113 protein-coding genes, 2 tRNA genes and 2 pseudogenes (2 of these 117 only partly in view) are annotated in these 112,701 nt (G+C 56.2%); 66 read left to right on the top strand and 51 right to left on the bottom strand.

All coding sequences use genetic code 11. The annotated features are described in order from the left end of the window. From HO274_RS05580 to HO274_RS05545, 8 genes are all read left to right on the top strand, one after another. Positions 1 to 561: the 3' end of a bifunctional glycoside hydrolase/polysaccharide deacetylase family protein gene (locus HO274_RS05580; RefSeq protein ID WP_273122022.1), read on the top strand. Its footprint begins 2,214 nt before the window's first position; 561 of the gene's 2,775 nt are visible here — the last part of the coding sequence; its start codon lies beyond the left edge, outside the window; it ends in the stop codon at positions 559 to 561. After that, positions 533 to 4,750 carry a tetratricopeptide repeat protein gene (locus tag HO274_RS05575; protein WP_273122020.1) on the top strand — a complete coding sequence of 1,406 codons (4,218 nt, stop codon included), beginning with the start codon at positions 533 to 535 and terminating at the stop codon, positions 4,748 to 4,750. The genes HO274_RS05580 and HO274_RS05575 overlap by 29 nt, the downstream gene beginning before the upstream one ends. Positions 4,751 to 4,813: 63 nt before the next feature. Further along, positions 4,814 to 5,347, top strand: coding sequence for a hypothetical protein (locus HO274_RS05570; RefSeq protein ID WP_273122018.1), 534 nt, complete (start codon positions 4,814 to 4,816; stop codon positions 5,345 to 5,347). A 12-nt stretch (positions 5,348 to 5,359) separates the two neighbouring features. Next, positions 5,360 to 6,754, top strand: coding sequence for a PelD GGDEF domain-containing protein (locus HO274_RS05565; protein ID WP_273122016.1), 1,395 nt, complete (start codon positions 5,360 to 5,362; stop codon positions 6,752 to 6,754). Continuing rightward, on the top strand, positions 6,751 to 7,749 hold the full coding sequence (locus HO274_RS05560; RefSeq protein WP_273122014.1) for a hypothetical protein: 999 nt from the start codon (positions 6,751 to 6,753) through the stop codon (positions 7,747 to 7,749). Before HO274_RS05565 ends, HO274_RS05560 begins: the two co-directional genes overlap by 4 nt. Further along, positions 7,746 to 9,302, top strand: coding sequence for a GT4 family glycosyltransferase PelF (pelF, locus tag HO274_RS05555; protein ID WP_273122012.1), 1,557 nt, complete (start codon positions 7,746 to 7,748; stop codon positions 9,300 to 9,302). Before HO274_RS05560 ends, pelF begins: the two co-directional genes overlap by 4 nt. 6 nt (positions 9,303 to 9,308) lie before the next feature. Next, positions 9,309 to 10,709, top strand: a complete 1,401-nt coding sequence (pelG, locus tag HO274_RS05550; protein WP_273122010.1) for an exopolysaccharide Pel transporter PelG — start codon at positions 9,309 to 9,311, stop codon at positions 10,707 to 10,709. A 10-nt stretch (positions 10,710 to 10,719) separates the two neighbouring features. Then, positions 10,720 to 11,553 carry an endo alpha-1,4 polygalactosaminidase gene (locus HO274_RS05545; protein ID WP_273122008.1) on the top strand — a complete coding sequence of 278 codons (834 nt, stop codon included), beginning with the start codon at positions 10,720 to 10,722 and terminating at the stop codon, positions 11,551 to 11,553. 4 nt (positions 11,554 to 11,557) lie between these two features. Here HO274_RS05545 and HO274_RS05540 read toward each other — a convergent pair whose 3' ends face one another. Next, complete coding sequence (locus tag HO274_RS05540; RefSeq protein WP_273122006.1) at positions 11,558 to 12,496, bottom strand: HPP family protein; 939 nt, start codon at positions 12,494 to 12,496, stop codon at positions 11,558 to 11,560. 14 nt (positions 12,497 to 12,510) lie between these two features. Beyond that, the gene (locus HO274_RS05535) at positions 12,511 to 13,044 is read right to left on the bottom strand and encodes an ion channel (protein WP_273122004.1); all 534 of its coding nucleotides are present in this window, start codon (positions 13,042 to 13,044) and stop codon (positions 12,511 to 12,513) included. A gap of 202 nt (positions 13,045 to 13,246) precedes the next feature. Here HO274_RS05535 and HO274_RS05530 point away from each other — a divergent pair, with 202 nt between their 5' ends. From HO274_RS05530 to HO274_RS05500, 7 genes are all read left to right on the top strand, one after another. Further along, positions 13,247 to 15,478, top strand: a complete 2,232-nt coding sequence (locus HO274_RS05530; protein WP_273122002.1) for a TonB-dependent receptor — start codon at positions 13,247 to 13,249, stop codon at positions 15,476 to 15,478. 79 nt (positions 15,479 to 15,557) lie between these two features. Then, complete coding sequence (locus HO274_RS05525; protein ID WP_273122001.1) at positions 15,558 to 16,238, top strand: MotA/TolQ/ExbB proton channel family protein; 681 nt, start codon at positions 15,558 to 15,560, stop codon at positions 16,236 to 16,238. Between the two features lie 20 nt (positions 16,239 to 16,258). Further along, the gene (locus HO274_RS05520; protein WP_420537392.1) at positions 16,259 to 16,663 is read left to right on the top strand and encodes an ExbD/TolR family protein; all 405 of its coding nucleotides are present in this window, start codon (positions 16,259 to 16,261) and stop codon (positions 16,661 to 16,663) included. After that, entirely contained in the window at positions 16,663 to 17,340 is a 678-nt protein-coding gene (locus tag HO274_RS05515) for an energy transducer TonB (RefSeq protein ID WP_273121997.1), read from the top strand. Before HO274_RS05520 ends, HO274_RS05515 begins: the two co-directional genes overlap by 1 nt. Next, positions 17,337 to 17,903, top strand: a complete 567-nt coding sequence (locus HO274_RS05510; protein ID WP_273121995.1) for a cytochrome b — start codon at positions 17,337 to 17,339, stop codon at positions 17,901 to 17,903. Before HO274_RS05515 ends, HO274_RS05510 begins: the two co-directional genes overlap by 4 nt. Positions 17,904 to 17,954: 51 nt before the next feature. Continuing rightward, the gene (locus HO274_RS05505) at positions 17,955 to 18,266 is read left to right on the top strand and encodes a PepSY domain-containing protein (protein WP_031597250.1); all 312 of its coding nucleotides are present in this window, start codon (positions 17,955 to 17,957) and stop codon (positions 18,264 to 18,266) included. 224 nt (positions 18,267 to 18,490) lie between these two features. After that, positions 18,491 to 20,191: a putative bifunctional diguanylate cyclase/phosphodiesterase gene (locus tag HO274_RS05500; protein ID WP_051862279.1), complete on the top strand. Its 1,701-nt coding sequence runs from the start codon at positions 18,491 to 18,493 to the stop codon at positions 20,189 to 20,191. A gap of 15 nt (positions 20,192 to 20,206) precedes the next feature. On the opposite strand, the gene ffh is transcribed toward HO274_RS05500, so the two are convergent. Beyond that, the gene (gene ffh / locus HO274_RS05495) at positions 20,207 to 21,559 is read right to left on the bottom strand and encodes a signal recognition particle protein (protein WP_273121993.1); all 1,353 of its coding nucleotides are present in this window, start codon (positions 21,557 to 21,559) and stop codon (positions 20,207 to 20,209) included. A gap of 48 nt (positions 21,560 to 21,607) precedes the next feature. On the opposite strand from ffh, the gene HO274_RS05490 reads away from it, so the two are divergent. The 5 genes from HO274_RS05490 to zapD all read left to right on the top strand — a co-directional run bounded on the left by HO274_RS05490 (position 21,608) and on the right by zapD (position 25,860). Further along, positions 21,608 to 22,435, top strand: a complete 828-nt coding sequence (locus HO274_RS05490) for a cytochrome C assembly family protein (RefSeq protein ID WP_031595616.1) — start codon at positions 21,608 to 21,610, stop codon at positions 22,433 to 22,435. Then, positions 22,428 to 23,729 (top strand): HlyC/CorC family transporter, encoded by a 1,302-nt coding sequence (locus HO274_RS05485; RefSeq protein ID WP_273121990.1) that lies wholly within the window; start codon positions 22,428 to 22,430, stop codon positions 23,727 to 23,729. Before HO274_RS05490 ends, HO274_RS05485 begins: the two co-directional genes overlap by 8 nt. Next, positions 23,729 to 24,409, top strand: a complete 681-nt coding sequence (locus HO274_RS05480) for a prepilin peptidase (protein ID WP_273121988.1) — start codon at positions 23,729 to 23,731, stop codon at positions 24,407 to 24,409. The genes HO274_RS05485 and HO274_RS05480 overlap by 1 nt, the downstream gene beginning before the upstream one ends. Further along, positions 24,406 to 25,035 (top strand): dephospho-CoA kinase, encoded by a 630-nt coding sequence (coaE, locus tag HO274_RS05475; RefSeq protein WP_031595621.1) that lies wholly within the window; start codon positions 24,406 to 24,408, stop codon positions 25,033 to 25,035. The genes HO274_RS05480 and coaE overlap by 4 nt, the downstream gene beginning before the upstream one ends. A 69-nt stretch (positions 25,036 to 25,104) precedes the next feature. Next, positions 25,105 to 25,860, top strand: coding sequence for a cell division protein ZapD (gene zapD, locus HO274_RS05470; RefSeq protein WP_273121985.1), 756 nt, complete (start codon positions 25,105 to 25,107; stop codon positions 25,858 to 25,860). 12 nt (positions 25,861 to 25,872) lie between these two features. Here zapD and rpoH read toward each other — a convergent pair whose 3' ends face one another. The 4 genes and pseudogenes from rpoH to ftsY all read right to left on the bottom strand — a co-directional run. Beyond that, positions 25,873 to 26,745, bottom strand: coding sequence for an RNA polymerase sigma factor RpoH (rpoH, locus tag HO274_RS05465; protein WP_273121983.1), 873 nt, complete (start codon positions 26,743 to 26,745; stop codon positions 25,873 to 25,875). A 52-nt stretch (positions 26,746 to 26,797) separates the two neighbouring features. Further along, entirely contained in the window at positions 26,798 to 27,694 is an 897-nt protein-coding gene (locus tag HO274_RS05460) for a cell division protein FtsX (RefSeq protein WP_273121981.1), read from the bottom strand. Further along, complete coding sequence (locus HO274_RS05455; RefSeq protein ID WP_273121979.1) at positions 27,691 to 28,359, bottom strand: cell division ATP-binding protein FtsE; 669 nt, start codon at positions 28,357 to 28,359, stop codon at positions 27,691 to 27,693. The genes HO274_RS05460 and HO274_RS05455 overlap by 4 nt, the downstream gene beginning before the upstream one ends. Beyond that, positions 28,356 to 29,255, bottom strand: a pseudogene (gene ftsY / locus HO274_RS05450) (signal recognition particle-docking protein FtsY); the annotation flags it as partial. The pseudogene ftsY and the gene HO274_RS05455, both read right to left, overlap by 4 nt. Before the next feature lie 56 nt (positions 29,256 to 29,311). On the opposite strand from ftsY, the gene rsmD reads away from it, so the two are divergent. The 21 genes from rsmD (at position 29,312) to lipA (ending at position 46,579) form a co-directional block, all read left to right on the top strand. After that, positions 29,312 to 29,896 carry a 16S rRNA (guanine(966)-N(2))-methyltransferase RsmD gene (gene rsmD, locus HO274_RS05445; protein WP_264753739.1) on the top strand — a complete coding sequence of 195 codons (585 nt, stop codon included), beginning with the start codon at positions 29,312 to 29,314 and terminating at the stop codon, positions 29,894 to 29,896. Between the two features lie 52 nt (positions 29,897 to 29,948). Beyond that, entirely contained in the window at positions 29,949 to 30,449 is a 501-nt protein-coding gene (gene coaD, locus HO274_RS05440; RefSeq protein WP_031595634.1) for a pantetheine-phosphate adenylyltransferase, read from the top strand. A gap of 14 nt (positions 30,450 to 30,463) precedes the next feature. Then, positions 30,464 to 30,718, top strand: a complete 255-nt coding sequence (locus HO274_RS05435) for a YfhL family 4Fe-4S dicluster ferredoxin (RefSeq protein WP_031595636.1) — start codon at positions 30,464 to 30,466, stop codon at positions 30,716 to 30,718. Between the two features lie 16 nt (positions 30,719 to 30,734). Continuing rightward, positions 30,735 to 32,507: a tetratricopeptide repeat protein gene (locus tag HO274_RS05430; protein ID WP_273121973.1), complete on the top strand. Its 1,773-nt coding sequence runs from the start codon at positions 30,735 to 30,737 to the stop codon at positions 32,505 to 32,507. 10 nt (positions 32,508 to 32,517) lie between these two features. Next, on the top strand, positions 32,518 to 33,108 hold the full coding sequence (lolB, locus tag HO274_RS05425; protein ID WP_197456278.1) for a lipoprotein insertase outer membrane protein LolB: 591 nt from the start codon (positions 32,518 to 32,520) through the stop codon (positions 33,106 to 33,108). After that, a complete protein-coding gene (ispE, locus tag HO274_RS05420) occupies positions 33,105 to 33,962 on the top strand; it encodes a 4-(cytidine 5'-diphospho)-2-C-methyl-D-erythritol kinase (protein WP_031595643.1) in 858 nt (285 codons plus the stop codon). Before lolB ends, ispE begins: the two co-directional genes overlap by 4 nt. Before the next feature lie 6 nt (positions 33,963 to 33,968). Further along, positions 33,969 to 34,043 (top strand) — tRNA-Gln (locus HO274_RS05415). Between the two features lie 35 nt (positions 34,044 to 34,078). Continuing rightward, complete coding sequence (locus tag HO274_RS05410; RefSeq protein ID WP_031595644.1) at positions 34,079 to 35,029, top strand: ribose-phosphate pyrophosphokinase; 951 nt, start codon at positions 34,079 to 34,081, stop codon at positions 35,027 to 35,029. Between the two features lie 69 nt (positions 35,030 to 35,098). Beyond that, a complete protein-coding gene (locus tag HO274_RS05405; RefSeq protein WP_031595645.1) occupies positions 35,099 to 35,764 on the top strand; it encodes a 50S ribosomal protein L25/general stress protein Ctc in 666 nt (221 codons plus the stop codon). A gap of 41 nt (positions 35,765 to 35,805) precedes the next feature. After that, entirely contained in the window at positions 35,806 to 36,387 is a 582-nt protein-coding gene (gene pth, locus HO274_RS05400; protein ID WP_273121972.1) for an aminoacyl-tRNA hydrolase, read from the top strand. 12 nt (positions 36,388 to 36,399) lie between these two features. Further along, positions 36,400 to 37,491: a redox-regulated ATPase YchF gene (ychF, locus tag HO274_RS05395; RefSeq protein ID WP_062187201.1), complete on the top strand. Its 1,092-nt coding sequence runs from the start codon at positions 36,400 to 36,402 to the stop codon at positions 37,489 to 37,491. Positions 37,492 to 37,608: 117 nt separating this feature from the next. Then, on the top strand, positions 37,609 to 38,442 hold the full coding sequence (locus tag HO274_RS05390) for an alpha/beta hydrolase (protein WP_051861873.1): 834 nt from the start codon (positions 37,609 to 37,611) through the stop codon (positions 38,440 to 38,442). Between the two features lie 6 nt (positions 38,443 to 38,448). Then, on the top strand, positions 38,449 to 38,706 hold the full coding sequence (locus HO274_RS05385) for an acyl carrier protein (RefSeq protein WP_035416987.1): 258 nt from the start codon (positions 38,449 to 38,451) through the stop codon (positions 38,704 to 38,706). Positions 38,707 to 38,745: 39 nt separating this feature from the next. Then, entirely contained in the window at positions 38,746 to 40,008 is a 1,263-nt protein-coding gene (locus tag HO274_RS05380; protein WP_273121971.1) for a beta-ketoacyl-[acyl-carrier-protein] synthase family protein, read from the top strand. Between the two features lie 81 nt (positions 40,009 to 40,089). Further along, complete coding sequence (locus tag HO274_RS05375; RefSeq protein WP_273121970.1) at positions 40,090 to 40,452, top strand: hypothetical protein; 363 nt, start codon at positions 40,090 to 40,092, stop codon at positions 40,450 to 40,452. Then, on the top strand, positions 40,430 to 42,712 hold the full coding sequence (locus HO274_RS05370; protein ID WP_273121969.1) for a putative bifunctional diguanylate cyclase/phosphodiesterase: 2,283 nt from the start codon (positions 40,430 to 40,432) through the stop codon (positions 42,710 to 42,712). The genes HO274_RS05375 and HO274_RS05370 overlap by 23 nt, the downstream gene beginning before the upstream one ends. A 46-nt stretch (positions 42,713 to 42,758) precedes the next feature. Beyond that, on the top strand, positions 42,759 to 43,886 hold the full coding sequence (locus tag HO274_RS05365) for a D-alanyl-D-alanine carboxypeptidase family protein (RefSeq protein WP_273121968.1): 1,128 nt from the start codon (positions 42,759 to 42,761) through the stop codon (positions 43,884 to 43,886). Next, positions 43,883 to 44,725 carry a D-amino acid aminotransferase gene (locus tag HO274_RS05360; protein WP_273121966.1) on the top strand — a complete coding sequence of 281 codons (843 nt, stop codon included), beginning with the start codon at positions 43,883 to 43,885 and terminating at the stop codon, positions 44,723 to 44,725. Before HO274_RS05365 ends, HO274_RS05360 begins: the two co-directional genes overlap by 4 nt. Continuing rightward, positions 44,718 to 44,990, top strand: coding sequence for a YbeD family protein (locus HO274_RS05355; RefSeq protein WP_273121964.1), 273 nt, complete (start codon positions 44,718 to 44,720; stop codon positions 44,988 to 44,990). Before HO274_RS05360 ends, HO274_RS05355 begins: the two co-directional genes overlap by 8 nt. Before the next feature lie 96 nt (positions 44,991 to 45,086). Next, positions 45,087 to 45,650 (top strand): lipoyl(octanoyl) transferase LipB, encoded by a 564-nt coding sequence (gene lipB / locus HO274_RS05350; protein WP_082783060.1) that lies wholly within the window; start codon positions 45,087 to 45,089, stop codon positions 45,648 to 45,650. 2 nt (positions 45,651 to 45,652) lie between these two features. After that, the gene (gene lipA, locus HO274_RS05345) at positions 45,653 to 46,579 is read left to right on the top strand and encodes a lipoyl synthase (protein ID WP_273122280.1); all 927 of its coding nucleotides are present in this window, start codon (positions 45,653 to 45,655) and stop codon (positions 46,577 to 46,579) included. A gap of 3 nt (positions 46,580 to 46,582) precedes the next feature. On the opposite strand, the gene HO274_RS05340 is transcribed toward lipA, so the two are convergent. Genes HO274_RS05340 through HO274_RS05315 form a run of 6 tightly spaced genes read right to left on the bottom strand, consistent with a single transcriptional unit; the run spans position 46,583 to position 52,627 of the window. Then, a complete protein-coding gene (locus tag HO274_RS05340; protein ID WP_051861879.1) occupies positions 46,583 to 47,131 on the bottom strand; it encodes a septal ring lytic transglycosylase RlpA family protein in 549 nt (182 codons plus the stop codon). 23 nt (positions 47,132 to 47,154) lie between these two features. Continuing rightward, a complete protein-coding gene (rodA, locus tag HO274_RS05335; protein WP_031595666.1) occupies positions 47,155 to 48,249 on the bottom strand; it encodes a rod shape-determining protein RodA in 1,095 nt (364 codons plus the stop codon). Continuing rightward, positions 48,242 to 50,164, bottom strand: a complete 1,923-nt coding sequence (mrdA, locus tag HO274_RS05330) for a penicillin-binding protein 2 (protein ID WP_197456276.1) — start codon at positions 50,162 to 50,164, stop codon at positions 48,242 to 48,244. Before mrdA ends, rodA begins: the two co-directional genes overlap by 8 nt. After that, positions 50,127 to 50,654, bottom strand: coding sequence for a rod shape-determining protein MreD (mreD, locus tag HO274_RS05325; protein ID WP_051861881.1), 528 nt, complete (start codon positions 50,652 to 50,654; stop codon positions 50,127 to 50,129). The genes mrdA and mreD overlap by 38 nt, the downstream gene beginning before the upstream one ends. A gap of 1 nt (position 50,655) precedes the next feature. Continuing rightward, positions 50,656 to 51,561 carry a rod shape-determining protein MreC gene (gene mreC, locus HO274_RS05320; protein WP_273121960.1) on the bottom strand — a complete coding sequence of 302 codons (906 nt, stop codon included), beginning with the start codon at positions 51,559 to 51,561 and terminating at the stop codon, positions 50,656 to 50,658. Between the two features lie 22 nt (positions 51,562 to 51,583). Then, entirely contained in the window at positions 51,584 to 52,627 is a 1,044-nt protein-coding gene (locus tag HO274_RS05315) for a rod shape-determining protein (RefSeq protein ID WP_031595672.1), read from the bottom strand. A gap of 73 nt (positions 52,628 to 52,700) precedes the next feature. On the opposite strand from HO274_RS05315, the gene gatC reads away from it, so the two are divergent. The 7 genes from gatC to pyrE are packed head-to-tail and all read left to right on the top strand — an operon-like array spanning position 52,701 to position 59,622. Beyond that, positions 52,701 to 52,994 carry an Asp-tRNA(Asn)/Glu-tRNA(Gln) amidotransferase subunit GatC gene (gatC, locus tag HO274_RS05310; protein ID WP_031595673.1) on the top strand — a complete coding sequence of 98 codons (294 nt, stop codon included), beginning with the start codon at positions 52,701 to 52,703 and terminating at the stop codon, positions 52,992 to 52,994. A gap of 9 nt (positions 52,995 to 53,003) precedes the next feature. After that, positions 53,004 to 54,473, top strand: coding sequence for an Asp-tRNA(Asn)/Glu-tRNA(Gln) amidotransferase subunit GatA (gatA, locus tag HO274_RS05305; protein WP_273121957.1), 1,470 nt, complete (start codon positions 53,004 to 53,006; stop codon positions 54,471 to 54,473). Then, on the top strand, positions 54,470 to 55,906 hold the full coding sequence (gatB, locus tag HO274_RS05300; RefSeq protein ID WP_273121955.1) for an Asp-tRNA(Asn)/Glu-tRNA(Gln) amidotransferase subunit GatB: 1,437 nt from the start codon (positions 54,470 to 54,472) through the stop codon (positions 55,904 to 55,906). Before gatA ends, gatB begins: the two co-directional genes overlap by 4 nt. Positions 55,907 to 55,915: 9 nt before the next feature. Then, positions 55,916 to 57,058, top strand: coding sequence for a homoserine O-succinyltransferase MetX (metX, locus tag HO274_RS05295; protein ID WP_273121953.1), 1,143 nt, complete (start codon positions 55,916 to 55,918; stop codon positions 57,056 to 57,058). Beyond that, complete coding sequence (gene metW, locus HO274_RS05290) at positions 57,055 to 57,642, top strand: methionine biosynthesis protein MetW (protein ID WP_031595677.1); 588 nt, start codon at positions 57,055 to 57,057, stop codon at positions 57,640 to 57,642. The genes metX and metW overlap by 4 nt, the downstream gene beginning before the upstream one ends. Before the next feature lie 36 nt (positions 57,643 to 57,678). Continuing rightward, on the top strand, positions 57,679 to 58,923 hold the full coding sequence (locus HO274_RS05285; protein ID WP_273121951.1) for an AmpG family muropeptide MFS transporter: 1,245 nt from the start codon (positions 57,679 to 57,681) through the stop codon (positions 58,921 to 58,923). 42 nt (positions 58,924 to 58,965) lie between these two features. Next, a complete protein-coding gene (gene pyrE / locus HO274_RS05280; protein WP_031595679.1) occupies positions 58,966 to 59,622 on the top strand; it encodes an orotate phosphoribosyltransferase in 657 nt (218 codons plus the stop codon). On the opposite strand, the gene ptsP is transcribed toward pyrE, so the two are convergent. The 12 genes from ptsP to HO274_RS05220 form a co-directional block, all read right to left on the bottom strand. Then, positions 59,603 to 61,339 carry a phosphoenolpyruvate--protein phosphotransferase gene (gene ptsP, locus HO274_RS05275; protein WP_273121949.1) on the bottom strand — a complete coding sequence of 579 codons (1,737 nt, stop codon included), beginning with the start codon at positions 61,337 to 61,339 and terminating at the stop codon, positions 59,603 to 59,605. The genes pyrE and ptsP overlap by 20 nt on opposite strands. A gap of 1 nt (position 61,340) precedes the next feature. Further along, a complete protein-coding gene (locus HO274_RS05270; RefSeq protein ID WP_273121948.1) occupies positions 61,341 to 61,610 on the bottom strand; it encodes an HPr family phosphocarrier protein in 270 nt (89 codons plus the stop codon). Between the two features lie 32 nt (positions 61,611 to 61,642). Further along, the gene (phoR, locus tag HO274_RS05265; protein WP_273121947.1) at positions 61,643 to 62,962 is read right to left on the bottom strand and encodes a phosphate regulon sensor histidine kinase PhoR; all 1,320 of its coding nucleotides are present in this window, start codon (positions 62,960 to 62,962) and stop codon (positions 61,643 to 61,645) included. 69 nt (positions 62,963 to 63,031) lie between these two features. Then, a complete protein-coding gene (phoB, locus tag HO274_RS05260) occupies positions 63,032 to 63,721 on the bottom strand; it encodes a phosphate regulon transcriptional regulator PhoB (protein WP_273122278.1) in 690 nt (229 codons plus the stop codon). Between the two features lie 109 nt (positions 63,722 to 63,830). Beyond that, entirely contained in the window at positions 63,831 to 64,985 is a 1,155-nt protein-coding gene (locus HO274_RS05255; protein WP_273121946.1) for a THUMP domain-containing class I SAM-dependent RNA methyltransferase, read from the bottom strand. 8 nt (positions 64,986 to 64,993) lie between these two features. Beyond that, on the bottom strand, positions 64,994 to 65,413 hold the full coding sequence (locus HO274_RS05250) for a CopD family protein (RefSeq protein ID WP_031595685.1): 420 nt from the start codon (positions 65,411 to 65,413) through the stop codon (positions 64,994 to 64,996). 24 nt (positions 65,414 to 65,437) lie between these two features. Further along, entirely contained in the window at positions 65,438 to 66,049 is a 612-nt protein-coding gene (locus tag HO274_RS05245; protein ID WP_273121944.1) for an alpha/beta hydrolase, read from the bottom strand. Beyond that, positions 66,042 to 66,587, bottom strand: coding sequence for a gamma carbonic anhydrase family protein (locus tag HO274_RS05240; protein ID WP_031595687.1), 546 nt, complete (start codon positions 66,585 to 66,587; stop codon positions 66,042 to 66,044). Before HO274_RS05240 ends, HO274_RS05245 begins: the two co-directional genes overlap by 8 nt. A gap of 38 nt (positions 66,588 to 66,625) precedes the next feature. After that, positions 66,626 to 68,176 (bottom strand): ubiquinone biosynthesis regulatory protein kinase UbiB, encoded by a 1,551-nt coding sequence (gene ubiB / locus HO274_RS05235; protein ID WP_035416993.1) that lies wholly within the window; start codon positions 68,174 to 68,176, stop codon positions 66,626 to 66,628. Beyond that, positions 68,176 to 68,754: a ubiquinone biosynthesis accessory factor UbiJ gene (locus HO274_RS05230; protein ID WP_051861884.1), complete on the bottom strand. Its 579-nt coding sequence runs from the start codon at positions 68,752 to 68,754 to the stop codon at positions 68,176 to 68,178. Before HO274_RS05230 ends, ubiB begins: the two co-directional genes overlap by 1 nt. Continuing rightward, positions 68,751 to 69,482, bottom strand: a complete 732-nt coding sequence (ubiE, locus tag HO274_RS05225; RefSeq protein ID WP_273121942.1) for a bifunctional demethylmenaquinone methyltransferase/2-methoxy-6-polyprenyl-1,4-benzoquinol methylase UbiE — start codon at positions 69,480 to 69,482, stop codon at positions 68,751 to 68,753. Before ubiE ends, HO274_RS05230 begins: the two co-directional genes overlap by 4 nt. A 5-nt stretch (positions 69,483 to 69,487) precedes the next feature. After that, the gene (locus HO274_RS05220) at positions 69,488 to 69,865 is read right to left on the bottom strand and encodes a gamma-butyrobetaine hydroxylase family protein (protein WP_031595695.1); all 378 of its coding nucleotides are present in this window, start codon (positions 69,863 to 69,865) and stop codon (positions 69,488 to 69,490) included. A 61-nt stretch (positions 69,866 to 69,926) separates the two neighbouring features. On the opposite strand from HO274_RS05220, the gene HO274_RS05215 reads away from it, so the two are divergent. From HO274_RS05215 to HO274_RS05205, 3 genes are read left to right on the top strand one after another with little or no spacing between them, the layout of a single operon-like run. Then, positions 69,927 to 70,601, top strand: a complete 675-nt coding sequence (locus HO274_RS05215; RefSeq protein WP_273121940.1) for a YggS family pyridoxal phosphate-dependent enzyme — start codon at positions 69,927 to 69,929, stop codon at positions 70,599 to 70,601. Between the two features lie 2 nt (positions 70,602 to 70,603). Then, a complete protein-coding gene (proC, locus tag HO274_RS05210; RefSeq protein ID WP_273121939.1) occupies positions 70,604 to 71,407 on the top strand; it encodes a pyrroline-5-carboxylate reductase in 804 nt (267 codons plus the stop codon). After that, on the top strand, positions 71,407 to 71,982 hold the full coding sequence (locus tag HO274_RS05205) for a YggT family protein (RefSeq protein ID WP_062187192.1): 576 nt from the start codon (positions 71,407 to 71,409) through the stop codon (positions 71,980 to 71,982). The genes proC and HO274_RS05205 overlap by 1 nt, the downstream gene beginning before the upstream one ends. On the opposite strand, the gene rng is transcribed toward HO274_RS05205, so the two are convergent. From rng to HO274_RS05175, 6 genes are all read right to left on the bottom strand, one after another. Continuing rightward, positions 71,975 to 73,429 carry a ribonuclease G gene (rng, locus tag HO274_RS05200; RefSeq protein WP_082783056.1) on the bottom strand — a complete coding sequence of 485 codons (1,455 nt, stop codon included), beginning with the start codon at positions 73,427 to 73,429 and terminating at the stop codon, positions 71,975 to 71,977. The genes HO274_RS05205 and rng overlap by 8 nt on opposite strands. Positions 73,430 to 73,439: 10 nt before the next feature. Next, positions 73,440 to 73,910: a 23S rRNA (pseudouridine(1915)-N(3))-methyltransferase RlmH gene (rlmH, locus tag HO274_RS05195; RefSeq protein ID WP_031595703.1), complete on the bottom strand. Its 471-nt coding sequence runs from the start codon at positions 73,908 to 73,910 to the stop codon at positions 73,440 to 73,442. Further along, positions 73,907 to 74,287 carry a ribosome silencing factor gene (rsfS, locus tag HO274_RS05190; RefSeq protein ID WP_062187191.1) on the bottom strand — a complete coding sequence of 127 codons (381 nt, stop codon included), beginning with the start codon at positions 74,285 to 74,287 and terminating at the stop codon, positions 73,907 to 73,909. Before rsfS ends, rlmH begins: the two co-directional genes overlap by 4 nt. After that, the gene (gene nadD, locus HO274_RS05185) at positions 74,284 to 74,934 is read right to left on the bottom strand and encodes a nicotinate-nucleotide adenylyltransferase (protein WP_031595707.1); all 651 of its coding nucleotides are present in this window, start codon (positions 74,932 to 74,934) and stop codon (positions 74,284 to 74,286) included. Before nadD ends, rsfS begins: the two co-directional genes overlap by 4 nt. Next, entirely contained in the window at positions 74,931 to 76,196 is a 1,266-nt protein-coding gene (locus HO274_RS05180; RefSeq protein ID WP_273121936.1) for a glutamate-5-semialdehyde dehydrogenase, read from the bottom strand. The genes nadD and HO274_RS05180 overlap by 4 nt, the downstream gene beginning before the upstream one ends. Before the next feature lie 220 nt (positions 76,197 to 76,416). Continuing rightward, positions 76,417 to 76,599 (bottom strand): type II toxin-antitoxin system VapC family toxin, encoded by a 183-nt coding sequence (locus tag HO274_RS05175; RefSeq protein ID WP_273121935.1) that lies wholly within the window; start codon positions 76,597 to 76,599, stop codon positions 76,417 to 76,419. Between HO274_RS05175 and rhuM the strand changes: the two are divergent. Further along, positions 76,570 to 76,662 (top strand): annotated as a pseudogene (rhuM, locus tag HO274_RS13530) (RhuM family protein); the annotation flags it as partial. The gene HO274_RS05175 and the pseudogene rhuM overlap by 30 nt on opposite strands. Before the next feature lie 154 nt (positions 76,663 to 76,816). Here the strand turns inward: rhuM and HO274_RS05170 are convergent. Together HO274_RS05170 and HO274_RS05165 are read right to left on the bottom strand one after the other, a co-directional pair. Beyond that, positions 76,817 to 76,892, bottom strand: a tRNA-Glu gene (locus HO274_RS05170). A 202-nt stretch (positions 76,893 to 77,094) separates the two neighbouring features. Then, complete coding sequence (locus tag HO274_RS05165) at positions 77,095 to 78,417, bottom strand: chloride channel protein (protein ID WP_273121933.1); 1,323 nt, start codon at positions 78,415 to 78,417, stop codon at positions 77,095 to 77,097. Positions 78,418 to 78,704: 287 nt separating this feature from the next. On the opposite strand from HO274_RS05165, the gene HO274_RS05160 reads away from it, so the two are divergent. After that, on the top strand, positions 78,705 to 78,998 hold the full coding sequence (locus tag HO274_RS05160; RefSeq protein WP_273121931.1) for a helix-turn-helix domain-containing protein: 294 nt from the start codon (positions 78,705 to 78,707) through the stop codon (positions 78,996 to 78,998). After that, positions 78,995 to 80,317 (top strand): HipA domain-containing protein, encoded by a 1,323-nt coding sequence (locus HO274_RS05155; protein ID WP_273121929.1) that lies wholly within the window; start codon positions 78,995 to 78,997, stop codon positions 80,315 to 80,317. Before HO274_RS05160 ends, HO274_RS05155 begins: the two co-directional genes overlap by 4 nt. An 18-nt stretch (positions 80,318 to 80,335) precedes the next feature. Here the strand turns inward: HO274_RS05155 and HO274_RS05150 are convergent, their stop codons facing one another. Continuing rightward, complete coding sequence (locus HO274_RS05150) at positions 80,336 to 81,583, bottom strand: ATP-binding protein (RefSeq protein ID WP_273121927.1); 1,248 nt, start codon at positions 81,581 to 81,583, stop codon at positions 80,336 to 80,338. Between the two features lie 389 nt (positions 81,584 to 81,972). On the opposite strand from HO274_RS05150, the gene HO274_RS05145 reads away from it, so the two are divergent. Continuing rightward, positions 81,973 to 83,106, top strand: a complete 1,134-nt coding sequence (locus tag HO274_RS05145) for an ATP-binding protein (RefSeq protein WP_273121925.1) — start codon at positions 81,973 to 81,975, stop codon at positions 83,104 to 83,106. A gap of 58 nt (positions 83,107 to 83,164) precedes the next feature. On the opposite strand, the gene HO274_RS05140 is transcribed toward HO274_RS05145, so the two are convergent. Both HO274_RS05140 and HO274_RS05135 read right to left on the bottom strand, forming a co-directional pair. After that, the gene (locus tag HO274_RS05140) at positions 83,165 to 83,605 is read right to left on the bottom strand and encodes a putative toxin-antitoxin system toxin component, PIN family (RefSeq protein WP_273121923.1); all 441 of its coding nucleotides are present in this window, start codon (positions 83,603 to 83,605) and stop codon (positions 83,165 to 83,167) included. Then, entirely contained in the window at positions 83,547 to 83,852 is a 306-nt protein-coding gene (locus HO274_RS05135; RefSeq protein ID WP_273121921.1) for a type II toxin-antitoxin system Phd/YefM family antitoxin, read from the bottom strand. Before HO274_RS05135 ends, HO274_RS05140 begins: the two co-directional genes overlap by 59 nt. Before the next feature lie 227 nt (positions 83,853 to 84,079). Here HO274_RS05135 and HO274_RS05130 point away from each other — a divergent pair, with 227 nt between their 5' ends. Then, positions 84,080 to 84,238 (top strand): hypothetical protein, encoded by a 159-nt coding sequence (locus HO274_RS05130; protein ID WP_273121919.1) that lies wholly within the window; start codon positions 84,080 to 84,082, stop codon positions 84,236 to 84,238. Here HO274_RS05130 and HO274_RS05125 read toward each other — a convergent pair. From HO274_RS05125 to HO274_RS05110, 4 genes are all read right to left on the bottom strand, one after another. Then, on the bottom strand, positions 84,235 to 85,761 hold the full coding sequence (locus HO274_RS05125; protein WP_273121917.1) for a transposase: 1,527 nt from the start codon (positions 85,759 to 85,761) through the stop codon (positions 84,235 to 84,237). The two genes, HO274_RS05130 and HO274_RS05125, sit on opposite strands and share 4 nt — an antisense overlap. Then, positions 85,758 to 86,165 (bottom strand): IS200/IS605 family transposase, encoded by a 408-nt coding sequence (tnpA, locus tag HO274_RS05120; RefSeq protein ID WP_031598455.1) that lies wholly within the window; start codon positions 86,163 to 86,165, stop codon positions 85,758 to 85,760. The genes HO274_RS05125 and tnpA (HO274_RS05120) overlap by 4 nt, the downstream gene beginning before the upstream one ends. A gap of 79 nt (positions 86,166 to 86,244) precedes the next feature. Continuing rightward, entirely contained in the window at positions 86,245 to 86,508 is a 264-nt protein-coding gene (locus tag HO274_RS05115) for a hypothetical protein (protein WP_273121915.1), read from the bottom strand. 36 nt (positions 86,509 to 86,544) lie between these two features. After that, complete coding sequence (locus HO274_RS05110; protein ID WP_273121913.1) at positions 86,545 to 87,009, bottom strand: DotD/TraH family lipoprotein; 465 nt, start codon at positions 87,007 to 87,009, stop codon at positions 86,545 to 86,547. A 640-nt stretch (positions 87,010 to 87,649) separates the two neighbouring features. On the opposite strand from HO274_RS05110, the gene HO274_RS05105 reads away from it, so the two are divergent. The 3 genes from HO274_RS05105 to HO274_RS05095 are packed head-to-tail and all read left to right on the top strand — an operon-like array spanning position 87,650 to position 92,146. Next, positions 87,650 to 89,407, top strand: coding sequence for a type I secretion system permease/ATPase (locus HO274_RS05105; RefSeq protein ID WP_062187189.1), 1,758 nt, complete (start codon positions 87,650 to 87,652; stop codon positions 89,405 to 89,407). Next, positions 89,404 to 90,762 carry an HlyD family type I secretion periplasmic adaptor subunit gene (locus HO274_RS05100; protein ID WP_031597281.1) on the top strand — a complete coding sequence of 453 codons (1,359 nt, stop codon included), beginning with the start codon at positions 89,404 to 89,406 and terminating at the stop codon, positions 90,760 to 90,762. Before HO274_RS05105 ends, HO274_RS05100 begins: the two co-directional genes overlap by 4 nt. 4 nt (positions 90,763 to 90,766) lie before the next feature. Further along, positions 90,767 to 92,146: a TolC family outer membrane protein gene (locus tag HO274_RS05095; RefSeq protein ID WP_273121910.1), complete on the top strand. Its 1,380-nt coding sequence runs from the start codon at positions 90,767 to 90,769 to the stop codon at positions 92,144 to 92,146. Positions 92,147 to 92,203: 57 nt separating this feature from the next. Here the strand turns inward: HO274_RS05095 and HO274_RS05090 are convergent, their stop codons facing one another. After that, positions 92,204 to 93,439 carry an RNA-guided endonuclease InsQ/TnpB family protein gene (locus HO274_RS05090; protein ID WP_273121908.1) on the bottom strand — a complete coding sequence of 412 codons (1,236 nt, stop codon included), beginning with the start codon at positions 93,437 to 93,439 and terminating at the stop codon, positions 92,204 to 92,206. Positions 93,440 to 93,463: 24 nt separating this feature from the next. Here HO274_RS05090 and tnpA (HO274_RS05085) point away from each other — a divergent pair, with 24 nt between their 5' ends. Further along, entirely contained in the window at positions 93,464 to 93,880 is a 417-nt protein-coding gene (tnpA, locus tag HO274_RS05085; RefSeq protein WP_273121906.1) for an IS200/IS605 family transposase, read from the top strand. Positions 93,881 to 93,892: 12 nt separating this feature from the next. Here tnpA (HO274_RS05085) and HO274_RS05080 read toward each other — a convergent pair whose 3' ends face one another. Next, positions 93,893 to 95,419, bottom strand: a complete 1,527-nt coding sequence (locus tag HO274_RS05080; RefSeq protein ID WP_273121905.1) for a transposase — start codon at positions 95,417 to 95,419, stop codon at positions 93,893 to 93,895. Then, positions 95,416 to 95,823, bottom strand: a complete 408-nt coding sequence (gene tnpA, locus HO274_RS05075) for an IS200/IS605 family transposase (RefSeq protein WP_273121903.1) — start codon at positions 95,821 to 95,823, stop codon at positions 95,416 to 95,418. Before tnpA (HO274_RS05075) ends, HO274_RS05080 begins: the two co-directional genes overlap by 4 nt. A 197-nt stretch (positions 95,824 to 96,020) precedes the next feature. On the opposite strand from tnpA (HO274_RS05075), the gene HO274_RS05070 reads away from it, so the two are divergent. Further along, complete coding sequence (locus tag HO274_RS05070) at positions 96,021 to 96,635, top strand: hypothetical protein (protein ID WP_273121901.1); 615 nt, start codon at positions 96,021 to 96,023, stop codon at positions 96,633 to 96,635. Positions 96,636 to 96,661: 26 nt separating this feature from the next. Here HO274_RS05070 and HO274_RS05065 read toward each other — a convergent pair whose 3' ends face one another. The 4 genes from HO274_RS05065 to HO274_RS05050 all read right to left on the bottom strand — a co-directional run bounded on the left by HO274_RS05065 (position 96,662) and on the right by HO274_RS05050 (position 99,771). Continuing rightward, positions 96,662 to 97,423 (bottom strand): Crp/Fnr family transcriptional regulator, encoded by a 762-nt coding sequence (locus HO274_RS05065; protein ID WP_082783054.1) that lies wholly within the window; start codon positions 97,421 to 97,423, stop codon positions 96,662 to 96,664. A 73-nt stretch (positions 97,424 to 97,496) separates the two neighbouring features. After that, the gene (locus tag HO274_RS05060; protein ID WP_273121899.1) at positions 97,497 to 97,814 is read right to left on the bottom strand and encodes a hypothetical protein; all 318 of its coding nucleotides are present in this window, start codon (positions 97,812 to 97,814) and stop codon (positions 97,497 to 97,499) included. A 152-nt stretch (positions 97,815 to 97,966) separates the two neighbouring features. Further along, positions 97,967 to 98,641, bottom strand: a complete 675-nt coding sequence (locus HO274_RS05055) for an ISAs1 family transposase (protein ID WP_420537376.1) — start codon at positions 98,639 to 98,641, stop codon at positions 97,967 to 97,969. A gap of 38 nt (positions 98,642 to 98,679) precedes the next feature. After that, positions 98,680 to 99,771: a Druantia anti-phage system protein DruA gene (locus HO274_RS05050; protein WP_273121898.1), complete on the bottom strand. Its 1,092-nt coding sequence runs from the start codon at positions 99,769 to 99,771 to the stop codon at positions 98,680 to 98,682. A 235-nt stretch (positions 99,772 to 100,006) separates the two neighbouring features. Between HO274_RS05050 and HO274_RS05045 the strand changes: the two genes are divergently transcribed. The 4 genes from HO274_RS05045 (at position 100,007) to HO274_RS05030 (ending at position 104,366) form a co-directional block, all read left to right on the top strand. Beyond that, positions 100,007 to 101,053, top strand: a complete 1,047-nt coding sequence (locus HO274_RS05045) for a GDP-mannose 4,6-dehydratase (RefSeq protein WP_031597290.1) — start codon at positions 100,007 to 100,009, stop codon at positions 101,051 to 101,053. A 21-nt stretch (positions 101,054 to 101,074) separates the two neighbouring features. Further along, positions 101,075 to 102,160 carry a GDP-mannose 4,6-dehydratase gene (gmd, locus tag HO274_RS05040; protein ID WP_273121896.1) on the top strand — a complete coding sequence of 362 codons (1,086 nt, stop codon included), beginning with the start codon at positions 101,075 to 101,077 and terminating at the stop codon, positions 102,158 to 102,160. Positions 102,161 to 102,303: 143 nt separating this feature from the next. After that, positions 102,304 to 103,122, top strand: a complete 819-nt coding sequence (locus tag HO274_RS05035; protein ID WP_273121894.1) for a class I SAM-dependent methyltransferase — start codon at positions 102,304 to 102,306, stop codon at positions 103,120 to 103,122. After that, positions 103,122 to 104,366, top strand: a complete 1,245-nt coding sequence (locus HO274_RS05030) for a radical SAM/SPASM domain-containing protein (protein WP_031597295.1) — start codon at positions 103,122 to 103,124, stop codon at positions 104,364 to 104,366. Before HO274_RS05035 ends, HO274_RS05030 begins: the two co-directional genes overlap by 1 nt. Here HO274_RS05030 and HO274_RS05025 read toward each other — a convergent pair. The 4 genes from HO274_RS05025 to HO274_RS05010 are packed head-to-tail and all read right to left on the bottom strand — an operon-like array spanning position 104,339 to position 110,748. Continuing rightward, positions 104,339 to 105,691 carry an ABC transporter ATP-binding protein gene (locus HO274_RS05025; protein ID WP_273121892.1) on the bottom strand — a complete coding sequence of 451 codons (1,353 nt, stop codon included), beginning with the start codon at positions 105,689 to 105,691 and terminating at the stop codon, positions 104,339 to 104,341. The genes HO274_RS05030 and HO274_RS05025 overlap by 28 nt on opposite strands. Beyond that, positions 105,688 to 108,657 (bottom strand): class I SAM-dependent methyltransferase, encoded by a 2,970-nt coding sequence (locus tag HO274_RS05020; protein WP_273121890.1) that lies wholly within the window; start codon positions 108,655 to 108,657, stop codon positions 105,688 to 105,690. The genes HO274_RS05025 and HO274_RS05020 overlap by 4 nt, the downstream gene beginning before the upstream one ends. Continuing rightward, positions 108,654 to 109,949 (bottom strand): ABC transporter ATP-binding protein, encoded by a 1,296-nt coding sequence (locus HO274_RS05015; protein WP_273121889.1) that lies wholly within the window; start codon positions 109,947 to 109,949, stop codon positions 108,654 to 108,656. Before HO274_RS05015 ends, HO274_RS05020 begins: the two co-directional genes overlap by 4 nt. Then, positions 109,939 to 110,748, bottom strand: a complete 810-nt coding sequence (locus tag HO274_RS05010; protein ID WP_273121887.1) for an ABC transporter permease — start codon at positions 110,746 to 110,748, stop codon at positions 109,939 to 109,941. Before HO274_RS05010 ends, HO274_RS05015 begins: the two co-directional genes overlap by 11 nt. Positions 110,749 to 110,875: 127 nt before the next feature. Here HO274_RS05010 and HO274_RS05005 point away from each other — a divergent pair, with 127 nt between their 5' ends. After that, positions 110,876 to 112,701: the 5' portion of a glycosyltransferase family 2 protein gene (locus HO274_RS05005; RefSeq protein ID WP_084190117.1), read on the top strand. 118 nt of this gene lie beyond the right edge of the window; the window shows 1,826 of its 1,944 coding nt (coding positions 1-1,826); it begins with the start codon at positions 110,876 to 110,878; its stop codon lies off the right edge, out of view.

Here is a 112,701-nt window from a genome sequence, read left to right as displayed (position 1 = left end):
TTGAAAGCACTTCAGAATGTGTACGATGTGACGTTGAAACAACCGGTGTTCCCGGTGTATACCTCGGATTTCATTCAAAAAGTTCTGGATGCGCGGCATGCGTCGGTGGCCTTGCAGGAGGGGCAGTGGCAGATTCGAACGGGCAGGAGTCTCCGGGAATTTCGCTTGCCGGTGGGAGAAATTCCTGATTTGACCCATTCCTCCGGAGTCGTTGGGTACTTGTCCGTTCCCGGTGGAACCTATGTGCATCTGGGGGATGACCAGGCCAGCGTATCGTTGCTGCCGGTGAATCATCCGGCGGATCCGCTGCCCTATGTGTCGGCCGCTACGGCGTATATCACCCATTTCAAGCGGCAAGGTCGAGGGATTCGTTTCGATGCCCGGGGCTATTACCAACCCTATGTGCTGTTGAGCCATGCGGATCATGCCTGCGGGTTCAAGGTAGATGGTCGGGAGGTTCAGTCCACGGAGGATGGGAAGGGACGGTTGAAGGTCTCCTTCCCGCCTTCCGTGGGAGAGCAAGGTCCCGTGCATGACATTGAGGTTCATTGTCATGATTGAACGGGAACAAATCATTCGTCCCTGGTTGACGTTGATTCTCGGGGCCGGGATTCTGTTGTCCATGGCTGCCGCCTATCAAGGCAATGAAGCTTTTCTGAAAACCGTGGATCCCTTCAAGCCCACCGGCATTTCCATCGCCTATCTCGAAAGCCGGTTGGCCGGGCATCCGGATCAACCCGCCATGCTGGAAACCCTAGCCTGGCAATACATGACCCTCGGACACTGGGATGCGGCGCTCAAGACGGCACAACGCCTGGAGGATCTGGGGGGGAAACAGGATCGGGCGCGGGCCCTGTTTATTCGTGTCCGGGTCGCGGAACAGCAGGCTTTTGAATATCCTCTGCAGAGTATTCAACGGGCGCATTATCTGGGGGAGACGCGCCAGTTGTTGAATCGTACGCTCGACTATCACTGGGATGTGCCGACCCTGGAATATCTGGTCAGGATGGCTCGAGATTCCTCCAACTTCGACGTGATGTCCCATGACTATCAGGCCCTCGCCGTTCAGGATCCCGAACGCGCACGCCTGTGGTACGCACGTTATGGCAAAGCTGCGCTGGACAGTCAGCATTACACCCTTGCCGCAGAAGCTTTTTTCCAGGTCGAGGGGTTATCCCGGAGTGTTTCGGACAAAAGGCGTGCCTGGGCTGCCGGGATCGGCGCTCTGGAGGCAGGAAACCAGGTGACCGCAGCCTGTGTTGCGGCCGATGCGCATATGGCGGGGATGGAAATGGATCCGGAAGCCGTGGCGACCATGCTCAAGTTGGCAAGAAGCGCACAACGGCATGATCTTGAAGTGAAATACGCAAAACTCTTGCTGCAACTCAGCCGGCGCGAAGAAAGTATCGGCCCCGCGGTGCGCTGGGTTCATTGGGATGGGCCAACGTCAGGTTCGGTCCGGCGATATTTTCACAGGCATGGGTCCAGGTTTTCCGATGGGGTTCCCGGTGCTGTACTCTGGGCGAAGTCGCCTGCCCGTTTTCATCGTAGCGCGGATCAGGAACCGGCCATCAATGGGTTGGGGGTGGGTGCCGAATCCGGAACCAATGATGAGGATGCCACCTTTGCCAGAGATGTCACGCCGGAAATCGAGCAATCTTCCACGCAGGGCGCGCGCGCGCCGAAAAGTGGTGGATGGGCAGCACCGGCGGGGGTTCCCTCAAAAAACCTCGAAGATTTCGAGTTGATGTACAGTGCCTTTGTGGGGAATGGTCAGTTGAAGGAAGCGGAAGCAGTTTGTCTCAAGGCGCTGGAGCGCCATCTTGACCCTGCGGTCTGGACCAAACGCCTGGCCCAGGTGGCACTGTGGAATGGGCAGCCCAAGGTAGCTCTGGAAAACTGGATGATTTATGCCCAGGCTACCCACAATGAGGAGGCCTGGCAAAATGTTCTGAGGATTGCCCGCCAAACCAATGATGATCGAAGTTATCTGACGGCCTTGCTGCATGAATCCGAGCGCAATCCCGAGGATCTCGAATTGATCGGAAAGATCATCGCCGCCCATGAGCGGCTGGCTGAACCGGAGGCCAGTCTGGATTTTCTGAAGGCCCGTGCGGTAGGGTCAATGCGAGTTCCCATGCTGGAACGGTATGCTCAACTGGCCGAAGATCTGGGGGATGAAGACAAGGCGCTGTGGGCGCTTCATCGCTTGCAGGCAGACTATGGACCTTCGCCCCGCTATGCCATCGACATTGCGGATATCGATCTGCAAAAAAAGAACCCCCAGGCGGCTTTTGACGAGTTGACCCAGGTTAAATCCAGAGTGGGTGTGGACAAGGTGAATGCCCCCTTCTGGCGAGCCTACGCCGAAGTCGCGGATTTGTCCCACCATGATCAGGCTGCCAGTGAAGGACACAAGAAATTGCTGGAGACCGGGGGGTACGATGATGATGACCTCCTGGACATGGAGAACTACTACGCGGGGTATCCCCTGGATGCCGGCAGGCTTTTTGAATTGCAATTCCGTTTGACGGGCAAACTGCAATCCTTGTTGAATGCCATGGGCAGTTATTCCACCGCCAGGGCCTGGGGTCGAGTGTATGCCTTGTTGCAAGGACTTACTGCCAAACAGCGCGCCGAGTTTGAAACCAATGCCGATTTTTTGATGGCACGGGGAGATTATTTTTTGCGCAGTGGGCATTGGAAACTGGCCTTGGCCGATATGCACCAGGCAATGATGTTGCCTCAGGTCGGTGATACCCAGCGCGTGGCTTATCTATGGGCATTGGTGGACTTTGGTGCGGATGACGAATTGAAAACCGTGCTCTACGGTTGGCGTCATCGGATCGAAGCCGACTCGATTTACTGGGGGGGCGCAGGAGCGGCTTACGTCCGCTTGAACCAGCCTGAAAGAGCCTTGGGATACCTGTCCCGAGAGGCCAAGGAGATGAAAGACGATCCCCAGTGGTTGCTGATTCTTTCCTATGCCCAGGAGGATTCCGGGGATGAGGCGTCGGCATGGCGTTCGCGCCGGGCCGCATGGAGTCGTCTCAATGCCTTGATTTCCGCGCCACTTCAGCCTTCCTCCTCGATCCGGAATCTGGTATCCAGAGGCAATGCACTGCAACCCGTAACGCCGGTGCTGGACATGGGGGGTGTGGAATCGCCCCTGGCGCTCAGGGTGTCCTTGAGTCAACTTTTCGTGAACGGGGATGCTTCCCTGGATTACCTCACCCAACTTCTGCAACGACGGCGTTGGCGGAAGCGGTCGGGAGATTCTCCTGAGGCAGCGGAATCGCTGCTGGGAAACCTCCGGGCTTTTCAGGATGTTCCCTTGACAACCGGGGATGATTGCCTGGAGGAACTGGATGCGGAAGGTCTATCCCCCGAAGCCAAGAAAAAAGTGGTTCTGAGCGAGCGTTGCCGGGTTTCCAACGCGGCCAAGGATGTGGCGACTTCCTGGGCCCTGGGCGGGGAACATAACGATCTGGCGCGGGCCTGGCTGGCACAGGAGTATGGCAATCGTTTGCTGCATTCCACCGATGCCCGGATCACGCTGGCCCTGGCAGAGAATGATCAGGAAACTCTGGCCCGCCTGGTGGATGATCAGGAGAGCAAGATCCAGGTGGATCAAAGGGTTGAAAGTCTTGAACGCCTGGGTCGGAGAGCAGATGCCCAAACCACCGCCTTTGAAGGGGGCGAAAATGCCCCTGACAATACCACCCGTCATGAAATCGAACGGGAGGTGCTGCTGACACCCAGCGACAATATCAGCCAGAACCAGGATCCCTCTCCCGGGCCCTATTGGAGCCCCCAAGGCTATATCACCCCCTCCGTGGTGGCGGGCATGAACGTCAGCACCTGGAGTCCCCTGTCCTATGTGGAAAAATCTGCGGGAGTGGGGTTTGCGCTGAACAATGAGTATACGTTGGATGCGGAAGCCATTCAGCGCACCCAAACCGATCTGAATACCCGTCAGGTTGCTTATGTTCCGGCTCAGGACAACAGCATGGCCGTTACTCTCGGCGATCATACCGATGCCCGGGATTATGCCGTGACGGTGGGCCATCGTTCGGCTTGGTATGCCTTCGACACCTACAGTGGCAGTGCCCAATACAATTGGTCGCCCACGCTCAAGGCGCGGGTGATGGCGGGCTGGAACCAGTTTACGGATCTTTCTCCGGTCATTCAGGTAATGGGAATGAAGAACATGGTGGACATGTCCCTGGAATGGCTGTTTGCCCCTCGGTGGTTTCTTAAAACCTCCATGGAAGGGGACCGGTTCAATGCGCAGAATGGAGAATATCTCGGCAACGGGCTACTGTATTCCATGGAAATGGGCTATCAGTTGATGAGCAGCATGCCCAACTGGAACCTGCGCTTCGTGACCTATGAAGGCCGATTCAATTCGGCAGGGAACGTGGTACTCCCCCAACTGGCCACGCTGGTACCCAGGGGACAGGCAGTCAATACGGCCTTTTTCATGCCCGGCAATATTTCCCAGTATGGGCTGATGACGGGGTATGGAACCGACTATGAGAATAATTATCTGCGTCCCGGTTGGCAACCCTATGTGGACGCAGGGGTCGTGAATGATACGGTTCTGGGATTGCTGCCCCAGATCAGCGCGGGACTGGCAGGACCGATCTTTGGCGGGGATTATGCCCGGATCTATTATTTTCATGAAACGGCACCCGGCAGTACGGAATCCATGACCCAGACAGGGGTCAGTTATCGGTACTTTTATTGAGTGGGTAGAGAAGTCTGCGGCAGAATTTTTTAATTTTAAAGATACGTCAGGAGACAGGACATCATGAAACCGAATAGAACCATTGCTTGGGTGCTGACCGCAGCAACCGTTGGGTTGGCGGCTTGTTCAACGCTCGATGTGGGGCAACCGCCCGCCCTGGACAAGAACGCCTCCTGGGCACTTCTGCCCATGGCCAATTATACGGAAACCCCCGATGCCGGGGACCGAGTGGCCAGCATCACGGAAAGTATCCTGCATCAGAAGGGGGGAATGGACCTCAAGCGTTACCCCATCAAGGATGAAAAGGATACATTCATTCTGGGGAACAATGCCAAGTTGCAACAGGCCGCCATGGACTGGGCCAGTCAAAACAGGATTCAATACGCCCTGACCGGATCTGTCCAGGAATGGCGTTACAAGACCGGGGTGGATGGTGAGCCTGCCGTCAGCGTGACCTTCAATCTGGTGGACATGACCACCGGAAAGACGGTCTGGAGCGCGACGGGTAGCCGGACGGGTTGGAGCCGTTCAAGCGTGGGATCCGTGGGGCAGACCTTGATCGATCAGTTACTGATCCCCATCGAACACACTCGTTGAGTTTGGACGACCGTGGAAAACGCTATCCAGACAGCCAAAAAAGCCCGTTTCAGCGATGCCCTGGACGGGGTGACGCTGTACAGTCGTTTCTTTGTGAAAACAGTCATTCGTCCGGTGGCAGTGCTCGAGGTCGTGGGGTACATGGGCGCGACCATCGGGGTGTTTTATTGGATCAACCCGCAGGACCCGCTGTTGCTCATGCTGACCTTCCCCTGGATCTGGTTGGTGGCCACGGCCCTGGCGTTGCGTTATGGTGCCCTGATGGGCGTCCTGGCCGGGTTGATGATCGTTCTGGCCTGGGAGATCCTGTATCGGGGTTATCAGGGCAATGGGGCGTTGGGTTTCCCGGTGATGTTCATGTCCGGAGGGTTGGTTCAGGTGATTCTGGCAGGCCATGTCCGCGATGTCTGGTCGAATCTGTCGGTTCGGGCCAACGGGATCAACGGTTACCTCAACGATCACCTGGCCTCCCTGACCACGGCTCACTATCTCCTGCGGGTTTCACACGATCGACTGGAACGGGATTTGTTTACGAGACCGGCAACCTTGCGCAGCGCTCTGGAACATATGCGCGAAATCACCGCCCTGTCCACCGCTTCCGAAGAACCTCATTCTCCCTTCAAAGGGGCGCAGGCGGCACTGGACCTCATCTCGATGATTTGCCAACTGGGATCCGCAACCCTCTATTCAGTGGCTTCCAATGGTCAGGTCGTGGACGTATCCTACGCCGGGGTGGGCACGCCGATTCCCCTGAATCAAGAGGATCCGGTTCTGAAGGACTGTTTGGCGCGTCAGTCCCTGTCCCACCTCAAGGCGGTGGATGCGGAGAAATTGGGCTCCTACTATGTGGCGGCTCCCATCGTCCAGGTCACGGGCGAATTGATTGGGGTCCTGTTGGTCCATCAGATTCATTTCATGGCGCTCAACCACGACAATATGCAATTGATGCGGGTATTGCTGGATTACTACGGCGACGGCCTGGCCGAATACCAGTTGGTGGGGCAGGTCCATCGTCTCATGCCCCAGTGCCCCTATGGATTTGCTGCGGAGGTGGAGCGGATCTCTCATCTCAAGAAACTTTATGACATCGAATCTTCTTTGGTGGCGCTGAGTTTTCCCCGCTCGGGTCCAGGGGATTTGCAGTTTCAGCAAGTGATTCGCCAGTTGCGTTCGCTGGACATGCTCTGGACAGATCAGAACGATGAACGGCAATTTGCCCTGTTCCTGATGCCGTTGACCGAAGGAGACGGGGTCCTGGGGTATATGAACCGGGTCGAGGCGGGTTTGAAACAGACCTTCCAGACGACCCTGGCTGAGGCGGAAATCCGTTTTTATTCGATTTCCGTCAAAGCACGGGATGCCGAAATGGATTTGAAAACGATTTACGATCAGGTGCGTGCCCCATGATTCCTGTGACGATCATTCTGGGGTTCCTGGCTTTCCTTTTTCAGGGCATGGCCCTCCATGCTCTGATGGGTCCCCAGGCCGGAGTGGAGATGTTGCTGGGTTTTTTCTTCTGGCAAGCCTGTGCATCCCTGCTGACGACATTATTTTATGCAGTGCTCTGGCCTGCATTTTTTGCCCTCCCCAGTCGCGCTTCCCTGTTGCATGTCTTTTTGACCTGCCAGTTTTTGCCGGTGGCCGGTGCCCTGCTTTTTCTGACTGAAATGGCCGTTCACCGGTTTTTGAAACCACTCCCGGATCACGGTTACCTGGGGGCCGCCGACACCCCTGAATTCAATCATCACCTGTTGAACCGCATTACCCATGGCGTGGGTTCTCGCCTGCTGGCCAAACTCACCACCACCGAGGCACCCTTGGCCAGCAAACTGTCTGCGGTGGTGACGTTGCGTTCCATGCCCTTGCGCTATTCCGGCCAGATGCTCTCCGATCTCCTGGCAGACTCCAGCGACGAGGTACGCCTGTTGGCTTATGGAACCATGGATAAGGCTGAAAAGGAGGTGATGAAACAGGTCTATGAGATTCATCATCAACTGGCGGCTTTGCCGGCGGGACAACATCCCCTTCAACTGTGGATGCGCATGGCTCAGTTGTATTGGGAATTGATCTATCAGAATCTGGTGACGGGGGAGGTGCGCCAACATACGCTGACCCAGATTGCACATTTTGCGCATCAAGTCCTGGATCTGTCCCCCGAAGAGGCGGAAATGTGGTTTCTGCTGGGACGGTGTGCGCTGTTGCATCAGGACTATGGGTTGGCGGAAAACCATTTTCTGCGCGCGCAGCAATTGAACTATCCGCAGGATCGTCTTTTGCCCTGGCTCGCCGAAGTGGCTTTTCTAAAGGGGGAACTGCATCGGGTTCCCTTGTTGCTCAAGGGGTTGCGTAATAGTGCGCGCATGCCCCAACTCCAGCCCTTGTTGAGGTATTGGTTGCCATGAAGAACAAAAGGAGTTTTAAAAGAGCAGAAAAAGCGGACGTTTGTCTCTTGCTGGAAGGAACCTACCCCTATGTATCGGGCGGTGTTTCAGCCTGGGTCAGTCATCTTCTGACCGAGTTTCCCGATGTGTCTTTTGCGCTGGTATTTATGGGAAGCAGTCCCCAGGATTATGGAGATCCCGTTTATACCTTGCCGGACCATGTGGTCTATTACGAAGAGTTTTTCATTCATGATGTCGTACCCAAGAAAGCGGTAAGGGAAGTACGCAAGGGGGATCCCCAGGCTTTTGAAAAAATGGAACACTTCCATCAGGCCCTGCGGGATCCCCTGCACCCGGACCTGAGCGGGCATCTCCTGCGTCAGATCATTCCTCAGATGGAAAATGGAAAAACTCTGGATGATGCACAGTTCCTGTATGGCAAGATGTCCTGGGACATGATCACCGAGTACTATGAACGATATTCCACGGATCCCTCCTTTACCGATTATTTCTGGACGGTGCGCATGATGCATAAACCGATCTGGGAGATCGTCAATGTCAGTCACCAGATCATTCCCGCTCAGGTTTATCACACGGTTTCCACGGGCTATGCGGGATTTCTGGGTGCTTTGCTTCATTACCGGACGGGACGTCCCTTGTTGCTCTCCGAGCATGGAATCTACACGAAGGAACGCAAGATCGATTTGCTGCAAAGTACCTGGTTGCGGGATAACCGGCGCTTTCTCGAGGAAGATTCCACGCAGGTCGGATATCTTCAGGACCTGTGGGTACGTTTCTTTGAGTCCATCGGTCAGATGTGTTATTCCGCATCGACGTCCATCATCTCTCTTTTTGAGCAGAATCGGCAGCGTCAGATCGATGACGGGGCTCCGGCGGAACGTACACAGGTCATCCCCAATGGCATAGATTTACAACGTTTCTCGGCTTTGCGGGGGCAACGTCCGGAATCTGTCCCGCTGGTGGTTGCCCTGATCGGACGGGTGGTGCCCATCAAGGATATTCGGACGTTCATTCGGGCCATTTTTATTGCGACGCGCCGAGTACCCGAGTTACAGGGCTGGATCATTGGGGGCGAGGGGGAAGACCCGGAATACGCTCAGGAATGTCGCAGTTTTGCGTCCAGTTTGGGAATTTTGGACATTCAGTGCCACTTCCTGGGGCATCAGCAGGTGGATCGCTATTACCCCAAGATTGGTTTGATGGCCTTGAGTTCCATCAGCGAAGGTCAGCCCTTGGTGGTTCTGGAAGCCTATGCGGCGGGAGTGCCTGTCGTGGTCACGGATGTGGGGGCCTGTCGCGAACTGGTGGAGGGGGCGGCGGGGGAGGATCGCGGGTTGGGGAAGGCGGGAGCCGTGGTTCCCATTGCCGACCCCGAGGCTATGGCTCAGGCCATGATCGACTTGCTGACCCTTCCGGGATGTTGGCAGAATGCGCAGGCCGCTGCAGTGGCACGGGTATCTCGCTACTATGATGCGCGAATCATGGAGGACCACTACCGTCAACTCTATACGACCCTGTGGCAGAAGCCCACCGAAGTATTTTCAGAAGGATGATCGACGATGGCCGGCATTGGCTTTGAAATACGCAAAATTCTCCACAAGGATAATCTGACCAGTACGCTGGCTGCCTACAGTTATGCGGGGTTGATTGGTTCCGGACCCCTGATTCTGTCCATCGTCTCGATCCAGTTGATCAGCCTGTTCAGTTTGTCGGTGGCGCGCACCAATTTCCCCATCGTTCAGTTTCAGGTTTCCCTGACCTATTTGATTGCGGCAAGCCAGATTCTGACGGGCGCGGTGCAATTGATGTTTACCCGCTATATTTCAGACCGTCTCTTCGGGAACGAAAACGAGACGGTGTTGCCCAGCTACCATGCGGTACTGCTGGTGGTGACTTTGGGGGCCGGGATCCTGGGGTTGATCCTGTGTTTTACGGCGTTTGCTGGCATGGATATTGACTATCGCCTGTTGATGCTGACGGCCTTCGTGTTGTTGTGCAATATCTGGTGCGGCATCATTTTTCTGTCGGGAATCAAGCAATACCGGGCGATTTTGTTGCTGTTCGTGGTGGGCTACGGATCGGCGGTGATTTTTGCTTTGTTCCTGTTTCCCCGGTTCGGATTGAACGGATTGATCGGCAGTTTCGTTCTGGGTCATATTCTTTTGATTCTGGGGATGCACGCCCTGATCTACCGCAATTTTCGTTCGGAAAAATATATTTCCTGGCAGGTCTTTGACCGCAGGTTCAATTATCCCCGTCTGGGCGTGGTGGGCCTTTGCTACTATCTGGGCGAGTGGTTGCACAAGATTCAGTTTTGGTACTATCCCTTCACAGGGCAACCGGTCATCGGGCCATTGCATGCCTCGTTCATTTACGACTATCCGATCTTTTTGTCCTATCTGGCGGTGTTGCCCGGAATGGCCTTTTTCCTGTTGCGCATCGAAACGGATTTTGTGGAATATTACAATGCCTTTTACGATGCCGTGCGTTCGGGGGGGACTTATGAACATCTTCAGAACATGCGCAACATGATGGTGCGCGGGGTCCGCACGGGACTCTATGAGGTGCTCAAGATCCAGAGCATCGTGGTGTTGCTGGTCTTCGCTTTCGGACAGGACTTGCTTCATCTCGTGGGCATATCGGTCTATTACCTGCCCCTTCTGCGGATCGATACCATTTCCGCCAGTTTGCAGGTGCTTTTCCTGGTGGCGATCAACGTATTTCTGTACATCGATCGCCAGCGGGTGGTCATGATCCTGTCCGTTTTGTTTGTGGTATTGACGGGGTTATTTACCTGGGTTACCTTGAAAATAGGACCGGAAACCTACGGCTATGGGTTTGCCCTGTCCAGTTTTGTGGTGGTCTTGATGGCAATCTTTTATCTGGAACAGTATTTTTCTGAACTGGAATACGAAACCTACATGCTCCATCAGGATGAACTGGTCTATAGCCATAACTGAAGGAGTGTCTGTGGGACGGCGGGGTAAAGCGAGCATCTGGTTTTTGCTGGTATTGTGGGGGGTCAGTCCGCATCTATTGGCGAGACCTTTGACGGTGGCTTTCTATTACGGCAAACATCCCGCCGTACGGGAACTGGCGGATTTCGATCTGGTGGTGGTGGATCCCGACAGTGATTTTACCCCGGTGCATTATCCCCGCAGTCGGGCCCGTTGGATTGCCTATGTGAGTGTGGGCGAAGTGACTCCCAATCGGGGGTATTACGATCTCTTTCCAAAATCCTGGATTCTGGGCGATGATCCCGACTGGAATTCTGAAATCATTGATCAGACTTCGCCGGCATGGCCCGCCTACTTTGCCGAGCAGGTGGTGCGTCCCTTGTGGAATCGGGGCTACCGGGGATTTTTTCTGGACACCCTGGATTCCTGGCGCAAGGTGGTGACGGACCCCCAGGAACAGGAAAGACAACAACTCGGGTTGGTCCGCTTGATTGTGACCTTGCATCGAAAATTTCCTCAAGCACAGATCATTCTGAATCGAGGATTTGAATTGTTGCCCAAGGTCCATTCCCTGGTCAATGCAGTGGTGGTGGAGTCCGTATTTCAGGGATGGAACCAGAAAGACAAAATCTATTACGCAGTTTCTGCTCAGGATACCCAGTGGCTATTGGGTCAGATCGATGCCATTCGTCGTCAGTATCGCTTGCCCGTCATCGTTCTTGACTACTGTGATCCTCAAAATCCCGACTGTGCCCTCCAGGATGTTTCTGCTCTGCGCCGGGCCGGGGTGATTCCCTATGTGTCCGACGGGCTTCTTCAGGTGATCAATCCACTGACCTTGCGTTGACCGGTTATCTCTGGGCGGGGGGGTGGGTAAGGGATCGGTGTCGAAGTTTGTACTGACGAAAAATCAGGGACAGCAACCCCGTTCCCAGGGCCACCGCCAGGGGAAAGCGCCAGTCGGGGTGATCGATGACGAAGGGCAATAGTCCCACGGCGGTGGCGGGGGGGGCATGCAAATCAAAAAAACGGATCAGGGCAATGGAAACGCCCATGGACAGGATCACGGCCAGGGGCCCGTGCCCGAGCAACAGAAAAATCCCCAACCCCGAGGAAGCGGTCAACAGGCAGGCCAGAACCAGCAGCACGGGCTTTCTTGCCCAGGGGCAGACATCGGCATGGGCAAACATTTCATAGGCGATGACCACCAGGGGGGGGTACAGAATGAAGCGCCAGCCGGAAAAGAGCACCAGTCCCATGGCTATGGCCAAAAAAACGATGAAGTAGGGTAACCAATGGTATTGGGTGGCGGGGCATTCCACTTCATCATCGATTCGATCAGCTTGTGAAGGAGGGGGGAGCGGAGGGTGGGCGTTTTTTTGAAACCTTTGGCGCAGGACCGATCCCAGCGCCAATAAGGAGGTGCTGAAAAGCACGGCGCCTGCATACCACCAACTGCCATCATCCAGGGCGATGGGGAGTACCCCGGCAGAAATCGCGGGGGCGATGGGGGAGCGAAGGACCTTGATGAAGAACAGGGCCGCTGAAATTCCCAGTCCCAGCGACAGGGGGCCATAGCCCCACTGGTGTTGCAGCCACAAACCCACCACCGCCGCCAGAAAGGGAGTCAGAACCAGCAGAATGGGAGCGCTGGCCCACTTTCCCTGGGGACGCTTGAAAATGTCGTAGGATAGAGCCGCCAACTCTGGAAAAAGCACATGGGATATCCCGCTGATCAGGGCGACTTCTGCAATGCCTCCGATATAGCACAGGGCCAGGAGTTCTCCCATGTCAGTGCATCCTTTCAGTCTTCAATGGAGCCTTCACCGTTTTTTGAAGGCGGGGTTGTGGGGGGAGGTTTGTCTCGGACCGAGGCAAACTGGGCATCATAGGTCTTACCCACGATGTTGGCCAATACCCCGGTGGTCCAACCGAAGGTCAGCAGTCCGGACATGGTGATAAACATGGACAGTTGGCGCCACCCCATGGGCAACAACACATCTCCGTTTCCCAGCGACGTATAGGTTTCACCGGCCAGATAGAAGGCTGTACGCATATCCGGAACGGCCTGCATGAAGTGCAGGATCAAGGCCAGGGAAAGGATTTCCGTCAGGTGGGTCAGCAGGATCAGGAAGACCAGGTAGAAAAAGTAGATCTGCCGGCGCAACTCATGATTTTCCCGGGCAAAACGCCACCAGTGGACTTCGAAGCGGTGCATGACCTGATACATGCCGAAACTGTGAATGAGCATGCAGAGCAGGATCATGACCAGCCCCAAACCGATCTCCAGAAACGGGTGGACATCGGTGATCAGAGGGGCGGGGTTCAGGGCAACCATGGAGTGAACATCAGGAGTGGCATCCCTCTGGATTATAGCGAGATATGACCGTGCACTCCAGAGGATCTGGAAAATGCATAAAAGTTTCACAGAACTGCAATATTCGCGACACGACCCTGTCACAAAGGAATGGGAAAATACACCCTGAAAACAATAAACGGGCAAAGACCCCATCCATTCACATTACTGACAGGAACACATCATGTACAAGAAGAAATTTCGTCTGAGGCCGCTCATCTCCGGACTGTTTCACGCCTCCATGCTGACGGCCTTGCCGGGAACCCTGTGGGCTTACGATCTGGGCTCGGTATCCAGCGGCGCGGGCAACAGCAACGAAGCCATCCCGCCTGCCGAATCGGCCTCGGCCAACGCCCCCACCCAGGGATCCCTGACCGCCACCGAACCCCAGTCCGTCATCAACCGTAACTACATCGAGAATACCCAGACCGGGGCCTCCACCTATGTGGATAATGCGGCTATTGCGCCGGGGGTCTGGTCCGTCAGTCCCAATGGACCTGGGGGGAGCGATCAGGGCGGATTGGTCATGCGTTCCTTCCAGGACGGGCAATACAACGTCACCTTCGACGGGATTCCCTTTGCGGACGGCGCGGATTTTACCCACCATGTGAATACCTACTTCCTGGGTCAGGATACGGGGGAAGTCACGGTGGATCGGGGTCCAGGGCGGGCCAGTACGGTGGGGGATTCCACCTACGGGGGGACCATCGCCCTGCGTTCCAACGATCCCCAGGGAGACCCTGCAGCGACGGTGCGCTCCCAGGTCGGCAGTTTCAATTCCCGTCTGGTGGGATTTCAGTATGACACGGGGGTGATGCAGAACTACGGGGATGCCAGCGGGTTCATCGATTACAACCACTACCAGACCGACGGGGCGCTGACCAACGGCAATGAACGGCGGGGCAACGTCTTTGCCAAGTTCATCAAACCCCTCAATGAAGATACCGCCATCACCGTGGTGGCCATGCAGAACAATACCTTTCAGAATGCATCGCCGGGGGCAACGGCGCAGCAGATTTCAAAATATGGTTCGAACTATGGGTTGAACCAGAATCCGCTGAGTACCGGCTATGTGGGGTATAACAACGATCAGTTCACTTCCAATTTCGATTACATCGGATTGCAAACCCGCTTTGGCGACTGGAAGATCGACAACAAGGTGTATACCACGTCCTATGCCCACAATGCCATGAATGGCAATAATCCAAACGGAGCATCAGGGCAAACTCTGGCAGGAGCCGGAAACGGGTTGTTATTGTCCGGTGGGAATACAGCACTGGGGTCCAACATTGCCGGCGTGACGGGGTTGACCGCCTACACGTCCTATGGAGATATTTTGCGGGCCACCCGGGCATTGGGCAACGACGATCTGAATTTCGGGCTGTGGATCGAGCGCCAGTTGCACCAGTCCTGGACCAATAACGTAGATCTTTCCACCGGCGGACTCGGATCTATCATCAATCAGGCGGGTGTGGCCAATGGCGGGAATCAGGCGGAAACCAGTTCCATGAACACCATTCAGCCCTACGTGGAATATATCTGGCGCCCCACCAGCAAGTGGTCCATTACCCCAGGGCTGAAATTCAACGACTTCAACCGGACCTACAATTCAGCCTATGACACCACAGTGGGGGGCGCCTTTGCCTACTCCCATTCCTGGGCCTCGCTGCTGCCTTCTCTGGATGCGCACTACTATATCTCGGATAACTGGTCGGCTTATGGGCAAGCGGCCGCAGGGATGCAGGCGCCCATGCTGTTCGGTTCCTTCTATAACGCGAACCAGCCGATTCAGCCCAACACGGCGGTGGGCCTGTCTTATCTCGCCCCGGAAAAAACCATGAACTACCAGTTGGGGACGGTGTTCAAGAGCAGCAAATTGACGGCTTCCGCAGATGTCTATTACATCACCAACAACAATCTGTCACAGCAAAGTGCGGTGGGGAATCTGATCACCGTCCAGAACATCGGGGCGGTGCATTACCAGGGGGTGGAAGGAGAAGCGACCTACAACCTGGGTTCCGGGTTCAATGCCTACGGTAACTACTCCCTGAACAGTTACACCAGCGCCATTCCCATTCAGAATGCGCCGCAGAGTACGGCGGCCCTGGGGATGCTCTATGAACACAACAAGACCAATGCCTCCTTGATCGCCAAGGAAATCGGGTCGCGCTGGGGGGGAACGGATGTCAACGGCAACTATGTGCACTTTGGCAGTTACACCACGGTCAACCTGGCCACCGGGTACAACTTTGGTTCCCTGGGTTGGGCCAAGGACGCCAAACTGGAATTCCAACTGGATGATCTCTTCAACCGCACCGACATGATTGCTTATGCCGGAAGTACCCAAGGAGGAAATGCTTTGTACTGGACCTTGCCGGGACGGATGTTCAGTCTCAATCTGAGCGCAAGTTTCTAAGATTACTGTAGTACCTTCGGCCGTATCCCCCTTCACAGGGGGTACGGCATTTTTGCTATTTATTCGAGGAGAATGAACCATGACGATGCAAGGAATTCAAGCTGCGGCACAAAGTTCGGGCGGCATGCTCTATTTGATGGCCCTGTTGTTGCTGGTGGCCCTGACGGTCATCATCGAACGGGGTTGGTATCTGTGGCGGGTCCTGACTCAGGGGACCCAACTGATCAAGGAAGTGACCGGGGTGCACAAGGTATCGAAGGAAGCCTTCGAGGCCCTGGTGGTCCAGCATCCGGATTTGCCCCACGCCAAGGTCCTGGAAGCAGCGCTTCAACATGATCTGGAGCATGATTTTGACCGTATTTCCGACAAACTGGAAGAATCCGTCATGCGCGAAGCGCCCCATGTGGACCGCTTTCTGTGGGTGCTGGACACCATCGTGACCCTGGCTCCCCTGATGGGCCTGCTCGGAACCATCATCGGCATGTTCAATGCCTTTCAGGTGCTGGGAGACGTGTCTAACTCACCCACCAAGGTCACCGGCGGCGTGGCGGAAGCCCTGCTGGCCACGGCCTGTGGATTGTTCATCGCCATCCTCGGATTGGTGGCCTTGAACGGGTTGAACAATCGGGTACGGGTGATCATGCACCAGATGGAAACCCTCAAGATGATGTTGCTCAATCGTCTCTATCCCCATTACCATGAGTCCTACGAAGAACAGAAAAAAGTGTTGGCCGGTGTTCGCGCCCGCTCTGCGGCTTGAAGGGAGGGTGAGTGATGGCTATGAATTACTTTGAAACGAAACGTGCCCGGATCGAGATCATCCCGATGATCGACATCATGTTTTTTCTGTTGGTGTTTTTCATCATGATCACGTTACACATGATTCCCTCCACCGGTGTAGCATCCAAAATGCCCAAGAGTTCCACCACCACGGCTCTGGAGCCCCCCAAGGTACTGGTGAATGTGGATGACGAGGGGGATATTACCGTGGAGGGTCAGAAGTTGACGGCCGAGGCTCTGACGGTGCGACTCAAGGCACAAGGGGATCCGGACAAGGTGGTGGTAACCATTGCAGGCGAAAAAACCACCTCGCTCCAGTCCATGATGAAGGTGATGGATGCCTGTCGTCAGGCCGGGATTACCCAGATCGGTCTGGCTGCCCATGCAACGGAGGAGGCCCATTGATGGAAAAAGCAATGAACATGCCTCGAGCGGCTGCATTAGCCGCATTTTTGGAAGGGATGATGGTGCTGGCGTTTTTGTACGGTCTCAGTCGCGAAGTGGACAAGGTGGTAAAGCCTCAGGTCACCCTGATTCAACTGACCCAGGCTCCGGAAGCGCCCAAGACGGTGCCACCCCCCCCCACGCCCAAGCCACCGCCTCCCAGGCCGGTGGTTCATCATACGGTGGCGCATCAGGAACCCACGCCGGTTCCTGTGCCTACCCCGGCGCCCGCGCCCCCCCCGGTGGTTCCTACCCCCGTGATTCCGGCGCCGGTGACCCCGACCCCGCATCAGAAAGTGGCCGAGGCTGCGCCGTCACCGCCCCAGCATCTGCGTCCTGCAGATATTTCCATCACTTTTGCCGACAAGGTACGCGCAGCGGTGCAAAATGCCGTGGTCTTCCCCATGGCAGCGCGGGCTGCCCATTTGTCTGGGCAAACCAAGGTAACTTTTGATTACAAGGATGGTATGGCCTCTGGCGCGAGTGTGCTGATCACGAGTGGAAACCGGATCCTGGACAAGGCGGCCTTGGCTGCCGTTCATGTCGCCCATTTTCCGTCAGCCACTGCCGAGTATGCGGGAAGAATCCTGACCTTCGAGATCTGGGTAAAATTTTTGGGAGTGGATGAACACGAATGAGTGCATTGAACAACGCAACAAATAACCCCTCGGTTTATGACTCAGTGTGGCGTGGATTGCATTGGGTCATGGCTTTTCTTGTTATTTCCGTCCTGGTGGTGATCGAAGTCAAGGGCGAACTCCCCAAGGGCGAACTCCGGCGTCAGTTGATGAGTTGGCACAAACAGGCAGGGGTGGCAGTTTTCCTTCTGGTATGGGTACGGTTATGGTGGCGACATACCCATCGGACACCCGCGATCGTTCCTCCCCTGTCGGACGCCATGAAACGTCTCGCCGGTTTGGCTCATCTGGGGTTGTATGCCTTGATGATTCTTCTGCCTGTCTTGGGAGTGCTTTTTCAGCAGGCGCGCGGGAATGAAGTGGTTTTTCTGGGCTGGACATTGCCCTGGATCCTGAATGATACTTCCTGGATTCACTATGCCAAGCCCATGAAGAGTGTGCATGAATGGCTGGGGAATGCCTTGATCTGGCTGGTGGGGCTGCATGGTGCGTCGGCGTTTTTCCATCACTGGATACGACGGGACAATACGTTGGTTCGCATGTTGAACCTTCGTCGTTCCTGAAGGACCTCACTGAAACGGTTTCGATATTATTTTTAACAAGGAGTTTATAGGATGAAATCCATCAAGAAATGGTCGGTAGGGACCCTGACTTTGCTGCTGCTGGGAAATGCTTCCCTGGCTCTGGCCTACAAGGGCGAGCAGTATGCCAAGGAGGCTACCCTGACCATCGAGCAGGCCCGTGCCGTGGCAGTCAAGGCTTATCCGGGCGACATCGTGGAAGAGGAACTCGAGCATAAATTGGGGGGGAGCGGTTTGCGTTACTCCTTCGATATTCGCGCCAACCATATCACCCATGAAGTGGAGATCGATGCCAAGTCCGGCAAGGTGCTACGCAATGAGCGCGAGAACAGTAACGAAGACTAAGCAACGGTGCTTTCTCTTCGATGAATCCCTGAAAGCACTCGACGAAGTTCGAGTGCTTCTTCCTCGTGCTGCAAGCACATTACAAAACCCTCATATTTTATCATTTGATTCCAAGATTTTTCTCGAACCTATTGCAAAATTCGGTGGTATGTCATATTGTTGGTCGAATTCTGCCGATTGCTGCAAATGTAAATACCACTTCTTGAGTCGATCTGTGGGGGACCATGAGTTTAAACTTGCGACAGGTGGCCCAAGTTCTGGCTGGGGCCAACGATGCCTTGATCATTACGGACGGAGAAGGGCGAATTCAGGATACCAATGCGGCCCATGCCCGATTGACTGGATACACGCAGGATGAGGTGATCGGGAAAAATCTGTTCAGAATTCATGGAGGACTGAGTTGCCCGGATACCTACAAGTCGGTTTGGCGCGGGATCAAACAGAATCAGAACTGGCTGGGGGAAATTTCCAATCGCCGTAAAACCGGCGAGGTTTACACAGAAAATTTCAGTCTTTGTGCCATCAGTGACTCCGAGGGGAAGACACAGAACTTCATCGCCGTGATGAGTGACCTGTCCGACAACCTCGATCTCGATTCCGTGGCCTGGAAGCGGGCGAATTACGATTATGTGACGGGTCTCCCCAATCGCCAGTTATTTCTGGAACGTCTGGATCAGGAAATCAAGAAATATCGCCGGAACGGCGCGCCCATGGCTTTGTTGCTATTGGATCTGGACCGCTTCAAGGAGGTCAACGACACTCTGGGCCATATGAAGGGGGATGTGCTTCTGGAAGAGGCGGCCCGTCGAATTTGTCGCGTCCTGCGGGAGACCGATACGGTTTCCCGTCTAGGGGGGGATGAGTTCGCCATCATTCTGCCAGAATGTGCGTTACTGCACGTTCAACAGGCGGCCCACGATATTACCGAGGCCCTGGCCCAACCCTTTGATCTGGGCGATGGAGATCGCTGTTTCATTTCGGCCAGTGTGGGTATTGCGCTCTATCCGGACAATGCGGAAGATCGCAATACCCTGGTGAAACATGCCGATCAGGCCATGTATTCCGCCAAGGCGGAAGGGCGGAACCGCTTCCACTTTTTCCTTCCTGCCATGCAGCAGGAAGCCCAAACCAAGATGATCCTGACCAATGACCTGCGTCTTGCGGCCCACCGGGGAGAATTGTCGGTGCATTACCAGCCCATTCTGGATCTGGAGGATGGACGACTGGAGAAGGTGGAGGCGTTACTGCGCTGGTCTCATCCTGGGCGCGGTGAAGTGGGACCACAGGTCTTCATTCCCTTGGCAGAGGCGTCCGGGTTGATTCACGAGATCGGAAACTGGCTTTCCTTTCAGGTGATTTCCCATATTGCTCAATGGCAAAAACGATTTGGTCAAATCATTCAAGTCAGCGTCAATCGTTCCCCGATTCAGTTTGACCAGGGCGATGCCCTTTGGCTGAAGCAGTTGGCGGGGTTGGGGCTGCCCGGTAATTGCATCACCGTGGAAATTACGGAAGGCATGTTGCTGAAAAAATCCGAGCGTATCCAGCAAAGTTTTCTGGATTATCGTAATCATGGGATAGAAGTCTCCATCGACGACTTTGGCACAGGATTTTCTGCCCTGTCCTACCTCAAGCAGTTCGATATCGATTATCTCAAGATCGATCGCTCTTTCATCTCCGAAATCACGGTGGATGAAAGTGACAAGGCACTCACCGAGGCCATCATCGTCATGGCCCATAAACTGGGCATCAAAACCATTGCGGAAGGGGTGGAAACCCGTGCGCAACACGATATGTTACGGTTGTTCGGGTGTGACTATGCCCAGGGGTTCTGGTATTCCCGGCCCGTGCCCGCGTCCGCTTTTGAAACCATTCTGGGGAGAACTCAAACGGAAGATGGAAGTTTCTTCTTTCACAGGGCGTGATTCCTCCCCGCCGGATTATCGTCCGGGCATCAGGTTGCGCATGCCCCGCATCATTTTGGTCATTCCCCCCTGAGAGAGCATTTTCATCATTTTCTGCATTTGTTCGAACTGGGCCAGGAGACGGTTGACTTCTTGTACCTGTACTCCGGAGCCCAGTGCGATGCGTCGTTTGCGTGATGCCTTGAGGAGTTCGGGTCGCCGCCGCTCGAGGGGGGTCATGGCGTTGATAATCCCTTCGATCCGGCGCAACGCATGGTCATCGGGGGCGGCGGTGCCGGGCGCGAGGCCCCGGCTCAACTGAGCCGGCAATTTGTCCATCATAGCTCCAATTCCACCGGCTTTGCGCATCTGTTGCAATTGGGATTTGAAGTCCTCCAGGTCAAAACTCTGTCCTTTCTTGAGTTTCTTGGCCAGTTTTTCTGCTTCTGTTTTGTCTACGGAGCGTTGAGCCTCTTCGATCAGACTCAGGACATCACCCATTCCCAGAATGCGCGAGGCCATTCGTTCCGGATGAAAGGCCTCGAGCCCGGTCAATTTTTCACCCACCCCGATGAACTTGATGGGACGTTGCGTCACATGGCGTACCGACAGGGCGGCCCCGCCCCGCGCATCGCCATCCAGTTTGGTAAGAATGATCCCGGTGAGGGGCAGAGCTTCCCCGAAGGCGCGCGCCGTATTGACCGCGTCCTGTCCTTGCATGGCATCCACCACAAAGAGTGTTTCCACGGGGTGGAGGGTTTGGTGAAGCCGCTGAATTTCCTGCATCATGGCTTCATCGATGGCCAGACGTCCGGCGGTATCCACGATCAGAACGTCATGGTAATGATGGCGGGCATGATCTAGGGCGGCGAGCGCAATCTCTTCAGGCGCCTGATGAGCGAAAGAAGGGAAGAAATCCACCTCGATGGATTGAGACAGAATCTGGAGTTGTTCGATGGCCGCAGGCCGGTAAATATCGCAACTCACCAGGAGAACTTTCTTTTTTTGCTGTTCCTTGAGCCACTTGGCCAGTTTTCCCGCAGTGGTGGTTTTACCCGCACCCTGCAAACCCGCCATGAGAATGACGGCGGGGGGCTGGGTAGCGAGATTCAGCCCCTCGTTCTGTTCCCCCATGAGGCGGGTCAGTACTTGATGGACGACTCCAATAAAGGCCTGGCCCGGCGTCAAACTGCTCAATACCGCCTGTCCCAGGGCTTCGCGGCGCACCGTATCGACAAATTCCTTGACCACAGGCAGCGCCACATCGGCTTCCAGTAGTGCAATTCGGACTTCACGCAGGACATCCTGAATGTTGGATTCGCTCAAACGCGCCTGTCCGCGCAAGGTTTTCAGAGCGCCTGTCAGACGTTCGGTAAGTTGATCGAGCATGGAAGGAGAAGCCTCATTAAAGGTTGGGAGTGGTAAACTATCGACACTATGGTCAATACCTCCCTCTATTTTATCACTGCAGCGCTTTATCTTCTGCTGGGGCTGCGGGATCTCGTTTCCCGGCAGCCGGTGCCGGTGGAAACCACCAATTGCCGGTCATCGTGGCGCGCCCAGGGTTTGCTCTTTTTGACTCTGGTGGTGCATGCCGCGTTATTGCACCGGGTTCTCTTCGCTTCCCACCAGATGGTTTTGTCCCTGGGAAATTCACTGTCCCTGGTGGGTGCGGCAACCGTTGCCATGTATTGGCTGGCCAGTTTTCGCTGCCGTCTGGGTGTCCTTCAGTCTGTCCTGATGTTGATCGTTGCAGGACTGGTGCTGGCTCCCCTCGTTCTGCCTGCCGAAAAACCGGTGGAATACAGCCATTTGCTGACCTTCAAGATTCATCTGGTGGTTTCCTTGATGGCCGATGGATTGTTTGGCGTGGCGGCCCTGCACGCCGTACTCATGAGTGTCATGGAACAGCGCCTGCACAACCATGATCGCCCCTTCACTCCGCTGGGGGCTCTGCCTTCATTGGTGGCCATGGATGCGCTGCTCTTTCAGATGATCTGGGTGGGTTTCCTCCTCTTGACGGCGACCTTGGTCAGCGGGATTTTCTTTTCCGAAGCCCTCTTCGACAAACCGCTGGTATGGAATCACAAGGTGATTTTTTCCCTGCTGTCCTGGATCATCTTTGCCGGGCTGTTGATGGCCCGCCAACTTTGGGGGATCCGCGGGCGGCGGGCAGCGCGCTGGACCCTGGCAGGGTTTGTCCTGCTTCTGGTGGGGTATCTGGGCAGCAAGTTTGTGGTGGAGATCCTGCTTCATCGTGGATGAGCTCTCCTGGGGCTGGATGTTGGCAGGACTGGTTTTGCTGCTGGTCCTGTCGGGGTTTTTCTCCATGGCCGAAACCAGCATGATCGCGCTGGATCGCTATCGCCTCAAGCACCTGGCGGCGCACCGTGCGGGTGCCCGCCGGGCCCAGTCCCTGTTGCAACAAACGGAACGTTTGCTGAGCATGTTGTTGCTGGGAAACAACTTGCTCAATGCGGCGGCGGCCTCCATTGTTACGGTGCTGGTAATGCGCTGGGTTGGAGGCGGCGGAATGACTCTCACCATCAGTACGTTACTGGTGACGCTGGTCATTCTGGTGTTTTCCGAAATCACGCCCAAGATCATCGGTGCCACCTGGCCCGAGCCCATTGCGCTGCGCATCAGTTTCATTCTGGTCGGGTTATTATGGGTGTTTTCCCCGATCATTTGGTTTATCAACCTGTTCGTGCGGGCATTGCTGTTCCTGATGGGCTTGCGTCGACGTTCCCAAATCCGGGCACAGGGGTTGGGCCTGGATGACTTGCGCCTGCTGGTGCTGGAGGGTGGGGGGTTTTTGACGGGCAACCATCAGGATTTGATCCTCAATCTGCTGGAATTGAACCAGATGACGGTGGAGGATGTGATGACGCCCCGCTCGCGCATCGAAGGGGTTGACATCGATGCGGATATGGTTGAAATCATGGCGCAGTTGGGGACGGCTCGCCATACTCTCCAGTTGTTGTATCGGGGGACACCGGATGCGGTGGTGGGCGTGGTTCATGTGCGCAAGATTTTCAATCTCTTCCAGCAAGGAGGAATCACCCGTGAAGGTCTGATGAGCGTGATGCGCCAACCCTATTTCATTCCAGAGGGAACGGCGTTACTGACCCAACTTCAGAACTTCCAGAAAACCCAGCATAAAGTTGGGCTGGTGGTGGATGAGTATGGAGAATTGCTGGGGTGGGTTACCGTGGAAGACATTCTGGAAGAAATTGTTGGAGAGTTCAGCGGGCGCTCCCATCACCGGGATTTGTTTACCCGCGAGAGCGCACACACGGTGTTGGTGGATGGAGACTGTTCCTTGCGGGATCTCAACCGGAAAGTGGGTACACTCTTTCCGGTCACCGGTCCTAAAACCCTGAATGGGCTGATCCTGGAAATTCTGGAGGACATTCCGGAGCCAGGAACGGCCCTCAAGGTGGCGGGTTATCCCGTGGAAATCGTGCAGACCCAGGACCGTCGGGTGCGGGTGGCGCGGGTACATGTGACGGAGGAGAATTCTGCTTCTGCCGCAGCACCCCAGGAGGCGGGGGAGTGATGCCGTTTCTGAATGGGTTGGTGGCTGCCCTGTTGGGGTTTGGGTTGGCCCATTGGGGGCAAGGGCGCCTGAATCGCTGGATCCATGGGCTCGATGAGGCCCGGATTCCCTGGATGAATCAGCAAACGGTCTGGGTTCATGATTTCAGGACCCGTCATCCACACCTTTTTCCTGGTTTGGTGGCATCCAGTGCTCTGACCACGCTGTGGCTGGGCCGGGCAGATCTGCAAGGCTGGGCCTTTGTCGGGTTACAATGGGGGTTGTTGTTGCTGGCGTTCATTGACCTGGAAACCCAATTGCTTCCCGATGGGCTGACTCAACCCTTATTGTGGTCAGGCTTGATTTTTCACGGGCTAGGAGGGGGAGTTTCCCTGGAACAGGGCCTCTGGGGCGCGGTATTGGGGTATTTGATGCTGGCCGGGGTGTATTGGGGTTTCCGTGGGTGGATGAAGCGGGAAGGCATGGGACTGGGGGATGTCAAGTTGCTGGCGGTGATTGGGGCCTGGATGGGCGCCGCACAATTGCCCTTGATCTTGATGGGAGCCGCATCCCTGGGCGTGGTGGGGGGGCTGTGCCTGGGGTGGCGCAAGGGAAGAAATATCGCCTTCCCCTTCGGTCCCTTTATGGTTTTGGCTGCCGAATGTATTTTGTGGATGAATTTGCAAGGGAGAGGAGCATGAGCAAGTTTATTGTGGGCGTGACCGGGGGCATAGGGGCAGGAAAATCCACGGTGGCCAGTTTATTTGCCCGGTATGGGGCCGGACTGGTGGATACGGATGCCATTTCCCGTCAAATGACCGCTCCGGGGGGCGCTGCCATCCAGGCGATCCGGGAGAAATTCGGAGAAGCTTTCATCAGTGAGGATGGCAGTCTGGATCGGACGGCCATGCGCAATCATGTATTCAATCACCCTCCCGCGCGCAAGCAGTTGGAAACCATCATGCATGGACGGATCCGGGAAGCGGTTCATGCGGCACTGGATGCGGCAACCCAGCCCTATGTCCTGCTGGTGGTTCCGTTGCTGATCGAGGTGGGTTCCTATCGCCCCCTGCTCTCCCGGGTATTGGTGGTGGATTGTGAGGAAGACCTTCAGGTTCGGCGGGCCTCCCAGCGGCCGGAAATGACGCCGGAGACGGTGCGGGCCATCATGGCCGCCCAGACCGATCGTAAAACCCGCCTGCGCGTGGCGGATGACGTGATCGACAACAACGGAGACTTGCAAAGTCTGGAGACGGTGGTAAAAAAACTCGATCATCAGTACCGCTTCATGGCTGGAGAACAACTTCGTTCCCTGAATGTTTCCTGAATCGGCGGGGGACTTGCATATCTCCCTTGTTTGCGTCAGAATCTCAAGATTGCTCCGAGGGGCCCCCCGGTGATCCTTTACGACTTTCCGTTGAGTGAGCAGGTCCGTGTATTTTTGCGCCTGACCACGCTGTTCCGGCATGTTTTCCATTTCTTGCAGCGGGACGATCCACTGGATCATCACGCTGCCCTTCTTTCTCTTTTTGAAATTGTGGATGCAACGGCCCGTGCCGACGTCAAGTCCGACTTGCTACAGGGACTGGAGCGGCAACGGGGGATATTGTCGTCTCTGCGACGCAACCCGGATGTGGATGCGGGCACGCTGGACAAGACCTTGAAGGACCTCGATGAGGCTATCGAGAGTTTGCATGCGTCCAAGGGAAAGTTTGCAGAATACCTGCGCAATCATGAAGGTCTCATGGCCATCAAGCAACGGGCCAACCTTCCCGGAGGGGTGTGTGATTTCGACATGCCCACCTATCATTACTGGTTGTCCCTGCCGGTGGAGGTGCGTCGAAGCCATTTTAGTGCCTGGGTCGCCCCCCTGCTTTCCACACAGACCGCCTTGGAACTGCACATCCGATTGATGCTGGAAAGCGGCAAGTCCTTCCATCTGGAGGCGCGCAACGGACTCTATCAACAGAACAAGGTGGGTGCTGATGCGCGGCTGTTGAGAGTGGGCGTCGAAGAAAAATTTCAGTGTGTTCCAGAAATCAGCGCCAACAAATATCAACTCAACATTCGCTTTCTGGAGATGGACGAAACCACGCGCACTGGCGTCGTGTCCACCCTTGTCCCCTTCGAACTCGTTTTTTGCAGTTTCTAGTCGGAGGGCGGGTTAGGCCGGTTGAGGCGAGGGGAGCAAAGTGGCGCGAATCTTTTGTAAAGCCCGAACCTCGATTTGACGCACCCGCTCGGCTGAAATTCCCCATTCGTCGGCTAGATCATGGAGCGTGATGGGGGGGGCGTCTTCGTCCCGCAACCAGCGGTCCTCGATGATCTTGCGACTGCGGGCGTCCAGTCGATTCAGGGCCTCCTGCAGTCCTTCATGGCTGTTTCGAGCATTTTCATTGGCTTCCAGGGTTTCCCGTGGTCCTGCTCCTTCGTCGGCCAGATAGGCCACGGGACTGACCCAGTGTTCTTCATCTTCCGGTCCGGGGTCCAGCGAAATATCCTGACCTGCCAGGCGAGTTTCCATTTCGCTCACATCTTCCGGGCGAACTCCCAACTGTTCTGCAATTTTGCGGGTTTCCTGCGGAGAAAGGGAACTGAAGCCGGGTTTGAGACTGCGCAAACCGAAGAACAACTTGCGCTGTGCCTTGGTGGTGGCGATTTTAACCAGACGCCAGTTGCGGAGGATATATTCATGAATTTCCGCCTTGATCCAGTGTACGGCGAAGGAAACCAAACGAACCCCGCGCTCGGGATCAAAGCGTCGGACGGCCTTCATGAGACCCACATTGCCTTCCTGGATCAAATCTGCCTGGGGTAAACCATAGCCCCTGTACTGGCGGGCAATGGAGGCCACCAGACGCAGATGGGAAAGAATCATGCGTTGTGCTGCGCCCAGATCATGGTGGTCGCGCAGGCGCCGGGCCAAACTGGTTTCCTCTTCGGCACTCAGCAAGGGAACCCGTGCAATCCTTTGCAGGTAATCTTCCAGACTTCCCGAATGGGTGGGAGTCAGATAGTGGTCAGCGGTTAATTCCATGGACTCATATCCTCCTTGACAAGGGTATTTTAGCACTCTTTGCGTGAGAGTGCTAAGTGGCTCGTGAGTTCCCTTGACCCAGCAAAGATGCAAAAATCCCTCCCAGAGTAGAGAGAAGGATGAGCATACCCCCGTCCCGCAGGTCCAGGGGAGGGAGGTCGAGGGTGATTTGGAATAAAGCCCCGAATGCATGGATGAGGGGGGTGATCAGCGTGAGTGCCCAATAGATGCCCGCCCAGGCCAAAAGACCGGCACTCGCTCCCAGCAGGGCGCCGTAGTAGGCGAAGGGGCGACGCTGGTAGGAAGGGGGAGCGCCCAGCAGGTTCAGCAGGGAACGCATCTCCTGTTGACGTAACGCTTGTTGATGCGCCTGGTGGGCAATGAAGAGAAAGGAGAGAATAGCGAAAAGAAGAGCACAGAAACCCAGAATCGATTCGGCCAGTGTGCTGACGGTTTCCAGTCGTTCGGCCCAGAGACGGTCACTGCGGATTTGGGCGACCCCCTCTCGATGGGAGAATTCCTGCTCCAGTTGATTGAAACGGGAGGGGCTGGGGTCGCGCAGATGCAACACAAAGGCGCCCGGCAGGGGATTTCGATTCAAAACCTTAAGTGCCGGGGCGAGGTCGGGGGAGTGACGCAAGGAATCCAGTGCCTGGTCGGGGGAGATGTATTCAAAGGCGCGGATCTGGGGATTGGCAGCCAGGGAATCCCAAAGTGCGTGCATCTGGGTTTCATTGGCCTGATCGGTCATGAACAGGGTCAGAGTAGGTTCGGGAAGCGTGTGTTGGACCCAGTGGTTGATTTTTTGCCAGAAAAATCCGGTACTCAGAGCCAGGGCGATCAGCATGCCCAGAAAGAGTATCGATCCCATATGGCGCAGGGGTTGACCCAGGATAAAAGACCGGGCCTGTCGGAAAGCACGGGCATGATGCTGGAGCCAGATCCTCATGAGTCGATCTCGATACGGTGGGGGACAGGCGTGCTCAGCGTGAAGGTACGCGCCTTGGGCGAAAGCAGGTTTCCCCCCGGCAGGCTGGCAACTACCACGGTCACCCCGCCCTGATGGAAACTGCCCAGCAAATTTTCCAGCGATTGCCGTTGTTCCTGAGGCCAGCCATGGTAAAAGTCATCCACCAGTAATAATACCGGATACCCGCTGATGGCCCGGGCGACCATCAAGCGTTGACGGGCATTTTGGGATAACTGCCGGGCTCGCAGGGAAGACTGGTTTCCCAATCCCACGCGCTGCAGCGCATTCTGCGCCCGGGTCAAGCATTCCGCTTGGGGCAGTCCCTGGATTTCCAGAGGGAGGGCGACATTGTCCAGCAGGGAATGCCCTTCCAGAAAAACGGGGTCGGGAAAGATCAATCCCATGCGTTGGCGCAAGCGACTGCGCGCCGAGGCCCTCAGTCGATAAAGGTCCTGTCCATGGAAGGTCAGGGTGCCCGAGGTGGGTTTCTCCAGGCCAGCCATCATGCGCAGCAGGGTGGATTTGCCACTTCCCGGGGGACCCACCAGATTCAGCCACTCCCCCGCCCCCAGGGACAAGGAGAAGTTCTCGAACAGATTGGGGTGTTCGGGGTAACGTTTGAAAATCTCCTTGAATTCGATCATTCGATCAGGGCATCCACATAGGCATCCGCGCTAAAGATATCCAGATCTTCCGGTCCTTCGCCCACGCCCAGAAAACAGACGGGAATGGGCCGTTCACCGGCAATGGCCGCAATAACCCCCCCCCGTGCGGTGCCGTCCAGTTTGGTGATGATCAGACCGGTTAATTGAAGGGCATCGTCAAAGGCTTTAACCTGGGTCAGGGCATTTTGACCGGTATTGGCATCGAGGACCAGCAGGATTTCGTGGGGGGCGGTGGGGTCGGCTTTGGTCACCACCCGTTTGACCTTGCGAATCTCATCCATCAGGTGTAACTGGGTGGGTAGCCGTCCCGCCGTATCCGCTAGGACGATATCGATGCCTCGCGCGCGCGCAGCCTGGATGGCATCGAAGATGACCGCCGCCGAGTCTCCCTTTTCCTGAGTGATGACGGGCACATGGTGGCGTTCACCCCAGGCCACCAATTGAGCCACGGCGGCGGCGCGAAAGGTATCTCCGGCGGCCAGCAGCACCTTTTTATCCTGATTCAGGAAATATTGGGCCAGTTTGCCGATGCTGGTGGTTTTTCCGGCGCCATTGACTCCCACGAACAGAATGACTTGAGGACCCTCTGCCGGCGGCGGGGACAAGGACCGCTCCAGGGGGCGCAGAAGCGCCATCAGTTCACCCTTGAGCAGAGGTTTCAGGGCATTCCCCTCTTCGATGCGCTGCCGCCGCGCTTCTTGTTGCAGGGCGTGAATCAGGCGCCGGCTGGTGGAAACCCCCACGTCGGCAAGGATCAGGGTCTCTTCCAGGGTTTCAAACCACAGGTCGTCCAGTTTTCGCCCAAACAAACCAGAGAGCCCCTGCTGCAATTTATCCCGACTACCCCGCAATCCTGCCTTGAGACGACCCAACCAGGAAGGTGACGGGGAGGGAGAAATGTCCTGGGGGGCTTTTTTGAACAGACCAAACATTGGACAATAGCCATCTGACGGAAAAACAAAAGAGGATTTTACCCCAAATGAAAGGAGAAGTTCGGATTATCGGGGGGCAGTGGCGGGGTCGACGGCTGGCATTTCATGACCGTCCCGGACTGCGTCCAACCCCCGCTCGAGGCAGGGAAACCCTGTTCAACTGGCTAGGACAATCCCTGGTGGGATGGCACTGCCTGGATTTGTTCGCGGGCAGCGGTGCCCTGGGCTTTGAAGCAGCCTCCCGGGGGGCTGCGCAGGTGGTGCTGGTGGAGCAGGATCGGTTGGCCTGCGTGGCCCTGCGTGCCAATGCCCAACGTTTGGGAGCGGAGGGTGTGACCGTCCGGCAAGTTCAAGCCCATGAGTGGTTGGAAACCAGTGGGACGACTTATGATCTGATCTTTCTGGACCCGCCCTTTGACAGTGAGGAAATGAGTCGGGTATGGTCTGCATTGTCCACCCATTTGCGTCCAGGAGGGTGGATTTACTGTGAATCTTCCCGAGGTATGTCAGAATCGGACCTCTGGCGCGAGGTTCGGTGCACGAAAGTGGGGCAGGCTCGGTTACAATTGTTTCAACGGCGCTGAGTGAGTCGATCCGGCCTGCGGTCGGACGAACGCGTACTTTGATAGAGGATCCATGGGCCAGCATACATTTATCCGTGCCGTTTATGCCGGAACCTTTGACCCGATGACACTGGGACATGAGGATCTGGTGCGGCGCGCCTGCGGGTTATTTGATGAAGTGGTGGTGGCGGTGGCAGACAGTCGCCCCAAACGCCCTTTGTTTACCCTGGAAGAACGGGTGGAAATGGCGCAAGCCTCCCTGGCCCGTTTTGAAAGGGTGGTGGTGGTGGGTTTTTCCGGCTTGCTGGCAGATTTTGTGCGTTCCAGGCAGGCCCGGGCATTGATCCGGGGGCTGCGCGCCGTTTCCGACTTCGATTTTGAATTTCAAATGGCCGGAATGAACCGACGCCTGCAACCTGAGGTCGAAACCTTGTTTTTGACGCCTGCCGAACAGTATCTGTTCATTTCGTCCACGATGATTCGTGAAATTGCCGGGCTGGGTGGAGAAGTGTCGGAATTTGTCAATCCACTGGTGCATCAAAGGTTGTTGGATAAACTGAAAGCAGTTGGGTAACCGAGGACAAGTATATGGCGTTGATGATTACCGATGAATGTATCAATTGTGATGTCTGTGAACCGGAATGCCCCAACGAGGCAATTTCTCAGGGAGCCGAGGTTTATGAAATCGATCCGGGCAAATGTACCGAGTGTGTCGGACACTACGATACGCCTCAGTGTCGCGAGGTGTGTCCGGTGGATTGCATTCCCATGAATCCGGATTATCGGGAAAGCAAGGCAGAACTGGAAAAAAAATATAAGCGCTTGATGAGTGCCAAATCCTGAAGGGGAACCGCCGATTATGAAAACCAAGGCACCCAAGGGTGTGAAACAATGGAAGTTGGGATTTGCACTGGTCCTGTTGGGAGGAGTGTCCGCCCTGGCCCATGGGGAGACGCCGGGGGCGGTGGGGCCAGTTCCGGCCCCAGCACCGGTCATCGCCACTGCGCCGGTTCCTGAAGCCGTTCGTGCACGGCCACTGCCGATTCAGGAATTGACAGCGCGTTGGGTTTACCAGTTGTTATTGGCGGAAATCGCTGCCCAGCGTGGTCATCTCGGTCTGGCGACCAAGACCTACCTGGATCTGGCCCGCACCACCAAGGATCCGCGCGTTGCCCGTCGGGCTACGGAGGTGGCGTTGTACGCCCATGATTTGCCCGCCGTTCAGACTGCCCTGACGTTATGGTTGAAAGAAGACCCCAAGTCGCCTTCGGCCCGTGAAACCCTGGGTGGGCTGATCCTGTCCCAGCCCAATCTGATCGATGCCCTGCCCATTCTGGCTCCGTTGATTGCCGTGGATCGCAGCAGCGCCGGTGATGATTTTCTGGGTTTGGACGTGGTTCTGGTTCAGCATCCAGACCACGCCCATGCCCTGTCATTGGCGCAACGTTTGACGGAACCCTATCCGGACGTCCCTGAAGGACATTATCTGGTCAGTACGTTGGCGGCCCAGGACGGAAAAATTGACCTGGCGCTGACGGAAATTCGCAAAGCCCTGCAACTTCGTCCCGACTGGGAGATGGGCGTGGCGCTGGAGGCTCAGCTCCTGCAGAAGAGCGATCCTGCCCAGGCACAGAATCTGTACCAATCCTTTCTTGCCAAGCATCCTGAAGCGCGCGAGGTGCGCTTGCAATACGCGCGTTTCCTGGTGGAGCAGAAGGACTACGCCGGGGGGCAACGGGAATTCCAAACCCTGCTGCAGGCCGATCCAGGTCAACCGGATTTGTTGCTGGCCGTGGGGTTGCTGGATATGCAGTTGAAGGATTATCCCACCGCCGAGGAAAAATTCAAAAAGGTTCTGGCGGGAGAATACCGCGATCCTGACCGGGTCCGGTTTTATCTGGGACAGGCCGAAGAGGAACAGCACCATTGGGAACAGGCCATTCAGTGGTACGAGGCCATTTCCTCCGGGGAGCAGCATCCCCTGGCCCAGATCCGGGTGGCCTTGATCCTGGCGCAGCAGGGGCAGACCCAGAAAGCTCTGGATATGCTGAGCCGTATGCCCGCCCCTTCTTCTGAACGGTTAGAGCAGAGAACTTTGGCTCAGGAACAGATTCAGCGCGATGCCGGCGATGATCAAGGCGCTTTCGATACCCTCAGCCAGGCTCTGGCCACCCTGCCGGATTCCACCGACCTGTTGTATGAGCGGGCCATCGTGGCAGACAAGTTGAATCGGTTCGATGTTCTGGAAAAAGACTTGCGCCGCGTGATTGCCCTGCGTCCGGACTATGCCCATGCCTATAATGCGCTGGGGTATAGCATGGCCGAACGCAACATACGTCTTGACGAGGCAGGCGACCTGATCCGCAAGGCGCTGTCCCTTTCTCCCGACGATCCGTTCATCATCGACAGTTTGGGCTGGGTGCAATACCGTGAAGGACATTTCCATGAATCCGTGGATACGCTGAAACGCGCCTTTGCCGCCGATCCTGACCCGGAAATCGCTTCCCATCTGGGAGAGGCGCTCTGGGCTTCAGGAGATCAGACCGAAGCCCGTCAAATCTGGGAAAGCACCCTCAAGGATCATCCGGATAATGCAGCATTGCTGGCGACTGTCCATCGCTTCCTGCATTGACGTGAGTGTCATGAAAAAGGGGGCGTGGACGGTTCTTTGGTGCGCGCTCTCTCTTTTGAGTGGTTGCGCTCTGTGGAGTCCCGGTCCCCAGGGAGATTTGACCCTGGGACAAGGCACGGTGCAGAGTTGGCGGCTGGAAGGGCGCATCGCCGTGCGGCAACCGACGGGGAGCGAGAGCGGCCAGTTGGAATGGCAGTTGCGCGGAGGGATGGAACAGCACCTGGAGTTGCGTTCGCCCCTGGGTACCACCGTAGCCCTGGTGGACAGTTCCCCCTTGCAAACCCATTTGATCCTGTCGGATCATCGTGACTATCGTGCCGGCGATCCTGAAACGTTGACACAAACCGTTCTGGGGTATGCCCTGCCCCTGCAAGGGTTGCCCTGGTGGTTGCGCGGCCAGGCGGATCCCGGTTTGCCCGCCCAGGTCGAACGGGATGCCGAGCATCATCCACAGCGCCTGTCCCAGCAGGGTTGGGTCATGACCTACGCCGACTGGCGTGCCGTGGGCGGTGAATGGTTGCCGGGGACGATTCGCCTGGTGCGGGAGGATTTGCAGATCCGGATCAAGGTTGATCACTGGGTGCTGGAACAGAAGGAATGAACGGGGGCCGAAAAAGCGAAGGAGCCTGGTGGCAGGCACCCGCGCCTGCCAAACTCAATCTTTTCCTGAAAGTCACAGGACGGCGTGCGGACGGCTACCACACCTTGCAGACGCTCTTCACTTTTCTGGATTTTGGGGATACGCTCGACTGTGAAGTGCTGGATTCGGGGCGGATCGAGCGGGCGGAAATGATTCCAGGAGTCCCCGAAGTTCAGGATCTGACCCTGAAAGCGGCGCGACTGTTGCAGGAACAGGCCGGCGTGAGATTGGGCGCACGGCTGCGTTTGCACAAGCGTATTCCCATTGGCGGCGGGTTGGGTGGCGGTAGTTCGGATGCGGCGACAACCTTGCTGGTTTTGAATCAACTTTGGGGAATTCATTGGGCACGTGCCCGTCTGGCCCGTCTGGGGCTTGAATTAGGCGCGGATGTGCCGGTTTTTATCGGCGGAGAAAGTGCATTGGCGGAGGGGGTGGGGGAAGCCTTGGCGCCGGTGCCGGTGCCGGAACGCTGGTACGTCATTGGCGTGCCGGGCGTTTCCGTGTCGACCCAGGCCGTGTTCTCCTCTCCGGATTTGACAAGAAACTCATTACCCGTCAAAATACGGGACTTTTCTGGAAGGAAGATCGGCAACGATCTGGAGCCTGTGGTCCGGCGTATGCACCCTGAAGTGGCGCGTTTGCTGGATTGGATGGGGGAATTTGGAGTTGCCCGGATGAGTGGGTCAGGCGGTTGCTGTTTTCTGGATTTTTTGACCTGCCACGAGGCAAACCAGGTGTTGAAGAGGTTCCCTCCGGAGTATCGGGGTTTTGTGGCACGCGGACGACAAGGTCATCCGTTGTGCACGACAGGGTAGTGCTGCAGGGGAGTCGCCAAGTGGTAAGGCACCGGATTTTGATTCCGGCATTCGTAGGTTCGATCCCTACCTCCCCTGCCATCCATTCAGTTTAGCCGTCGTTTGTCAGGAGTTTCATGTCTTCTACCGATTTGATGGTGTTTACCGGCACCGCCAATCCCAAACTCGCAAGCGAAGTCGCGGCTTACCTCAACATTTCCGTGGGGCGTGCCACCGTGGGGCGCTTCAGCGATGGAGAGGTCATGGTGGAAATCCTCGAAAATGTGCGGGGACGGGATTGTTTCATTCTCCAGTCCACTTCTGCACCCACCAACGACCATTTGATGGAAATCATGGTGATGTGTGATGCGTTGAAGCGTGCCTCCGCAGCCAGGATCACGGCGGCCATTCCCTATTTTGGTTATGCCCGTCAGGATCGGCGCCCCCGTTCGGCCCGGGTGGCCATTTCGGCCAAGGTGGTGGCGAACATGCTGCAAGGCGCCGGCGTGGATCGGGTATTGACCATGGATTTGCATTCTGATCAGATTCAGGGTTTTTTTGATATACCCGTGGACAACGTGTATTCCACGCCGCTTTTGCTGGGGGATATCTGGCGTGCCGGTTATCAGGGTCTGACCGTGGTTTCTCCCGATGTGGGCGGAGTGGTACGTGCCCGGGCGTTGGCCAAACGTCTGGAAGCGGATCTCGTCATCATCGACAAACGTCGTCCCAAACCCAACGTGGCTCAGGTCATGAATGTAATTGGCGATGTGGCGGGGCGGACCTGCATCATTCTGGATGACATGGTGGATACGGCCAATACACTGTGCGCCGGAGCGCAGGCCCTCAAGACCCATGGGGCGGAGCGGGTCCTGGCCTATATTACTCACCCGGTTTTGTCGGGCGGTGCCGCCCAGCGGATCGACGAGTCTGCTCTGGATGAAGTGGTGGTGACAGATACCATTCCTCTGGTGGGCGCTTCTCTCGCCTGCAAAAAAATTCGCCAGATCGGCATCGCAGAACTCATGGCAGAAACCATGCGCCGAATCAGCGATGAGGATTCGGTCAGTTCCCTGTTTATGGAATGATATTTTTGTACGTCCCTCCGACTGGTCGCGGTCGGGGGTTTTAAACACTCAATCACTAAAGGACGAATCATGGAAATTACGATTACACATCGCACTGCGCAGGGCACCGGAGCGAGCCGCCGCCTGCGCCGGGCCGGCCGGGTACCCGGTATTTTATACGGGGATAACCAGGAAGCACTGGTTATCGAGTTCGATCATAACGAACTTTTTCACAAGTTGCGTCAGGAAGCCTTTCATTCTTCCGTGATTTCCCTCGATCTGGACGGGAAGTCCCATCCGGCCTTATTGCGCGATGTTCAAAGACACCCATTCAAATCCCTGATCCTGCATGTGGATTTTCAACGGGTGGATGTGAATCGCAAGTTGCACACCAAGGTTCCGCTCCACTTCATCAACGGCGATAACTCTCCAGGGGTCAAGCAGTCCGGGGCCATCATCAGCCATATCCTGACGGAAATCGAAGTTCTTTGTTTGCCGGGCGATTTGCCTGAGTACATCGAAGTGGATCTGCATGATCTGACGGTGGCTCATCCTTTCCATCTGGCCGATCTGAAAGCGCCGGCTGGCATCGAATTTGCCGCCCTCCATAAAGGCGAAAACCCTGCGGTGGTGGCGGCAGTTCTACCCCGTGCAGCCCGTGCCGAGGAAGATCTGGTGCCGGCAGTGTCGGTGGCGGATGTTCCCGCCATCAGCCAGAAAGCGCCTGCCGATGCCGCCAAGGGAGCAAAGAAGTAAACGCCGTCTCTTTATTAACCGGCATGAATGGGTGAGGGAAGGTGCCCATCCGTCTGATCGTTGGGTTGGGAAATCCGGGGGCGGCCTATGAGGACACTCGCCATAATGCCGGGGTTTGGGGAATCGAAGCCCTGGCCCGGCAATGGCGTCTGGATTGGCGCCGCGAATCCCGCTTCCAGGGGCGGATGGCCAAGGTTGAAAATCCTTTTTCCAGTTGGTTGCTGTGTCCTGAAACCTTCATGAATTTGAGTGGGCGGTCGGTGGCCGCCCTGGCCAATTTCTATCGGATCGAAGTGCCGGAAATTCTGGTGCTGCACGATGAACTGGACCTGCACCCTGGGGTGGCCCGCTTGAAACAAGGCGGGGGGTCCGGGGGGCACAATGGATTGAAGGATCTCATCATTCAGTTGGGGAGTCCCGACTTCTGGCGTCTGCGCATCGGTATCGGTCATCCCGGACAGCGCCAACCGGTGGCGGACTATGTTCTGCACCGTCCCTCGAGAGAGGAGCAGGCTGCCATCGAGCAGGCTCTGGAACGTGGCCTGTCTGTTCTTCCTTTGGTGATGTCGGGGCAATTTCACCCGGCCATGAACGAGTTGCATAAACCGCTGCCCCCTCCTTGAGGAGTATGGAATATGAGTTTGAAATGCGGGATCGTTGGATTACCCAACGTGGGGAAGTCGACCTTGTTCAACGCCCTGACCAAGGCGGGGATCGCCGCCGAGAATTACCCCTTTTGTACCATCGAGCCCAATGTGGGCGTCGTGGAGGTTCCGGACCCTCGTCTGGTGGCTTTGGCAGACATTGTTCGTCCTGAACGGGTGGTGCCTGCCGTCACCGAGTTCGTGGATATCGCGGGATTGGTGGCCGGGGCATCGAAGGGGGAAGGTTTGGGGAACCAGTTTCTGGCCAATATCCGGGAAACCGATGCCATTGCCCATGTGGTGCGGTGCTTTGAAGATTCCAACGTGATTCATGTGGCGGGACGGGTGTCGCCTCTGGAGGATATCGATACCATCGATACCGAGTTGGCCCTGGCCGACCTTTCCACCGTGGAAAAGGCTTTGGTTCGAACCCAGAAAATGGCCCGTGCCGGGGATAAGGAGGCCATACAGTTACAGGGGTTGCTGACGCAGGTGGAGGCACGATTGAATCAGGGGCATGCGGTACGGGCCCAGGGATTGGACGAGGATCAGTTGCAAGCCCTGAAACCTCTGTGCCTGATGACGGCCAAGCCCCTCCTGTATGTGGCCAATGTGCTGGAGGACGGATTTGCCCATAATCCGCTCCTGGCGCAGGTGGAGGAGCGTGCCCGGCGCGAGGGCGCCTGGGTTGTGCCGGTATGCGCGGCGCTTGAAGCCCAGATGGTGGATTTGGAACCAGAAGACAAAACCTTGTTTCTGGCGGATATGGGAATGGAAGAGCCTGGATTGGATCGGTTGATTCGGGCGGCCTACCGTTGTCTTGGACTGGAAACCTATTTTACGGCGGGCGTCAAGGAAGTGCGGGCCTGGACCATTCCGGTGGGAACCACCGCGCCTCGAGCCGCCGCAGTCATTCATAACGATTTTGAGCGGGGTTTCATCCGCGCTGAAGTGATTTCCTATCCGGATTTTATTGCCTGTCGGGGTGAAACCGGGGCCAGAGAAGCCGGGAAAATGCGTCTCGAGGGTAAAGACTACCGGGTGCAGGATGGGGATGTCATGCACTTCAGATTCAATGTGTAATTCATCTCTGTGCTGTATGAAACAGTTGGGACCTGGATTTTAGAGTAGGATGAAAGGTGTTTCTGGTGGGTGATATTCCCATCAATGTTCGGGAGGTGGATCATCGAAACGATACACATGGAAGGCAAGGGGAAGGGGGCCGTATTGCTGTTACATGGCTTGTACGGAACGCCCCAGCAACTCCAGTATATTGGCCGCAAGTTATGTGTGGTGGGGGGGTATACCGTGCATATTCCCAATATTCAAGGCTATTCGGTATTTGATGAAGCCGTGCCCAGTGGCACGACACCCTGGACCTACTGGAGTGAGCAGGTAGAGGCGAATTTCGATTTATTGCGCCGGGAACATGATCAGGTCAGTGTAGCAGGTTTGTGTATTGGCGCCAATCTGGCCCTGAACCTGGCAACCCGGCGCAGTAGTGATCTGCATGCGTTGTGCCTGTATTCGGCACCCCTGCGTTATGACGGCTGGAATGTGACGCGCATGCGTTGGCTCAAGTATTTGGGTTATTACACGCCGTTCCGTTATTTTGTGTCATTGGCAGAGCGACCGCCCTATGGCCTGAAGGATGAACGAATTCGTCAATGGGTGGCGACCCAGATGGAAAAACGAGGAACTTCTGCCATCGGTTCCTCCCGTTCTCCCCTCAAGGGGGTCTTCGAAACCGAGAAGTTGATGAAGTCGGTACGTCAAAACTTACACAAAATCCATGCGCCTACCCTTATAATGCATGCTGTCGAGGATGATCTGGCCAGTCCGAAGAATGCGGATCAGATCGAGGGGGGGATTTCTTCCCTTCAGGTGCGCAAGGTTCTTCTCGATAATTGTTATCACATCATCACCATGGATTTTGAAAAGGAGCGGGTAGCCCTGGAATCGCTGGCTTTCATAGCGCAACAATCAGATCGACATGACCTGAAACAGCGTCCCAAGTTGCGGTTGGCGGGCTAACAAAACATGAGTTCATTACCCATCATACAAAAAATGCTTGTGGAGGAGTTTGGACTGACCCAGGAACAGGTTCAGCCAGATTCCAAATTGGAAGAATTAGGCGTGGATTCGCTGGCGACGGTGGAGTTCATGTTCATGCTGGAAGATAAATTCGATTTGAAAATGACGGGAGAACCGGTGCCTTTGAAGACGGTGGGAGACATCGCCCGTGAAGTGGATACCTTGGTGGTTCAACAGGGCATCAGTCTGGACCAGGCAGACTGATTACCCATATTCCAATCGGTTCTTGATGGATTCGCTTTCATGAATACAGAATCTGCAGGCGTGCAACGCGTTGTCGTGACGGGGGTGGGAGTCCTCAGTCCCTTCGGAGAAGGAGCTGAAGTACTGGTCCGGGCCTTGGAAGAGGGGCGTTCCGGTGTCCGTTTTCTGGAAGTTCCCTGGGCGAAGTCTTTAAACTCTGCCTTGGCCGCGCCGGTTCTGATTCCAGTGGAATCCCGTTTTACCAAGTTGCGTCGTTTGACCCTCGATCGGGTGGCTCAATTGGCCCTGTTGGCGGCGGGTGAAGCGCTGACCCAGGCGGGTCTGGACTTTTCCGGAGACGAAGGTCTGCATTGCGGACTGTTCTGGGGAACCGGGATTGGGGGGGCCACCACCCTGGAGCAGGCCTATCATGAATCTTTTCTGGATGCTCAGGCCCGTCCCCGTCCCACCACCATCGTGGCTTTCATGGCCAATGGATCTGCGGGGCAGTTGAGCATCGAATTCAAGATCCGTGGTCCCAGTTTCACCTACAGTTCGGCCTGTTCCTCCTCTGCGGTGGCGCTGGGCGAAGCATTCCTGGCGGTACGGCACGGACGCGTTCGCTATGCGCTGGCCGGGGGAAGCGAGGCCTTGCTGACCCTGGGGGTGATGAAAGCCTGGGAATCGCTTCAGACTCTGGCCAAACCCGATCCCGTGCATCCCGAAACCTCCTGTCGTCCTTTTTCCAGGGATCGTTCCGGATTCATTTTGGGAGAAGGGGCGGGCGCGCTGATTCTGGAATCCGAAAGTTCAGCGCAGGCACGGGGGGCCACCATTCTGGCGGAAATCGTGGGGTACGGAAATACCACCGATGCGGGACATATTACCCAGCCCGATGCCGGGGGACAGGCCCGCGCCATTCAGGAGGCCCTGCACATGGCCCATCTGGCACCGGATCAGATAGATGCCATCAATGCCCATGGTACGGGGACGGTGGTGGGGGATGGAGTGGAAACCCGGGCGCTCAAAATTGTTTTTGGAGATCACGCGGCCCATATTCCCATTAGTGCCACCAAGGCCCTCCATGGCCATTTGATGGGGGCTGCAGGCGCCGTGGAAATGGTTGCTGCCCTGGGTGCGTTGCGGCGGGGCATCGTTCCGCCCACGGCCCATTGGACCACGCCGGATCCGGCCTGTGATCTGGACTACGTTACCGAAGGTGCCCGGGCCTTGCCTGCATTGAATACCATCATGAGCAATTCCTTCGGCTTCGGGGGGAATAATGCGGTCCTGATCGCTCGACGCTACACGGTGTCTCCCTGAGGTTTCTGGTGCAGGTCTTCCGTCATACGAGGGATTCGTAACTATGATATAACCATAACAGAATACTCAGGGGCACTAACCATGGCAGCAGTGGCCAATCATCGATGGACCATCAGTGCGGAAGTGATGGAATACGCCATCCCCCCCATCAGGGATATGCTGATTTTGGGACGAAATTCTCCGGTTGGGTGTATTGCCCTGCGTCGTGCCCTGGAATTGTTGATCAAAAGTCCCTACGAACATATCGAAATTCCGGATGATCCCGTTCTGAGTGATATTCTGGTACGAAGCGCCCTGTTGCGCAGGGTTCCCAAGGAAGAATTGATCCGTTTCGTGCTGAAGGACATCCGGCCCATGATGGGGTCAGAGGAAGTGCTTCACGTGACACTGGAGATCAAGGTTCAGGTTCAGACGCGCGCCCATGAAGACACTCAAACTGATTGATTGTCTGCTGAAGGATGTGCCGCGCAGGCTCGATAGCGAACGGCCGGAAGGCTCGGAAGGTCCTTTCGTGGCGGTGTTTTCCGAATCGATAAGCAGCGGAAAATTTTGTGGGTTGGCCTCCCCGGCGGATAAAGCGGCTCATCCCGGCTGGATTTATGCGGATCTGGTGGAGCACCGTACCACCCATGTTTTGTCTTTCAAGAGTTCGGTGGCCCATGCGTTGCGGGAAATGGATCAATGGAAGGTGGATGCCCTGCCGGTGCTGGATCAGAAGGGGGGATTCATCGGCCTGGTGACCCGCAACTGTATCCTGCGCGCCTTGTTGCAGCAGGAATCCCGTCTGCTGAGGGAAACCCATCGCCTCAACCAGGAGATCGTGCATGACAAGGAGGAACTGGCCTCCTGGACTTTCCGGCTGTCCAGTTTGCACGAAGCCTCCCGCACCCTGCTCAGGGTGCTTTCCCATACTTCCCTCGAAGCCGATCTTCTGCAACACGGGATCGAGGCCCTGACCCAACTGCTTCAGGCCCGTTACGGTGCCATCGGCATTATGGACGGGAAGGGCGAACTGCTCAGTTTTCATCATACCGGAATGACCGAGCAGCAGGTGGCTGATATCGGGTCTTTCCCTGAAGGACGGGGCTTGCTGGGGGTTGTCATTCGCGAGGATACGGTGCTTCGTCTCCCGGAACTGTCCAGGGATCCGCGCAGTGCGGGATTCCCCCCGGGGCATCCGGTGATGCATTCCTTGCTGGCTGTCCCGATTTCCCATGGAGGCAAGGTCTATGGGCGTATTTACCTGTGTGAAAAATGGGAAGGGAAGGAGTTCGCCGAGGAAGATGAATTGCTGGCCAAGAGTTTTGCCAATTCCCTCTCCATGGTGCTGGAAAATGCCCGTGAAATGCGCGAGATGCAAAAGACCCAACAGCATCTGGATTATCTGGCCCATTTTGATGTACTGACCGGATTGCCCAATCGGGGGTTGATCGAAGACCGTCTGCGTCAAGTACTGGCCAACAGCCAGCGTCATGGCCGCAAAATGGCCCTGATGTTCATCGATCTGGATAATTTCAAGGGGATCAATGATACCTACGGTCATGCGGCGGGGGATGAACTGTTGAAAGCCCTGGCAGGGGTATTGACGGATGCCCTGCGCGAAGGCGACACGGTGGCGCGCCTGGGGGGAGACGAATTCATCATCCTGTTGCCTGAGGTGGACTCGGTACAGGATGTGGCCACAGTGGCAGAAAAGATCGTGGTAGCCGTGCGGGAACCCATTCGTTTGCCGAAATCCGATCATGAAACCTGTGTGACGGTGAGCGTGGGGATCAGCATGTTTCCGGAAGATGGTCATACGCCTGAATCCTTGATGTCACGGGCAGATGTGGCCATGTACCATGCCAAATCCGTGGGCAAGAATGCCTTCCGGTTCTTCACGACTTCACAAAACCTGGCGGTCCAGCGACGTTTGCGCCTGGAATTTCATTTGCGTCAGGCGCTGGCGCGGGGAGAATTGTTCCTGGAATATCAACCACAAATCGATATCCAGAGCGGACGGATCGTGGGTTTCGAAGCATTGCTGCGCTGGACCAATGAAGAATTGGGGTTGGTGGCCCCCCTGGAATTCATTCCGGTGGCCGAGGAAACCGGAGTCATCATTCCCATTGGCGCCTGGGTCCTGCATACGGCCTGCAGGCAGGCCGGAGAATGGCGCCGACAAGGGTATTTTCTGAAGGTGGCTGTCAATGTGTCGGCCTGGCAGATCCATCATGATGGGGAATTTTTCAATACGCTCAAACAGTGTCTGACGGAATCCGGCATACCCGGAGAGGCCCTGGAATTGGAAATCACCGAAAGTCTGATGATCCAGAAGACGGAAGCCACCCTCGGTTTGCTGGAACAAATCAGGGGTCTGGGGATACGCTTTGCCATGGATGATTTTGGGACCGGCTATTCCTCCCTGAGTTATCTGAAACAGTTGCCCCTGGCCGTGGTCAAGATAGACCGGGAGTTCATCTGCCACATCATCCATGACCCAAACGACGCAGCCATCGTGGCTGCCATACTGGCCATGACCCAACATCTGGGGTTGAGAGTGGTTGCGGAGGGCGTGGAAACCCAGGAACAGGTGGATTTTCTGAGAGAACACGGATGCCAGGAAGTTCAAGGGTACTACTACGGTCCACCGGTGTCTGCTTCCGATTTTGCCGCCTCCTGGTTAAATTTCATGCTTTCCGGAAAGTATGCGGCAGAAATGTGACGTGGGCCGTATAATCACGGACCAATTTCAGAGGCACGTACAGGTCATGCGGTTATTCTTCTTGATGCTTTTTTGGTTGGCCGGGGTGACTGCGGCTTTCGCCGACACCCCCTTGGTGGCGCCTTTCATCGCAGCCCGTGCCTATACCCTGGTGGAGGTGGAAAGCAACCAGCCCCTGGCCAGTTTGAACCCCGATCAGCGGATGGAGCCCGCCTCACTCACCAAACTCATGACCGCGTATTTGGTCTTCAAGGCTCTGCGGGAACAGAAAATCAATCCGGAACAGCGGGTGTTTCCCTCCACTCATGCCTGGCATATGCCCGGTTCCCGCATGTTCATCCAGGCAGGCAAAGCGGTGAGCGTCACGGATCTTCTGCATGGTTTGATCATCCAGTCGGGTAATGATGCGGGAGTGGCTCTGGCCGAAACCGTGGGAGGAACGGAAGAAAAATTTGTGGAACGGATGAATGCCATGGCCCATGCCATGGGCATGGAGAATACTCATTTCGTCAATGCCACGGGGTTGCCCGATGACCAGCATTACAGTACCGCCCATGACCTGGGGATCCTGGCACAAGCGCTGATTCGGGATTTCCCTGAGTACTACCCGCTCTATGGGCAGAAGGAGTATACCTATGACGGGATCACGCAACCCAACCGCAACCGTTTGTTGTGGATCGATCCCTCCGTGGATGGGTTGAAAACCGGACATACGGATTCTGCAGGTTTTTGTCTGATTGCTTCGGCGCGGCGCGGCGAGCGGCGCTTACTGGCGGTGGTACTGGGAACCAATAGCGATCTGGCTCGCACCAATGAAAGTCAAAAGTTGCTCAACTGGGGGTTTCAGGCTTTCGAATCCCGTACCCTTTTTCGAAAGGGGGTGCCGGTGCGTGTCCTGGATGCTTACAAGGGGGGGAAGTCCACGGTTTCCGTGGGGTTTGCACGGGATATCTGGGTAACCACACCCATTGGACATGAAAAAGAGACCCGGGAAGTGTTGACCACCCTGCAGCCCGTGGTGGCACCGGTGGATGTCGGCCAGAAAATGGGGGCCCTGAAAGTCTATTATGCCGAGCAGTGGGTGAATGGGGCAGATTTGGTGGCGTTGGAAAGTATTCCGGCCGGGAATGTTTTTACACGCACGTGGGATACAGTGAGGTTGATGCTGAAATGAGCCAGGTTTACCTGAATGGTATCTTTCTGCCTCTGGAAGAGGCGCGGGTTTCGGTGCTGGATCGGGGTTTTCTGTTTGGGGATGGGGTTTATGAGGTGATCCCGGTGTATGGGCGAAAGCCCTTGGCGTTGGAGGCCCATCTCGACCGTTTGGAACATTCCCTGGCCGGGATTCGTCTGGACAATCCTCTGGTGCGAACCGCCTGGGTGTCCCTGCTGGAACGTCTGGTTCAGGAAGCGACCACGGACGACCAGTCCCTCTATCTTCAGGTGACCCGCGGCGCGGCTCCACGGGACCATGGCTTCCCCCTCCAGGTTCCTCCCACGGTATTTGCCATGAGCAAGCCTTTGACGCCGGTGCCGCCGGCATGGGTGCAGGCAGGGGTGGCCGCGGTGACCCGGGTGGATGATCGGTGGCTGCATTGTGATTTGAAGACCACGGCGCTGTTGGCCAATGTGCTGTTGCGTCAGCAGGCGCTGGATGAGGGTGCAGTGGAATGCCTGCTGTTGCGCACCGGTTTTCTGACCGAAGGGGCGGCCAGCAATGTGGTGCTGGTGGTGGAGGGAGTGCTGTGTTCTCCGCCCCGGAACCATCTTCTCCTCGCCGGAATCACGCTGGACCTGGTTTTGCACCTGGCGGTGCAACTGGGGATTGCCCATGCCGAACGCCCGGTCAGCGAAGAGGAGGTGCGTTCCGCCGAAGAAATCTGGATCACCTCCAGTACCCGAGAAATGGTTCCGGTAACCAGGCTAGACGGAAAGCCCGTGGGAACAGGTCAACCCGGTCCCATTGGGCTGCGTTTGCTGAGTGCCTATCAGGCGTTGAAAAGTCATGGCTGAGGTCCCCCGTGAGGAGATATTCGAGTTTCCCTGCGAATTTCCTCTCAAAGTGATGGGATTGAGAACGGATGGGTTTGCCCAGACGGTACTGGATATCGTCCTGCAGTTCGTTCCGGATTTTTCTGCGGAAAATCTGGAGATGCGGGCCAGTTCCGGGGGAAAATACCTGAGTGTGACCTGTACCTTCAGGGCGACCTCGCGGGAACAACTGGACGGTTTGTATCGGATTTTATCCGGCCATCCGGACGTGGTCATGGTACTGTAATTGAACAGTTTTCCCGCTGGCCAAAGGGAACGGTTTGAACGCTGGGTCACCCGTAGTTTCCCTGCCCCGCTGGCCTATGAAACCGTTTGGCAGGCCATGCGTGACTGGACTGCTCAGCGCCAGGCGGATACCCTGGATGAGTTGTGGGGACTGGAACATCGGCCGGTTTACACGTTGGGCCAGGCAGGGCAACGAAGTTACCTGCACCACACCGGGAGGATTCCCGTGGTGGAGACGGATCGCGGCGGTCAGGTCACCTATCACGGCCCGGGACAGGCCATCGTGTATTGTCTGGTGGATCTGCGTCGGCGTGCACTGGGCATCCGGGCGCTGGTGCACCATTTGGAAGAAGCTGTGATTTCGATCCTGGAGCCCTACCAGATTCAGGCTCAAAGACGAAGTGGAGCCCCTGGAGTCTATGTGGGGGAAGCCAAAGTGGCGGCCCTGGGACTGCGGGTGAGCCAGGGTTGCTGTTATCATGGGGTGGCCCTCAATGTGGCCATGGATCTGGAGCCTTTTGCGGGCATCGATCCCTGCGGGTTGAAGGGCACTCCGGTGACACAGACAAGGGATCTGGGAGTGACAGAAACGCTTCCCGTATTGCGCGCAGCGCTCATGCAGAAAATACGGCAGCAACTGGATGGGGAGGAGGGCCGGTGAGTATGAAGGAAAAGGGGGCGCTCAAGACAGCGCGCATCCCCATCAAGGTTCAACCCCAGGCACTCCAACCCAAGCCTGCCTGGATCCGTGTCAGGATTCCCACGGGGGAAAAGTTTCAGGCGGTGCGTACCCTGTTGCGGGAAGAGAAATTGCATACGGTGTGCGAAGAAGCGGCCTGTCCCAACATCGGGGAGTGTTTCAGCGGGGGAACCGCCACCTTCATGATTCTGGGGGATCGCTGTACGCGCCGTTGCCCTTTCTGTGACGTGGGTCATGGACTACCCGATCCGGTGGACCCCCAGGAGCCCCAGCGTTTGGCGCGCAGCATCCGGCGTCTGGGGTTGCGTTTCGTGGTGGTGACCAGTGTGGATCGGGATGATTTGCGCGATGGCGGGGCAGGGCATTTCGTGGCCTGTATTCAGGCCATTCGGGCCGCTTCTCCCACCACTCGAGTGGAAATCCTGGTGCCGGATTTTCGGGGTCGCCTGGAAACGGCGCTGGAACTGCTGAGTCAGGCACCGCCCCAGGTATTCAACCATAACCTGGAAACCGTTCCCCGTCTTTATCCTTCGGTCAGACCGGGAGCCGATTATGGACATTCCCTCCACCTGCTGCGTTCTTTCAAAGCGTTGCATCCCTCGGTGGCAACCAAATCCGGACTCATGCTGGGATTGGGTGAAACTCTCGAGGAAGTGCGGGCGGTCATGGCAGACCTGCGGGCGCACGGAGTGGAGATGCTGACTCTGGGGCAGTACCTGCAACCTTCCCTCCATCATTTGCCGGTGACCCATTACTGGGCGCCGGAGGTATTCGAGCAACTGGGAGAGGACGCCCGGAGGCTCGGCTTCAGTCAGGTGGCCTCGGGGCCGCTGGTGCGTTCCAGTTATCACGCCGAAAGCCAGGCCACCGGTGCCCCGCTGACTCTCTGAACGTCATTTCGGGAAAATCCGTTCCACTTCCACCCATGCGGAACCTTGATTGACAAAGCCCAGTTTCCAGGCGGCGGTATAGGTGAGATCGATGATCCGGTCGGACTTGAAAGGGCCCCGGTCATTGACTCGCACCACCACCGATTTGCGGTTGGCCAGATTCGTGACCCGGACGTAGCAGGGGAGCGGCAGCGTGGTACTCGCCCCGGTCATTCCGTACATGTCATAGAGTTCTCCGGTGGAGGTTTTCTGGTTGTGGAACTTACGCCCATACCAGGAGGCCATCCCCTGGACTTTATAGGGTTTATTGGAGAGGTCGGGGACATAGACCTTGCCGAGGGCCGTATAGGGGCGGTTGGCAAACTTGTTCAAGGGCTCCTTTCTGGGCACGGCATCGGGAATGTCGGCCAGATCGGCAGGGGGATGAAGACCTGGACCATCGGTCTTATAATGTCCCCCCTCCTGAGGCGCATGGGACACGGGCGCAGGCGGCGGCGTGGTGCTGCACCCGGCCAGGATGACCAGGATCAGGCTCAAGCGCAGCATGTTCATGAGGTGTATTTTCTGGTGTGATGTCATTGTTTGACCAATTTTCGGTGGTGATGCACGCTCATCAAGAACCCCACACTGCTGAACAAGGTGACCAGGGAGGTACCTCCGTAACTGAGAAAGGGCAAAGGGACCCCCACCACGGGCAAAATTCCACTGACCATGCCCATGTTGACGAAAGTATAGGTGAACAAAGTCATGGACAGCGCTCCTGCCATGAGGCGGGAAAAAGGCGTGGATCCCTCGTTGGCGATGTAAAAGCCACGGGTGATCAACACCAGCATGGCCCCCAGAAAAACCAATTCTCCCATTAAACCGAATTCTTCGCCAAACACGGCAAAAATGAAATCCGTGGTGTGCTCCGGCAAAAAATCCAGATGGGACTGAGTACCCTGTAACCAGCCTTTCCCCAGCACTCCCCCGGAACCGATGGCGATCATGGCTTGCAGGGTATGGTAGCCTGCGCCCAGAGGATCCTGGGTGGGGTCGAGAAAAACGAGGATGCGGTTTTTCTGATAACCGTGCAAGAGGGGCCAGATCAGCGGAAGGGCCGCCAGGGCAAGGGCGCTCAGGAGTCCCATCACTTTCCAGGGCAAACCGGCAAAATAGAGGATGTAGAACCCGGAACTGGCGATGAGGAGCGCGGTGCCCAGATCGGGTTGACGCAGGACCAGGCCCACCGGAACCAGGAGCATCAGGCCCGCCACCACAAAATCACGCCAGTTCAGGGTGCGGGAACGCCACTCGAAAAAGGCGGCCAGGGCCATGGGCAGAGCCAGTTTCATCAATTCCGAGGGTTGCACATGCAAGGGGCCAAGGTGCAGCCAGCGCCGGGCGCCATGACTGACTTCTCCAAATAGGGCGACGGCAATCAGGGCCAACAGGGCCAGCCCATACAAGGGGAAAGCCAGACGTTCCAGGATCTGGGGATTGGTCCGGGCTACCAGTCCCATTACCCCGAAGGCCAGTGCCAGATTGCGCACCTGACTCAGTACTTTGCTCAATTCTTCCCCTGAGGCGCTATAGAGCACAATCAGGCTGAACAGGACGAGAAACAGGGTCGTATGGAGCAAGGTCCGGTCCATGGGCGCGATCCAGAGGGTATAGGCGCGCTTAATCATGGGGTACGGCAGTGGGGGCGGCAGGGGGTGGCCGTTTGCCCAGCAGATAATAGTCGAAAACCTGGCGCGCAATGGGCGCAGCCGTGGAGCCGCCGTGACCGCCGTTTTCCACCAGAACGGCCACGGCCAGACGGGGGTGATCTGCCGGCGCATAGGCGATGAACAGGGCATGGTCGCGATTATGTTCGGTCAGAGCGCTGGCATTGTACTTTTCGCCCTGGCGGACGCCGACTACCTGAGCCGTGCCGGTTTTCCCGGCCATCGAATAGAGGGCGCCCGCCCCGGCCTGAGCAGCGGTTCCGCCGGGTTTCATGACTCCGACCATGGCGTTTCGTACGGTTTCCAGGTCCTCCGGGCGGAAGGTGAGGGTCTGGCTGACTTTGGGTGCGATGAGGGTAATCTTACCGGATTCTGCATGACGAATGGCCCGCACCAGATGAGGAGTCATGCGTTTCCCCTGGTTGGCCAGCATAGCCGTGGCCACCGCCAGTTGCAGGGGAGTCGCCAGTACATAGCCCTGACCGATACCGCTGATGACCGTATCCCCTGCATACCAGGCCTGATGATATTTTTTTTGTTTCCAGGCGGTGGAGGGGTAAAGTCCGGCCACTTCCCCATCCAGGTCGATGCCGCTTTTTTGTCCAAATCCAAACAAAGTAAAGAAATCATGCATTCTGTCGATGCCCATTTCGTTGGCCAGACTATAGTAATAGGTGTCACAGGACTGAATGATGGAAATCGTCATGTCCACCTTGCCGTGCCCTCCCTCGCGCCAATCCCGGTAGTGATGGCTGCTGCCGGGAAAGGAAAAATAACCGGGATCGTACAGGACATAGTCGGCACTGCGTACCTTCAGTTGCAGCGCGGCCAAGGCCATGAAGGGTTTGACGGTGGAGCCGGGGGGGTATTGTCCGCGCAGGGCGCGGTCATTGAGGGGGTGGTCGGGGGAGGTATTGAGGTCATTCCAGTGCTCCTGATCGATTCCGTCCACGAATAAATTGGGATCAAAGCCCGGTTGACTGACAAAGGCCAGTACTTCACCCGTCTCCGGGTCGATGGCCACCAGAGCCCCATGCTGGAGTCCAAAGGCTTCCTCCGCCACTTGTTGCAGTTTAGCGTCGATGGTCAGATACAGGTCGTCTCCGGAAACCGGAGCAGTTTGAGCCAGGCTGCGCAGCCCATGTCCTGCGGCATCGGTTTCCACCTGTTCGGAGCCGGTCGTCCCGTGCAGGAGTGATTCGTAATGACTTTCGATGCCCTGTTTACCGATATGGTTGGTGCCTCGATACTGGTCGCTCAGGTCTTCATCCTCCAGACGGTCCTGATCCTCTTCGTTGATCCGGCTGATATAGCCGATCAGATGGGAGGCATGTAGGCCTAAAGGATAGGTACGGGTGAGGCGGGCTTCGATGTCCACCCCAGGGAAACGGTAGCGATTCACGGAAAAGCGCGCGACTTCTTCTTCCGTGAGATGGGTGCGGATGGCAACGGGAGTCAGCCCGTGACTTTCATCGCGCATTTTCTGGAACAACTTACGGTCCGAGGGGGTGATGGTTACCAACCGGGTCAAGGCTTCCAGGGTGGCAGAAATATCCGGACAGAGATGGGGGGTGATTTCCAGATCAAATTCGTAACGATTCTCTGCCAGCACCACGCCATGGCGATCGAGGATCAGGCCTCGTTGAGGAACCAGGGGAACGATGGCAATTCGATTGGCTTCTGCCAGGGTATGGTAATGGCGCTGGGCCACGATTTGCAGCCAGGCCAGGCGGGCGATCAGGGCCAGGAACAGAACCATGACGAGCCACCAGGTGACGCCCAGGCGAAAGCGAAAATTCCATCGTTCCTGATGCGGATCGCGCAGGGGGGGCGACATGTCAGGGGGACTGCGGGGGCGCAGCAGGACGCGGGGCACGTTCCAGCAGGAGGGGCAGGAACGGCCACCCCAGGGCCCCCAGCAAGGGCTGGATCACCCACCAGGCCCAGTTGGGCCAGGAGTATCCCAGCAGGCCGTTCACCAATCCTTCCAGCCATTGGGTCAGCAGAAGCAACATCAGTACGTGCAGCACCTGGTTGAGGCGATAAAAGGACAGAATGCGCGGTCGATAGTACTGAACCAGAACGTAGAGGGTGGAATACGTCAGGGCGTGCACGCCCAGCACATGACTTTGTGCCACATCACTCAATATCCCCAGCAGGAAAGCGCTGCCGGCACCCATCACGGTGGGTTCAAAGACCCCCCAATAGATCAGGAGCAGCGCCGTGGCATCGGGACGTATCCACAGTCCCCAACCTTCCCAGGGCAGAAAAAGAAAAATCAGACTCAATCCCAGGCTGGTGCGAATCCACCCGCGCGAGGGAGAAACACGCAGGGTTGTCGCAGAGAGGGAGGTAATGGAGTCCATGTCAGGGTTTTTTATGAATCGGAGGATGGGGCGGGTTGTCCAGAGGGGGCAGATTCTGGAAAGCCGTATTGGGGGCCATGACCAGCACGTCGGGATAGGTGTCGGTGCCGGCGTTGACGCGCGCAGTGATTTCGACAAATGCGGAAGAGGGATGGCGCGTGACGGAAGTCAGGGTGGCAACGGTCAATCCCCTGGGATACAGGCCGTCGATGCCGGAGGTGAGCAGAAGATCCCCGACCTTGACATCGGTTTGTGACGGGACATAGGGCAAGGAAAGTTCCCCTTGATGGCCGGTTCCCATGGCCAGGGTACGCAGTCCGGTGCGCTCGATTTCCACGGGAATGGTCAGGTTGCGGTTACTGATCAGGGTGACTTCGCTTTCGTCGGGGTAGACACGCGTGATTTGTCCCATCAATCCCTGATCGGTCAGGACGGGAGAGCCGGCCTGGATGCCCTGACTCTCCCCGCCTTCCAGCAGGACCTTCTGGACGAAGGGGTTGCGCGCGCTACTGATGAGTCGGCAGATCCGCCCGGTAAATCGGGGGGTGCTTCCGAGTTGCATCAGGGCGTGTAACCGGGTCAGGTCCCGGGTCAGGAGGGTGGCTTGTTGAACCAGTGCGGCTTGCCCCAGCAATTCATGACGCAGGGCATTGTTTTCGGCCTGCAGGCGTTCCAGGGTCGTCAGATGGCGACCGATTTCCCGTTCGGTCCAGAGGGGAACCCGGGCCAATTCCTGGAGCGGAAGGGTCCAGATCCGCAGGATCTGGTGAACCTTTTCCAGACGGTGATAATGATGGTCGAGAAGAATGCAGGCCAGGGCGAGCAGGCCATAAATCCCGCTCCGCAGCCAGAGGGGGGCGGCTGGTCGCGAAAACAGATCGTTGGGGCGGGATTTTAGGGTCGACATGCCAGACCGCAGTAGAACGCCATCAATCGGAGGTGAAGACCACGCCCAACTTGTCGATATCCTCCAGAGCCTGACCGCAGCCGCGTACCACACAGGTCAGGGGATCTTCTGCGATCAGAACAGGAAGTCCGGTTTCTTCGATGAGGAGGCGGTCGATGTCGCGCAGCAGTGCGCCCCCTCCAGTGATGACCATGCCGCGCTCGGCGATATCCGCCCCCAGTTCAGGAGGGGTTTGCTCGAGTACCTGATGGACAGTGCCGATGATGTTGTTCAGGGGGTCGGTGAGGGCCTCGAGGATCTCGTTGCTGGAAATGGTGAAGGTACGCGGGACTCCTTCCGACAGGTTGCGTCCCTTGACCTCGATTTCCCGGACCTCCGAACCCGGAAATGCGGAGCCGATTTCTTTTTTGATCTGTTCGGCGGTGGTTTCACCGATCAGCATGCCGTAATTGCGACGAATGTAGTTGATGATGGCTTCGTCAAACTTGTCCCCGCCCGTGCGCACCGAGGAAGCATAGACCAGGCCTCCCAATGACATGACCCCCACCTCCGTGGTGCCGCCGCCGATATCCACTACCATGGAGCCGGTGGCTTCGCGCACCGGCAGGTTTGCCCCGATGGCTGCCGCCATGGGTTCCTCGATCAGGAACACTTGACGGGCCCCGGCGCCCAGAGCAGACTCGCGAATGGCGCGGCGCTCCACCTGGGTGGACCCGCAGGGCACACAGATGATGATGCGTGGACTGGGTGAAAGCAGGCGGGATTCATGTACCTGGCGGATAAAATATTTGAGCATCTGCTCAGTGATGGTAAAATCCGCAATGACCCCGTCCTTCATGGGGCGGATGGCGGTGATGTTGCCCGGCGTGCGCCCCAGCATGGCTTTGGCAGCAAGACCGACGGCCTGGATGACTTTTTTGCCATGATTTTCGCGGTCATGGCGAATTGCAACCACCGAGGGTTCATTGAGTACGATGCCCTTGCCGCGCGAGTAGATCAGGGTATTGGCAGTCCCCAGATCTATGGCGAGGTCAGTGGAAAAATAACCGCGCAGAAATTCGAACATGATGCTCCCTTGGATACAGGATCAAAGCCCCTTATGATACGCGATTACACCATTCCTTTCCACGGGAGGTTCCTTGTCTGATTCGTTGAATGAAAGTTCCCTGCGTCATCTGGCGCGTTTGGCCTGTATCGAACTGAGTGCAGAGGAGTTGGATCGCTTGCCGGCCCGGTTCCACAGCATTCTGGGTCTCATCGATCGCCTGCAGCAAGTGGATACCCAGGGAGTCAAACCCCTGGCTCAGTCCTTTGATCTGACCTTGCGTCTGCGGGACGATGAAATCACCACCCGGGACCAGCGCGCACAATTTCAATCCCTGGCCCCCGAAGTGGCGGACGGCCTGTATCTCGTTCCCCGAGTCATCGAATAAGGGCTTCTCATGAATCTTGATGACACCTCATTGCGCATGCTCTGCGCAGGATTACGCGAGCGTACTTTTTCCAGCGAAGAGTTGACCCAGGCTTACCTGCAGCGTATCGAACAGTACAATACGCGTCTGGGTTGTTTCATTACGGTGGACCCCGAACGTTCCCTGTCCCAGGCCCGTGCCGCCGATATACGCCTGGCGCGGGGAGAAGGGGGGCCGTTGCTGGGCATCCCGGTGGCGCACAAGGATATTTTCTGTACCGAGGGCTGGCTGACCACCTGTGGTTCGCGCATGTTGTCCAACTTTGTGGCTCCCTACGATGCCCATGTCATCCAGCGTTTCAAAGAGGCTGGCTCGGTCATTCTGGGGAAAACCAACATGGACGAATTTGCCATGGGGTCGAGCAATGAAACCTCTTTTTATGGTCCGGTGCGCAATCCCTGGCAACTGACCCATGTGCCGGGGGGCAGTTCCGGGGGCTCTGCGGCGGCTGTGGCTGCCCGTTTGGCTCCCTTGGCAACGGCTACGGACACGGGCGGATCCATTCGTCAGCCTGCAGCCTTCTGCGGGATCAGCGGGCTCAAACCCACCTATGGACGGGTTTCCCGTTATGGCATGATTGCCTTTGCCTCCAGTCTCGATCAGGGCGGGCTCATGGCGCCCAGCGCGGCAGATTTAGCCTGGAGTCTGGGTACCCTGACGGGATTCGATGAACGGGATGCCACCTCGGTGGCGCGTCCGGAGGAAGACTTTGGTGCCCAACTGGAACACTCCCTGGAAGGATTGCGCATCGGTTTGCCCCGTCAGTATTTTGGTGCGGGCATCGCTCCCGGGGTGGCACAGGCCGTGGAGGAAGCCCTGCGCGTCTATGAATCCCGGGGTGCCCGACTTGTGGAAGTGGATCTGCCGCACAGCGAGCTGTCGGTGCCGGTTTACTATGTACTGGCGCCTGCCGAAGCCTCCAGCAACCTGTCCCGCTATGATGGCGTACGCTACGGATGGCGTGCGTCACAGTACGGCGATCTCAATGAAATGATCGCGCGCAGTCGGGCCGAAGGGTTTGGCGCAGAGGTCAAATTGCGCATTTTGACCGGTGCCTATGTGTTGTCCCAAGGGTATTATGATGCCTACTACTTGCAGGCTCAACGGGTACGTCGCCTCATCCAGCAGGATTTTTTACAGGCTTTTGAACAGTGCGATGTGTTGATGGGGCCCACCACACCCAGTACGGCTTTCCGTTTTGGCGACAAGGGCAGTGACCCGGTTCAGATGTATCTGTCCGACATCTTCACCATTGGAGTCAATCTGGCAGGCTTGCCAGGCATGTCCATTCCGGCGGGGTTCGATGGTCAGGGACTGCCTGTGGGGCTGCAACTGATCGGACCCCACTTCAGCGAGGCGCGCCTTCTGGCCGTTGCCCACGGGTATCAACAGGCAACCGATTGGCATGCCCGGGTTCCCGGGCGAGGAGAACAAGCATGAAGTGGGAAATGGTCATCGGGCTGGAAACCCATGTGCAGTTGGCAACCCGTTCCAAAATGTTTTCCGGTTCCCCCACGGCTTTTGGTGCGCCTCCGAATGTTCAGGCCAATGCGGTGGATCTGGCCCTGCCCGGCGTTTTGCCGGTTCCAAACCGGCAGGCCGTGGCCCAGGCCATCCGCTTTGGTCTGGCGGTGGGCGCACAGATCAATCCGCGTTCGTGGTTCGAGCGCAAGAATTATTTTTATCCCGATCTGCCCAAGGGATATCAGATCAGCCAGTACGAGGAACCGGTGGTCAAAGGCGGTGTGGTGACCTTTGCCCTGGAGGGCGTGCCTCATCAGGTACTCCTGACCCGGGCGCATCTGGAAGAGGATGCGGGCAAGTCGTTGCACGAAGATTTTCATGGGCGTTCCGGTATCGATTTGAACCGTGCCGGGACTCCCTTGCTTGAAATCGTGACGGAACCGGTGATGCGCAGTGCAGCGGAAGCGGTGGCGTATGCCCGTACGTTACATCAACTGGTGACCTGGATCGGGATATGCGATGGCAACATGCAGGAGGGATCGTTCCGGTGCGATGCCAATGTCTCGGTGCGGCCCCAGGGGCAGGTGGCGTTTGGGACGCGTTGTGAAATCAAAAATCTGAATTCCTTCCGTTTTCTGGAACAGGCCATTCTGCATGAATTTGAACGGCAGGTGGAGTTGTTGGAAAGCGGGGGGAAAGTGGTTCAGGAAACCCGCCTGTACGATCCGGAACGGGATGAGACACGCTCCATGCGTTCCAAGGAGGATGCCCAGGATTATCGTTATTTCCCGGATCCGGACCTGCCGCCTCTGTGTATCGATGAGGCATGGATCGAGCAGGAACGGGCTGCCTTGCCGGAATTGCCGGCGGCTCTGGCGCAGCGTCTGCAGACCCGGTTTGGTCTGTCGGTCTATGATGCCGGTTTGCTCACCGCCTCTCGGGAATGGGCCAACTATTTTCTGACCCTGGTGGCGGAAGGCACCCTGGATCCCAAACTCTGCGCCAACTGGATGACGGGGGAGTTGGCCGCCACCCTCAAGCGCACCGGGCGGGAGGTGCAAGATTCCTCGGTGAGCGCCCCTCAACTGGCGGCTTTGCTGCGGCGGATCCAGGACGGCACCTTGTCGGGCAAGATGGCCCGGGAAGTGTTCGAGATTGTGTGGCAGGAGGGGGGGGAGGTGGATGCGCTCATTGCGGCCCGTGATCTTTCTCAGGTATCGGACAGCGGGGTGCTGGAAAAATTGATCGATGAATTACTGGCGGCTCACCCCGCCCAGGTGGAAGAGTTCCGTGCGGGCAAGGACAAGGTTTTCGGGTTTTTTGTGGGCCGTGCCATGAAGGCCAGTGAGGGGCGGGCCAACCCGCAACAACTCAATGAGTTGCTGCGCCGTAAATTAAGTGGATCCTGAGCGTACGTGATGACCCGGACTGCATCCTCTGTTGGCATCGTCTTCCCGCAAGTGGCGTATTTCGATGTTCCTTTGCGCCTGTCTTCCGGCACCGTATTGCCCCACTACCAACTGGTGTATGAAACCTACGGGGTCCTCAACGAAAGGAAGGACAATGCCATTCTGGTTTGTCATGCCCTGTCCGGTTCCCATCATGTGGCCGGTCAATATGCCGGGGATCTTCATGGGGTGGGTTGGTGGGAAAACATGGTGGGGCCCGGTAAACCCGTGGATACGGAGCGGTTTTTTGTGATCGGGGTCAATAATCTGGGGGGCTGTCATGGTTCCACGGGTCCCTCCAGTTTGAATCCGGTGACGGGACAGCCTTATGGGGCGAGTTTTCCATTTCTGACGGTGGAAGATTGGGTCGAGTCCCAGGCCCGTCTGGCGGACCATTTGGGAATTTCCACCTTTGCTGCAGTGATGGGGGGCAGTCTGGGGGCCATGCAAGCCCTGCAATGGACGATTTGTTTCCCTGAACGGGTTCGTCATGCCCTGATCATTGCCGCTGCTCCTTGTCTTTCTGCCCAGAATATCGGCTTCAATGAAGTGGCGCGTCAGGCCATTACCAGCGATCCCCATTTCTACGGTGGAGATTTCTATGCGCAGGGAGTCGTGCCGGAACGGGGGTTGCGTCTGGCCCGGATGTTGGGGCATATCACTTACCTGAGTGATGATGCCATGATGACAAAGTTCGGGCGGGAATTGATCGGAGGATCGCCCCATTTTTCCCTCGAAGTGGAATTCGAAATTGAATCCTACCTGCGCTATCAGGGAAAAAAGTTTTCGGAACGGTTTGATGCCAATACCTATCTGATCATGACCAAGGCCCTGGATTACTTTGATCCGGCACGCGCCACGGGCGGTGATCTGGCACAGGCGCTGCAGCCTGCGCGCGCGCAGTTCCTGGTTCTGTCCTTTACCACGGACTGGCGTTTTTCCCCCGCCCGCTCCCGTGAAATCGTCCAGGCTCTGCTGGATAACCGGGCGGTGGTGAGTTATGCGGAAATCGATTCCAATCAGGGGCATGATGCTTTTTTGATGGAAAATGAGGATTATTTCGCAGTGATGTTCGCCTATCTTGAACGGATTGCCGGGGAGTGCCGCCCATGATCCGCGCCGACTACGAACTGATTGCCCAGGGTGTGTCTGTGGATAGTCGGGTGCTCGATCTGGGCTGTGGGGATGGTCAGTTGCTGGCCCACCTCCAACGGGTTCGACGGGTCAGCGGCTATGGCATCGAAATCATTCCGGAACAGGTGGTGGCGGCTTTGCGCCAGGGTGTTTCGGTGTTGCAGGTCAATTTGGAAGAAGGGTTGTCGGGTTTTTCCGATCATTCCTTCGATACCGTGATCCTTTCCCAAACGTTGCAGGCCATGCGTCACACGGAAGAAATTTTGCGTGAAATGTTGCGGGTGGGGCGCGAAGGTATCGTCACTTTTCCGAATTTCGGTTACTGGAAACACCGCTGGCAGGTTTTGAATGGAACCATGCCCAAGTCTGTGGATATGCCCTACGAATGGTATGACACCCCCAATGTCCACCTGTGTACGCTGCATGATTTCGAGGCGTTGTGCGCCCGTAGCGGCGTACAGGTCATGGAGCGGCGGGTGATGAATCCCTCGGGTCATACCGTGGAACTCATGCCCAACCTGTTGGGTAGTCTCGCCTACTATCGTATCCGCTTCCGGGGTTGAGTGCCATGTATCCCTCTGGGTCGTAGGCAGGGTTTGATGCGCGCCGGTTTCCTGAAGGGGCGTGACGGCGTTCGGACCTTGGGGGTCCTTCTTTTGCTCGGGTTTTCCTCCGGCCTCCCGCTTTCCCTGAGTGGCGCCACCCTGCAAGCCCGCCTGACCATGGAGGGGGTTCCGTTGACGCAGATTGGCTGGATCACTCTGGCGGGGCTTCCCTATACCCTCAAATTTCTTTGGGCACCCTGGCTGGACCGATTTTCTTTGCCCTTTTTGGGACGACGGCGGGGCTGGATACTGGTGACCCAATTCATGACTTTGGGTCTGATCCTGGTTTTGGGGCACACTCAAAGTTCGGCTCCTCCCGCCTTGCTGGCCTCCATTGCCTTGGGGTTGGCGCTGGCCTCCGCCACCCAGGACATTGTGGTGGATGCCTACCGGACCGATCTCCTGCCTCCGGAGGCGCGGGGATTGGGTGCCAGTGCGGCCATGCTGGGTTATCGTCTGGCCATGCTGTGCGCGGGGGCCCTGGCCTTGGTGTGGGCGGCCAAAGTGGGCTGGGCAGGCACCTACGATGTGATGGCCCTGGCCCTGGGAGTGGGTATCCTCGGGACCCTCTGGGCGCGGGAACCCGAGGCTCCTGCGCCGGTGCAGGGATCCTGGCGCGAAACCATGACGGGACCGTGGCAAGATTATTTTGCCCGTCCCGGTGCCCGTGCCCTGCTGAGCCTGGTGGTGTTGTACAAACTGGGGGATGCCCTGGCCTTTGCGCTGTCTTCTGTTTTCCTTTTGCGCGGATTGGGTTTTGGTCTGGCTGAAGTCGGGAGCATTGGCAAGGGGGTGGGGTTGATGGCCACCCTGGGGGGCAGTTTTGTGGGCGGCATGCTGATGCTCCGTTGGGGAATTTACCGCAGCCTGTGGTATTTTGGCTGGATTCAGGGGTTGGCGACCCTGTCCTTTGTGGGATTGGCGGCCTGGGGGCATCACTTCCCGGCCATGGTGGGGGCGGTTTTTCTCGAGAACTTCACCAGCGGTATGGGAACCAGCGCCTTTGCCGCCCTGCTCATGAGTTTGTGCACCCCGCGCTATAGCGCGACCCAGTTTGCGCTGCTCTCGGCGCTGGCGGCCATCGGGCGGGTTTCCATGGGGCCGGTGGCGGGCTGGTTGTCGGAATGGGCGGGCTGGGAGGTGTATTTTCTGGTGGCGACCGTGGCGGCTCTGCCTGGGTTAGGGCTGTTGTGGGCTTTGCGACGGGATATTCGGGCCCTGGAGTGCAAAGGTCCTTGATTAAAATGCTTTAACCGACTATTGGAGTCATGGGAGATTGGAGTGAGTGATTTTTCTGAGCGTTTCATCGCCTTTGCCGTGGAGCGGCAGGTGATTCGGTTTGGTGAGTTCAAGACCAAGGCGGGGCGCCTGTCGCCCTATTTTTTCAACGCCGGGTTGTTCAATACGGGGGCGGCCCTGGCAACTCTCTGCGAATTTTATGCCGATGCCATCGAGGCTCAGGCGCCTCCCTTCGATCTTCTCTTCGGACCGGCCTACAAGGGAATTCCCCTGGTGGCGGGCATCGCCCTGACGCTGGCCCGCCGGGGACGGGATGTGCCCTTTGCCTACAACCGCAAGGAAGCCAAGGATCATGGAGAAGGCGGTGTTCTGGTGGGGGCTGACCCACAGGGGAAGCGCGTATTGATCGTGGATGATGTAATTTCAGCCGGGACCTCCGTGCGCGAATCGGTGGTTCTGCTCAACCAGGTCCAAGCCCTGCCGGCAGGGGTGGTGATTGCCCTGGATCGCATGGAACGGGGTCAGGCTGAACTGTCCGCCACTCAGGAAGTAACCCACCAATGGGGGCTCCCTGTCTGTAGCGTGGCGACCCTCGATCATCTGGTGGCCCATCTGGCCAGGGATTCAACCCAGATCGAGACCCTCGGGCGTGTGCACGCCTATCGCCAGCAGTATGGTATCAGCACACCTGCTGATTGAGGCGGGTCAGAATTTCCTCCAGTTTGTCGGGATCATGGGTGGAGAGCATGCGCTTCACCGGGTTCTGGAGGTCGGCCAGGCTGGTTTTCAGAATGACCTGCTTGACTTCGGGCAGGTGAGCGGGATGCATGGAGAATTCACGCAGACCGAAGCCGAGAAGCAAACGGGTCATGGTGGGGTTGCCGGCCATTTCCCCGCAGATGGCAATGGGTTTGCCGGCTTTCTGGGCGGTGCGCAGGGTATGGGCAATGAGCATCAGGACCGCCGGATGGAGCGGGTCAAAAAGATGCGCCACCGCATCGTCGGTGCGGTCGATGGCCAGGGTATACTGAATCAGGTCATTGGTGCCAATGGACAAAAAGTCCAGTTTGTCCAGAAACAGGGGGAGGGCCAGGGCCGCCGCCGGAACCTCGATCATTCCGCCAATGGGGAGATGAAGATTGAAGGGAATGGCTTGTTGGGTGAGTTCGGCCTTGGCCTGTTCCACCAGGGTCAGGGTCTGGAGCAATTCGGAGCGGCTGGAGAGCATGGGCAGGAGCATCTGGACCTGACCAAAGTGAGAAGCGCGCAGAATGGCGCGGATTTGAGTCAGGAAAATCTGGGGTTCGGCGAGGCAGTAACGAATGGCCCGTAGTCCCAGCGCCGGGTTCAGGGTGGAAACGATGCCGCTGGGTTCCACGGGTTTGTCGGCACCGATATCGAGGGTGCGAATGGTGACGGGCAGTCCACGCAAGGCCTCGGCGACTTGTCGATAGGCATGAAATTGTTCCTCTTCGCCTGGCAGGCTGGAACGGTTCATGAACAGGAATTCGGTGCGGAACAGGCCGATGCCCCGTGCGCCGCTTTTTTTGACGGCATCCACGTCTCCGGGCATCTCGATATTGGCGAGCAGTTCGATGGGCGTTCCATCCAGTGTGGTGGCACGGGTGGTGCGTAGACGCTTCAGTTTTTGCCGTTCCAGAGACCATTGTTCCTGACGCAGGCGATATTCGGCCAGAATCTGGTTGTCCGGATTTACGATGACGACCCCCGCCATGCCGTCCACGATCAGGAGTTCTCCTTCGCGAATCATTTGCCAGGCATGGTGAAGGGCCACGACGGAGGGAATTCCGAGGCTGCGTGCCAGAATGGCGGTATGGGAAGTCGCCCCGCCAATATCGGTAATGAAGGACTGGAAGGGGTGTTCCTTGAACAGAACCATATCTGCCGGGCTCAGGTCGTGGGCCACCAGAATTCGGTCTGCCGCTTCGTGATGGGCGGGGAGGTTTGGCGCAGGTTGTCCGATCAGTGCCTTGAGCACGCGTTCGCCCACTTGCCAGATATCGTCCCGACGTTGGCGCAGGTAGGGGTCCTCCATTTCTTCGAACTGACGGATCAGGTTGTCCAGTTGTTGTTTCAATGCCCATTCGGCATTGCAGCCCTGGGTTTGAATACACTGCTTGGGCGTGCGTGCCAGCATCTCATCCTTCAGGATGAGTCGATGTAATTGCAGAAAGGTTGCCATTTCGGCAGGGGCCCCGAGCGGGATTTGCCGTTCTAGTTCTTCGAGTTCCTGGGTGACTTGGTGCAGAGCCTGTTCGAAGCGTTGAATCTCGGCAGGGCGCTGCTCGGGAAGCACGATATAGCGGGTGACTTCCAGAGTGGTTTGGGAAAACAGGTGCGCCCGTCCGATGGCAATGCCGTGGGCGACTGCGCTGCCATGAAGCGCAAAACTCATCTCATTCTCCCTCGTCGAAACAGTTTTCGATCAAAGTGGCCAGCGCCTGGAGTGCTTCCGTTTCTTTTTCTCCGCAGGTTTCCAGCGTGACCCAACTACCCCGTCCTGCCGCCAGCATCATGACGCCCATGATGCTCTTGGCATTGACCTGTCGTCCATTGCGTCCGATCCGGACCTCACAGGGATAGGCCGAGGCGGTTTGCGATAATTTGGCGGAAGCACGGGCATGGAGCCCGAGTTTGTTGATGATCTGGATATCCTGGGAAGGCATGGCGGGTCTCTGGGAAAAGTCTTTCCATTCTATCAGGGCCGTTCGTTTTCGGGCAGTCCCAGACGATGGGCAGGAAAACGAAGGGCAAAAGTGCTGCCTTTGTCCGGCTGACTGTCAACGATGAGGGTGAGATCGTGATGCAGGGCGATTTGCTTGACAATGGACAATCCCAGGCCCGTCCCCCCGGTATCCCTGGAGCGGGCCTGATCCACCCGATAGAAGCGTTCCGTGAGACGGGGAATATGTTCGGCAGCGATGCCAATGCCCGTGTCCTGTACCGTAAAAATCCCCTCTTCCCCTTCTTCCCGCCAGGACAGCGTGATTTGTCCTCCCGGCGGGGTATAGCGCACTGCATTGGCCACCAGGTTACCGAAGGCGCTCGAGAGTTCCGATTCGATTCCCAGCAGGATACGATGATCGAAATCACCCTGGGTATCGATGGTATGCTGCCCTTGGCTCAACTGGTGGGCAGTCAGCAGCATTGGAGTGAGCAAGGCGGAAAGGGGAATGGGGGTGAGCGGCGCGACTCCGGTTTGGCTTTCCAGACGGGACAGGGAGAGCAATTCTTCCACCAGTCGGCGCATCCGGTCGGTTTGGGTTTCCATGATCTGAAAAATGCGTTCCTGTGTGGCGGGCGGCAGTGGGTCACTGTCTTGCAGGGTTTCGATGAACCCCCCCACTACGGTGAGGGGAGTGCGCAGTTCATGGGAAACATTGGCCACGAAATCCCGTCGTACTTTTTCGTCCCGTTCCCATTGGGTGATGTCCTGGGTGACCAGCATCCGTTCGTCGATGCTGTAAGGAATGAGTTGCAAGGCCAGGGAGAGGTCCTGTTGGGCGCGTCGATGCAGGATACAGCGTTGGTCGGGGGCTGGTTTCTGGTCCAGGAAGTTCTGGAATTCGGTTTGGCGGATGAGATAGGACAGACTTTGACCTCGATCCTGCTCCAGGTAAATCTGTAAATGAGCTTCTGCAGCAGGATTGCACCAGAGAATACGGTGGGTTTGATCGAGGATCACGATTCCGCTGGGCAGCAGGGTCAGGACCTGCTGGAAACGTTCGATGGCCTCCTTCCGGCGGATCTGGTTCTCATCGATGCGTTTCTCCAGGGAATGCAACCGTCCGAAAACCTGTTCCCAGGTTCGTCCCGGCTGGTATCCCGGAGAGAGTTGCTGTTCCTGAAGCCAGTGGTGCAGGGTTTGTAACTTCCAGGCATCCCGTGCCGCCACGGCACCCATGAACAGGGCCAGCAGTCCCAGGCCCCAGGACCAGCCCCAAAGAGCGGTGATCCCGGCACATAAGACCAGAACCGTGACGAGAACCCCCAGGACGTATTTGACAAACGACCGCATGATCCATCAACCTGAAAAAAACTTGAAGACTAGAGAGTATCATCCACGCCGGGGTTAGGGGGAATCTGCTCAGGTGAGGGATGTCAGGCGGTAACCCGCTCCCCGAACGGTTTGCAGAAACCGGTCATGATCGGTGGTTTCCAGGGCCAGGCGGAGACGGCGGATGTGGACATCCACTGTGCGTTCTTCAATGAAAACGTGATCTCCCCAGACATGATCGAGAATCTGGGTCCGGGAATAGACCCGCTCCGGGTGGGTCATGAAAAAATGAAGCAACTTGAATTCGGTGGGTCCCAGAGGGATCTCTGTGCCCCCGGCGTGCACCCGGTGGGTGGTGGGGTCCAGAGACAGGGTCTTGAAGAGGACCGGATCCTCTGTTATCTGGGGGGCGCGCCGACGCAACACGGCTTTGATGCGCGCATTCAGTTCCCGAATCGAGAAGGGCTTGGTGATGTAATCGTCCGCGCCGGATTCCAGTCCGAGCAATTTGTCCGATTCATCCACCCGTGCCGTCAGCATGATGATGGGGACGCGCTGTGTCCGCTGGTGGGCGCGCAGGCGCCGGACCAAATCCAGTCCGCTCATGCCCGGTAACATCCAGTCCACCAGAATCAGGTCGGGAAGCATGTCCTGTACGCGCGAAAGGGCCTCCAGTCCGTTGGCGGCGACCTCGGTTTCGTGACCGGCCTGAGCCAGATTGAGGGTGATCAATTCCTGAATGGCAACCTCGTCTTCCACGACCAGAATATGGGCTCCCAAATTCGCCTCCATAGGGGGAATTAAATCGATATGCGTGTCCATGAGGAAGTGTTATACACCCCTCATGTGACTGTCATATTACAGCAAGACGCGGGCGCACTTCTTCCCTTCAGGAGCGGTTTGACCCTTGCACCAGGGGAATGCGGAACAGGCGACATTCGAGGGCACCATTGTACAGGGGGGTACGGCGCGTGACCTTGAGATGCAGGGATTTGGGGAGCGTCAGGTCAGCGCTGAACAGGCAGGCCGTCCAGCCGGCATAACGCTGTTTCAGGGTATTGCCCAGAGCGGGATAGAACAGGGACAACTCTGCCTGTTCTCCGAGCCGCACCCCATAGGGCAGGTTGCTGAGGAGCAGCCCCGAAGGACAGGGAGGGGAAGACTCCAGCACGTTGACCTGCTTCAGGCTCACACACCCTTCCAGTCCGGCAGCAGCCAGATTGAGACGGGTGAGTTCCAGGGCATCGCCCTTCAGATCCTGACCCCACAGGGGTAAAGGGGTAGGCGGCAGGGCACGGGCATGGGCTTCCTCGAGCAAGGCGGGCCAATGCTGGGTCACCGGCCACGAACGCAGATGTTCAAAGGCAAAGGAGCGGTTCAGTCCCGGCGCGCGCTGCAGACTCTGCTCCGCTGCCTCCAGCAGGATCGTGCCTGCGCCGCAGAAGGCATCCAGCAGGGGCAGACCCGGTTGCCACTGGGCCAGAGCCAGCAGGCCCGCTGCCAGGTTGCGTTTCAGGGGGGCATCCCCGGCCTCTGGTCGTGTCCCGCGTTTGAATAGCCCATCGCCCGAGGTATCCAGAGACAGGGTGAAATGGGTGGCATCCAGAAACAGATAGACGCGGATTTCCGGTTGATGGGTATCGATGGAAGGACGCTGACCCTGTTGCGCGCGAAAGTGGTCGCAGATGGCATCCTTGATGCGGAGCGTGGCAAAATCCAGACTACGCAAGGGAGAATGATGGGCCCGGGTATCCACCTTCAGGGTTTGTTCCACGTAGAACCAGTCACTCCAGGGCAAGGCCATGGCCTGATCGTAAAGATCCTGTTCGGAATGATAGGTGCCCTTGGCCACTTGCCAGAGAACCCGACTGGCGAGGCGGCTTTCCAGATTGACGCCCATGGCCAGGCGGTAACTTCCCGTGAAGCCCACACCGGAGTCCCGGGGCGTAATGTCCTGAGCCCCCAGGGAAGCCAGTTCCTGGGACAGTACGTCTTCCAGTCCGCGCGGGCAGGGGCAGAAAAAAAATTGGTTGAGAGGATTCATGGAAAGACTCAGAAGGGTTTGAAGACCGCCAAAATGACCACGGGGATGAGAACCAGTACCGGAAATTCGTTGAACCAGCGGTACCAGACATGGCCGTGGGCGCTGAGGTTCCGGGCAAAGGCTTTGACCAGGGCACCGCACCAGACATGATAGGCCACCAGCAAGGTTACGAGGGCCAGTTTGGCATACAGCCAGCCGCCCCGGTCATCCAGTCCAAAGGCCATGAACAAACCGGAAAGAAGGGTAAATACGCCACCCGGGGTGGTGATGCCCCAGAATAATTTGCGCTCCATGATCTTGAAGCGTTCCCGTCCCAGTGTATCCGATTCCGGGCATTGTGCGTGATAGACGAAGAGGCGAGGGAGGTAGAACAGTCCGGCAAACCAGGTCACCATGGCCATGATATGGAAGGATTTGATCGAAAGCAGCAGCACAGGTTTCTCGAAGGAAGGTCAGGAACGACAGATCAGACTAACCCAGTTGCGCAACAGGATCAAGCGTTGATGAAAGAAATGGTCGGCGCCAGGAATCACCAGAACGGGGAGGTCCTGGGGTTCGGCCCAGTGCAGCACCTCCGCCAGAGGCACGGTGGTGTCTCGCTCTCCATGTACGACAAGGGTTTGGGGTGAAACGGTGCCCACGGGAAAATGACCCACCGCAGGGGCCACCAGAACCAGACGCTGGCAAGGCAGAGTGCGGGCAACCTCGCTCATGACGAAGGCCCCAAAGGAAAACCCTGCCAGAAGCAAGGATTCACCCGCCGTTTCCTGCAGGGCCAGCGCATGAAGGGCCAGCCAGTCTTCCGTTTCGCCCCGTCCCTGGGTGAAGTTTCCGGTACTGTTGCCCACGCCCCGAAAGTTCATGCGCCAGGTGACGTAACCCAGACCGGTAAAGGCGCGGGCCAGAGTCTGGGTGACCTTGTTATTCAGGGTGCCGCCAAACAGTGGATGGGGGTGGGCCACCAGGGCCAAACCACGGGCAGAGCCTGGGGGACGATCGATGACGGTTTCCAGAAGGCCGGCGGGACCGGGGATCAAACGGGTTTCAGAGGAGAAATCACTCATGCTCAGGGGCGAGGGGGTCTGGAAGACGCACACAGGTGTTCCGGAACTGTTCGGCACGGTCCACGTACACATCGGCATTGTGTGCCAGTCCAGCAATCTCCTCCGCGTTCAGGGTGCGGATGACCCGTCCGGGACTCCCCACCACCAGGGAGTTATCGGGGATCTGCTTGCCCTCGGTGATCAGGGCATTGGCACCGATCAGGCAGTTCTTTCCAATGACGGCATGATTCAGAACCACCGCCCGGATTCCGATCAGCGAACCGGCACCCACCGTACAGCCATGCAGCACCGCCCCATGTCCGATACTGACATTTTCTGCCACGGTGAGGGGGGCCCCAGGGTCGGTATGGAGCAGTGCACCATCCTGCACATTACTGCGTCGTCCGATATGAATGGGTTCATTGTCGCCCCGCAGAACTGCCTGGCACCATACGCTGGCCTCGGCCTCCAGAAAGACCTTGCCGATGAGGGTGGCGCTTTCTTCAATGAAGGCCGAGGGAGAAACTTGAGGGGCATCCGAGCCCAGACGATAGCGCATAGTCGGTCATCCATGAGTTGAGAAGAAAAGAGTGGACACTAATTGGCCGGACCATCCATCCAGATCATCCAGGCCAGCGCCAGCAAAATTCCAAAGAGGATTCCCATTCCCGTGATCAGGAAGATCATCCAGCGCTGGGTTTGATGATGTTGCTGACGCAACCGCGCCACTTCCTCTGCCAGGGCGTTTTGTTGGACGTTTTCCTCGAGGGCGCGATGAATCAGACGGGGAAGTTGGGGGACCAGGGTGACCCATTGCCCGCCTTCCCGTTTGACGGCCTTGACCAGCCCCCGCCAGCCGACCTGTTCGCTCATCCAGCGTTCCAGAAAAGGTTTGGCGGTTTTCCACAGATCCAGTTCGGGGTCGAGATCCCGCCCCAGGCCTTCCACATTCAGCAGGGTTTTTTGCAGCAGGACCAGTTGGGGTTGAATTTCCATCTGAAAGCGGCGGGAAACCTGAAAGAGGCGCAACAGTACCTTGCCAAAGGAAATTTCGCGCAGGGGTTTGTCAAAAATGGGTTCGCACACCGAGCGAATGGCCGATTCGAACTCGTTGGAGCGGGTATGGGCGGGGACCCATCCGGCTTCGATATGGGCTTCTGCCACCCGTTGATAGTCCCGTTGAAAAAACGCCAGAAAATTTTGTGCCAGATAGCTTTTGTCCTCGGTGGTCAAGGTGCCGATGATGCCAAAATCCAGGCCGATGTAACGTCCGTCCTCGGCCACCTGGATATTGCCCGGATGCATGTCGGCATGAAAAAATCCATCCCGGAAAACCTGGGTAAAGAAGATTTCCACGCCATCCCGCGCCAACTTTGGAATATCCACGCCCTGTGCGCGCAGTCGATCCACTTGACTGATGGGCATGCCGAACATGCGTTCCATGACCATCACTCGGGTATCGCAGTAATCCCAGTAGACTTCGGGGATGATGAGCAGGCGCCGGTCGGAGAAATTGCGGCGCAACTGACTGGCGTTGGAAGCTTCCACCATCAGGTCCAACTCGTCGGACAGATGCTTGCGAAATTCGGCCACCACTTCCACCGGGCGCAGACGCCGGGCCTCCTTGAACCCGTATTCGAGCAGTCGGGCCAGGGTGAGCATGAGGGCGACGTCGCGCCGGATGATGCGGTCCACATCGGGGCGCAGAATTTTAACCGCTGCTTTTTTGCCGTCCTTGAGAATGGCAAAATGGACTTGGGCCACGGAAGCGCTGGCAATGGGTTCGACATCGAATTCGGCAAAGACCTGGGAGAGCGGGCGTCCATAGATCTTTTCCAGAATTCGGACGGCTTCTTCTCCGGGGAAGGGCGGCACCTGATCCTGAAGGCGGGCCAGTTCGTCGGCAATGTCTGTGGGGATCAGATCCCGTCGGGTGGAGAGGGCCTGACCGAATTTGACGAAAATGGGCCCCAGTCGTTCCAGGGCCAGACGCAGGCGCAGTGCGCGGGGCGTACTGAAACGGCGCCAGAACAGCAAGGCACGACTGAGACGGCGCAGGGGGCCCAAACGGTCATGGGCCAGTACCAGTTCGTCCAGGCCGTAGCGCAGGACGACATAAAGGATGAAGACAACCCGCCAGACCCGCATCAGAGCAGTTTGCCCAGACGTTGTTCCAGGTGCCCGAGGTCTTCATCCAACTGGTGGACTTGCCGGGCGAACCGTTGCGCCTGGGTCCGACTGGGAAGCAGATGAATTTCTTCTGTGGCGTATTCCTGAAGCATTCTCTGGGAACGGGACAGCGTTTCCCGTGCCCAGGCGCCACCCTGTTTCAAAAAAATGCCCAGACGATGAGCGACCCGGTCTCCCATCACCCGACTCAGCAATTCTTCCAGATCCGGACGGAAATGTTTGGCCAGAAACCCGATTTCGGTGGCCAGGGCGCTGTTCCCTGAAAGATGCAGGTGGTGGAGCGCTTCCTCCGGGCGCAGAAGCAGCAGAGGCAGCGCAGAGGGCGACAGGTCGAGGGTCAAGGCGGGGGCAGAGGGGCGTTCCTGGTTCAACACCAGGGAACCGCGTTCATCGATGGTAAAGAACAGGGGCCAGGTACCCACGTTCAGGATGAGGGTCTGTCCGGCAAAGGGGCGAAGCCGTTCCAGGGCCCAGGGCGCTGTATCCAACAGGGCATGAAGCCCCTTCGACAGGGTTTGAGCCGGATCTCGTATCACTCTTTGTACCCCCGGTGCAGTGCCACCACGCCGGCACTCAGATTGAACCATTCGACATTTTCGAAGCGCGCCTGGTTCATCAGGGTGCCCAGGGTTTTCTGGTCTGGATGCATGCGGATGGATTCGGCCAGGTACTGGTAACTTTCCTCATCCTTGGCGATCCATCGTCCAATTTTGGGAATCACCTGAAAAGAGTAGAGGTCGTAGAGAGGCTTGAGCGGTTCCCAGATTTTGGAGAATTCCAGGATCAGGGCACAACCGCCAGGTTTCAGGACCCGGTACATTTCTTCGAGGGCCCGCTCCTTGTGGGTCATGTTACGTAGCCCGAAGGCCACGCTGACGCAATGGAAGTAACCGGTGGGAAAGGGTAACTGTTCCGCATCACATTGCAGGGTGGGGAGCAGAAATCCCTGGTCGATGGCGCGGTCCCGTCCGCGGCTGAGCATGGCAGGGTTGATGTCGGTCATGACAACCAGCCCTTCCTTGCCCGTTTTTTTCGCAAAACCCCGGGCCAGATCGCCGCTGCCCGAGGCCAGATCGAGAACCCGGTATCCGGAACGAACGCCGGAGATCTGCAGGGTGAACTTCTTCCAGAGACGGTGCATGCCCGCCGACATGAGGTCGTTCATCACATCGTAGCGGGAAGCCACCGAATCAAAAACCGCAGCGACCTTGGCGGCTTTTTCATCTTCTGCGACGGATTGGAAACCAAAGTGGGTATTCGTCATGATCGTCAGTGGGCATCGCGGCTGGCGCCGGCAGCTTCCATACGGTTGAGGTAATCGGCCCAGTATTCCTCCTGGTGAAGACCCAGATCGAGGAGATAGTCCCAGGAGTAGATGCCCGTGTTATGCCCGTCGGTAAAGTGTATCTGGATGGCATAGTGTCCCACCGGAAGGATTTCCTGGATACCCACCTGACGTTTTCCGGTTTGCAGGGTTTCCTGACCGGGGCCGTGGCCCCGCACTTCTGCCGAGGGAGAGCGCACCCGGAGAAATTCAATGGGAAAATGATATTGGTGACCATCACTGAAGGTGATATCAAGGACCCCCGAGATCTGCTGGAGGGTGATTTCCGTGGGCCAGGGAGTGTCTGGAGCCAAACCTGCCATAACCATTCTCCACAATAAAGGTTAAAATCTCAACCTGTGATGATACCCTAAATGGTTTGTAATGTTCGATGTCTCAAAATGGCAGCAAATCCGGACACTCCTCGCTTCCTTGACCCCGGCGCGGGAAATTCGCGTGATTGCGGTGAGCAAAGGGCAAGGGGTGGCCGAGATTCGTGCTGCTGCCGAAGCAGGGGTGCGTCTTTTCGGTGAAAGTTATGTTCAGGAGGCCCTCGAAAAGCAGGCGCAGGTGGGACGTACCGACCTCGAGTGGCACTTCATCGGGCGTATCCAGCGCAATAAAACCCGTCTCATTGCGGCCCATTTCCATTGGGTTCATGGTGTGACGGAAGAAGGCCAGGCTCGGCGCCTGTCCGAGATTCGGGCGGGAGAAGGTCAGACTCCCCTGTCTATTTGTCTGCAGGTCAATATCAGCGGGGAAGCCAGCAAGGGGGGCGTCAGTCCGGCTCAACTCCCGGAATTGGCCGAGGCGGTGGCGCAGATGCCGGGCGTGATACTGCGCGGCCTGATGGCGCCTCCGGCCCCATTGCTGGGGGGGGATGAGGCGACTCGTCGTCACTTTGCGGCGCTGCGCCAGCAACTGGAATGGCTGCGTGCGGCGGGCCATGCCCTGGATACCCTGTCCATGGGGATGTCGGGAGATTATCCGCTGGCCCTGGAAGAAGGCGCTACACTATTGCGACTGGGAACGATTTTATTCGGACGGCGGGAGAATTGAAGATGAGTATTCTATTTGTGGGCGGGGGCAACATGGCGGCGGCTCTGATCGGGGGACTGGTGTCCCATGGTCAGGCGCTTTCCGATATCGCCGTGGTTGAAGTGAATGAGGTGACCGCCGCGCAGTTGGGTGCCCGCTGGGGAATCCGGGTGTATTCCACCGTACCGGCAGATCTGGGGGGGGCCAGCACGGTGGTACTGGCCATCAAGCCCCAGCAGATGACCGAACTTCTGGGACATTTCCCCACCCTGCCTGGCGCGACACTTCTGGTCAGTATCGTGGCGGGCTGGACGACCTCACGCCTCTGCGTCGGTCTGAAGGGACATCTCAATCTGGTGCGTGCCATGCCCAATACCCCGGCGTTGATTCAAGCTGGGGTGACCGGACTCTTTGCCCTTCCCGAGGTGTCCGAAGAGGATCGGGCGCGGGTCCAGGCCATGATGCATGCCGTGGGAAGTGTTCACTGGTTGACCAAGGAATCCCAGATGGATGCGGTGACGGCTTTGTCAGGCAGCGGTCCGGCCTATGTTTTTTATTTGATGGAAACCCTGCAACAGGCGGCGCTTGATTTGGAACTTCCGGCGGAAATGGGTCATGCCCTGGTATTGGAAATGGTGCGGGGCGCAGCGCTTCTGGCGTGTTCTGAAAAGGATGCACCCGCCCGGTTGCGTCAGCGTGTCACCTCTCCGGGGGGAACCACGGCAGCCGCGCTGCGGGTACTGGAGGAGGGGGCCTGGGCACAGGTTCTGAAACAGGCAGTACAGGCGGCGGCTCAGCGTTCGCGGGAACTGGAGGATGTGGTTTGATGATCGATTGGGGTAGGTCGCTGGTGGATCTGGTGGGCACTTTTCTTGCCAGCATGGCTGTATTGCGCTATTTATTGGAAGGGGTAGTGCCGAAACGTCCCAACCCGCTCATGAAACTGGCCGTGACCTTGACGGAGTTTGCCTTGCACTGGATTCGTCCGGTGTTGACTGCCTTGCCGGGGCGGGATCGATCCGCCCTGTTCTGGGCCTGGTTCCTGAACCTGATCGTGTTCCTTTCCCGCTTGAGTCTGCCTGCCCTTGGATTGGGCAGCGGCGGGGTGGGGCATTTTCTGCCCTGGGGCATGGCGCTGGCCCTGGTGGAAGTGGTGCGTCAGATTCTGTATGTCTGGATGGCCGCCGTGTTTTTGTTGGCGGTGCTGAGCTGGATCAATCCTTATAGCCCTTTGTTGGGTGCCGTGGAGGGATTGGTCCACCCTTTTTTGAGGGTGTTGCGGCGGTTTATCCGACCCCTGGGGAGTATCGATCTGAGCCCCGTCATTCTGATGCTTTTCTTTCAGTTTTCCTTGACGATCGGGGTGGGGGCACTGGAAATGCTGGTGCAGCGCCTCATGTAAAGATGACGTCGTACTGCTCCTGATTGGGATCGTTGGAGGTCTGCAGGGTAATGGGTTTGCCAATGAAGTCGCTGACATTGGCCAGGGTCTGGGATTCCTCGTCCAGAAAAAGATCGGTGACCAGCGGGTGGGCGATGATGCGAAACTCCCGTGCGTCGTATTGGCGGGCAACGCGCACGATTTCGCGCAGGATTTCATAACACACGGTCTGGGGAGTCTTGAGTTGGGCGCTGCCTTTGCAACAAGGGCAGGGTTCGCACAGCACATGGGCCAAACTTTCACGCGTGCGTTTCCGGGTCAATTCGATCAGGCCCAGGGAAGTGAACCCGTTGACCGTGATGCGGGTGCGATCCCGTGCCAGGGCTTTGCGAAATTCCTCGAGAATGGTCTGTTGGTGTTCCTCCAGGTCCATGTCGATGAAATCGACGATGATGATTCCCCCCAGATTGCGCAGGCGCAGTTGACGGGCAACGGCATGAGCGGCTTCGAGGTTGGTCTTGAAAACGGTTTCATCGAAGTTACGGTGCCCCACGAAGCCTCCGGTATTGATGTCGATGGTGGTCATGGCTTCAGTTTGGTCGATGATCAGGTATCCGCCTGATTTCAGGTCGACCCGGCGTGACAGGGCTTTTTCGATTTCTTCTTCCACGCCGAAGAGATCAAAGAGCGGACGGGCTCCGCTGTAATGCTCCAGGAAGGGAAGTGCATGAGGACAATAATGTTGGGCAAATTCCATTAATTTGGCATGATTTTCCCGGGAATCCACCATGATTCGGTCGGTATCCTCCATCACGAAGTCGCGGATGACCCGCTGTCCCAGGCTGAGATCCTGATACAGAAGATAGGGGGCCGTGGCTTGACGACAGGCTGCCTGCAATTCGGTCCAGAGCTGGGTCAGGTATTCCAGATCATGGCGAAGTTCCTTGTCGGAGGTGGATTCGGCCACGGTGCGGACGATGAATCCCCCTTGGGTACAGTGGGGAATCAGGTTTTGAACCCGTTCGCGCAGGGTTTGCCGTTCATCTTCACTTTCGATCCGTTGTGAAACGCCGATATGATTTTCCTGGGGGAGATAGACCAGATAACGGCCTGCGATGCTGATCTGGGTGGAGAGACGGGCACCTTTGGTGCCAATGGGGTCCTTGATGACCTGAACCAGCAGGGTTTGACCTTCGGAAAGGGTTTTTTCAATGGGGCGGGGAGGGTTGTCCGTATGACGGGGGGTCCAGATATCGCCGACATGGAGGAAAGCCGCCCGTTCCAGCCCCAGATCCACAAAGGCCGATTGCATGCCCGGCAGGATACGGGCCACCCGTCCCCAGTAGATATTTCCCACGATTCCCCGTGCCGAGGAGCGTTCGACATGAATTTCCTGGGGGACGCCCAACTCCATGATGGCGATGCGGGTTTCCTGCGGAGTGATATTGACCAGGATCTGATTGTTCACAGGGTTATCCTCAACTGTCTCGATGATAAGGGTGCCCTTTCAGGATCATGACGGCACGGTAGAGTTGTTCCACCATCAAAACCCGTGCCAGACCATGGGGCAAGGTCATGCGCGAAAGCGCCAGAGGCGCGCGCGAGTGCTGAAAAATGCGGGGATGAAGACCATCGGCACTGCCGATCACAAAAGCCAGGGAGTCCCCGGTTTGCTGAGCCTGCTCCAGTTTTTTGGCCAGTTCCAGGGTGGTCCAGAGACTGCCCCGTTCATCCAGGGCATGAAAAGGGGTGCTGCCCAGGGTGGTCAGAAGATCATCGGCTTCACGGGTCAACAGTTGTTCGCGCGTGCGTCCGTCCTGACGGGGGGCTGCCCTCAGTTCCACCACGTCCAGGGAGAATTCACGGGGCATGCGTGCTGCGTAGGTCCGGGATGCCTCAGTGACCCAGGCAGGCATGCGCTGGCCCAAGGTGAGCAGACGCAATTTCAAGGAGCGAGGTCCTGGGCGATGAGCGATGCTGGCCTGAGGGGGCCTTTCCACAGGGAAGACAAATCATAATAATCACGGATCATGGGTTGCATGAGGTGAACAATGATGGAGCCCAGATCCACCAGGATCCATTCCCCACTCTGTAGACCTTCCATGCTCAGAACTTTTTTTCCGGCGTTGCGAACCTCATCTGCTACATGGTGTGCCAGTGCGCGGGTCTGGCGGGTGGAATCGGCGCTGGCAATGACCAGGGTGTCAAACAGACTGGTCAGCGCACGAACATCCAAAACTTCGATATTCTTTGCTTTGATGTCTTCAAGGGCGTTCAGTACGGTGGGCAGGAGAGAATTTGGAACAGTAGACAGGGATGGGTTCATGGGAGGCGATATAAGTGGTGGGTTTCAATGTAATTCAACACGGGTGGGGGCAACAAACCCTCCAGCGAGGGGAGGGAATGGGCCAGAGCATGACGGATCTGGGTGGAGGAAATGGGAACGGGCGGCATTTCCAGGCGAATCATTCGTCCTCCAAGGGAATTCTGGAGGTCTGAAACACTGCTCTGCCGTGCATTCCAGGCTTCGCGCAGAGGGGGGGTAAAGTGTTCCACGGGCAGGTCAAATCCTGGACGGCACAGCACGGCCACATGGGCCAGATCCAGCACGCGCATCCACTCTTTCCAAGTGGGGAGGTTGAAGAAGGCGTCACTGCCCAGAATCAGACAAAAGGATTGATCGCTGCCATAGGATGCGCGCAATTCCTCAAGGGTGTCCAGGGTATAGGTGGGGGTGTGACGGCGAACCTCCCGTGCATCCACTTCGATGAAGGGCTGCTGGGCAATGGCCAACTCGGCCATGCGCAGACGGTCTTCGGCGGAAGCCCGCGGTTCTCGCTGCCAGGGAAACCCCGCCGGAATCAGCAGAACTTTGGCCAGATCCAGTTGGGAACGGGCAAATTGGGCCATGGCCAAGTGCCCATCATGGATCGGGTCGAAGGTCCCGCCCAGTACACCAATCATGGATTTCATCCGGTGCGTGTTTCCCCGTGTCCCAGCACGATATATTTCTGACTGGTCAATCCTTCCAGGCCAACGGGGCCCCGTGCATGCAATTTATCCGTGGAAATGCCGATTTCTGCCCCCAATCCGTATTCAAAGCCATCAGCAAAGCGGGTGGAAGCGTTGACCATGACGGAGCTGGAATCCACTTCGCGCAGGAAACGTTGGGCATGTTCCCAATGGTGGGTGAGAATGGCATCGGTATGCTGGGAGCCGTACCGGGCAATATGATCGAGGGCAGCGTCCAGATCGGGCACGACCCGAATGGACAGGATCGGGGCCAGGTACTCGGTGGACCAGTCTTCTTCCGTGGCGGGGATGGCTCCGGGAATCAGCGAGCAGGTCGCTTCATCCCCCCGCAGTTCCACGCCTTTGGCCTGATACAGGGCGGCCAGGGGGGGCAGGATGGAAGAGGCAATGTCCTGGTGCACCAAAAGGGTTTCCATGGTGTTGCAGGTGCCATAGCGTTGGGTCTTGGCATTGTCTGCCACGCGCAGGGCCATGGGAATGTCCACATCGGCATCGATGTAGGTATGACAGACGCCGTGCAGGTGTTTCAGCACCGGTACCCTGGCCAGGGCCGAAATGCGTTGGATCAGCCCCTTTCCTCCGCGCGGGACGACCACATCCACCCATTGGGTCAGAGTGACCAGAATGTCCACCGCCGCCCGGTCGGTCATGGGTAATACCTGAATCAGATCGGTGGGGAGTTGGGCGGATTCCAGACCTTCATGCAAAGCGCGGGCAATGGTCTGGTTGGAATGGTGCGCTTCAGACCCTCCCCGCAGGAGACAGGCATTGCCCGACTTGAGGCAAAGGCCGGCGGCATCGGCGGTGACATTGGGACGGGATTCATAGATGATGGCGATGACGCCGAGGGGGACCCGCATTTGCCCCACCTCGATGCCTGAGGGACGACGGGTCAACCCGTTAATCGCGCCCACCGGGTCAGGCAGGTCTGCAATCTGTTCCAGTCCGCTGGCCATGGCTTCGATGGATTTGGGGGTCAGGGTGAGGCGCTCGATGAAGGCTGCATCCTGTCCGTGGGCACGGGCATGGGCCACGTCCTGCGCATTGGCTGTCAAGAGGTTTTCCTGATCTCGGCGCAGAATCCGGGCTGCTGCGCGCAGCGCCTGATTTTTTGCCGCAGTGCTGGCGCGTGCGCCCAAACGGGCGGCCTGGCGGGCCCGTTGCCCCAAAGCATCGAGTTGGGTGGAAAGTGCTGAGGTCATGAGCCGGTATACTCAAAAAAATGACATGGATTTTTACAATGCCATTATAAGAGGTTGCGGCACTTTCCGCCATTTATTGCAGTGGTCGGTTCGGAGGGTGCGGTGACTTCGGCCAAGGCGGGTATTTTCTGCCCCCAGATCGTCAACCCTTCCTGCGGGATACAAATCCGGAAACAAAGACCCCACCGCACACATGGGAAATCCTGCGTATACCCGTCATCTACCAGAGGCAACGAATACCGTAGGAGGATAGGACAGAATCTGCCGTAACCAAAGTCATGCGCTCAGCCTTGGCTTGAGTGATCAGAAGTCGATCAAAGGGATCACGATGATGGAATGGCAACGCTTCCACTTTCGTTACATGACGCAGTTCTCGGTCGGCCACCGGGTCAAGTCCCGGCAAGGTACCCAGTTTCGCATCTGGGCCACCGAGCGCGTGCGCGAGTATCTGGTCAAAGGTTTTACATAGCCAAGTCCGAACCCTGAAACCGTCTCATGCAATCACCTTGATCCTTGATCCTGAAACCCGGTAAAAACCATGAAACGGGAACGGCTTTTCCGTACCGAGTCCGTACGGAGGAAAGATCCGTCTGATTATTCCGCTAACTACATGATTTTATTGGCGTCCCCACGGGGATTCGAACCCCGGTTACCGCCGTGAAAGGGCGATGTCCTAGGCCTCTAGACGATGGGGACAGACACCTCGAAAGGTCAATATCTTTTGATCGATATTGTAGAGAAGCGCAATTCTATCTGACTTTTGCCGGTTTGCCAAGAGGATTGAACGGCTCTTTAAAATGACGTGCCAGACAAGCAATATACAGTTGTCCTGTTCAATGAGACAGGACCGATCCGTGCCTCACCTGCGAGAAAAATCTCATTGCCCGGTTCTCTGTGTTCAGAATGAAATGGTGGGGGGGGTTTGAGTGGGATGGTCGGTTGGAATCGAACGCGCGTAAATGGAGGGCGGATGCAAAACGGAAGAGATGTAATGACCGGTCAGGCTGGCCACCAACAACGCAGGGACGAGCCCGTAACCGGAGGTCATTTCGCTCACCATCATTACCGCTGTCAATGGGGCATGAGTCACGGCAGCCAGAAATGCGCTCATGCCCACCAAGGTAAAAGCAGTTAATGAAGTTTCTGGTAGAAAAGTTTGGGCCATATGGCCAGCCAGTGTCCCGAGTGCCGCCCCGATAAACAACGTGGGTGTAAACACCCCACCCACCGCCCCCGAACCGGAGGTCAGAATGGTTGCCAGTATTTTCAGCCCCAGGATAAGCAGAATGTTTTGCCACAACCACGATTGATGGAGCAATGAATTGATCACCGAATAGCCATTTCCCCATACTTCTGGACGGATGGCCGAAAGTCCCCCCACGGCCAACCCTGCACAGGTCATTTTCAGCCAGAGGGGCAGGTGTAGTTGGGCAAAAAAATGATGGGTGCGATCCAATGCCACAATGAACAAAGGTCCCAACAGCCCCGAAACGAGTCCCATTCCCACCACCATGAGCAGTTCCATCAGGCTCTGCAAATTGCCGGGCGTTGCCGCGAAGATGGGCGCGGCACCACTGACGTGACGCACCACAAAATCGGCAATCGCCGCGGCCAATAAAAGGGGCCCAAGGCTTCTCACCCTGATTTCGCCCAGAATAATTTCAACGACGAACAGCGCGCCGGCAATCGGTGTATTGTAAGCGCCAGCCAGTCCCGCCGCCGCACCGCAGGCCACCGCAAAACGTCGCTCTGCAGCGGTCAGGCGAAGGATGCTGCCGAAAATACTTCCGGTCAGTGCGGCCAGTTGGACCATGGAACCCTCGCGCCCAATCGATCCCCCCGAAACCACTGTGGCGGCGGAGGCTACCGACTTTAACAGTGAGGAGCGCACGGGAACATCGCTGCCTGCCGCGATCACTTCCATGTAATCTGTTCCGGAATCATTTTTTCTGGCGAGAAGGAAATATTGCAGGATCAGTCCTGCAATCAATCCGCCGCAGGCCGGAACAAGTACCCGAATCCCCGGCGACAGGTGGGCGGCATTGGCTACCAACCCTTGGTGTGAGCCGTACAGGATGTCCTCCAGCCACAAAAGAAACTGGTGGAAGGCGAGAACGGCAAGAGAGCCGGATATCCCCACGACGGTTGCCAGGCCCAAATACCTCAGCAATTGCTGATTGACGTTGTACGCGGGTGTGGGAGGGGGGGAAGGGGGCGGCATGCTGGCATTCTACCGCCCCTCAAACGGTTTGAGTGTTTAAAATCTTTGTCTGATACGTCGTGAATTTTCGAACAAGTTCAAACAATCCCAAGGGTCTACCTGTTTTTGCGCTCATCCGCAATCCCTGGAACAGCCCCAAAGAGCGGTGACAACGTTAACTTGGTACAATAGTTTCATGATAACAAGATTATTGTTGTTTTTGTGATTAAAATCTCTATAATATAAAAATAGTGAAATTTATATCGATTACCTCTTATAGCGATCTATAATCACACAAAAGTGAAATTATGCGTACCATTGTCGTTACCCCACCCCTAAGCACCCCGGAAGTGAAAACCCTGGGGGACTTGGGTCGCCACGTCCGGCACCGGCGCACAAAGAGTGGGTTGCGCATCGACGATGCCGCTGCACTGTGCGGCGTGGCCTCTGGCTCGATGTCTAAACTGGAGAACGGCCAGGTCGGTATGTCAACCGATAAACTGCTGCGTATCCTTGATGGTCTGGGGCTCGTCCTCATGGTTGTCCCGCGCGAAGATGTCGGAGAACTGCTCGCCAGCCACAGAGAGACGCCGTCAAAATGACCTACGTTCTGGATATCTACGACAGAGACATCATCGTCGGTGCTGTTCGCTTCGATCCTCAGACGGATACATTCACCTTCGATTACGACGACGGCTGGTTAGCAGGAAAGCATGCTTATGCTTTATCACCAGCCTTCCCCCTGCGCGGCGCGAACAACCAGACCGGTTCATTCGGCAATATTCGACGGTTCATCGAAAACCTCCTGCCAGAGGGCCAGGCCCTGGATATCGTTGCCCGGGCAGAGCGGGTAACCAAGAGCAATATTTACGGCCTCATTCGCACTATCGGGCGGGAAACCACGGGGGCACTGAGTTTCCTGCCCGAAGGCGAAATGCCGGGGCCAGATAACGAATCCCTGCGCGAAATCAAGGAAACTGAATTACGCGAGCGTATCGCCGAGCGGGCTCAGGTGCCGCTTGCAATCTGGGATGGCAAGGTTCGGCTGTCCATTGCGGGGTATCAAGACAAATTACCCGTTTACCTGGCTGATGATCGCATGTACTTGGCCAACTCACGATTCGCTTCAACCCACATCCTGAAGCCCGAGCCGGTTACCCCTGACATGGCTGGTCTGGTGGTCAACGAGCATTACTGCATGCGGCTCGCCGCAGTCTTGAGGCTGGAGGTTGCTCACGTGGAAATCCGGCGCCTTCCCGACCCAGTGCTGGTGGTCGAGCGTTTCGACCGTCAGCGCACTGCCGACGGCGTGCGCCGCATCCACATCATCGATACCTGCCAAGCCCTCGATTTGCCCGTAAGCTTCAAGTATGAGCGTAACCTGGGTAGCGGCCGAGATGTCAGGAACATTCGGGAAGGCATCAACTTTGAACGATTGTTCTCTGTCGTCCAACACGCTTCAAACAAGGCAACGATTCGACTTGCCCTGCTACGATGGGCGCTGTTTCAGTTTCTCATCGGAAATTCCGACGCGCACGGGAAAAACGTGTCGTTCTATTCCCGGCCGGAAGGACTGGCGCTGGCTCCGTTTTACGACCTTGTGAGTGTGGTGCAATTTCCGGCTGTTGACCATGAACTTGCCATGGCTTTTGGTGACGAGTTCGACCTGGACGCGGTTGCACCATACGACGTTGCAGACTTTGCCAAGCGTACGCGAATGCCGCGCAGCCTGCTGGCGCGGGAGATGCGCAACATGGCCAGAGCGGCCCGATCGTCAGTTGGCCCCCTGGCCGACGACCCCGTTTATCGGGTATCGGAGCAGGCAACTGTGCAAAAACTGAAAGACTTTGTGCTGAGCCAGGCCATGCGCCTGGAAGAAATGGTGGAACCTATGCTGGCTGTGCGCGAAGACGACCTATGAACACCTCGCCAATAAGGATCAGTCCCCGTCCCATAGGCTACGTATGGGAACAGCAAACAATCCGTTTCCAAAGGGAGTCGTTACCTCGCCATCATATAAAACCACCCCTCCAGCAAAGCGTTCTCCCGTACTTTCCTTCAATTTCCGTAACCCGCGAAAATCGCTTGCCGTCACCGTAGCCGCAGCTTTTACCTCGACCCCCGCCACACGTTGGCCACTCCCTTCCAGTACAATGTCCACCTCTGTTCCTTCTTTGTCGCGGAAGTGATAAAAGGTGATCAGACCATCCTGCCAACTCGCATGGCGGCGCAGTTCCTGAAAAATAAAAGTTTCCAGCAATTGTCCCAACAGGGTGCGATCTGCCCATAATGCTGCGGCATCTACACCAAGCAAAGCGCAGGCAAGCCCCGTATCTCCCAAATGAAGTTTGGGAGTTTTAACGAGCCTGCTCAAGCGATTGTTATGCCATGGCGGTAACTCTTCCAATAAAAATACGTGCGCCAGTAACGTCACATAATCCCGTATTGTCGGGCGACTCAATTGAAAAGGAGATGCCAGATCAGCCAAGTTGAGCAATCTTGCCGTCTGTCCTGCTGCCAGGGTAAGCAAACGTGGAAGCACATCCAGCGAACGGATGCGTGCCAAATCCCGTACATCACGCTGAACAAGTGTTTCGATATAATCACGATACCAAGTGACGCGCCTGCGTGATGACGGTCGAGCAAGCGCGGCGGGATAGCCGCCTGCCGCAATCCGTTCGGCGAGATCCTTGCCCAAACGTACTTGTTGATTTATCTTGAAACCTTTGCCAAACAAGGCATCCAGGAAATCTGGCCGCCTTGCTGCCAGTTCTGACTGAGCGAGCGGGTGCAGTCGCAAAATTTCCATGCGTCCTGCCAGCGAGTCTGCCAACTTCGGTACCAGTAGCACGTTTGCTGAACCAGTCAGAATGAATCGTCCTGGACGACGGTCGCGATCCACAGCAACTTTTAGCGCAGTAAACAATTCGGGAACCCGTTGCACCTCATCCAGCACCACCTTGTCCGGCAAGTCTGCCACAAACCCCACCGGATCGGCTTTAACCGAGGCTCGTAAAATATCATCATCGAAACTGATATACGAATAGCCAGCCTCATCACCCACAACTCGGGCAAGTGTGGTTTTTCCGCATTGACGTGGGCCGTGAATCAGCACTACCGGCGTGTCTTTTAGCGCATCCGTCAGGTGATGGAGTGCAAAACGGGGATGTAAAATCGGGTTGTTCATGCCGACCAAGTGTAACCTAATATACCGTCCAATTGAAATGTTTATCCTGTGCGCCGTAAAACCTCGCCGGCGCTGTGCGTGCCCATAAAGGGCATCAGGGCGGGGATATTGGGAAACTCGACGTTACACAGTCAATTCCGACCCGGTTGTCCTGGTGAACGTGGCCGCATGCGGCACATTCGCCTGGCGTGAATGCTGATGTGTAGCGAAGCAGGAATCTTGTAGTCTCGATGTAGACAACTGTTGTCCTTGCGCAGGGTGTTTCCATAGATCGGTGATGGAAATCACGCACTGGCGCAAGGGAACAATGATCACGGCATAATTACGACTTTTTTGAATGATTAAATAATAAAGTCGCGACTTTATTGAATTTGTTGTACGATTAGACGATGAAACGCTACCTTGATGATAGAGTATGCAACGACTTGGCCACCAAGATGGTGGTGGTGACCGGTCCGCGACAGGTGGGCAAGACCACGCTTGCGCGTCAGTTGATGCCGTTGTTCGGAAATGCTCAATACCTCAACTGGGATGTCTTGCCGGACCGGGGGGTGCTGCAACGCCAGTCGTGGAATCCACGAGCCAATCTGCTCGTCATGGATGAAATCCACAAAATGCATGGCTGGAAAGGCTGGCTGAAGGGAGTGGTGGACGGGCGTTCTCCTGGACAGGCACTGTTGGTGACGGGTAGTGCGCGCATGGAAACATTTCGTCAAGGCGGTGAATCGCTGGCGGGTCGTTATTTTGCTTTCCGTCTGCACCCGTTTTCGGTGCGCGAGTGGTGTGAACAGCAGCACGTTCTACCCGCTGATGCCTTGGATCATTTGCTGGAAAGAGGAGGCTTTCCCGAACCGTGCCTCGCGCATGATTCCGTGTTGGCCGATCGTTGGAGAGCACAGTATTTCAACGATCTGATCCGTGAAGATGTACTGGAGTTTTCTCGTGTGCACGAAATCAATACGATGCGCCTGTTCGTCGAATTATTGCGCGAACGCGTTGGATCCCCCCTGTCCTTGGCATCCATGGCCCGCGATCTGGCGGTTTCCCCCGCCACGTTGAAACGCTACCTGGATATTCTGCAGGCGTTATTTATTGTATTTACCGTTCAGCCGTGGCATCACAATATCGCCCGCGCAATTTTGAAAAGCCCCAAAGTTTATTTTTTTGATACAGGCCTGGTGAAAGGTAATCAGGGCTTGCGCCTGGAAAATGCCGTGGCGGGAATGTTATTGAAGCAGGTACATTTGTTACAGGATAGCGCGGGAAGATCTGCAGGACTGCATTACATTCGCACCAAGGACGGGACTGAAATCGATTTTGCACTCAGCGAAGATGGAAAGTTGACACAAATGATCGAATGCAAGCGGGGCGACGATAAACCGCACAGAAGTTTGTCACGCCTTGCTGAAAACTTTCCGGATGCAGAGGCCGTTCAGATTGTGTATGGGTTGCGGCAGGAAGAGTTCCGCAACAAAATCAGAATAACCGATGCGGCTCACTGGCTTAGAGGGTTATCGGCATGATGTATGAAGATCAGGATGAAATCTGCTTCCTGTTCTACCCGGACCGCAGTCGCAAATTTTAACCTGATAGACAAGAGAGTGCTTCGGCGGGCGAAAGAACTTCAACCCCGGTTTTCGGCGGATAATGCTTCCTATTGCCAGTTATGATCACGCAATCTGCGGTGAGTGCGGCAGCGATGAAAGGTGCGTCGTCCGGGTCTGGCAAGTCCTGGAGTGGAATAGGCTGCGGCTTTAGAAACAGCGCCAGCCCTTTCATATCTTCGAGCAGACGGGCAGTCCGGTTGCTTGCGAAACCGAATTTGGGGCGGCTCAAAACATTGGTATATTCCGCAATAATACTCTCGCTGATGACAGGAGTCAGGGCCTGAGTGCGGATCGCGGCAATCAATTGTGCTGGCACACCGCTGGGAGTGAGCAGTGCCGATACCAGAATGTTGGTATCAATGACTGCCCGCACTGCGTACCTTTTGCTCTTTGCGCGCCAGTGCAATTTCGGCATCAATTTCTTCCATTGTCATTTTGTCCAGCCCTTGCTCAACGGAACTCTGCTGAATTTTGCGAATGTTCTCGGCAAAGCGTTCTGCCCTGATAGCCCGTAGATCATCTTCCAGCCTTGCGGATTCAGTGTGTACCATCAGAGCAAATGGCTTGCCGTTACGCATGATGACAATGTCTTCACCCGCTTCCAGTTTGGCCCATACCTTGCCGGATTCCGCGCGCAGTTCTTTAGTGGTTACAAAATCCATGACACACTCCGGTACACGATAAGGTACTTAATATAACACCAACAACTGTTTTGCGACAGGTTGCGCGATGGGGGAATGCGCGGACAAGTGTTCACTTCTTTCACTTCTTTCACATTAAAGCGAGGGGATTCTCGCAGAGATGAGTTGACCTGGCGTTAGAAACAAGAACCGTGCAAGACGGCATCTGTGTCCTTGTATATTAATATCTAATGTTTTAATATGCAAGGATGATAACGAGAAAACTTTTTCCGGTCACTGACCGTGCGCTGAAAGAATTTCCGGCCGTCGCCTTGCTTGGCCCCCGACAGTCGGGTAAAACCACCCTGGCCAAAGCGCTGGCGCAGGCACGCGTTGCGAGTTTGTATCCTAAACCTCCCCATGCCTAAAGGCAGGGGGTTCTAAGGGCGAATCCACCGGGGTCTCCTGGCTCTCGCGTCGCCGCTACAGCATCCAGGCCATGACCGATGGCAAACCCTCTATCACAAACGACCTGCTCTAACGGTGTTGCCACCGTGATTTTGCCCGAAGGCTCTATCTTCGCAGGTTCGGAACGCAGCCACCCCGTTTGCAGCAGCACAGGTTTCTGAGCCGCCCACATCGTTTCGATATGGGATGGGCGGTGCGTGTTGCTCATAACGCAGCGTGCGAGGAATGCGGAATACACATCCCGTTGCACTACTCCCGACCCGTCACCCAGCACATGCCACCGCTGACTGAGCGGCTTCTTTGTGAAAACTCCGGTGGTGTGGTCGTACTGCGACATTTTCAGCGACCAGGTGTGCAAATCAATCAACTTGCCGCCAGCACTTTCAGCCTTGCGACGCAATTGTTCGACGAACATTCCGGGTGCTCTGACTTTCACGCTCTTGCCATAATTCTTCTGGAAGGCGAGGTAAGACAGGGTTTCGGACTGGATGACATTTCCCAGTCCGAGAATCTGGTTTGCAAGCTCGCCGTGGGCGCGTTTGCGCTCAGCCGCCAGCTTGCGTTCTACTTCCGCATACTCAGTGCGGATTGCCGTGTAACGTTTCGATGGTGTGAACTTCTGGCCTTTTTTCCACGTCCCGTTAGCGTTAAAACAGAGCGGGTTCGTGGCACGTTTAGACCTGTCCATGGCACGTTGCAAGCGGCGGGTTTCTTTCCATGGCTGAACCACGGTGTCGCAGAATTTCACCAGCGATGCGGAGTTGTCGCCGACCACAGCAACCGTGCTCGGACCGATGTCCAGACCAACGATTTCGCCACAAGCCTGCTCGTGCTTTGCCGGGGCGATGCCTTCCTGCATGAGTTGCACAAACCAGCGGCGTGAGCCGGAAACAACGCGCCACAGCACGCGGCAATACTTTGTTTTATTGGTGAGCGCTTGGTGCAAATACGGGTCTTGTGTTTTGGAGGGTAGCAAGGCCGGTAGCGTGAGGTCGCCAAACTCGATACAGCCCGTTTCAGGCTTCCAGATGATGTTGGCCGCATTGGTGGTTGCCTCAAGCGAATGCAGGGGGCGGGAAGCACCTTTAAAACGTGGGCGACCGCGTTTACCAAAGGCGTATTGCTGCACGGCTGCGAACACCTGCTCCGCGATGCGCTGGGTTACGTTAGAACCAAGCCGGTCTTTCCATCCCGCTTCATTTTTGCAGATACGGGCAAAGGTGATGATGGCCGCAGGCGTGAACCCTGCTTCTTTCGAGAGCCGCTTAAACTCGTCGGAGCGCAATTTCTTGTCGGCGATGGTGCGGGTGTGCTGCCAGTCTTTGGACTGCTTCAGCAAGCCATGGCGGCGTAGTGCTTCGCCTAAAATGGCGTTGTACAAACGCCTACCCGCCTCCATGCGCCCGATCAGTATCCGGTCTTCACCGGGTTTCACAACCAGGGGAATGCTGAGAACAAAGGTGGGCGTGGCGGTGCGTTTCATTTGTGTTTTTGCTGCTCGATATATTGTTTAACCACTTCAAGCGGTGCGCCGCCAATCGTCGATACAAAGTAACTATTCGTCCACAAGGTCGGTAGCCGCGACTTTATCCACTTAAACTCTTCACGTATCAATTTGGATGACCTGCCCTTCATCAACTTAATCAGCCGGTGTATTCCGAACTGGGGGTCAACCTCTACCAGTAAATGTACATGATCCGGCATAACCTCAAGTTCCAATATTTCACATTTATACTCAGTAGCAACGTCTTGTATAATTTCTTTCAGACGAACGTCAACGCCCTTCACTAAAACCGAACGCCGATACTTAGGACACCAAATAACCTGGTACTTGCAGGAGTAAACTACGTTCAGGTTGCTCTTGTATTTTATGGTGTAATCGTTCATGTACTAATTATACAGATACTAGATATATAATGCAAGACAAATCTAAGTCAAAACCAACTTCCCGCTTTCCTCCCCATGGCTAAAGCGAGGGGATTCTCGCGGAGATGGGTTGAGTCGGCATTCCGACAAACTGGTCGTGCTGGACGAGATTCAACGCGCCCTGAACCCCTGCCGCCAAACCGTTTTCCCGGATAGCAGACAGTTTTGACGCATCAAGGGTTTCTGAGGAAACCTTGAAGTTGACCAGATCGGTTAATGATGTGTCATCCGCCGAAAAAGCCGAAAAACCGAAAACGATTCCAGCGGAAAGAACGGCGCATTTTGCCAGTTTTGAACGAACCACCCCGTACTTCATAATATTAAGAAGGATGTTTATCCATTACTTCTGGACCCCTGGCGTAAAGTCAAAAACCACCGAATTCTCTCCGACCGAGATAGAACCGAGGTTTCCCATCTGAACCCCTGCGTCCTCAAGGACCGTCCACAAGGGTTTCACCTTATAGTGCAAAGACAGAACAATGTCCTGCGGGGGTTTTTTGCCAACCACCCGAACCTGACAATACTTTGCTTTTACCATATCGTCGATCAGCAACATTACATCGCCATCCAGGTCAATTGACACCAGGCGGGTAGAGCACCCATGAACGGATTCTGGATTCACTCTCGGTACCGGAGCCGGCGCGTTAATTTGTCGCAACTCGTTATAAACAGCATCCGCCACATCCTTGAGATTCTTTGATGCGGTGTTACTGACGTTCGGGTCCGGTATGTCATTTTTCTGAAATATTGAACATCCGCTCAGTAGCAACAAGGCTCCAAAAACACCTAAACCACTCAACTTCATGCTTGTTCTCCCAAAGTATTCAATCGCCTAAACGCCCGTAAAAAATAAATTCGTCAGTAACGGCTGTTTTGTTGAAGACAGCACTGCGTTGAATTTCGGTTTTCAAATACTTTCGTAACAAGAAAGTGTTACATGAAGTTGTTACTGACGGTTTGGCGGTTGCCCCAAGTGTCAGACTAGTTGTCGCCTCAAAAATTTAACTTTGAGGTATGGAGGCAACAATGGCAATACGTTATTCCGTGCTTATCGGGTTGCCACACACACCGGAGCACCTATCCCACAAAGGGGTGGAATTACGCTCTTTGAACGCAGAAAACACCAGAGTTTCCGCCATTTACGGCGAATGTACCCCGCTTGATGGTCGGGGATCGCACTGATATTTGTGGCATGTGCGTTAACCCGATAAGCACGGTTCATCCATTGACACCCGGGGTCGAAGTCATCCCGGCAACGGGACTGGCGGATTGTTTGGCAACCCTCTGAGATGGCCCCCTGTAGGGACAAGAAGCCCCAGTCCGGTTTGTGTGGACAGAAATACGGGGATATGCTAGATTATTGTGATCAGCATCACTTTTACTTTGGTGATTAATATCACGCGGTGCTGTCGGCCACCGAATAATAACCCCCTGAAAAAACCTTCATGAAACCCCCTTATTCATTCCCCAAAATCCCTCAGAATGAAATCGGTCAGGCGGTGTTGGCCTACCGTAGCGTATTTCGAACAGTCGGGGTGTTCAGTGCCATCATCAATCTGCTGATGCTGGCCCCCTCCTTATATATGCTTCAGGTTTATGATCGGGTCTTGCCCAGCCGCAATGAGGTGACGCTGCTGATGGTCACGATCATGGCCGTGGGGGCGTATATCTTCATGAGTGCCCTGGAATTCGTGCGCAGTTTCATCCTGATCCGGGTAGGGGCCAAACTGGATGAAAAACTCAACAAACGGGTGTATACGGCGGCTTTCGAGCAAAGTCTCAGGAAAGCCGGCGGCAATGCGGGGCAGGCCCTGCAGGATTTGACGGCCTTGCGCCAGTTCATGACCGGCAATGCCCTCTTTGCCTTTTTTGATGCGCCGTGGTTTCCCATTTACCTGTTGGTCATCTTTTTATTCAATGTCTGGTTGGGGCTGTTTTCCCTTGTCACCACCCTGATCCTGATCTGGCTGGCTTGGCTCAATGAAAAAGTCTCCCATAAACCCCTTTCCGAGGCCAATACTCTGGCCATTACCTCCAGTAATCTGGCCAGCAATAACCTGCGTAACGCCGAAGTGATTGAAGCCATGGGAATGTTGCCCCATTTGCAGGGACGCTGGTACACCCTGCATTCCCGTTTCATCGCCCTGCAAGCCGAAGCCAGCGAAAAGGCAGGGATTGTGGGCGCCGTGACCAAGTTCATGTCGGTGACCTCCCAATCCCTGGTACTGGGCGTGGGGGGGTGGCTGGCGATCAAGGGCAGCATTACCCCGGGGATGATGATTGCTGGCTCCATCCTCATGGGCAAGGCCATGGGGCCGGTGCAACTGCTCATCAGCGTGTGGCGGCAGTTCAGTGCCACGCGCAGTGCCTACGAACGCCTGGTGCTCCTCCTGGCCACCAATCCGCCGCGTATGCCGGGCATGGAACTGCCGCCTCCAGAGGGGGTCCTCACGGTGGAGAATGTGACGGCGGCTCCTCCGGGATCGAATATTCCCGTGATCAAGGGGCTCAATCTGGCCATTGCGCCGGGCGATGTTCTGGGCGTGATCGGGCCCAGTGGTTCGGGTAAATCCACCCTTGCGCGCTTGCTGGTGGGGGTCTGGCCCTCGGCGGTGGGCAAGGTACGTCTGGATGGTGCGGATGTGGTGCAGTGGAACAAGGACCAGTTAGGGCCGTATCTGGGGTATCTGCCTCAGGACATCGAACTGTTCGAGGGTACCGTGAGTGAAAACATCGCCCGTTTCGGTGCGGTGATTCCGGAACTGGTGGTGGAAGCAGCGCAGCGCGCGGGGGTGCATGACCTGATCCTGCAATTGCCCAAGGGCTATGACACGATCCTGGGAGATGGGGGGAATGGGTTGTCGGGCGGACAGAAACAACGCTTAGGACTGGCACGGGCCATGTACGGCGACCCGGCAGTCCTGGTGCTGGATGAGCCAAATTCCAATCTGGATGATGTGGGGGAACAGGCTTTGGTGCGCGCCATCATGGAACTGCGCCAACGCAAAAAAACCATCGTCCTCATCACCCATCGAACCAGTATCATCAGTGCGACCAGCAAGTTGCTCCTGATTCGGGATGGGGTGGCTCAACTCTTTGGTCCCACCGACCAGGTATTGGCCCACCTGGCCCAGCAACAGCAACTTCAGCAGGCGCAGCAACCAGCACAGCAAGCCGCTCCGGCGGCAGGGAAGGGGGCATGATGAATCCCGTGAATCCATTATCACACAAGAAACTTGAAATCATTGATGCCACGGCCGTGGAGATCATCAAGACCGATGATCGGGTATACACCCGCATGGGCTGGTGGATCGTATTGGGCGGGGTAGGGGGGTTCCTGTTGTGGGCGATCTTTGCGCCCCTGGATCAGGGGGTAGCCATCAGCGGCATCGTGGAAGTGGCCACCAACCGTAAGCAGATCCAGTACCAGCCTGGTGGAATTGTCGAAGCCATCCTGGTCAAGGAAGGGGATACGGTCAAGGCGGGACAGGTGCTGGTACGCATGAATGATACCCTGACCAAGGCCCAGGCAGAGATGAGCCGAACCCAGTATGACTCCGATCTGGCCGTGGAGGCTCGCCTGGAAGCCGAGCGAGATGGCAAGGCCACCGTGCGCTTTCCCCAGGCCTTACTGGACCACCAGGACGATGATCCACGGGTCAAGGATGACATGGCCCTGCAGCAACAGTTGTTCACGGCACGTCGTTCAGCCTTGCAGAATGAACTTTCTGCCATGGATGAGAACATCGCGGGCCTGGAACAGCAGGCTGCCGGATTGGAATTGGCCAGGAGCAGCCGCACCCAGCAGTTGCAATACCTGACGGAACAGATCGACAACATGCGTGATCTGGTTAAGGAAGGTTATGTGGCCAAGAGCCGTTTTCTGGATTTGCAGCGCAACCAGGCGGAAGTCAACGGTATTCTGGCCGAGGAGAGCGGGCGCCTGGGGTATACCCAACGGCAGGCCGCCGAAATGAAATTGAAGAAGAATCAGCGTCTGGAAGATTTCCGGAAAGAGGTCCGCCAGCAATTGACCGATGTGGAAAAAGAAGCGATCACGATCCAGCATCGTCTTTCCAGCCAGGATTTCGATCAGCGCAACACGGAAGTGAAATCACCCGTGGATGGCACGGTGGTGGACCTCAAGGTATTCACTCAGGGGGGAGTCGTTTCCCCTGGCGCGCCCATGATGGAAGTGGTCCCCTCCCACGATGCCCTCATCATCGAAGGAAAAATTCCTTTGGAACTCATCGACAAGATGCATCCGGGACTGGAAGTGGACATGACCTTCCCGGCTTTCAACCGGAACACCACCCCACATGTTCCGGGGCGGGTGATCGAGATATCGGCAGACCGTCTCACCGATCAGAAAACGGGTCAATCCTACTACACCATGCGTGCGGAAGTGACAAAAAAAGGCGTCCGGCTTCTGGGGAACCTGCAAGTGCGCCCCGGCATGCCCGTGGAGGCGTTCATCAAAACCGGCAATCGAACCATGATGAGTTATCTGCTCAAACCTCTGTTCGATCGCATCAAGACTTCAATGAGCGAGGAATGAGCGCATGAGAACCGCCCATCGACGTACTTTCCTCGTCCTGCTTTTGGGACTGGTCTCCACTCAAGGGGGGGCCATTGGGCTGGAAGAGGCTCTGGATTCCGCTTTGCAGAATGATCCCACCTATCGTTCGGCGCAACATGAACGGGATGCGGGGGCGCAAAACGTGGCCCTGGGACGTTCCAAGTTATTACCCAACTTGTCTCTGGACTATCAAAAGGGCACCAACCTGTTGGGCATTTCGAATGTGGGGTCTCCCCAGCCGGGCCAGCAAGTCAACTACATCAGTGAAGTGACGACCCTGTCCCTTCGTCAGCCTCTCTTCAATCTGGGGGACATGGCCATGTACCGTCAGGGGAAGGCCCAGGCCAGTTACAGTGATGCCCAGTTTTCCGGACACGCCCAGGATCTGATCCTGCGCCTGGTGCAAGCCTATACGGACGTATTGTATGCCCAGGACCAACTCGACCTGGTTCAGGCTCAACATACGGCTTACGGCGAACAGATGCAGGCCAATGAACGGTTGTTCCAGAAAGGGCAGGGGACCTTGACCGATACCCTGGAAACCCAGTCCAAGTATGCCCTGAGCGAGTCCCAGGTGATCGAGGCCCAGGAAAACCTGGCCACGGTCAAGCGCAGTTTCAACAGCATCGTGGGAACCGATATCCCTGATCTGGAACCCCTGACGGATGAATTTCATCCCTCCCCTCTCGACCCGGAGGATTTTGAGGGGTGGAAAGCCCTGGCGCTCGATCATAACCCTGAAATCACAGCGCAAAAGTATGCGGTGGATGCCAGCGCGCAGGAAGTCAAGAAGGACCAGGCCGGCCACGCGCCTCAACTAGACCTCGTGGGCAGTGTCAGTCGTAACAATCAGGGCTCCATCTATACCTTTGCCCAGGACATGTTCGTACGTTCCATCGGGATCGAACTGAGCATTCCGCTGTACGCCGGGGGCTATGTCACCGCCCTGTCCAGTCAGGCCAAGGCCAATCTGGAGCGGGCCCAGTCCGATCTGGATGACAAAACCAATAAAGTGCTGGTGGATCTGTACAAGCAGTACGGCCTGGTGCTGAGCAGTTTCGCCCGGATTCGCGCTCTGGAGCAAGCCGTAAATTCGGCTCAGCAGTTGATCAAGGCGACCCGCTTGAGCATTCTGGGGGGCGAACGGGTCAATCTCGACCTGCTCAACGCCCAATCCCAATACTATCAGTCACGCCGGGATCTGGCCAAGGCACGTTACGATTACCTCAACAGTTACCTGCACCTCAACGCCGATGCCGGTACCTTGAGCAGGGACGACGTCAAACAACTGGCCCACTACTTCGATCATAACCCGGTCAAGACGGCCCAGGATGCGGTTCCCCATTTCGAGGCCGCCCACTAAGGTTGTTCCTGATCGTTCAAGTCTAACAAAATCTACCTGAAAATGAACTACATCCACCTAAGCCGCTAAGGCGGCTATAAGTGGAGTTTCGCGGTTCTGCACGGCTAAACGACAACCGCTCCCCGCCTCGGACAGTTCCTGCCCGGTGGCGTTACCCGATAACGCCCAATTTAACATTACCCTGGCCGCGTTTTCATCACGACTACAGCTTGCGCCACAATCGCATTGATGCTTCCGTTCGGACAAGAGTTTTTTGCGCTGGCTACCGCACCGGTGACACGTCTGACTAGGTTTAACCTGACGGGTCGGTACTTCCACCCACAATGACCCAGCTTCTTCCGCTTTGGTCTTGAGCAGGTTTAGAAAAGTTGACGGTGCGGTATCCAGAATGCTGCGGTTCAATCCTTTTTTATACTCTCCGCCGTTGGCGGTCATGTTCTTGATGCTCAGTTGCTCGGTGGCGATCAGGCCGTATTGATTGACCAACTTGGCTGAAGTTTTGTGCAAAAAATCTTTGCGACGATTTGCGACGCGGCGAGATTCTGCCGATAACAGGGCAACAGCCTTGCGGCGATTATTGCTGCGCTTGTTGGTTTTGCGGCTGACCGCCTGCTTTAGCACTTTGATTTTTTGCCGTTGTGGCTTATCCAAAAAACGGGGATTGGGCACCGACAGCGTATCGTTTTCGCCCGAGCAAACCGTCGCAAAGGTTTCCAAGCCCCAGTCCATTCCCATGGCCTCTGTGCCGCCAGTGCGTCGAGGTTCACACTCCACGGTAACAGACAAATACCAGCGCCCATCCTTGTGTTGCACTTCGGCTGTTTTGACGATGCCTGGCGTTCTGGCTTGCCCGCGCAACTTGACCATGCCAACACCTGACAGACGGACATGCCCGTGTCGCATTTTATCGCCAGCATGAAGCCGCCAGCCATCGCCATGAGTCTTGTAACCCCAGCCGCTAAATCGCTGAACCGCCTTGAATCGGGGGAAGCCCGCGGTTTCCCCCGCTTTGACACGACGAAAAAATGAAGCATAAGCCAGATCTAGACGTTTGAGGGTAACTTGCAATGATTGTGCGTTGACCGTCGCCAAGACTTCGCATTGTTTACGCCACACCGTAATCTCTTTGCATTGGGCGGCAAAGCCCAGTGATTTTTTGCTTTCTCCGTACACTCGAATGCGCTCTTCCAACGCCGTGTTGTACACGCGCCGGTGCAACCCAAGCAACTCATCCAGCTTTTCGGTCTGGCTTGTGCCTGGATACATCCGATATGTGATTTTGCGAAGTTCCATAGGTTGAATTATAATACAGTTACTATGACAAATCAAACAATAAAGACTTTACATCATTGTGTTTTTAACCTTAATTACCACTTGGTTCTCGTAACAAAATATCGCCGCAAATGCATTTCTGCCGCGATGCTGGAACGATTGAAAATCATTTGCACCGAACTCACTGAAAAATGGGAATGCGAACTGCTGGAATTTAACGGTGAAGCCGACCATGTGCATTTGCTGTTGTCCCTTAACCCGAAGGTTGCTCCCTCAGTATTTGCCAATAATCTCAAGACGGTGAGCAGCCGGTTAATCCGCAGGGACTTTGGTGAGGTTTTGGCAAAGGTCTATGGGGGGAAGCCGGTATTTTGGAGTCGCAGTTATTGCATCATCACTTGTGGTGGTGCGCCATTGTCCGTAATCAAACAGTACATCGAGCAGCAAGAGACACCCCACTAAACCTCCCCATGCCTAAAGGCAGGGGGTTCTAAGGGCGAACCCACCGGGGTCTCCTGGCTCTCGCGTCGCCGCTACAGCATCCAGGCCATGACCGATGGAAAACCCTCTATCACAAACGACCTGCTCTAACGGTGTTGCCACCGTGATTTTGCCCGAAGGCTCGATCTTCGCAGGTTCGGAACGCAGCCACCCCGTTTGCAGCAGCACAGGTTTCTGAGCCGCCCACATCGTTTCGATATGGGATGGGTGGTGCGTGTTGCTTATTACGCAGCGTGCGAGGAATGCGGAATACACATCCCGTTGCACAACTCCCGATCCATCCCCCAGCACATGCCACCGCTGACTGAGCGGCTTCTTTGTGAAAACTCCGGTGGTGTGGTCGTACTGCGACATTTTCAGCGACCAGGTGTGCAAATCAATCAACTTGCCGCCAGCACTTTCAGCCTTGCGACGCAATTGTTCGACGAACATTCCGGGTGCTCTGACTTTCACGCTCTTGCCATAATTCTTCTGGAAGGCGAGGTAAGACAGGGTTTCGGACTGGATGACATTTCCCAGTCCGAGAATCTGGTTGGCAAGCTCGCCGTGGGCGCGTTTGCGCTCAGCCGCCAGCTTGCGTTCTACTTCCGCATATTCGGTGCGGATTGCCGTGTAACGTTTCGATGGTGTGAACTTCTGGCCTTTTTTCCATGTGCCGTTCGCGTTAAAACAGAGCGGGTTCGTGGCACGTTTAGACCTGTCCATGGCACGTTGCAAGCGGCGGGTTTCTTTCCATGGCTGAACCACGGTATCGCAGAATTTCACCAGCGATGCGGAGTTGTCGCCGACCACAGCAACCGTGCTCGGACCGATGTCCAGACCAACGATTTCGCCACAAGCCTGCTCGTGCTTTGCCGGGGCGATGCCTTCCTGCATGAGTTGCACAAACCAGCGGCGTGAGCCGGAAACAACGCGCCACAGCACGCGGCAATACTTTGTTTTATTGGTGAGCGCTTGGTGCAAATACGGGTCTTGTGTTTTGGAGGGTAGCAAGGCCGGTAGCGTGAGGTCGCCAAACTCGATACAGCCCGTTTCAGGCTTCCAGATGATGTTGGCCGCATTGGTGGTTGCCTCAAGCGAATGCAGGGGGCGGGAAGCACCTTTAAAACGTGGGCGACCGCGTTTACCAAAGGCATATTGCTGCACGGCTGCGAACACCTGCTCCGCGATGCGCTGGGTTACGTTAGAACCAAGCCGGTCTTTCCAGCCTGCTTCATTTTTGCAGGTACGGGCAAAGGTGATGATGGCCGCAGGCGTGAACCCTGCTTCTTTCGAGAGCCGCTTAAACTCGTCGGAGCGCAATTTCTTGTCGGCGATGGTGCGGGTGTGCTGCCAGTCTTTGGACTGCTTCAGCAAGCCATGGCGGCGAAGTGCTTCGCCTAAAGTGGCGTTGTACAAACGCCTACCCGCCTCCATGCGCCCGATCAGTATCCGGTCTTCACCGGGTTTCACAACCAGGGGAATGCTGAGAACAAAGGTGGGCGTGGCGGTGCGTTTCATTTGTGCTTTTGCTGCTCGATATATTGTTTAACCACTTCAAGCGGTGCGCCGCCAATCGTCGATACAAAGTAACTATTCGTCCACAAGGTCGGGAGGCGGGACTTTACCCACTTAAACTCTTCACGTATCAATTTGGATGACCTGCCCTTCATCAACTTAATCAGCCGGTGTATTCCGAACTGGGGGTCAACCTCTACCAGTAAATGTACATGATCCGGCATAACCTCAAGTTCCAATATTTCACATTTATACTCAGTAGCAACGTCTTGTATAATTTCTTTCAGCCGAACGTCAACGCCCTTCACTAAAACCGAACGCCGATACTTAGGACACCAAATAACCTGGTACTTGCAGGAGTAAACCACGTTCAGGTTGCTCTTGTATTTTATGGTGTAATCGTTCATGTACTAATTATACAGATGCTAGATATATAATGCAAGACAAATCTAAGTCAAAACCAACTTCCCGCTTTCCTCCCCATGGCTCACCTTGTGCGCCCTTACGGGCGAAAGCGAGGGGATTCTCGCGGAGATGGGTTGACCGCTATCGCGGTCGCGCCGCTTCACCTCCAGCCAAGCGCAAGGCTGGCGTGGAACTCGCTATGGCTGGAGCACTACGGCGCAAATCTGGTAGATATGATACGGTATGGCTCGGGTGCGACGGCAGCGGGCAGTCCAAATCCTATGCCGAACGTCTTTTCGCTTACCCCAGCGTTGGACCCTTGTCCCGAGCCGATGCGTTCAAGGCGCTGCAGGATCCGGCGCAGGCCGCCGGCGCACCATTTACGACAGATGCCCTGGAGGAAGTCTTCCGTATCACCGAAGGGTACCCCTATTTTGTTCAGGAACTGGGCTACATCAGTTGGAATCAGGCACACGGCCCGTCAATCACTTTGCCAGATATACAAACAGCCACCCCAATGGCCATTGATCGGCTGGACGCCAATTTCTTTCGGGTACGTTTTGACCGGCTCACTCCCAGTGAAAAAACTTTTCTCCGGGCTATTGCCGAACTGGGGGCTGGACCCTATCGTTTTCGGGATGTCGCCACGGGCATGGGTGTCGAATCTTCGACCCTGGGTCCGGTCCGTGCAAAAATGATCAAGGATGGAATGATTTACAGTCCCGCCCATGGGTTGCTGAACTTTACGGTTCCGATATTCGACGGTTTTTTGCGCCGAATCATGCCTGATCAAGCGATACTGGACGAGGGCTGATTTTCAGAGACGGATAAATCCGGATGTTATTCCAAGGCCATGCGGGTCAGCGCTTCCGGGTCCAGAATGATCAGGCGGTGTGCATCTCGTTGAATGATGCCTTTTTGAGTCAACAGAATCAGCAAACGGGTGACGGTTTCGCGACTGGTATTGATCGTGTTGGCAATATCCTGATGGGTCGGCAGATTTTCCACGACGAGTTGCTTGGTGGGTGTTTCTTTCTTGATCAGCCACAGGAAATTGACGATGCGCCGCGAGGTGTTGGTGATGCCCAACAGCGCCTTGAATTCGGCGTCCCGTTGCAACTGGCGGGCCATATGACGCAGGAGATAGTTGGCCACGCTGGGGGAATGGGCAAACAGGTGCAAGGCTTGAGCGGGCGGCAGGATGGCCACCAATACCCGGCTGAGGGCGATGGCGGAGGCGGCATAGGGCTGTTCGTTGAGCAAACTGATCTCTCCGAAAAACCCGCCCTCCGGAATCAAGTCCAAACTGATGGCGCGGCCATCTTCCGTGAGCCGAACCAGTTGTAATTGCCCTGACAGTAAAAAAACGATTCCCCCATTGGGTGTTCCCTGCTGGATCACCGTGGCACGTTTCTCGAAGAAACGAAAGCGCAGATTCTCCTGAACCCCTTTCATTTCGGCGTCCGTCAACTGGGCAAACAACGGAATCTTGCGCAGATTAACCGTGATCTCTACCTTGTTGCGCCCACCGGAGGGGACGGACTGAAGAAACTCGGGGGGAGTCGTATCCCCCTTCTCGGGAGAAGACTGAGGGAGGCTCATCGTTGGATCGATCACAGAAACACCATAGTTCAGTATTCTACCGGATTTGCGCCATAAAAAAGTCAAGCGCGCCTCAATTTCCTTCGAGTTCTTCCAGAGCCAGACGATAGGCTTCGTTGAGTTGGGTCATGGCCGCTGTATCTCCGCCACGATCGGGATGCGCTATCTGAGCCTTGCGCCGGTAGGCCAGTTTAATGACCGCCAGGCGCTTTTCTTCCAGGGGCACTTCAAGCACCCGCCGCCAATCTGCCACGGGAACAGGTTCGGCCAACTTTCCTGTTCCGGTCCACAGGAACTCTGGTTCACGCACGAACCAGCGCACAAAGGCCCTGGGCCATTCGGCCAGAGCCACCAGGAGCAAAACCAGAAAGAGGAAAGCCAGAAAGGTCATGGAGAAAAACGGTCATGAAGGAAGAAAACACGCTTCGACATTCGTTGGGTCCGAAGATGGAACGGGCCGGTCCAGAGCAGTGCCCCACCATTTTGCCACAGGACCACAACCCTGTCATGTATGTCAATGTTACGATCACGGTAAATTTGTTCTCAATTTCTGAGCGACACAGTTGCCGAGTTGTTTGTCATCCGCAGGTAGTCGAAGACGAGGCGTGTGCGGAAGCTGAGTTTGCGCATCAACTCGGCGATGGATTGATTGGGTTTCTGGAATGACTTGAGTATCCCGACCGCGAAGCGGCGCAGACGGGAAATGTTTTCCGGGCCAAAACCGGTATGGATACGGCTGCGATCCTCATCATAGTTCCAGTCGATGATGTAATGAACGCTTTCGATGCTCCAATGCCCTCGGTTTACGGCCAGTACCCGTTGCGGTGAGGCTTCTTGCGGAGTGCGACTCGTCAACCCCAGTGCAATTTCACGCGAATAATCGCCGGTTTTTTTCCGGATGGATTCACGCTCGATCAGAAAAACCTGACCAACATGGGGGAAATCGAGGTAGGCATTGAGTGCCGTGCTGCACCAAATACGCCGCGTCTCGATGCGACCATGATCGGCAGAACTCATCTCGACGAAGTCGGCGGGTCCGCGCTTCTCGAACAGCAACGCGATATCGCGTTGCAGTCCGGGTTGGTTGCCCTTGGCGGTGAAGTGATAATGCGCCTGCTGCTCAACGATATAGTTTGCCAGTGCGCGCTGGGTCAGCAGAGCGTCGCCCGTGATATCGACACCTGCGAGGTCACAGGTGTCGAGCAACGGAATCGCCATGCCGATTTCGTTCGTGCGCTTCTGCTCATCACTGCCCTTTACGGGCAAGGTACCGACTTTTTTTGGGCGTGACAGATTTTAGATTGATGCCCGACAACGCTCATGATATGAGTTTGATGTCCCGCCTCGTCAATGGCATTCTTCATGGTCTTGCCATCGAGTGCCAACGCATCGTCTTTCTTCCCCCACGCCGCATTCCAGGCATTGAGTGCCCGATCCAGCGCGTCCGGTTCGATGCGAACCAGACAGTCGCGGATGACGAATTCACTAGGGACGACATAACTTCCTTTCTCACGCCGACAACCGAACCGCTCGCGGGCTTGCTGTCCCAGGGCATCGGCCCAATCAGAGATGGCTTTATAGCCGCGCATGCCGCACAGCGTTGCTCCCGCCGCGATGCCCAGTACGACAGGCAGGCGATGACGTATCCCATGAGCGCGGCGCGGATCGGCAATTGTCGTGAAACACTGCGGCAGCATGCGCATCTGTTCGGCATTGAGCATGATCTTGGGGGCTCCTGTGAGTTGAAGGTGTGCTCGGTTGGGATGGGTCAATTGCCCCTGAGGATTGCGACACAGGGTGCGAACAAACACCCGCTTGGGGGCATCGGCTTCCGCGCTGTAGCCTTCTCGGGTACGTCGATATCCCTGGGTCAGTCCCAACTCGATCCAGTTGGCTGCGCGATACACGCCACCATGGAAGCGCCGGGGATCGACAAAGGTCTCCAGCAGCAGTAACGGATGACCAAAGCGCGTCTGCCAATCAGTGACGACCCGGCGTTCGGTCAGCGACAGAACGCGTGAGCCAATATTCGGCCGGTGCCAGTCGGGAAGAATCAGGAAGCGACTATTGTTGGCAATCAGTTTGAGCCGTCCATACTGCGAGCGAAAGTCCCAGCCGATCCACCGGTCACGAACGCCGCATTTCAGCGCCGCCGCCGATATGCTCAGTTGCGCTACCCATTCTTCCCGCCAAGTCGCAACGTACCACACCGTTTCACCGATCTTCGGTAGTCCTCCAAGGTAATGGTGGCGCGCCATCTGCTCTTGATAGCGCGTCTCCTCGCCCCGTTCCACAGGGCGTACCTGGATCTCTGATAGCACTTTGCTGGCGAGGTTCGTTGGTTCCATTCGGTGATTTATACCAGAAGTCTTCGGCAATGTCCAGCCCTACATGGTAACCAGCTGGTTTTAGTTGCCATTTACAGGAGGGCAAATTCACCCTGATGTTACGATGACGCTTCAATTCCGGTTAAACCGGTTTTTGACTGTTTTTCTGAGCGGCAGGCACCTTGGAATAGGTCCCTTGAGGTCAGAAACTGATATACAATTCCTACCTGTAGAGGATGTCAAGGGGCGATGACCCATGTCAAAGGGGGAACCAAAACGTGCGGTCATTACAGGCATTACAGGCCAGGATGGTTCTTACTTGGCAGAACTGTTGTTGGACAAGGGGTATCGGGTATTTGGGTTTGCCCGTCAGGAAAGTTGGTTTCGATCTGCGGTATTCGCCCAACTGGGCACGCGGATAGAAATGCTGTTTGGGGATCTGGTTGTGGCGGAGGATATTTCCTCTGCGGTTGAGGAGGCAAAACCCGACGAGATTTACAACCTGGCTTCTCAGTCCCGTCCGGGTGAATCGTGGGCTCATCCCACAGAAACCATGATGATCAATGGACTGGGTCCGGTTCTCCTGTTTGACGCAGTGCGCAGGGTAAGACCTCGATGCCGGGTATTTCATGCCTCTTCTTCCGAGATGTTTGGTCGGACGACTTCATGGCCCCAGAACGAGCATACCCCTTTTGATGCGGCCAATCCCTACGCGGCTGCCAAGGTTTATGCCCATCAGATGGCGCGTATTTATCGTCAAAGTTACGGGATGTTCATTTCCTGCGGGATACTGTTCAATCATGAGAGCGAACGGCGTCCTGTGCATTTTTTGTCTCAGAAAGTGGCCTATGGGGCTGCATGTGCGGCTTTGGGGATTCTTGACTCTCCTGGTTTGAATGAACGAGGTCGCCCCATTGTGCAGGGAGGTAAACTTTTTCTGGGAATGTTGGAAGTGTTCAGGGATTGGGGGTATGCCCCCGATTTCGTGGAAGCCATGTGGCGTATGTTGCAACAGGATAACCCTGAAGATTTTGTGATTGGTACGGGGCAGTTGCATTCCTTGCGCGATTTATGTGCGGTGGCCTATGGAAGTGTGGGGCTCGACTGGAACGATTTTGTGGCGAGCGATCCCGCATTGGTTCGACCCCTGGAAAGTGGGCGGACCCTGGCGGACTCTTCTTTGGCCCATGCACGGCTGGGTTGGAAGCCTTCAGTGAATTTCGAGTCCATGGTCTCTAAAATGGTGGACGTTCAGAAGCAGCGCTTGATGAAGATTCAAAATACCTTACCCGGTTCTTTATAAATTTGTTTTTGTGGGGCTGACATGGCAAAAGTTGCGTTGATCACCGGAGTGACCGGACAGGATGGGGCCTATTTGGCCGAATTGTTGTTGGAAAAGGGCTATGAAGTGCATGGCATCAAGCGGCGCAGTTCACTGTTTAATACCGATCGTATCGATCATCTGTATCATGATCCACATATCGCGGGACAGGATTTTGTATTGCATTATGGGGATCTGACCGATTCGAGTTGTTTGATTCGTATCATCCAGCAGGTGCAGCCCGACGAGATTTACAACCTGGCGGCGCAGAGCCATGTGGCGGTGTCCTTCGAGGAACCGGAATATACGGCCAATTCAGATGCGTTGGGGGTTTTGAGGCTTCTGGAAGCCATTCGTATTTTGGGGCTGGAGCAGAAAACGCGTTTTTACCAGGCATCCACTTCAGAGATGTACGGGTTAGTGCAGGAGGTTCCCCAAAAAGAGACGACCCCTTTCTATCCTCGCAGCCCCTATGCCGTAGCCAAGTTGTACGCCTACTGGATCACGGTAAATTACCGCGAGGCTTACGGCATGTATGCCTGTAATGGGATTTTGTTCAACCACGAGTCGCCCTTGCGCGGAGAAACCTTCGTGACGCGCAAGGTGACCCGCGCCCTGGCCCGCATCAAGTTGGGCCTGCAGGACTGCCTCTACATAGGTAACCTGGATTCCAGGCGGGATTGGGGCCATGCCAAGGACTATGTGGAAATGCAATGGATGATGCTGCAGCAAGAGCATCCCGAGGATTTCGTCATCGCGACCGGAGTGCAGTACAGCGTGCGTCAGTTCATCGAGGCGGCGGGGGCCGAGTTGGGGATCGCGTTGCGCTGGGAAGGGTCAGGAGTGGAGGAAAAAGCTTTTGATGCGGCGGGACGCTGCGTGGTGGCCGTGGACCCGCGCTATTTCCGTCCCACTGAGGTGGAGACCCTCCTGGGAGATGCATCCAAGGCTAGGGAGAAACTGGGCTGGGTCCCGCGTATCTCCTTTGCTGAACTGGTGGCTGAAATGGTGCGGGAGGACCTCAGGGCCGCTGAACGGGACGAATTGGTCAAGCGTCACGGTCACAAGGCTTACGACTATCATGAATAAAACTTGTCTATCCCCCGGGGCTAGGCTGGTCGCCCGATAAATCGATTTTTTAGCCTGACGGTGATGTAAAGAGAGCGACGAATGACCGCCCATGGCTCATAGCCACTATAATCAGGTATTGCTGACCTGCAAGGATCAATGAAGTGAAATTACCCATTGAAGCACCCGAAGTCATCGAGTACCACTGTAACATCTGCGGCGCTATGAACCGACTCGATAACCGGCAGTTCCGCCGCGAACTGGCGCTTTGTGGAAAATGTGGGTCGAATGCCCGTTTCCGGGGAATCATCCATGTACTCGCTGGTCTGGTGGGTGAGGGAAATGACCTGCCCCTGCGGGACTGGCCGGGACGCGTGGATATTGCCGGTCTCGGCATGAGCGATTGGCCCGGATACGCCGATCTGCTCAGCAGGAAATTCCGTTACGAGAACACATTCTACGATCGCATGCCACGGTTTGATATACAGAATCTGGACGAAGCACAGTGGGGCAAGTACGACTTCGTCATCAGCAGTGATGTCTTCGAACATATCCTGCCGCCTTTACAGAGAGGTTTCAATCATCTGCTGACTCTTCTGAAGCCCGGTGGCAGTCTCATATTCAGCGTGCCCTATACGCGCACTGCGTGCACCGCAGAACACTATCCCGGCTTGAGTGAATACGAGATACTTGATTTTCGTGGGGGTAAAATACTGGTCAACCGCGATGAAGCAGGCAAGTTGCAGGTCTACGATAACCTTGTCTTTCATGGCGGAGAGGGAATGACACTGGAAATGCGCCTGTTTTGCGAGTCGGATATCTTGAGCCGTCTTGCCCGCGCGGGGTTCGAGGATATCCACGTGCACGATCAACCGCAACTTTCCGTCGGTTACTACTGGCCTGAACTGAGTCAAGCCGATCCGGATGCGCCGCTGCTGTATGCGTATATTGTTAGCGCTCGCCGTCCTGTCAGGGCTTTCTGATGGCACTCCTTCCGCGCAAGAAGACCCGCCGCGCCTTCGAAAATTTTCTGTTGGCCCACTACGAGCGCGCCTTGCGGGTCGAACAGGTTCGTTCGCGGCCATTTGTACTGCTGCTCGACCCTGCCTCCCTGTGTCAACTCCAATGCCCGATGTGTCCGACCGGACTGGAGAATGCCGGTAAGGTTGGGCATGGCCGCACTGCTTACCGCTCCCGTGGTCTGCTCAGTCGGGAAATTTTTGATGCCGTGCTCGACGAGTTGGGTGACACCTTATTTTTCGTTCACCTCTACAATTGGGGAGAACCTCTCCTCAACAAGCATTTGCCGTACTTCATCCGGGAGCTCGTGCGGCGAGACATTGCTGTGGACACCAACACCAATCTTTCCTTGCCACTGGGCGATCCGTTCATCGACGAATTGCTCAATTCAGGCATCGACCGGATCGAAGCCTCGATCGATGGCTTCAGCCAGAAAACTTACGGGCGTTACCGGGTCAAAGGCCGCTTCGAACTCGCCCGCGACAACTTGCTGAAACTCGCTGCCGCCCGCGACCGTCTCGGCCTAGATACCCAGATCGTCTGGAACTTCCTGGTGTTTCGGTTCAACGAACCTGAAATCGAAATGGCGCGAAGTTTTTGCGTTGATCATGGTATCGAGTTCGTGCGCCGTGAAGCCGCCTTGTCCGAGCCATTGCGCGCTGAATTCCTGCCCAGCTACAGGGAAGGAGAGGTTCTCGAAGGATTCTTTGAGCAGAGAGAAATGCCCTTCGATCCGGAAAGCATCAGCAGACGTTCGGAGCAGAGTTGCGGCTGGCACTACTATTACTCCGTCATCAATGCCGATGGCAGCGTTTCACCCTGCTGTGCTCCTTGGGAATCAGACTGGGATTTTGGCTTCGTGACGCCGGGGACCGCGCGTTTTTCCGATATATGGAACGGCGCGGCAGTGCAGGCATCGCGACGGGATGTGGCGGGGCACCAATTGCTCGGGAAATTACGTCGTACGGGCAAACTTGATTCAATCGTCTCAGTGGACGATTTTGTCCGGCAGGGAACGATTTGCGAAGGTTGTCAGATGCCGTTGCCGATGCTTGATCTCTATTCCGGGCGTGCCGACCTCATCATTCCCCATTATTTCCAGACGTTGGGCGGGAGCGACGCATTTCTGGATCGCGCCTTCGAGTTGGTGCGCAGCCAGCCTGATGCCTTTGTCCGGCACTACGGGGGCAGGATTCCAGGGGGTTGAGAGAGACCATGGTGTATTTTGCACTCGCATTGAATATCCATGATGCCGATGACCGGCGCTGTGGAAGTGACGTGGAGGGTAAAGGCTTCATCCATCCAGTGGTGGTGCACATGGTTGAACTGGTCGCCTTCTGCCAGTGCCAGGGTGATGAAGTAGATCCCTGTGCGCAACACAGGGAGTGTGAAGGTGAATTCGGCGACGAAGCCTTCCCCGGCCAACAATGTTTCGCTGTCGCTCAGGGCGGCGAGCGTGTTGCCGCCAAAGATCTCCTGTCCGCGCGCATCTTTCCAGGAAAAACCGATGACTGGACTCGCCAGGTCTTTGTCGCAACGCGCTGTCACCCGTAGGTGTACCCGGTTGCCATCTTGAAAGATACGGCAGGACGGATCATCTGCCCGGGTAAGTTCAGCATCGACGATGCGCGCTTCCAGAAATCCATGCCATGGTCCTTCAGGGTCGAACGCTCCGATTGCAAACTGCGAATATCCTCGCCCGGCAGAGGCTGTGAAGGATGGGCTGGAGAGAGGATCTTTTTTGGCCTTCGAATACCCTCCGCGGCGCTCGACATTGATCGATTCCTGGTATTCCCGGCACACGGAACGTGCGTCATCGAAGGCATGGAGTTTGCCGTGGTCGAGCCAGAGTGCGGAATCGCACAGGTTGATGACGGCGGCGGCATCATGGGAGACGAAGCAGAGGGTGCCACGGTTGCGGAATTCGCGCATGAAACCCATGCATTTTTGGGAGAAAGCGGCATCACCGACGGCGAGGGCTTCATCGACGATGAGGAGATCGGCATCGACGTGGGCGACGAGGGCGAAGGCGAGGCGGGCATGCATGCCTGAGGAATAGAGTTTGACGGGATAATCGAAGAAGTGACCGATGTCGGCGAAGTGGGCGATGTCGGGGATACGTGCTTCGATGGTGTCGGGGTCGAGGCCGAGGAGGGAGGCGCCGAGGCGGATGTTTTCGCGGCCGGTGAATTCGGGGTTGAAGCCGGTGCCGAGTTCGAGCAGTGCGGCGATGCGGCCGCGGGTATGGAGGACGCCTTCGGTTGGATTGAGAATGCCGGCCACCATTTGCAGGAAGGTGGATTTGCCTGATCCGTTACGCCCGATGATGCCCACTGTCTGACCGGGGCGTATGCTCAGCGATACATCCCTCAGAGCCCAGAAAGTGTCCCCGTGGTGACCGCCTTTCAGCCACTCCTTCAGGCGGTCCTCCGGGCGCGCGTAAATCGTATACGCTTTGCCCAATTCGGCGCAGGCAATGACGTGCTCGGTTAGGATATCCATGCCATTGCCGGGATTCTTCTGTGAGGTCATCGACCAGAAAGCTCCATCAGGCTTAGAAACTCAGCGGTGAAACGTGCGCTGCTGAATTGCTTGCTTGCTTTCATCGCGGCTTTTCGTAGGGTGGCGATGTCCGCATCATCCTCCGGCGAGGACAGGATTCGGTCGCTGATCTTCACGAGATCGTCGAGAGATTCGAACACATGGCCGGTAACTCCCTGCTGAACGATTTCCGGGGGGCCGCCGCGATTGACCACCAGGGGAATGCAACCGGCCGACATGGCTTCGACGATAGTGATGCCAAAGTGTTCGCAGCGATAGGCTTCTTTTGTTTCATCGATACCATACCCCGACAAATGCCAGTAAAGTGAAGCATCGGCATAAAGCCGGGCCAGTTGTTCAGGAGAAGCATTGGGATGAAAAAAGATCGGCAATCCTTCGGCTTTCTTTTGCAAATCGACAAAATAGGCGCGAAACTCGCTATCGGTGGAAAGCGAACCGGCCAGGTGCAATTCCGCTTCAGGATGCAAAACGACAAGTTTCTGGAAAGCATCGATCATGAGATCCTGGCGCTTGGCATGACCTCCAACGAAGAAGCGTCCGACGCCCAATATCATGAATTTTTTCACCGGGGTCGCTGCATCGGGCGCCAACACGGACGGTGCAGGTGGGCTGACAACCGAGATCGGCAACTTCGGTTTGCCGACAGCTGACAACAAGGAGGAATAATGACGTTGGACGTACGGGCTGTACACCACCACCCGCTCGTAGCCGTCAGCGTAACTCCATCTATCCACCAGCACCTGCTCCGGAACCGGGAAGGGAAACTGGCATATGAAGAGGTTACGCTTTCCCTTTGCGGGAATTGCAGGAACCACCTCGTTGCCGATTACAATCGACCAGTCGTAAGACGAAAATTTCGTCGCCTGATCGAGCGTGGTGATGTCGACGGCATCCAGATCGAGCGACAACTCGCGCCCCATGGTGCGCAGTCTGAGGCGTGAATAGGGGTATGGGGTCGCTAGCGTGACATTGGCAAGCCCGGCAAGTCCTGCGGCAATGGTGAGCAGATAACGTTCGCCTCCCCCGGGAATGAGAGGATAAGGCGTGTAAAGCAGGACATCAGGTAATTCTGCCTGATGCAGGAGGGGCGGGGCGGGTGGGGGAATCAATCCGGCCAGGGTAGCGATTTCGCCGGTCATGACCGGTTTCCAACGCTCCAGAAAGCGTGCCTGGTTCAGCGGAACGACGGTGTCGAGCCGGAGTTGTTGGACCAGATCGCGGGAAGTAGCGCTCTCGTGGTGCACTATGGTGGAATCCGAACAATACACGATGCGCAATCCCACCTGTCGTATTTTCATGCACAGGTCGCTGTCTTCGTAATATGCCGGCTCATAACACAGGTCGAACCCAAGAACCTGTTCGAATGTTTCGCGGCGCAGGGCCAGGGCTGCTGCCGAGACATACATGACCTCCCGTTCCATTCCATAGAGCGGGTCAAGAGGATCCCCACCTTTACCGAACTGGCAACTGCTCCCGTCGAGACGAACTTCTGCCCCTGCTTCCTGCAGTACCCCGTTGGGATACACCATCTTGGGGCCGACGGCGCCGATGCCGGGGTCATTTATCAGGCGGCGGATCAGCGGTGCAAGCCAACCCGGCGTCACCGTGACATCATTGTTCAGAAACACCACATAGCGGCCACGGGAAGCCTCAAAGCCGATATTGTTACCTTCGCTGAAGAATCGATTGATGCCCAGGCGGACCATGCGTGCACCGACGACGGAAGGTGCCAATTGCAGGAAGTCACCGGCATCGCTGCCATTGTCCACCAATACGATTTCGTAACGGTGGTCCGTCGTATGTTCCCACAGGGAATCCAGGCAGGCGAGCGTCAGGTCCGAGCGATTGTAGTTCAGGACAACCAATGACACCTCAGGCAATTCGCTGTCGTACCATGCTTCGCGCAACGGATAGTCCTGTTTGAGTTCTGTTTGGCAGGACTCAGGTACGGGCGTGGGCACGACAGTTGAGACATCGGGGGTCGTGCGGCTATCCATGATCTGGTGGATTTTCTGATTTGCAAGGCGCAGAGGGGCCGTGATTCGCCACGAAGTCGAGGTTTTGAGAAGGGAAATCTCAGCGCGACAGGCATTCAGCGCGCTTGTTGCGGACGCTCTTTGCTCATGGAGTTCAGAGACTTCAGTCATGAGTCTGTGGACCTGAGTTTTGTGGCGCTCTCGTTCCTGCAAGCCGTCCCGCAAGGCGCGTGCCATTCCTGAACGGGTTTCCAGTCTTTCCCCCAGTACGGAGAAGAAACGAACCACCGCACCACGGTTACCCAGGCTGGTCTGGCGCAGCAACCAGTCAATCGCATCAGGTAAACGACTGCCTACGCCGAGAACCCCCAGTCCATGGCCAAAGGGGAAAGAAAATGATGGGTAGTGGCCACTCAGTTCCTGCCATAGTTTCCAGACACGGAAATCGCGTTCACGCACCATGGTATCGTGGAACAGCACGACCCCGCGCTCAGACATCAAGGGTAGCCAGGTTTCGAAATCGTGCCGTACCGCTTCATAGGTGTGCAGACCGTCAATGTGCAACAGATCGATGGACCCTGGGGAGAAATGTGTTTGTGCCGCATCGAAGTTCGTGCGCACCAGGCTGGAAAAACTGCCATAGCGCGGATCATGATGGGCACGCAGGGTGTCGAATACCCGGTCGCCATAGGAACCGGCGTGAGCATCCCCCTGCCAGGTATCCACGCCATAGGTTGCGGTCGGCAAACCCAGGTGTGCCACCGCCTGGCAAAAGGCACAGTAGGAAACCCCGTTGTGCACCCCCAGTTCGACCAGGATATTCGGGCGTAACGCTTCCACCAGCCAGAAAGCAAAGGGCAGATGACAACTCCAGGCCGTGTCGGGGCTGACCAGGGCAGGTTCTGCGAAGACCAGGGACGTACCCAGGCGGGACAGCGTCTCGGGGGATATATTATTCATGATTCACTCTTTCTGAAATTATGGACTCTTGAAACAACACGATAATCAACCTCGACGGGAATAGGCAACAGCCCGTGAGTCACCCGTTGCGGGTCGAGGCGAACGACGAAGGCCTCATCGCGGCGTGCCCGGACGATCAATGAATGATCGCATTGTGATGCCAGTATTGCCGTGAAGGAAAAATCTCCGGCCCGAAGCATAGGCAGGTCAAAAATGAATCGTGCTTCGAAACTTCCGTCTGCATCGCAATGCGCGTTCAGTGTGACATCGGTCAGAGCGCCAAACAGGGCTTGCCCCAATCGATCCTTGAAAATGAATCCCGCATTCAGCGACGGGTCGGACTTGTCGATCCTTCCCGACAGTTGCAGGGAGAGTCGCTCACCGCCCCGTAGGGCATGGACCGAAGCGCCTGTTTCATCGACCAAATCGACTGTATCCAGGAAGCAGTCCGGCCATTCCGTTACGGGGGCCGTCAGCAAGGGCTCCGGTATTTCGGTAACCACGGGAGGGGGCAGAATGCGCCCGCCTGATCGATGAATTCCCTGTTGTCGCGTCTGGCCCAACATCATTGCATTATATTCCCGGCACACGGAACGTGCGTCATCGAAGGCTTGGAGTTTACCGTGGTCGAGCCAGAGAGCGGAATCGCACAGGTTGATGACGGCGGCGGCATCATGGGAGACGAAGCAGAGGGTGCCACGGTTGCGGAATTCGCGCATGAAACGCATGCATTTTTGGGAGAAAGCGGCATCACCGACGGCGAGGGCTTCATCGACGATGAGGAGATCGGCATCGACGTGGGCGACGAGGGCGAAGGCGAGGCGGGCATGCATGCCTGAGGAATAGAGTTTGACGGGATAATCGAAGAAGTGACCGATGTCGGCGAAGTGGGCGATGTCGGGGATACGTGCTTCGATGGTGTCGGGGTCGAGGCCGAGGAGGGAGGCGCCGAGGCGGATGTTTTCGCGGCCGGTGAATTCGGGGTTGAAGCCGGTGCCGAGTTCGAGCAGTGCGGCGATGCGGCCGCGGGTATGGAGGACGCCTTCGGTTGGGTTGAGAATGCCGGCCACCATTTGCAGGAAGGTGGATTTGCCTGATCCGTTACGCCCGATGATGCCCACTGTTTGACCGGGGCGTATGCTCAGCGATACATCCCTCAGAGCCCAGAAAGTGTCCCCGTGGTGACCGCCTTTCAGCCACTCCTTCAGGCGGTCCTCCGGGCGCGCGTAAATCGTATACGCTTTGCCCAACCCCGTGCAGGCAAGGACGCCTTCCGGAAATTTAGACGACATCGGCAAAACTGGGCCGCAAAGCCATGAATGTCCGGTAGCCCAGCGCAAGAAACAGTATCCCGGCTACCAGTTGGCCGAAATAGGTCCCGGCCGAGGGCAGGTTGCCGAGTAAAACGGCTCCCCGTACCCAGCCGATTGTCGCCGCCAGCGGATTGAGTACCAGCCAGTCGCGCCAGGGCTGGGGCACGCTTTCCGCCGGGTAGAACACGGGCGACAAAAACATCAGTACCATCACCAGGGGGCCGATGATCTGGCCGATATCGCGCAGAAATACCCCGAGTGCTGCCAGTAGATAAGTGGCACCCAGGCACAAAAAAAGGAGCGGCATGACGAGCAGCGGCAGCAGCAGGATAGCCAGTGATGGCGGACCCACCATCGTCCACTGGATGAGCAGCAGTACAAGGCAACCGATCGAAGCGGAGATCATGGCGCCCAGGAGCGCCACCACCGGCAGGATTTCCACCGGGAAAACCAGTTTCTTCACATAACTCGGATTTTCCAGGATCAGTCGTGGTGCCCGGCCCAGGCACTCGGCGATGACGTTGAATACGATCAGCCCAGCCAGTAGGTTCAGCGCATAGCCCATCCTGTCGTCAACGGCGTGACCGGGCCAGCGGGCCGCCAACACGGAGTGGAACACAAAAGTGTAGACCGCCATCATGGCCACTGGCGTGATCACTGCCCAAGCCAGACCCAATATCGAGCCGCGGTATCTGGCCTCGAATTCGCGCCGCGCCAGACGGCGCAGTAAGACCCTGTGTCGGGCGGGAAGGGTCAGGGGGTCCCAGAAAAAACGCATTATCAATTCCGAAGCCGCTCAACGGAGTAGGGAAGGCCATATTATACTCTATGCTACAGATCGGCCACACACGAGAACTGTTCTATCTCCAAACTGGCATTTTTTAACCTATTGATTAATAAAACCTATGCGAAAAGCGGTCAGAATATCAAAGATATGTGGTGGATTTCTTGTTTATTGGGCATCTGACCCAAAAAGGTTTTTGCCCTCATTGAAGAGGCTGCTGACCAGTTTGTACGGCGGTGGTATAACATCATTAAAACAGACCATTATCAATATTCTTGTGGGTAATATCGATAATGCAGAGGTGTGGGAATCCTATGTCTCATCACAATCAAAAATAATCGTAAGACATGTTGAAGAAAAATTGCGCAAGAGGGAATCGTTCCCGCTCATTTCGGTGATTATGCCAACCTACAATACCCCGCGTGAAATTTTGATGGAGACCCTGGATTCAGTGGTGGGCCAACTTTATCCGCACTGGGAATTATGCGTTGCCGACGACGGATCAACCAAACCCCATGTACGGGAAATCCTGGAAAAATATGCTGCACTGGATAGTCGTATCCATCTGAATTTTCACAGTTTCAATACCGGAACTTCTGCGGCCAGCAATCGGGCTTTGGCAATGGCCCAGGGTACTTATGTCGCACTTCTCGATCACGACGACAAGTTGGAAAAACAGGCATTGTTCCGTATTTCAGAATCCGTTCTCGAGGATGAGCCGGATATGATTTACTCCGATGAAGCATTGATTTCACAGGACGGAAGATGTGTCACATCCTTCACCTTTCGTCCGGCCTTCTCCATGGAATTTTTACGATCGCACCCGTATATCGTTCATTTCGTTTCATTCCGTACGGAATTGTTGCGGGAGTTGGAGGGGTTCAACGAGAGCCTGGCCATCTCTCAAGACTATGATTTGATTTTGCGCGTAACCGAGAAGGCACGAAAAATCGTCCATATACCAGAGGTACTTTACCTTTGGCGTCAATTGCCGAATTCTTCTGGTCACAAACAGTATGATCAGGTGATGACGGTCTCTACGGGAGTGATCAACAACCACCTTTCGCGCTGCGGAGAGAATGCGTATGCCGTTCCAAGCAAAAGTTTTAATTTTTTTGAAACGTGTTATCCGTTAAAAAAAGGATTAAACGTCGCGATCATTATTCCAACAAAAAACCATCATGAAATCCTCAGGGTTTGCATTGAAAGTATTGAACGAACGGTGGTCGGAGTGGATTACGATATTGTAGTCGTTGACCATGAATCGGAAAACGAAGGATCCATAGAATATTTCAACTCGATAAGAGAACGTCATAAAATCATTGAATACAAGGGTGAATTCAATTTTTCCGAGATAAATAATTTTGCTGTCAAGCAGTTACATGACGGTTACAGTCATTACCTGTTCTGCAATAATGACATAGAAGCCATAAAAGAAGGATGGCTTGTCCAGATGCTGGAATTATTTCAGAATGAAGACGTGGGGATCGTTGGCGCAAACTTGTTTTATCCCGACGGCAAGACTTACCAGCATGCGGGAGTATGTGTTGGCATGTCCGGTCCGGCAGAGCATTTCGGGAAGTTTGTGGAGAAGTATTTACCAGGCGGATCTGTCAACATCGGGTATAACGGGAATTTTATTGCCAACCATGAGGTATCGGCTGTAACCGGAGCCTGTCTGTTGATATCGGGAGAAGCGTTTGACTCAGTCAGCGGATATGATCCGTCATTGGCGGTTGGTTTTGGTGATGTGGATTTATGCCTGCGGGTTATCGATGCCGGTTATAGAGTGGTTCAGTGTTCGCGCGCGGCGTTGATTCATCATGAATCATTCACTCGGGGCAAGAGTTTAGGACACGATGAACACCCGCAGGATACTGAATTTTTTAAAGAAAGATGGGCCAAACTTCTAGAGGTTGGGGACCCGTATTTCAATCCGAACTTGAA

The organism is Ferrovum myxofaciens, from assembly GCF_013181415.1.
Lineage (GTDB): Bacteria > Pseudomonadota > Gammaproteobacteria > Burkholderiales > Ferrovaceae > Ferrovum > Ferrovum myxofaciens.
Note: the sequence above shows the minus strand (reverse complement) of the source record. Positions and strands in the feature narration are given on the sequence as shown.

What these genes read in the sequence shown, in the direction of transcription:
- rodA (WP_031595666.1), bottom strand. Translation starts at nt 48,249, where the DNA reads ATGATTAAGCGCGCCTATACCCTCTGGATCGCGCCCATGGACCGGACC.
- metX (WP_273121953.1), top strand. Translation starts at nt 55,916, where the DNA reads ATGACCCGGACTGCATCCTCTGTTGGCATCGTCTTCCCGCAAGTGGCG.
- mreC (WP_273121960.1), bottom strand. Translation starts at nt 51,561, where the DNA reads ATGTCGACCCTAAAATCCCGCCCCAACGATCTGTTTTCGCGACCAGCC.
- HO274_RS05145 (WP_273121925.1), top strand. Translation starts at nt 81,973, where the DNA reads ATGAAACGCTACCTTGATGATAGAGTATGCAACGACTTGGCCACCAAG.
- lipB (WP_082783060.1), top strand. Translation starts at nt 45,087, where the DNA reads ATGCGTGACTGGACTGCTCAGCGCCAGGCGGATACCCTGGATGAGTTG.
- HO274_RS05315 (WP_031595672.1), bottom strand. Translation starts at nt 52,627, where the DNA reads ATGTTCGAATTTCTGCGCGGTTATTTTTCCACTGACCTCGCCATAGAT.
- HO274_RS05435 (WP_031595636.1), top strand. Translation starts at nt 30,464, where the DNA reads ATGGCGTTGATGATTACCGATGAATGTATCAATTGTGATGTCTGTGAA.
- HO274_RS05155 (WP_273121929.1), top strand. Translation starts at nt 78,995, where the DNA reads ATGACCTACGTTCTGGATATCTACGACAGAGACATCATCGTCGGTGCT.
- HO274_RS05090 (WP_273121908.1), bottom strand. Translation starts at nt 93,439, where the DNA reads ATGGAACTTCGCAAAATCACATATCGGATGTATCCAGGCACAAGCCAG.
- HO274_RS05030 (WP_031597295.1), top strand. Translation starts at nt 103,122, where the DNA reads ATGGCACTCCTTCCGCGCAAGAAGACCCGCCGCGCCTTCGAAAATTTT.
- HO274_RS05105 (WP_062187189.1), top strand. Translation starts at nt 87,650, where the DNA reads ATGAAACCCCCTTATTCATTCCCCAAAATCCCTCAGAATGAAATCGGT.
- HO274_RS05015 (WP_273121889.1), bottom strand. Translation starts at nt 109,949, where the DNA reads ATGTCGTCTAAATTTCCGGAAGGCGTCCTTGCCTGCACGGGGTTGGGC.
- HO274_RS05240 (WP_031595687.1), bottom strand. Translation starts at nt 66,587, where the DNA reads ATGCGCTATCGTCTGGGCTCGGATGCCCCTCAAGTTTCTCCCTCGGCC.
- gmd (WP_273121896.1), top strand. Translation starts at nt 101,075, where the DNA reads ATGGCAAAAGTTGCGTTGATCACCGGAGTGACCGGACAGGATGGGGCC.
- HO274_RS05530 (WP_273122002.1), top strand. Translation starts at nt 13,247, where the DNA reads ATGTACAAGAAGAAATTTCGTCTGAGGCCGCTCATCTCCGGACTGTTT.
- pelG (WP_273122010.1), top strand. Translation starts at nt 9,309, where the DNA reads ATGGCCGGCATTGGCTTTGAAATACGCAAAATTCTCCACAAGGATAAT.
- HO274_RS05490 (WP_031595616.1), top strand. Translation starts at nt 21,608, where the DNA reads ATGGTCAATACCTCCCTCTATTTTATCACTGCAGCGCTTTATCTTCTG.
- HO274_RS05065 (WP_082783054.1), bottom strand. Translation starts at nt 97,423, where the DNA reads ATGAGCCTCCCTCAGTCTTCTCCCGAGAAGGGGGATACGACTCCCCCC.
- HO274_RS05245 (WP_273121944.1), bottom strand. Translation starts at nt 66,049, where the DNA reads ATGAGTGATTTCTCCTCTGAAACCCGTTTGATCCCCGGTCCCGCCGGC.
- HO274_RS05180 (WP_273121936.1), bottom strand. Translation starts at nt 76,196, where the DNA reads ATGACCTCAGCACTTTCCACCCAACTCGATGCTTTGGGGCAACGGGCC.
- HO274_RS05575 (WP_273122020.1), top strand. Translation starts at nt 533, where the DNA reads ATGACATTGAGGTTCATTGTCATGATTGAACGGGAACAAATCATTCGT.
- HO274_RS05405 (WP_031595645.1), top strand. Translation starts at nt 35,099, where the DNA reads ATGGAAATTACGATTACACATCGCACTGCGCAGGGCACCGGAGCGAGC.
- tnpA (WP_273121903.1), bottom strand. Translation starts at nt 95,823, where the DNA reads ATGAACGATTACACCATAAAATACAAGAGCAACCTGAACGTGGTTTAC.
- HO274_RS05025 (WP_273121892.1), bottom strand. Translation starts at nt 105,691, where the DNA reads ATGACCTCACAGAAGAATCCCGGCAATGGCATGGATATCCTAACCGAG.
- proC (WP_273121939.1), top strand. Translation starts at nt 70,604, where the DNA reads ATGAGTATTCTATTTGTGGGCGGGGGCAACATGGCGGCGGCTCTGATC.
- HO274_RS05020 (WP_273121890.1), bottom strand. Translation starts at nt 108,657, where the DNA reads ATGAATAATATATCCCCCGAGACGCTGTCCCGCCTGGGTACGTCCCTG.
- ffh (WP_273121993.1), bottom strand. Translation starts at nt 21,559, where the DNA reads ATGCTCGATCAACTTACCGAACGTCTGACAGGCGCTCTGAAAACCTTG.
- metW (WP_031595677.1), top strand. Translation starts at nt 57,055, where the DNA reads ATGATCCGCGCCGACTACGAACTGATTGCCCAGGGTGTGTCTGTGGAT.
- HO274_RS05050 (WP_273121898.1), bottom strand. Translation starts at nt 99,771, where the DNA reads ATGGAACCAACGAACCTCGCCAGCAAAGTGCTATCAGAGATCCAGGTA.
- HO274_RS05390 (WP_051861873.1), top strand. Translation starts at nt 37,609, where the DNA reads ATGGAAGGCAAGGGGAAGGGGGCCGTATTGCTGTTACATGGCTTGTAC.
- HO274_RS05135 (WP_273121921.1), bottom strand. Translation starts at nt 83,852, where the DNA reads ATGGATTTTGTAACCACTAAAGAACTGCGCGCGGAATCCGGCAAGGTA.
- ubiB (WP_035416993.1), bottom strand. Translation starts at nt 68,176, where the DNA reads ATGCGGGTCTGGCGGGTTGTCTTCATCCTTTATGTCGTCCTGCGCTAC.
- HO274_RS05045 (WP_031597290.1), top strand. Translation starts at nt 100,007, where the DNA reads ATGTCAAAGGGGGAACCAAAACGTGCGGTCATTACAGGCATTACAGGC.
- nadD (WP_031595707.1), bottom strand. Translation starts at nt 74,934, where the DNA reads ATGAAATCCATGATTGGTGTACTGGGCGGGACCTTCGACCCGATCCAT.
- HO274_RS05140 (WP_273121923.1), bottom strand. Translation starts at nt 83,605, where the DNA reads ATGCCGAAATTGCACTGGCGCGCAAAGAGCAAAAGGTACGCAGTGCGG.
- HO274_RS05010 (WP_273121887.1), bottom strand. Translation starts at nt 110,748, where the DNA reads ATGCGTTTTTTCTGGGACCCCCTGACCCTTCCCGCCCGACACAGGGTC.
- lolB (WP_197456278.1), top strand. Translation starts at nt 32,518, where the DNA reads ATGAAAAAGGGGGCGTGGACGGTTCTTTGGTGCGCGCTCTCTCTTTTG.
- lipA (WP_273122280.1), top strand. Translation starts at nt 45,653, where the DNA reads ATGAAGGAAAAGGGGGCGCTCAAGACAGCGCGCATCCCCATCAAGGTT.
- HO274_RS05165 (WP_273121933.1), bottom strand. Translation starts at nt 78,417, where the DNA reads ATGCCGCCCCCTTCCCCCCCTCCCACACCCGCGTACAACGTCAATCAG.
- mreD (WP_051861881.1), bottom strand. Translation starts at nt 50,654, where the DNA reads ATGGACTCCATTACCTCCCTCTCTGCGACAACCCTGCGTGTTTCTCCC.
- gatB (WP_273121955.1), top strand. Translation starts at nt 54,470, where the DNA reads ATGAAGTGGGAAATGGTCATCGGGCTGGAAACCCATGTGCAGTTGGCA.
- HO274_RS05130 (WP_273121919.1), top strand. Translation starts at nt 84,080, where the DNA reads ATGATAACGAGAAAACTTTTTCCGGTCACTGACCGTGCGCTGAAAGAA.
- HO274_RS05365 (WP_273121968.1), top strand. Translation starts at nt 42,759, where the DNA reads ATGCGGTTATTCTTCTTGATGCTTTTTTGGTTGGCCGGGGTGACTGCG.
- HO274_RS05340 (WP_051861879.1), bottom strand. Translation starts at nt 47,131, where the DNA reads ATGAACATGCTGCGCTTGAGCCTGATCCTGGTCATCCTGGCCGGGTGC.
- HO274_RS05520 (WP_420537392.1), top strand. Translation starts at nt 16,259, where the DNA reads ATGAATTACTTTGAAACGAAACGTGCCCGGATCGAGATCATCCCGATG.
- HO274_RS05370 (WP_273121969.1), top strand. Translation starts at nt 40,430, where the DNA reads ATGAAGACACTCAAACTGATTGATTGTCTGCTGAAGGATGTGCCGCGC.
- gatA (WP_273121957.1), top strand. Translation starts at nt 53,004, where the DNA reads ATGAATCTTGATGACACCTCATTGCGCATGCTCTGCGCAGGATTACGC.
- HO274_RS05375 (WP_273121970.1), top strand. Translation starts at nt 40,090, where the DNA reads ATGGCAGCAGTGGCCAATCATCGATGGACCATCAGTGCGGAAGTGATG.
- HO274_RS05505 (WP_031597250.1), top strand. Translation starts at nt 17,955, where the DNA reads ATGAAATCCATCAAGAAATGGTCGGTAGGGACCCTGACTTTGCTGCTG.
- HO274_RS05270 (WP_273121948.1), bottom strand. Translation starts at nt 61,610, where the DNA reads ATGCCTTCCCAGGATATCCAGATCATCAACAAACTCGGGCTCCATGCC.
- ubiE (WP_273121942.1), bottom strand. Translation starts at nt 69,482, where the DNA reads ATGACGAATACCCACTTTGGTTTCCAATCCGTCGCAGAAGATGAAAAA.
- phoR (WP_273121947.1), bottom strand. Translation starts at nt 62,962, where the DNA reads ATGCGGTCGTTTGTCAAATACGTCCTGGGGGTTCTCGTCACGGTTCTG.
- HO274_RS05430 (WP_273121973.1), top strand. Translation starts at nt 30,735, where the DNA reads ATGAAAACCAAGGCACCCAAGGGTGTGAAACAATGGAAGTTGGGATTT.
- HO274_RS05535 (WP_273122004.1), bottom strand. Translation starts at nt 13,044, where the DNA reads ATGGTTGCCCTGAACCCCGCCCCTCTGATCACCGATGTCCACCCGTTT.
- HO274_RS05060 (WP_273121899.1), bottom strand. Translation starts at nt 97,814, where the DNA reads ATGACCTTTCTGGCTTTCCTCTTTCTGGTTTTGCTCCTGGTGGCTCTG.
- ychF (WP_062187201.1), top strand. Translation starts at nt 36,400, where the DNA reads ATGAGTTTGAAATGCGGGATCGTTGGATTACCCAACGTGGGGAAGTCG.
- coaD (WP_031595634.1), top strand. Translation starts at nt 29,949, where the DNA reads ATGGGCCAGCATACATTTATCCGTGCCGTTTATGCCGGAACCTTTGAC.
- HO274_RS05455 (WP_273121979.1), bottom strand. Translation starts at nt 28,359, where the DNA reads ATGATCGAATTCAAGGAGATTTTCAAACGTTACCCCGAACACCCCAAT.
- HO274_RS05160 (WP_273121931.1), top strand. Translation starts at nt 78,705, where the DNA reads ATGCGTACCATTGTCGTTACCCCACCCCTAAGCACCCCGGAAGTGAAA.
- HO274_RS05570 (WP_273122018.1), top strand. Translation starts at nt 4,814, where the DNA reads ATGAAACCGAATAGAACCATTGCTTGGGTGCTGACCGCAGCAACCGTT.
- tnpA (WP_273121906.1), top strand. Translation starts at nt 93,464, where the DNA reads ATGACAAATCAAACAATAAAGACTTTACATCATTGTGTTTTTAACCTT.
- HO274_RS05385 (WP_035416987.1), top strand. Translation starts at nt 38,449, where the DNA reads ATGAGTTCATTACCCATCATACAAAAAATGCTTGTGGAGGAGTTTGGA.
- HO274_RS05525 (WP_273122001.1), top strand. Translation starts at nt 15,558, where the DNA reads ATGACGATGCAAGGAATTCAAGCTGCGGCACAAAGTTCGGGCGGCATG.
- HO274_RS05110 (WP_273121913.1), bottom strand. Translation starts at nt 87,009, where the DNA reads ATGAAGTTGAGTGGTTTAGGTGTTTTTGGAGCCTTGTTGCTACTGAGC.
- HO274_RS05540 (WP_273122006.1), bottom strand. Translation starts at nt 12,496, where the DNA reads ATGGGAGAACTCCTGGCCCTGTGCTATATCGGAGGCATTGCAGAAGTC.
- HO274_RS05205 (WP_062187192.1), top strand. Translation starts at nt 71,407, where the DNA reads ATGATCGATTGGGGTAGGTCGCTGGTGGATCTGGTGGGCACTTTTCTT.
- HO274_RS05510 (WP_273121995.1), top strand. Translation starts at nt 17,337, where the DNA reads ATGAGTGCATTGAACAACGCAACAAATAACCCCTCGGTTTATGACTCA.
- coaE (WP_031595621.1), top strand. Translation starts at nt 24,406, where the DNA reads ATGAGCAAGTTTATTGTGGGCGTGACCGGGGGCATAGGGGCAGGAAAA.
- HO274_RS05285 (WP_273121951.1), top strand. Translation starts at nt 57,679, where the DNA reads ATGCGCGCCGGTTTCCTGAAGGGGCGTGACGGCGTTCGGACCTTGGGG.
- HO274_RS05095 (WP_273121910.1), top strand. Translation starts at nt 90,767, where the DNA reads ATGAGAACCGCCCATCGACGTACTTTCCTCGTCCTGCTTTTGGGACTG.
- HO274_RS05360 (WP_273121966.1), top strand. Translation starts at nt 43,883, where the DNA reads ATGAGCCAGGTTTACCTGAATGGTATCTTTCTGCCTCTGGAAGAGGCG.
- HO274_RS05220 (WP_031595695.1), bottom strand. Translation starts at nt 69,865, where the DNA reads ATGGCAGGTTTGGCTCCAGACACTCCCTGGCCCACGGAAATCACCCTC.
- HO274_RS05560 (WP_273122014.1), top strand. Translation starts at nt 6,751, where the DNA reads ATGATTCCTGTGACGATCATTCTGGGGTTCCTGGCTTTCCTTTTTCAG.
- HO274_RS05410 (WP_031595644.1), top strand. Translation starts at nt 34,079, where the DNA reads ATGTCTTCTACCGATTTGATGGTGTTTACCGGCACCGCCAATCCCAAA.
- pelF (WP_273122012.1), top strand. Translation starts at nt 7,746, where the DNA reads ATGAAGAACAAAAGGAGTTTTAAAAGAGCAGAAAAAGCGGACGTTTGT.
- HO274_RS05100 (WP_031597281.1), top strand. Translation starts at nt 89,404, where the DNA reads ATGATGAATCCCGTGAATCCATTATCACACAAGAAACTTGAAATCATT.
- rsfS (WP_062187191.1), bottom strand. Translation starts at nt 74,287, where the DNA reads ATGAACCCATCCCTGTCTACTGTTCCAAATTCTCTCCTGCCCACCGTA.
- HO274_RS05150 (WP_273121927.1), bottom strand. Translation starts at nt 81,583, where the DNA reads ATGAACAACCCGATTTTACATCCCCGTTTTGCACTCCATCACCTGACG.
- HO274_RS05515 (WP_273121997.1), top strand. Translation starts at nt 16,663, where the DNA reads ATGGAAAAAGCAATGAACATGCCTCGAGCGGCTGCATTAGCCGCATTT.
- tnpA (WP_031598455.1), bottom strand. Translation starts at nt 86,165, where the DNA reads ATGAACGATTACACCATAAAATACAAGAGCAACCTGAACGTAGTTTAC.
- HO274_RS05055 (WP_420537376.1), bottom strand. Translation starts at nt 98,641, where the DNA reads ATGGCGATTCCGTTGCTCGACACCTGTGACCTCGCAGGTGTCGATATC.
- HO274_RS05480 (WP_273121988.1), top strand. Translation starts at nt 23,729, where the DNA reads ATGCCGTTTCTGAATGGGTTGGTGGCTGCCCTGTTGGGGTTTGGGTTG.
- HO274_RS05125 (WP_273121917.1), bottom strand. Translation starts at nt 85,761, where the DNA reads ATGAAACGCACCGCCACGCCCACCTTTGTTCTCAGCATTCCCCTGGTT.
- rpoH (WP_273121983.1), bottom strand. Translation starts at nt 26,745, where the DNA reads ATGGAATTAACCGCTGACCACTATCTGACTCCCACCCATTCGGGAAGT.
- ptsP (WP_273121949.1), bottom strand. Translation starts at nt 61,339, where the DNA reads ATGAGTTTTGCGCTTCATGGCAGCGCAGTCGCCCACGGCATTGCCATC.
- HO274_RS05460 (WP_273121981.1), bottom strand. Translation starts at nt 27,694, where the DNA reads ATGAGGATCTGGCTCCAGCATCATGCCCGTGCTTTCCGACAGGCCCGG.
- HO274_RS05215 (WP_273121940.1), top strand. Translation starts at nt 69,927, where the DNA reads ATGTTCGATGTCTCAAAATGGCAGCAAATCCGGACACTCCTCGCTTCC.
- HO274_RS05355 (WP_273121964.1), top strand. Translation starts at nt 44,718, where the DNA reads ATGGCTGAGGTCCCCCGTGAGGAGATATTCGAGTTTCCCTGCGAATTT.
- HO274_RS05380 (WP_273121971.1), top strand. Translation starts at nt 38,746, where the DNA reads ATGAATACAGAATCTGCAGGCGTGCAACGCGTTGTCGTGACGGGGGTG.
- HO274_RS05080 (WP_273121905.1), bottom strand. Translation starts at nt 95,419, where the DNA reads ATGAAACGCACCGCCACGCCCACCTTTGTTCTCAGCATTCCCCTGGTT.
- ispE (WP_031595643.1), top strand. Translation starts at nt 33,105, where the DNA reads ATGAACGGGGGCCGAAAAAGCGAAGGAGCCTGGTGGCAGGCACCCGCG.
- HO274_RS05500 (WP_051862279.1), top strand. Translation starts at nt 18,491, where the DNA reads ATGAGTTTAAACTTGCGACAGGTGGCCCAAGTTCTGGCTGGGGCCAAC.
- HO274_RS05255 (WP_273121946.1), bottom strand. Translation starts at nt 64,985, where the DNA reads ATGAATCCTCTCAACCAATTTTTTTTCTGCCCCTGCCCGCGCGGACTG.
- HO274_RS05070 (WP_273121901.1), top strand. Translation starts at nt 96,021, where the DNA reads ATGGCTGGAGCACTACGGCGCAAATCTGGTAGATATGATACGGTATGG.